This window comes from Embleya scabrispora (assembly GCF_002024165.1).
GTDB lineage: Bacteria > Actinomycetota > Actinomycetes > Streptomycetales > Streptomycetaceae > Embleya > Embleya scabrispora_A.
The window spans coordinates 628829-744171 of sequence record NZ_MWQN01000002.1; the positions used below are offsets into that span (position 1 = coordinate 628829).

Here is a 115343-nt window from a genome sequence, read left to right on the forward strand (position 1 = left end):
GCGGTGGCCGTGGATCTGGGCTGTGGGCCCGGCAACCAGAGCCTGGCCCTGGCCGGACTCGGCTTCAGCCGGGTCCTGGCGGTCGACACCAGCCGGATCCTGCTGGCCGAACTGGCCGAACACGCGGCCGGGTTGCCCGCGATCGAGCCGGTGTTCGGGGACATCCGCAAGGTATTGCCCGAGTTGACCGCGCCGGGCGAGGTCGCGGTCGTGGTGTGCATGGGCGACACGCTCACCCACCTGTCGACGAAGGACGACGTGAGCGCGCTGCTCGCCGAGATCGCGCGGGCTCTCGCCCCCGGGGGGCGTCTGGTCGTCACGTACCGCGACCTGACCGAAACCCTGCATGGTATCGACCGGTTCATCCCGATACGGAGCACGGACGATCGGGTGTTCACCTGCTTTCTCGAATACCCGGACGACGACACGGTCCTGGTCCACGATCTCCTGCACGTCCACGACGGCACCGGCTGGACCCAGCACGTCGGCAGTTACCCGAAGCTGCGGATCGCCCCGACCTGGCTCGCCGAGCGCTGCCGGGACGTCGGGCTGACGGTCGAGCACAACCGGACGGGCGCGCGGGGCCTACAGATCCTGGCGGCGCGCAAGGACTGAGGCGGGGGCCGGGGCACCGGTGGGTGTTCCCGCAGGTCGGGGCGGGTGGAAATCGGATGCGGGGCGGCCCTCGGCCGTGATACTCCAGGCTCCCATGGGAGATCTCGAAACCGCGCGACTCGTACTGCACCCGCTGACCGTCGCCGAGACGGAGCGGGTGGTGGCCGGTGAGCCGGCCGCCGACGACCGATGGGAGGCCGGCTATCCGACGGCCGGGGACGTGGCCGGGGCCGGCCGGTTTCTGCGTACCTGCGCGACCGTCGGGGATCCGGGGGCCTTCGGCAACTACGAGATCCGCCGGCGGGAGGACGGTGTGGCGGTCGGTGGCGTGGGCTTCCACGGCGTGCCGGACGAAAGCGGCACCGTCACGATCGGCTACGGCCTGATCGAGGCGGTCCGGGGGCGCGGCTATGCCACCGAGGCCCTGCGTGAACTGCTGCGCTTCGCCCGAGCCGCGGGTGTGACCCGGGTCGTCGGGGACACCGCGCACGACAACGTCGCGTCGCAGCACGTGATGGCGGCGGTGGGGATGCGGCTGGTCAAGGAGGAGGCCGGACTGAAGCACTATGCGATCCAGTGGTCGCCGGGCGCCGACGGGGCGGAGCCGGCGGCCGACGCCCCGGTGCGGGTCACGCGCCCGTGACGGCGGTTCTCCGGTAGGCGTCGGGGGTCTGGCCGGTCCAGCGCTGGAAGGCTCGGCGCAGGGCACGGGCGTCGGTGTAGCCCAGCCGCCCGGCTATCGACTGGACCGGTAGCTCGGTGTCCCGCAGCAGCGTTGCGGCGTGCTCGTGCCGCACCGATTCGATCTCGTCCCGCCAGGTGGTCTCCAGGTCGCTCAGCCGGCGCTGGAGGGTGCGCGGGCTCATCGCCATCCGGTGGGCGACCATCTCCAGGCTCAGCTCCTCGCCGCCGAGGGAGCCGGCCAATACCGACCGGAACCTGCCGTGCCATCCGGCCGCCGGGCGGGCGTTCTCCAGCAGGTTGTCCGCGTATCGGCGCAGGATCAGCCCGAGTTCGTCGTCGCCGGGGCCGGTCGGGCGCGGGCGTTCGGCGTCCATGTCGAGGAAGGTCATCGAGTTCGTTCGGGCGCCGAAGTCGATGGCGCGGGTGCCGAACGCCTCGATCAGATGCCGGTGGTTCTTCGGGGCGTCGTGCGCGAGGGCGACGTGTACGGGGACCACGCCCGGGCCCCGGGCGTCGCGGGCCCGCTTGAGCATGACCGCCATCGCGAATTCGTCGATCGCGGTGACCGCCGCCGGCGAGTAGTTCGCGATGCCGTAGGTGACGGTGAGGCGTCGATCGTCCTCGACCACGGTCATCTCGACCACCGGGTCGGACATCGTCGACACGTAGCGTGCGGCGTCGCGGCAGCCGTCGGCGAACGAGCCGGCGGAGGTGAACAGGTAGTCCCACACGTGCAGCCGACCCAGCGTGGCGCTTTCCGCGGCCCGGATGGCGACGTCGGGTGGGCCGGTGGCGACGGCCAGCTCCCAGGTGCGGACCACGCTGGCGGTGGGCACCCGCAACAACGGGTTCGCCAGCGTCTCCGGCTCGAAGCCCGGCAGATGCGCGAGTTCGCTCAGCGCCACCCCGGCTCCCAGGGCAGCGTCCCGCACCACGCGTGCCGCGTGCGAGGAGAGCGTGTACTCGATCACTGGCGGAGCATATCCGGACGGTCGCCCGCAATGGGGATCCGGGATCTGTCGTTTTCGGTCCCCTTGTTGACGTGAAGTGTCTCGTCGGCGGGTTGTGGGGTCCCCGGGGCGGGCCTCGGCGGTGGAGGGTGGAGTTCGATCAGGGCGAAAAGCGCGACCGCCGTCCCGATTTTCGGGACGGCGGTCGTGGTGGGGGAGGAGGTGGGATGGGGTGGGGGTGGGGCGGGTCAGGCGCCGACGGTGCCGTCGACGCCCTCGCGGAGGAAGTCGGCGTGGCCGTTGTGGCGGGCGTACTCGTGCATCAGGTGCAGCATGACCAGGCGCAGCGACACGTCCTGGTCCCACTTGGCGTTGTGGCCGATGACGTCCAGGGACTCTGCCTCGGCCTCGATCCGCCGCGCGTGGGCCACCTCGGTCTCCCAGGCGGCGAAGGCCTCCGAGCGGGTCGACTTGCTCGCGTCGTAGGCCACCTGGAAGTCGCCTTCGTCGGACCACACGAGCGGGATGTCCTCCGCGTTGATCACCCGCCGGAACCAGGTGCGCTCGACCTCGGCCATGTGCCGGACCAGTCCGAGAAGGGAGAGCGTGGACGGCGGCATCGATTGCCGGCGCAGCTCCTCGTCGGAGAGTCCTTCGCACTTCATCGCGAGCGTGGCCCGGTGGAAGTCGAGAAAGGCCCGCATCATCTCGCGTTCGTCGCCGGTCACGGGTGGGTCGGGGCGCCGGTCGGTGGCCATGGGTGTGCTCGCTTTCGCTCCGCGTCGGTGTTCGGGTGGACCTGCTTTCTAGCAGGCCGCGAGCTCGTACCCCTGACCGAAGTCGCGGAGGACGCGGGCGACGGCCCGGCGCGCGTAGGAGGTCGAGGCGGTGAGGTCGCCGGCGGGAAGGGCGCGGAGGAACGCGGCGGCTTCGGGGCGAAAGCGCGGGCTGAGCATGCCGAGGGCACCCGCGGCGCGGCGGGTGGCGACGGGGGGTGTGGCGGGGGCGGCGAGGACGCGGCGCAGGTGTTCGGCCGCTTCGTCGAGGAGGCGTGGGCTGAGGGTGCCGAGCAGGCGGGCCGCGCGGGTGCGGGTGTAGGGGGTGGCGTCGGGGGCGGCGAGAACGGCGCGGAGGGTGGTGGTGACGTCGGGGAGGGATTGGCGGCGCAGCTCGAACAGCCTGCGGGCCACGGTGACTCGGTCATGGAGGCCGGTGTCGATGGAGGTGAGCAGGAATTGCAGTGCGGCGACGCCCTCGGCCTCGAAGCCCTGCCCGAGATCGGCGAGTTTCGTCGCCGCCGTGGCCCGAGCGGACGGGGTGAGGTCCGGCGCGACGAGGAGGGCGCGGAGGTGGTCGGCGCCTTCGTGGACGTAGCCGCGGCCGAGCCGGCCGAGGGTGTGGGCGGCGAGGGTCCGGGCGAGGGGGGCGGCGGAGGGGTGGGTGAGGATGGTGCGGAGGGCTTGAGCCAGTTCGTCTCTGCGGGCGGTGCCGACCACGTGGAGGGCATGGGCCGCCCTGCATCGTTCGGTCGGGTCGATCTCGGGTGCGGTGACGATGTTCCAGAGCGCGTCGGAGGCTTCGTCGAGGTAGCCGGCGCGGAAACTGCCGAGGGTCCCTGCGGCCATCCGGCGCAGGACCGGCGGGGAGGCGGGGTCTCGGAGGATGTCGCGCGTCAACGAAATCGCATCGTTTGTGCAGGCGGGGGAGATCGTGACGCAGGCGTCGGCGAGGGCGATGCGGGTCGGTGCGGACAGACCGGGTGTACTGAGCAGGGCTCGACTCATGGTTGTGCCCTCTTCGGTGTAGCCCTGTCCGTACGCGGCGAGAAGCCCGACGGCAACCGCTCGGTCGCTCGGTGGTGTCGTCTGGCAGGCGGCTATCTCGCGCAGAGTGTTCGCCGCCAGAGCTTCGTTGTCCGGGCCTCGATCGGACAGCTGACTGGCGGTCCAGGCGCGTGACTCCGAGTCGGCATCGGGAGCCGAGAGCAGGTCCCGAAGCGCGGCCGTGGACTCCGCCATGTGGCGCACATCGCAATAGCCCAGAATCTGCGCGGCCTCACGCCTGGTCTCGGCGTCCGGGTCCGACGCGTACAGGACGGTGCGAAGGACGTCGGCCACCTTGTCGGCGTCGCCCCCGAGAGTGCGCAGCGTTCGCGCCGTTTCGGGCCGATGCCGAAGGGGGGTGTCGGGGTCGCTCAGCATTCTTCGGAGCCGGCTCGCCATGGAGTCCAGCGCGCCGGGCGCGAGGGGTATCAGCGTGATCGCGATGTTGTTGCGGAACGACGGGAAGATGTTCGGGTCGTCGAATAGTCGGGTGAGGGTATCGATTGCCTCGGGGACATGGATCGCGTCGAGGCCCGACAGGCACCGAGCGGATTCCATCCGTACCCAGGGTCCGGCATCGGGTGCCGTCAGGGTCTCCCGCAACCCTCGAATGGCCGCCGGTACGAACGTGGGCCCGAATTCGGACAGGCGTTCCGCCGCGATTCTGCGGTCCTCCGCCGTCACATCGGCGGCGGCGAGTGTTGTTTCCAGGTATGTCGCCGCCTCTGTCACATAGTCGGGACCCAGGCGCCCCAATGTGGCAGCGGCGTTGATGCGCTGTCTCGCGGCGGACGTCGGCGCGGCCAGTACGCGGCGAATGATGTCGGCGGCCTCGGTCAGTCGAGTCGGGTCGAGTCGCGTCAGCGCTTGCGCGACGCCACAGCGCTGGGAGGCGTCCACACTGGACGATGCCAGGAGTCGGAGCAGGGCATCGGTGCTCTCCTTCGAGTAGGCGGGCGCAAGCTCCGCCAGCATCACGGCCGTTTCCGCGGCGTCGTCCATGTCCCGCGTCGCCAGGTCCGCGCGCAGTAGGTGCGCCACTTCCAGAGTGTGACTCGGACCGAGGTCGGCCAGGAAGCGCATGGCCCGCCTGCGCACATACGAATTGGCGTTGGGCGCGACGACGACGCCCCGGAGAACATCCGCGGCCTCCTCCGTATACGCGGGACCGAGCGCGGCCAACTGCTCCGCGGCGAAGATGCGATCGAAGTGAGAGCTGTGTGGCGCGGTTTGCACCTCACGCAATGCCTTCGCGGCTTCCGGGGCGTGCATGGGATCGATCTCGGCCAGCGCGCGGGCGGCCCGAGCACGTTCCTGACCGGCCGACGCGGCGTCGGTGAGGACGGTCCGAAGCGCGGTGACGGCAGCGTCCTTGTGTTCCGGCGCCAGCGAGGCCAGTCCATCGGCGGCGTCGATCAGGTTTGCGGCTGTGACGTCATCCGAGCGGAGCGCGGTCCACAATGCTCCGGTGGCCTCCGCGACATGCGCGGAACCACAAGCGGCCAGCGCGCGCATGGCCGAGATACGTGTGCGGAGGGAGACGCCCTCCCGGCCGAGTAACCCGCGCAGGATGTCGATCGCGATCGTGGTGTCGTGGGACGCCAGCGACTGCGCCAGCCGAACGCGGACATCGTGCTTCGGGTAGCAACTCCCCAGGAAGTCGAGCAGTGTTCGGCGAACGGCGGGCTCCCCGAGCAGTGCCGCCGCGTCCGAGGTCGCGCGTCGCAGCTCTTCGTCGCTCGAATCCCGGGTCAGCGTCAACAGCAGATTCGCCGCGAACGACTCCGTGTGCCGGCTCGCCGCCGGGACGCCCCGGGCCAGGAGTTCGCCGGCCAGCGCCGCGAAGTCGCCGGTGCCGCGGCCCAGCCAGTCCAGGATCGCGTCGCCCGTGCCGTACCGGTGGGCGTGGTGGGCCAGGATCGCGTGGGCGAACAGGTCGCCGTGGACGGCTCGGTGCACCACGTGGGTCCAGTCCGGGGCGGCCGGGTCGAAGTGGGCCGGCAGCCGGTCGGCGCGGACGTCGGCGGCGAGGTGTTCGGCGAAGCTGTAGTGAGTGAAGCGCAGGAAGTCGTGGTGATGGGTGAAGACGCCGACCGTGCCCAAAACCGACGCGACGAGTCTGGGCCACTCCGGGACGCCCCGGCGGGTGGCCCGACAGTCGTGTTCGTCGAGCCAGTCCAAGGCCAGGTCGAGGAGGGGGCGGGTGCCGGCCGTCGGGTCGGTGACCACTGTGACGGCCAGGTGTTCGACGAGTTCGGGGCGGTGGTCGAACAGGAAGGCGACGGCGGCTCGGTGTACGGCGGGGCGCAGCGTCCAGCGTTGCAGCACGGTTTGTTGTTGCTCGTGCATTTCCTCCAGGTGTGCGTCGGTCAGGAGGGTGAAGTAGTCGCAGTAGAGGGTGAATCGATTGCTCGGCAGCGGCGTGGTGGGGTGTTTGCGGTAGACGAGCGCGGCCACCGTCGCCAGCAGTGGCACGCGGACCAAATCGCGCACGCCGGCGGCCTCGGTCTGGCGCAGGAAGCCGGCCGCCAGGGTCGGTCCGTCGGGGTGGTCGCGGAACCAGCGGTGGGCGAATTCGCGCAACTGCTCGCGGTCGAACGGCTCCAGCGTGTAGGTCCCGGTCGCCGCGTGTTGCAGCGGGGCCAGTTCGTCGTTGGGCAGGGGCCTGGTGGTGATCAGCAGTCGGAACCGGCCGTCGGGGTTGCGGACCCGGCCGGCCAACTCGGCGACCAGGCCGCGCCGGCGCTCCGGGTCGGTGATCTCGTCCAGGCCGTCGACGATCAGCAGGCACGTGGTGTTCTCGGGCAGGTGGTCGAGCAGGTCGTCGGGGAGGACGTAGTCGAGGTGTGGCGCCAGTTCGGTGGACAGGATCCGGACCAGGCGCGGGATCAGCGCGCTGCGCCCGGCGGCCAGGCGGCCGGCGGTGACGCGCAGGGGCAACAGCCGTTCGGGATGCGGGCCTTGGGTCTCTCCCGACTCGTAGGCGAGGGCCAGAGCCGCGGCCAGTTGCAGGCTCAGCGTGGACTTGCCCTGGCCCGCGCCGCCGGTGATCAGGACGTGGCGATGCAGTCCGAGTGTGTCCTCGGCGGCTCGGGCGGGGGCGATCGCGGGTCCGCTCGGCTCGGTCGATACGAAGTGCCGTTGGTGGTGCTCCGCGTCGCGCGGGTCCCGGCGGGGATCCCGCATGCGGTCGAGGGGTTGCCGGGTGGGCGTGGTCGGGGCGCTGCGGGCCTGTTGTCGGACGTAGACGGTGGCGAGTCCGTCGAGTGGCGCGTCGTAGAGGCGGTAGGTGAAGTTGCGCGCGGCGATGGTCTGCGCGTGCAGCAAGTCCCGGAGGTGGGGCGGTAGTCGGGGCGCCGCGTCGGCGGCCGAGGGGTGGCGGTTCCAGCCGAGCACGATCCGGGCGCCCTGGTCCTCGTTGCGCTGTCGGGGCCGGGGGAAGCCCAGTTCGGGCAGAATCCGGTGCAGATGGGCATGCACCGTGGCCAGGTCGAGGGTCTTCGGACCGCCGGGGACGCCGTTTTCGAGGACGTCGATCAACTGCCCGGTGAAGGCCGTGTATTGCCCACCCACGGGCGCGATCGCCTGCCGGGTCGCGGAAGCGGCGGCCAGGACGTAACTGCCCTCCACCCGGGACAACTCCGTCAGCCGCTCGTCGTCCGGACCCATCGCCCCGGCCAGGGCCCGGCCGGCGAAGCAGCAGTCCAGGAGCACCGCCTTGGCGGGGACCCGGCGCGCCGCGCGCAGCACGTCGCGGATCTCCTGGAACGGCAGTGCCGTGTAGGGGCGTTCGGGGCGGCATCGGGGCAGGGACAGCAGCAGGTCCTCGCTGTCCGGGGAGACCAGGCCGTGGCCCGCGTAGTACAGCAGGACCAGGTCGGTCGCGGCGGCCGTGGCGTCGGTGAGCGCGTCCAGGACCAGGTCACGATGGTCCGGCTGCTCGATCACGACGCAGTTCTCGGGGGGCAGGCCCCAGACTTCCGGGTCGGTCAGCAACTCCCTCAACCGGGACAGGTTTCGGGCCACGGCCGGCAGCGGGGTCAGGTGTTCGAAGGTGTGTGCGCCGACCAGGACCACCCGGGATCCGCGGGGGTCGTGCGGTGCGGTGCTCATGTCGAACGGGCCCGGGACGGCGGGTCGTGGCTCGGCACGTGCATCCACCCCCCTCGACCGGCCGGGTGGTTCAGCTTAATGGGTGGACCCGACGGGTGGGGTGAAACGGTGGGGTGGGGCGCGCGGACCCGCGGATGGTCGGTGCGGGGTGGAATCGGCGGTAGCCTGCCGAGCGCATTGTCGAGGTTCGACGCGGAGGTCTGCGGAGTGGGCAGGGCGGCGGAGCAGGGGACAGCGGTGGAGGCCGAAACCGATGCGGCGGAGCGGGCCCGGGTGGCGCTGCTCGACGCGGTGGCCCGGATGGCCGGCCGGGTGGGCAAGGAGGCGGTGAGCGTCAAGGAGCTCGAACAGCTCGCGCGCACCTACGCGATCGTGGTGGGACCGAGTTCGGGGGCGGCCGCGGCCTTGCCGGCCGAGAGCGCGGGCGGTACGGACCCGGCGATGGCGGAGACCCTGCAGATTGTGCCGGTGGCGCAGCGGGGTGGTGGGGACGGGCGGGAACTGCCGTAGTAGGCGGTGTCGGCGGGGCGGTCGGGGTGACTGGAGCACTCGGGCGGGTGAGGCGGGTCGTCGCGGGTGGGTGATGGTGGGGTCGCCCGGGTGGGTGAAATCTCCGGCGTGTGGGGGCGCGCCTGTCGCGGATCCGTCCCGAGGGCGCTGCGGGCCCGTTACAGGCCGGGGCGGGGGCGTGACATCGTTTCGACGCCTTTCGTTGACTCAACCGAACGTTTGCAGCGGCAAGCGGGCTCTCGCCCCCGTTCGTGTTGGAGGCTGTCGTGTGTGGTTCCCAGGCGCCCGGACCCCGCCCACTCGAAGCGTCCACCTGGCCGGAACGGTACGCGGAGCCGCACCCGGACGCGCCCTGCGCGATGTGCGAAAAGGATTTCACCGCGCCCGACATCGGCTGGGGCCTGCTGCTCAGGCGCGGCGTGTACGGCAATGCCTACCTGTGGCGTTCGGGGCGGGTACGCGGGTACGTCGTCGTGGTGTGGACCGGCGGCCACGTCGTGCGCCTGACCGATCTGACCGCACGTCAGCTCGCCGGCTTCATGACCGAGGTGACCTCGGCGGGGAGGGCGATCGAGGCGCACTACCTGCCGGTATCCGGGCTGAACGTGTCCCTCCTCGAAAACGACATCCCGCACCTGCACGCACACCTGATCCCCCGTCACCCCACCGCCCCGTTCCCCGACCGCCCAGCCGCCTTCGCCCACCTCGACCGGGACCGACAGAACGAGGCCCACATCCAGGCGGACGCGGCGGCGTTGCGAGCCCTGCTGGCTTACACGGGGGCGGCGGAGGGGGCGGTGGGGGAGGAAGGTTCGGAGGAGGTCGGCGGGTGAGGCGGTCGCCGGGGCGGGGCGTGGGATAACCCGTTGGTGGTCCCGGTTCCGGCTGGGATGATCGGCGGATGTCCGCAGCCGCCTCCGCGTCCGTGCCGCCGCCGTCCACGACATCCGGAACGTCCGCCGGGAAGCCGGGGACGCCCGGGACGCCCCAGGCGCCCGTGCCGACGGAGCGGGTGGTGCGGTGCCTGGTCGACGCGGTGTTGGGCCGGGATGCGGGGCGGGTCGTGCGGCCCATCGACGAGGGCGGGGAGCACTCCTCGTGGTGGGTCGGATCGGATCACGTCCTTCGGTTGGCTCGGGACGCCGATACGTCCGACCGACAGCGTCGCGAGATCGCGCTGCGCGACCTGCTGCGTCCCGTGGTCGGCGTCGGGCTGCCCGCGAGCGTGGTCGCCGGCGAGTGGGCGGAGGGGCTGGCCTATTCGGTCGACACCCGCGTCCCCGGTACCTCCGCCGAACTGCGTCGGGTCTCGCGACGGGGCGAGGCCGGCCTGGCGCGGATGTTGGCCGGCCTGGCCCGGGTCACCGAGGCGGACGCGGTCGGCGTCGGCCTGCCCGTGGTCGCGCCCCGGTCGATGGCCGAGCTGCGCGAGCCGGCCGAGGCGGCGGCACAACGGCTCACCGCCGACGGCGAGTTCGACGGCGCGCCGCTGCGCGGTCCGAGCGCGGATCCCGTGTCGAGCGTCGTCGTGCACGGAGACCTCAAGGGCGAGCACCTGATGGTCGGCAGCGGCGGTCGGGTGCGCGGAGTGCTGGACTGGACGGACGCGGTGGTCGGCGATCCCGCCGAGGACATCGCCGGACTGGCCATCGCGGTGGGTGCCGCGGCCGCCGTCCGGGTGGCCGCGGGAGCCGGATACGGCCCCTGGACGTGGGCCCGTGGGCTCGCCCTCGCCCGCCACGACACGCTGATCCGCCTCGCGGACCGCTTATACGGCACGGACGACAGCCCCATCCCCCTGCTACGCATCCAACGCGACCGCGCCTGGCAACCCTCCGCCCTCGACACGGGCCAAGCGGCGCACCGGTGGCCATGGCCGACAGTCGCCCAGCCCCACCACTGACGCCACGCAGCGCACGCCCAGGACCAACGCCAGGCGTCTCGGCCCCATCCGCCGCCCGGCCCGCAAGGGGCTGGGCGTTGCGGTTGCAGTTGCGCGGTTCTGGTGCGGGGTTCGTCCGAGTCGGTGGGGCCCCGCCGCAGGCTCGGACAGGTCCCGCACCGGGGCTCGCAATCGAAGGCGCAAACCTCAGTAATGTCGACCGGTGTACTGGTCGCGCCCGGGCGGCGGTCGTGCCGGCGTTCCGCGTTCCGTGCCGTGCGTGTGACGCTTTTGCCGGGCCTGGACGGCGGATGTTCGAACATGGGAGTTGCCGACGTGGAGCCCTCCGCACGTGAGCCGATCGAATCAGCCGAGCCGATCGAATCAGCCGAGCCGGTCGATCCGGCCGAGCCCGTTGGCGAGGCGTCTGCCGCCGGTGGTTATCGGCGATCCGTCGGGTCGCCGCGGGGGGAGGCTCGGCGGCGGGAGTTGCTTGAGCGGGTCACCGCGGATCTGGCGGCCAATGGGCTCGTGGACTTTTCGCTGCGTCGGGCCGCGCGTGCGGCGGAGACCACGCACAAGGTGCTGCTCTACCACTTCGACGGGGCCGACGACCTGCTTCGGCAGGCCATTTTGCAGCTGCGTGATCGGCGGATCGATCGCTCCGTCGCCGCCGGGCGGCCCGGTTCCGATCGGCTGCCACTGGCCGAGTGGGTGCGCGTGGTGTGGCCGATTCTGGTCGGTGACGAGGCGCGCGTGCTCGACCAGGCGATCGGGCTGGCGATGTACGACCCCGACCGCTATGCCGAACTCGGCCGTGGGGCGTCCCGGCAGTATCTGCCCACGCTGCTTGCCATTTGTCCCGAACACTGGTCCGAGCAGCGCAAGTTCGAGGTCGCCGAGATGATTCTCGCGGTGCTCCGGGGGTTTTTGGTGGATGCGCGGACCAGTGGTGATACGGCGGGGGTCGCCGCCGGGTTCGAAGCGCTGATTCGGGCGCTGGAGCGGGAGGAGGCCGCCGAGGAGTGATGGCGGCACGCGCGCGTCTCGGGCCCCGTGGACAGTTTGCGAACCACGTGGTTCACTTTTTTGGAGGGCGAACGGTGAACGGTGGACGGCGAACCGTGAACGCTGTGTGATGCCGGAGGGGGAGATCGTGGCGCAGAAGGAAGTGCGGCTGTCGGTGGGGCCGATCGAGTACGAGGACACTGGTGGCGACGGGCCCACGGTCGTGCTGCTGCACGGCTTCTTGATGGATTCGTCGTTGTGGGATCAGGTGATCGCCGCGCTGTCCGTCGACCACCGCTGTGTGGCGCCCACCCTGCCGCTCGGGGCGCACCGGCACGCGATGTCCGCCGACGCCGACCTGTCGCTGCCCGGAGTGGCCGCGCTGGTGGGGGAGTTCCTGGACAGGCTCGACCTGAGTGACGTCACCCTCGTTGGCGTCGACACCGGCGGGGCGCTCGTGCAACTGCTGATCGCCGGCGGAGACACGGCCCGGGTGGGGCGGGTCGTGCTCGCCTCGTGTGACGCCTTCGACAACTTTCCGCCCGGGCTCACCGGCCGGACCCTCGTGCGCGCCGGCAAACTCCCGCCGCGCCTGTTCGGGCTGTTCATGCGGCAGATGCGGCTGCGCCCGATACGTCGACTGCCGCTCGCCTTCGGGTGGTTGACCAAGCGCGGCGACGCCGCCACCGCGCGCTGGGCGGCGCCGATCCTGTCCCGACCCGAGATCCGCCGCGACGCGGTGCGCATGTTGCGCGCGGCCGGCGCGGACACCGACATCCTGCTCGGGGCGGCGGAGCGCCTGCCCGACTTCGGCCGCCCGGCCCTCGTGGTCTGGGCGAGCGCCGACCGGGTCATGCCCCCGGAACACGGCCGCCGCCTCGCCGAACTCCTGCCCAAGGGGCGGCTGGTCGAGATCGACGACAGCTACACCCTCATCCCCCTCGATCGCCCCGCGGAACTGGCACGAGTCGTACGGGAGTTCACCCCCGCGACCGATCCGGCCCGGTAGCCGGCGCCGGGACCGGTCCGCGCGACCGGCGGTCCGCCGCCGATTCCCCGTCGGCCCGCCGTCGATGGAACGTCCGGCGATAGGCGTCGGGCGGTACGCCCACGGTGCGGTTGAAGTGGCGGCGCAGAGTGGCCGCGGTGCCCATGCCGGTGGCCTCGGCGACGGCGTCCACACTGTCGTCGGTGGTCTCCAGCAACTCCTGGGCCCGGTGGATGCGTTGGATCAGCAGCCACTGCAACGGAGTGGTGCCCGTCACCGACTTGAAGTGCCGGCCCAGGTGGCGTGAGCTCATGTTGGCCTGGCGGGCCAGGTCCTCCACGGTCAAGGGCCGGTCCAGTCGGCCCGCCGCCCAGCCGAGCAGTTCGCCGAGCGGGTGGTCGGGCTGTTCGGGTACCGGGGTCGCGACGAACTGGGCCTGGCCGCCCGGGCGGTGCGGCGCCACCACCAGGCGGCGGGCGATCGTGTTGGCGACCGTCGAGCCGTGGTCCAGGCGAATCATGTGCAGGCTCAGATCCATCGCGGCGGCCTTGCCGGCCGAGGTGAGCACGCTGCCGTTGTCGACGTACAGCACGTCCGGGTCCACCTCGACCTCGGGGTAGCGCTCGGCCAGGGCGTCGGTGTGGGCCCAGTGGGTGGTGGCCCGTCGCCCGTCGAGCAGCCCGGCGGCGGCCAGGACGAACGCGCCCGTGCAGAGCGAGGCCACCCGCGCGCCGGCCTCGTGGGCCGCGCGTACCGCGTCGACGAGGTCCGCCGGCGGATCGGTGTCCACATCGGCCCAGCCGGGGACGATCACCGTGTCGGCGCCGGCGAGCCGGTCGAGGCCGCCGTCGGGTTCGAGCAGGAAACGCCCGTCGACCCGCACCGGGCCGGCCCCGCAGACGACGACGTCGTACCAGTGCTCCACGGAGGCCGAGGCCACGGCCGGTGCCGGAGAACCGAAGACCTCGTGGGCCAGGGCCAGTTCGAAATGCAGGATGCCGTCGGCGACGGCTATCGCGACTGTGCTCACGTCCGGAAGTGTACGCATCATGTCGTTCCGGACGCTCGTCCGGCCGGTCGGGTCATCGACACGATGTTCGGGTCGATCAGGCGGACCGGGAGCGACCGGCGCGGTCGGACGGTCCCACTACCGAGAGAAGTGACATGCGCGCCATCAGTCAGGACGTTTTGGGGGACCCGTCGGTCTTGCGGGAGGTGGAGGTGGAGCGGCCGGTGCCCGGTCCGAGCGAGGTGCTGGTCCGCGTGTGCGCGGCGGGGGTGAATCCGACCGACTGGATCCACCGGGCCACCGGCCTGATCCTGGGCCGGCCGCCGTTCGTGCTCGGCTGGGAGGTGTCGGGTGTGGTGGCGGCGGTCGGCCTGGGGGTGGCCATCCATCGACCGGGCGACGAGGTGTTCGGCATGCTGGGATACCCGTACGGGAACGGGGCACACGCCGAGTATGCCGTCGCCGCGGCCCGCCACCTGGTGCGCAAGCCGGCGAACCTCGACCACGTCCGCGCCGCCGCGCTGCCGCTGTGTGCGACCACCGCGTGGCAGGCCCTGGTCGATGTCGGGGAACTGCGGTCCGGGCAGCGGGTGTTGATCCATGCCGCCGCCGGCGGGGTCGGCCACCTGGCGGTGCAGATCGCCAAGGCGCGCGGCGCGTACGTCATCGGCACGGCGAGCGGGCCCAAGCACGACTTCGTCCGGGCGCTCGGCGCCGACGAGGTGATCGACTACACCGCGACCGACTTCGCCGAGGTGGTGCGGGACGTGGACGTGGTCCTGGACGGCGTCGGCGGCGAGTACGGGCCGCGCTCGTTGCCGACGCTGCGTCCGGGCGGCATCCTGGTCGCGATCGTCAACCACGTGCGGGACCTGGACGTCGAGCGATACCGGGTCCGGGCCACGGAGATGCTGGTCGAGGCGGATCATGCGGCCATGCGGGAGATCGCGGCCCTGGTCGAGGCGGGTCGCCTGCGTCCCGAACTGGATTCGGTGTTCCCCCTGTCGGCCGCCGCCGAGGCGCACGCGCGCGGTGAATCGGGGCGGGTCGCCGGGAAGATCGTGCTGACCCTCTGACCCGGCGCGCCGGCCTCCGGCCCCCGATCCCTGGCCCCCGGCCTCCGGGTCGCTACGGGCGCGGCTCGCTGTACCAGCGCCAGGAGGTGCGGCGCGGGTGTCCGGGCAGGTCGCCTCGGCCGGTGGCCCACAGGAGGGTGGGCCAGGGGTCGGTGTCCTGCGGGACGTCCGGGAAGATCCGGGCGACCACTCGTGCGCACACGTCGGCGGGCGGGGTCCAGGGCAGGCCCAGGCCCTCGGCCAGGTCGTACGTGTGCACCACGGTCTCCAGGATGCCCATCGCCGCGAAGCCCTCGGGGTCCGCGTCGCCGAAGGTGTGGTGGGCGCGCACGCTCGACGGCGTGGTCCGCACCATGGACACCAGCAGGGCGCCGCTCGCCTCCAGGACCTGCAACAGCCCGCCGGGGCCGGCCGCGCGGTTCGCGTGGATCGCGTTCGCCGGGCCGCCCGTGCGCCGGCTCTCCCAGACGAAGGGCACGTTGGCGGTCAACGGCGGCGTGCGCAGGCCGAGTTGGGCGGCGTACGCGAAGAGGTCGTCGCTCAGGTGCTCGACCGTCTCCCAGCAGTCCCACTCCAGCGAACCGGCCCGGTCGTCCCAGGCGGTCGCCGGCGCCTCGCGGAGCGCGGCCACCGCGAGCCGGACGACCTGGTCCAGGTCGTCCGCGGTCACGGGCCCGGGCAAGGCGGGCGGACGGGGCGAGCCCGGTTCGGGCGTGGAGTCGGAGGCGGCGGCCGGCGGCGAATCGTGCATGGCAGGACCGTACCGCCACCGGCAACCGCCCACGCACGACCACGGCCGACCGCGAGCCACCACATCGCGCCTGGCCGCCCTCGGCCCCCGCCGCCCGCTTGGCCGCCGTGCGCGGCCGGCTCCCTCCGCCGCCTGCCGCCTGCCCGGCCGCTCGCTCGCTGCAGTCGTCCGCCGGCTGCCCTGCGGCGCCCCTCGGCAGACCGCCGACTGCTGCCTGCTGTGCGCCGCCCTCCGCCGCCCCGCCGCCCGCCCTCCGCCGCCGCCGACGCCGAGTGCCTACCGCCCGCCTGGCGGCCGTGCTCGGCCGGTCCCTCCGCCTGCCGCCCGCCTGGCCGCCGCTTTCGGCCCGTCCCCGCCGCCGACGCCCCCTGCCTGACCGCCCGGTCCGTGGCCGTCCGCCTGCTGCGCTGCGGCGTCCTCGCCCGCCCGCTGCCCGGCCGCTCGCTCGCTGCAGTCGTCCGCCGGCTGCCCTGCGGCGCCCCTCGGCAGACCGCCGACTGCTGCCTGCTGTGCGCCGCTCTCGGCCGCCCCGCCGCCCGCCCTCCGCCGCCGAGTGCCTACCGCCCGCCTGGCGGCCGTGCTCGGCCGGCCCCTCCGCCTGCCGCCCGCCTGGCCGCCGCTTTCGGCCCGCCCCCGCCGCCGACGCCGCCTGCCTGGCCGCCCGGTCCGTGGCCGTCCGGTCCGTGGTCGTCCGCCGGCTGCGCTGCGGCGTCCTCGCCGCCCGCTGCCCGGCCGCCCGCTCGCTGCCCGGGTCGCCCCCCTCACGCCCTCCGCCCCCGCCGGCTGCCGCTCGGCGCCCGCCGCCGGCGCCTGTGGACTCCCCGGCTGCCGGCCTTTGTCCGCCCCTTTGCCGGCTGCCCGTGGGGCCGCGTGCCCGGCTGTGTTGCGCTTGTGTTTTCGGGGGCGTCGGCGTTGTACTCTCCGTGTTAGGTGTAGTACTACAGATGGAGTGGTCAGCGTGGTACGCAGGAATGACGAGCGAAGGGCGGCGCTGGTTGATGCCGCCATCGAGGTGCTGGCCAAGGAGGGGGCCCGGGGGCTGACCTTTCGGGCGGTCGACGTCGAGGCGCGGGTGCCGACCGGTACCGCCTCCAACTACTTCACGAGCCGCGACGACCTGCTCACCCAGGCCGGCGCCCGGGTCTACGAGCGACTGCAGCCCGGCGAGGAGATCATCGCGCGACACCGCGCGAGCACGCCGGACCGGGAGACGTACACCGTGCTGATGCGCGAACTCGTCGACCGGGTCAGCGCCTTCCGCACCGGTTACCTCGCGCTGCTCGAACTGCGCCTCGAGGCCACCCGGCGGCCGGAGTTGCGTACGGTGCTGACCGAGCGGGTCCGAGCCGACGTGGCGGCCAACGTGAGCTACCACGAGCAATCCGGCCTCCCCGGCGACGCCACCGCGGTCCGCCTCCTGTACCTGGCGTTCAACTGGCTCATCGTGGAACAGCTCACCCTGCCGGACGTGTTCCCACCGGCCGAACGCGACCGCCTCGTCGAGGCGGCGGTCGAACGCATCGTGGGAGCGTGAGGGCCCGCGCGGAAGTCCTGAGCCGACCGGCGCCCCGGAAGGATCGGGTCTCCGGGGCGCGCGATGACCGCTCAGTACCGTGGTCCGCATGACCGTCGATCAGCAACTCGTCGACGCCGCGATCGAGTTGGCGCGAGGGCGATTTCCCGGACAGGACTGGTCCGGTGCCGCCGCCCTGCGCCTGGACGACGGGACGATCCTGACCGGCACCGCGCCGAATCCGCCGAACAACGCCGTGCGCCTGTGCCACGAGACCGGGGCGATCTGCGAGGCGTACAAGCTCGATCGGAACGTGGTGGCGTCGGTGTGCGTGACCGCCGCCGACGAGGGCCGGGGGTATTGGGTGCTCGCCCCGTGCGGGGTTTGCCAGGAGCGGTTGTTCGCGTACGGGCCGGACGTGGCGGTGGCCGTTCCGGAGCCGGCCGACCCGCGCCGGTGGCACAGCCTGCGTCTACGTGACGTACAACCCATTGGTTCGCACGGGTGTTCCCGGACGATGTCTGGCCCTACCGGCCGGAGGAGACCGAACCCACCGGATAGCGGCGGGCCCCGTCCGCAGGCGCCGCCAAGGTTCCGGGAGCCGGGGCCGGATTCGTTCCCGCCGCAGGTCGCGGGAGGCGGAACCGGTTCCCCTCCCACCGGGGTCGGGCGTGACGTCCGTCCCGCACCGGTCGTTGGTCCGGGCACAGGCGCGTGTCGGGGGCGGGTCCGTCCCGCCGGTCCGCCGCGTGCCGTCGACGACACCGTCGTGTACCCCGGGGTGATCGCGCGAACGGCCCGGAAGCGCCCGGAAGCGCCCGGGAGCGTCCAGGGGCACCCCGAAGTACTCGGATCGACCATGGGGAGACCGACACGTGAGCGACCACCGCCACAACGCCATCGCGTACGCCGCCATCATCCTCGAACGCGCGGACGGAGCGGTGTTGTTCATGGAGCGCAAGGACACCGGCTTCGCCGATGGCCTGCTCGCGCTCCCGGGCGGCCTGGTCGACCCCGGCGAACTCCTCATCGAGGCGTGCGCCCGGGAGACCCGAGAGGAGATCGCCACCGACGTGGCCACGGCCGACCTGCGCACGGCCTACGTCTCGCAGGTGCTCGGCGACACCGGCGCACCGGTGATCGGCTGGTACTTCCACACCGCCGCCTGGAGCGGCGATCCCACCAACGCCGAACCCGACCAGTGCGCCCGCCTGGCCTGGCTCGACCCCACCGACCTCCCGCCGGACGTGGAACCCACCGACGCCACGGCGGTGACCGCCTGGCACACCAAGGCCCACCCGACCACCTGGGCCTGAGCGCCCACGCGCCGGGCCCCGCCAAGATCCGCCGGACAGGGCCTGCCTCGGGCCCGGGCCCGCGCGGAAGGCGGTGATCACCAGCGGTCGCGGGCGGCGAATTTGGTGAGCAAGTGGCCCACGTGGGTCCCGGTGGTGCCCTCGGTGATGTGCGGGCGGCGGGCGATCCCGGGGTTGGTGTGGCCCCCGGCGACCAGGACCTCGTGTTCGCGCGGTGTCCCGGGCAGCGTGGTGCGCGGGGCCGGCTCGACACTCCCGCCGGACCGCCCGCGCGTCCCCGCGATAGTCGACGGTGACCCGTATGTTCGCGATGCGCGCGTGCCGGGTGATGTTGGTCAGTGCCTCCGGGCCGATCCGGTACGCGGACAACTCCACGCCGGGCGGCAACGCGGCCGGTTCGCCGAGCACGGCCGATGCGACCCGCAGACCCGCCTCGGCGCTGCGGTCGAGCAGCGCGGGCGGATCGGCCAACCCCGGCGGGGCAGCCGGTCGCCCGGGCCGTCCGCGCGCAACACCCCAAGCAGGCCGCGCATTTCGCGGATCGTCTCGCCGCTGATCCGCCGGATCGCCGCCAACGCCTCCCGGGCCTCCTCCGGCCGGATGCGGAAGGGCACCTTGCAGCAGGCGTTCCAGGCGTTGAGCAATACGACCGGGGCGGATGCCGCCGGGCGGCCGTCCACGGTGACGGCGGCCGTGGTGTGCCTGGTGTGGGTCGGCGTCGCGGTGGCGGTCGCGGCGTGGGTGATCGAGCGGCGGGACGGGTGAGGGTGGGAGTCGGCCTCGATGGCCTCGGGGTGACATGCGCGTGGCCGTCCGGCCGGGGGTTCCGGGTCGGACGGCCAGGTGCGGCGGGTGGGGGTGCGGTTGCCGGGGAGCGGGCGTTGGGCGCCCGGGGTTGTCGTGCGGTGCAGCCCGCCGTGCACGTTGCCGTGCAGGTTGCCGTGCGAATCGCCATGCAACTTACTGTGCGGCTCACTGTGCGAGTCACCATGCAAGTTGCCATGCAAATTGCGATGCAGCTCGCCATGCAAGTACCAGGTCAGAGGCGTTTCTGATGCTCGTGAGCACGGTTCTCAACGGACCTTGTTGAACACCCTGCGCGCCCATACATAACCGACCAGGGTGGCCCCGAGGCACCAGGCGAGGGCGATGATCGCGTTGTTGCCGATCTCGGTGCCGAGGAGCAGGCCTCGGAGGGTTTCGATGATCGGGGTGAACGGCTGGTACTCGGCGAACCAGCGCAACCCCGTGGGCATCGAATCCGTCGGGACGATCGCGCTGCCGAGGAACGGCAGGAACGTCATCGGCATCGGGATGTTGCTGGCGGTCTCCACGTTCTTGGCGACCAGGCCGATGCCGGCGGAGATCCAGGTCAGCGCCAGCGTCAACAGCGTGAGCAGGCCGATCGCGGCGAGCCATTCGAGCGCCGTGGCGTTCGGCCGGAAGCCGACGGCGAGCGCGGTGCCGATCACCAGGGCCAGGCTGACCAGGGTCTGGATCACGCTGCCGACGACGTGTCCGGTCAGGAACGCCGCCCGGGACACGGACATCGTGCGGAAGCGGTTGACGATGCCCTCGGTCATGTCGACGCAGACCGAGATCGCCGTGGCCAGGGCCCCGGAGGTGGCCGCCATCAGGATGATGCCGGGAGCGACGTAGTCGATGTACTTCGTGTCGCCGGTGGGGGAGTCGGCGATCCCGGCGCCGAGGGCGTTGCCGAAGGCGTAGTTGAACAGCAGCAGCATGACGATCGGCATCGCGACCACGGAGACGGTCACCGAGGGGTAGCGCAGTGCGTGTCGCAGGTTGCGGCGCAACATGGTCGCCGAATCGGTGACCGCGTAGGAAAGGGTGCTCATCGCGGGTTCTCCTTCCGGGAGTCCGGCACGTGGTCGACCTGCGGCCGGCCGGTGAGGGTGAGGAAGACGTCGTCCAGGTCGGGGGTGTGCACGGTCAGTTCCTCGGCGGGGATCGACGCCGTGTCGAGCGCGTCGAGGATGGCGCGCAGGGTGGGGATGCCGGGGTCGCACGGGATGTTCAGGGTGAGCGCCTCGTCGTTGCGGCTGGTGGCGCGGAAGAGGTCGGCGGCGGCGTCGAGCCGGTGCACGTCGGCGAAGCGGAGCCGGATGTGCGCGCCGGGGATGCGCCGCTTGAGCTCGTCGGCGGTGCCCTCGGCGATCAACGTGCCGTGGTCCAGGACCGCGATCCGGTCGGCGAGTTCGTCGGCCTCGTCCAGGTATTGCGTGGTGAGGAGGATGGTGACGCCGCGATCGGCGACCAGGTCGCGGATGATCTCCCACATGATCCGCCGGCTGCGCGGATCGAGGCCGGTGGTCGGCTCGTCGAGGAAGATCACCCGGGGATCGCCGACCAGGGTCATCGCCAGGTCGAGCTTGCGTCGCATACCGCCGGAGAAGGTGACCACCGAGGTGTGGGCGACCTCGGTGAGGTCGAAGCGGGCGAGCAGGTCGTCGGCCCGACGGCGGCCCTCGCGCCGGCCGAGGTGGTGCAGGTCCGCCATCAGGATCAGGTTCTCCCGGGCGGTGAGCAGGTTGTCCACCGCGGCGAACTGGCCGGTGACGCCGATGGATCGGCGTACGCCGTCGGCTGCGCCGGTCAGGTCGTGACCGGCGATCTCGGCCCGACCGGCGTCCGCAGTGATCAGGGTGGACAGGATCTGTACGGTCGTGGTTTTGCCCGCGCCGTTGGGTCCGAGCAGGGCGAAAACCGTGCCCTCGGGGATGCGCAGGTCGATGCCGTCCAGCACCTTCTTGTCGCCGTAGGACTTGGTCAGGCCGGTGGCGTCGATCGCGAGGGTACGGGTGCGGTCGCGGGTGGCGGTGGTCATGGTCGTGGTCATGGCGATCGGGTCCCTTGGGTCGTGGCTCGTCGATTCAGGCGCGGCGGATCACGATGTGGCCGATGGAGGTGCGGGCGTGCACCTCGACGGTCTGCTCGGTGGCGTCGGGCCCCTGGGCTGCGTCGAGGGAGTTGCGCACGCTGCCCATTCGGGTCCGTACGTCGAGCCAGGCCGCGGTGGACTCGCGGATGCCGACCTCGAGGTCGCCGGAGCCGGACTGGAGGTGTACCCGGCCGCGGGCGACCTCGTCGAGGCGGATCGTGCCGTTGGCGCACTTGGCGTCGACGTCGGAGTGCGCGATGCCCACGGTGATCCGGCCGTTGGCCGAGCCGACGTGCAGGCGGCCGACGACCTCGCGGATCGTGGTGTCGCCGTTGGCGTTCCTGAGCGTCGCGGCGCCGCCGACGGTACCGATCTCGATGCGGCCGGCGGCGCTCACCTCGGCGTCGCCGGCGACGTGGTCCGCGTGGATGGCGCCGTGGTCGGTGTGGGCGTCCAGGGTCGCGGCCGAGTCGATCCGGAGGGTGCCGACCGAGGTCCTCAGCCGGCAGTCGCCGAGCGGCCCGGCGCAGGTGAAGTCGGCCAACGGCGTGGTGCCGCGCAGGTCGGAGCCGGCCGGCAATTCGACGACGATGTCCACCGAGCCGGACTTGCCGAACGGCGACCGCTTCTTGGACCCCTTCACCAGCAGCCTGCCGTCGGTGCAGGTGACGGCGGTCTGCTCCGCCGTGCGTACGTCGTGCTCGTCCCGGTCGTTGACGGGGCGGACCTCGACGAGCGTGTCGGTGCGCTTGCTCGCGGTGATCCGGACCGTGCCGATGTCGAACTCGAGGGTGGCGGTGATGGGTTCGGGGGTGGCGAAAGTAGGCATGGCGGTGCCGTCCTCATGGCTCGATGCGAGGTGGTGCGAGTCGGGGTGACTCGGTGGTGTGGGTGCCGCCCGGCGGTGGGGGCGGGTGCGCGTGGGGCGGTGCGGCGGTGGGTCGGCACCGGCGCACCGCCCGGGTTCCGCTCTCGGCGTCGGCCCGGTGTCGGCCTCGGCCTCGGCGGAGCGGGCCCGGCTAGCGGGCCCAGCCCGTGTAGCCCTGGCGGCCGCGATGGCGGTGGGGGCCGGGGGCGGGGGCGCGCGGGACGTCGGGCTCCATGGCGCCGGCGACCGCGCGGACCAGCCAGGCGTTGACCGACAGGCCCGCGTGTCCGGCGGTCTCCTCGACCCTGGCCTTGAGATGGGCGGGGAGGCGGAAGTTGATCCGGGCCATCCCGCCCTCGTCCCCGTCCGGCGCCGCGAGTGGCGCCATCGACACGGTCTTCGGCGCCGGCTCGTCCGCTTCCGGCGCCGCGAACGCCTCCTGTGGCGGCGGCGTGGTCACCACGAACTCGGGGTCGAGACCGCGCAGGCGGATGTCCACGGAACCCGGTGCCAGCTCGCTGGTGACCTCGGCCATCGCTGCCGACAGCGCGTTCATGAGGGTGAGCCGGGCGGCCGACTCCAGAGGTGCGGACAGTCGTTCGGCCACCTCCCGAGCCTCGGCGCCGCCTGCGGCAGCGGCGATGGCGAGTTCCCGGCGAAGGTTGTCGACGTACGGTGTGAGGTCCATGACGTCATCATGGCACATTCATGGCGTCATGGCGAGCCAATGGCGCCATGAATGCGCCAGGGTCGTATTCCGGTTCGCTCGCGACGGCCCCTGAACAGAAAAGAGCAGCCCAAAGACGGCCGCCCGGAGCCGATGGCTCCGGGCGGGGTCGTGCGATGTGGCGGGGCCACGGTTGTGGGGTGCTGTTCCGGGCCTACGCCCGTGGCGAGTGGTGGCGCTCAGGAGGAGAGGCCCGACGCGCACTCGTCGGTGATCGAGATGGCGCGGGCCGGGCACATGCTCACGGCGGTGCGGACGTGTGCTCGGAGTGCGTCCGACGGCTGGGCCTCGTAGACGAGGAAATCGTCGTCGTCGAAGGAGAACACGTCGGGCGCGGCGAATACGCACTGGCCGTGGCTCTCGCACAGGTTCATGTCGACGGTGATGCGCATGGTTCGACCCCCTGGCCGGTGTGCGGGTGTGCGGGTGTGCACGGTGTGCGGGTGTGCCCGAGGCCTCAAGTCACGTCCTGGACGGGCGGGTTGAAGCGGGAGGCTTGTGGGGTGCTCCAGCGCAGCGGGACGGCGTCGGCGATCTCCACCACGTCCGTGACGGTGAACTCGACCAGGCGCTGCGCACCGGGGATTCGGGCGACCTCGTCGTGGTCCCAGAGGGTGCGGGTGGTGCCGGACAGGTGCAGGGACGTACCGCTGTCCCAACCCGGGACCAACAGCCCGGCCACCGGCCGCAGTTCGAGATTTCCCAGAGTCAGGAACATGGCGTTGCCGACGTAGTCCGGCCAGCGCAGCACGGTCGGGGACAACACCTCCACGAAGCCCGGGTTGCCGCCTCGGTGCGAGGCGTCGGTGTTGCCGAGTTCGTCGGCGGTGGCCACGAAGAACGTGTCGGCGGCGCGCAGGGATCGTTGCTGGGCCGAGGTGAGCGCGGTGCCCCGGGCGACCGTGCGATTGCCTGGCGCCTGACCGGAGTTCCGGTCTGCGAGGATGCGATAGTCGCGTTTCTGGATGTACTTGGGGCAGTTGCCGATGACCTGGTCGGGCAGTACGCGCAGGCCGCCGGGCACCGGCGTGGAGCGGCCGTTGATCCGCATCCTGCGTCGGGACGCCGGCTCGATGGCGATCGTCCCGACCCGGGCCGGCTCGCCGAGGAGATTCGCGAGCGGGTCCTCGGCGAGCGGCCGGGCGTCGATGGTGAGTGTGTATGGATCGGGAGCGGACAGGAAGCCGGGATCGCCGGTCAGCTGTGAGCACCAGATCCGGCCGGCCGCGTCCACGCCACCGATGATGATCATGGGCTGTGCGGCGAGGAACGCCGCGGCGACCGGCGGGATGGCGTCTCCGATGCCGCCGAGCGAGTGCGAGGCCTGGCGCGTGAGTTGGGCGCGATCCTGTACCGCGCGTTCCCCGCGGTGGTAGTCGGTTGCCACGACATTCCTCCGGATCTGCGGTATGCGGTGTGGTGTTGTGGGGCGCGCGGTGTGGGGCGTGCGGCCGGTGGGGATGCTGCGCGGGTCTAGAAGAAGCCACAGGTCGGCGCGCCGACGGTGGGGGCGTCGGCGGGGTCGGCGCCGGACGGGGCGTAGATCTCCAGGCGGATGCCGTCCGGGTCGGTGAAGAAGATCCCACCGGAGGTGCCGTGCTCGCCGTGCGGGACGACGCCCTCGTGGTCGAAGTGCGCGCCGAGGCCGCGCAGGACCCGTTCGGCGGCTCTCACCTCGTCGATGGTCTCCACCTGGAAGGACAGGTGGTGCAACCCGGGGCGCCGAGTCGGGAACGTGCCCTCGCTCTGCTGCCACAGCGTGATCAGGAGCTTTCCGTCCCGCCCCAGGAAGGCGAAGCGGCGACTCTCCTCGTTGCCTTCGGCCAGTACCTCGACCTCCAGGACCGCCCGGTAGAAGGACACGGAACGGTCGAGGTCGGTGACGTTCAGCCCGACATGACCGGTCTGAAGTGTCGCGAGGGTGCCCATCGTTGCTCCTTGTTTCCGGCTCGGTGCTCACGACGAGCGCCGTCGATCTAATGATTACACACTCTATAGGGCATTAGAAATTGGAGGCAGGGCAATCCCCCGGTTCGCCGACCGTGGGATTGGTTGCGAGTCTGCGGGTCAGCCCTTCGGCGCCTGGGGCTCGCGGCCGCCGTCGGGGTCGTTGAGCGCGGCGAACCGCACCCGGCGCCCCAACGCCGCGAAGCCGTACGTCAGTTGTTCGTAGTGCTCGCGCTGCTCCTCGAGTTGCCTGGTCACCTGTACGGTGCCCGGTCGCCGCGCCGCCCCGGAACCGGGCGTCGAGCCGGGCGCGGCGCCGGACGCCGGACCGGGCGGCGGCGGCCCGGCCGAAGCGGCGGGACCGGAGGCGGATCCGGGTGTCGAGGCCGCCTCCGGGAAGACCATCGTGGTGTACGTCGTTCCCGGCACCCGGGGGTCCCCGGCGCGCGGGTGGACGATGAAGTCCCACGACTGGGCGCCCCCGGTCCCCGTCCCCGGGTCACGCAGCAGCAGGGCGTACGCCGGCGGTTGCCGCCACACCTGGAGCGGGGCCAGCACCGCCAAGTCGGGGCTCACCACGCGCCACCGCGATGCCGGACGCCCGACATGGTGCAGGTCGGAGAACAGCTCCCGGCGCAGTTCGGCGTAGCGCGGTGCGATCGCGGCCAGGCCCTCGACCGCCGCGGCCACGTCCATCCGGCTGTCGCAGTAGTCGATGCCGCTTTTCCGGGCGTCGAGTTCGCTGCGTATCGATGCGTGCAGCACCGGGCCGAGTGCGCCGAGGGGGTAGGCGTCCTCGGCGCACTCGGCGGTGAAAAGTCCGGCCTCGTACAACTCCCGGTACCGCGCCCGCAGATCCACGTCGACGTTCTCCCCACACTCGGTCGCGGTTGTCCGATCAGGATAGGACGACGGTGCCCGACCCGACCCGACCCGAATGACCCGACCCGACCGGTGCCGAGCGGACGCGATGCCGACGGGCGTCGGTCAGCGACCGAGTTGGGTGTACGTCTTGAACGTGTACAGCCCGTCCAGGGTGATCGAATTGGTCCCGCCGGGCGACGGCAGGCCGTTGCGCTGGTTCAGCACCGTGCCGAGCGGACCACAACCGCCTGCGGCGGGGATGGCGACCGTGTTGTCCCACAGGGTGCCCTTGAGGATGGGCGGGTCCTTGGAGATCCACTCGTTGGGGCCCTTGCGCATCATGGTCAGCCGGATCGGTTGCTCGGCGGTGCCGATCGAGCAGTCCTTCGGCAGCAGCGGGCCGCTCAGGGCCAGGGTCACGTCCAGACCGCCGGCCGAGGTGCCGTGGGAGAGGAAGTCGAACCAACCGCCGTATTTCGTCTCGACGTTCATCCCGAGGAGTGGCGCGCGCTCGGGGAGGCCGGGCACGCCGAGCAGGCCGCCGGAGGTCGGGCTCGGGGTCGCGTGCAGCGCGCCGAAGACCTGGCCGGTGGTGCCGTCGGGCAGCGGGCCCTCGGCGTGCGTGATGGTCATCGGGCGAATCGGGACGACGGCTTCGCCCAGCCGCATCTCCCCGGTGGCGACGTGTACTTCGCAGCGCCACTTGTCGGGGTCCGCGCCGATGGGCAGCGTCGGGCAGTCGCCGAAGTCGAAGGTTGGCAGCCCGGCGGCGGACGGGGTCGCCCGGTGCTTCGGCGGGGCCTCGGCGAGTGCCGGTGCGGTGGTCGACGCCACCGCGCCGAGGGCCAGTCCGGTACAGGCGGCCAGCTTGGTGAAGGTGCGGTTTCTCCTGCGGTCCACGGTGATCGTTCCCCCTGGGGTGCGACTGGTGTTTCCGTTCGGCAATGACCGAACCCCCATGAACGTAGGGAAGTTCGGCCCCCACCCGGAATCCGGCGACCCCCAGGCCGGGCACTGGGGGCAGCCCCAACACCGGCGGGGGGATACCGGTCGGGGAGGCGGGGAGGGGGGAGGCGGCGACCGGCCCACGGCGCGCGGACCGCTCGGGGTCGGGATCAGGCGATGCGCTTGTAGTAGAAGGTGCCGTCCCGCAGCTTCCCGGCCGGGTCGGTCGCATAGTCCGGAACCAGGCCGTAGCGGGTCCAGCCGGCCGTCCGGTACAGGTGGTCGGCGGTGCTCTCGGCCTCGGTGTCGAGCAGGAGCAGGCGGCTTCCGCCGTCGGCGGCGCCCTGTTCGGCGGTACGCAGCAGGGCTCGGCCGAGTCCGTGGCCCCGGGCGTTGCGGTGGACCATGAGCTTGACCACCTCGGCGCGATGCCGGCTGTTCGGTCTGTGGTCCAGGACGAGACCGACCGTGCCGGCCACGCCGTTCGGGCCCCGGGCGACCCACACCCGGCGGCTGCCGTCGGCCACGGCGGAGTCCAGGGACCGCCACCAGGCCGCCGCCGCGGCGTGGTCGAACGGGGCGACGAAGCCGACGGAGGAGCCGCCGGCGACCACGTCGACGAGCAGGTCGGCCAGGTTCGCGATGCCGGCGCGGAAGTCGTCGACGGTCAGTTCGGTGATGGTGTGCAAGTCGGCTCTCCGTCAGGGCAGGACGATCAACAGGGCGTAGCGGACCGGTTCGGGGCCCGGGTTGCGAAAGCGTGAGCGCTCCCACGACCGGTAGCGCAGGCAGTCGCCGACGCGCACCTCGTGCGGCCGACCGCCCGTGGTGACCTCCAGGACGCCGTCCAGCACCCAGACGTGGTGTTCGAGGCCGGGTACGGACGGGCCGTCGTAGGCGATGTCCGCGCCGGGGCGCAGGGTGCCCTCGACCACCTCGCCGCGCAGGCTCGGATGCGGCGGGGACACCGATCGACGGGTGAAGCCCGAGGTCCGGTCCTGCCACACCTCCTGCCGTTCGGCGCGGACCAGTTGTGGCGGTTCCGACTCGACCTCGGCGAGCAACTGCGACATGGTCCGTTCGTACGCCGTGCACAACCGGCCGAGCAGCGCCGCCGTCGGGCTGATCTCACCCCGCTCCAGCCGGGACAGGGTGGACCGGCTCACGTCGGTCCGGCGCCCCAACTCGTCCAGGGACCAGCCGTGTTCCAGCCGGAGTTCGGTGAGCCGACCGGCCAGCCGCGCCTCGACCCGTGCGGCGGCGGCACGGTCCGGCGTCGCCGCGTCTCCGTCTGCGTCCTCTCTCATATTCGAGACGATATCCCGAATATGAGAGAGGACGCACGGTGGGGTCGGGCACGCCGACCGGCGCGAGGCCCCACGCGCGCTCAGCGGCCCCGGTGGCGGCCCCGGGACGCGGGCGCCGGTACGGTGACGGCCGGCGCGCCGGCATCCTTCGTCGGCGGCCCGTGATCGGCCGCGGCCAGGAGCGCCGCCAGTGCGGTGGTGACCGGGACCGAGGCGACCAGGCCGATGCTGCCGACCAGCGTGCGGGCGATCTCCTCCGCGACGATCTCGCTGGTGGCCACGTCCAGCACGTCCCGGCGCGCGATCGAGAACAGCAACATCAGCGGCAACGCGGCGCCCGCGTACGCCAATACCAGCGTGTTGACCGTCGACGCGATGTGGTCGCGGCCGATCCGGATGCCCGCCCGGTACAGCCGACGGGCCGTCATGGTCGGGTCGGCCTGCTTGAGTTCCCACACCGCCGAGGTCTGAGTGACCGTCACATCGTCGAGTACGCCCAGCGAACCGATGATGAAGCCGGCCAACAGCAGGCCGTGCAACTCGATGTGCGGATACAGCGCGTGAACGAGTCCGGTCTCGTCGGAGGTGTTGCCGGTCAGGTGCGCCCACCCGATGAACAGCTTCCCCAACACGCCGATCAGCGCCACCGAGACCAGCGTGCCGACCACCGCGACCGACGTGCGCGCCGATATGCCGTGACACAGGTACAGGGCCGTGAACATGATCGCGCTGCCGCCGACGACCGCGACCAGGAGCGGATCCGACCCGTGCAGGATGGCCGGGAGGATGAAGAAGGACAACACCGCGAAGCTGATCGCGAGCGCGATCAGGGCGGTCAGCCCGCGCATCCGCCCGACCACGATCACCGCGACCGCGAACAGGCCCGCGAGCAGCAGCATCGGCGGGCCGCGCCGGACGTCGATCACCGAATAGCGCAGGTCCTCGGGCGCGCCCGGGGCGTACGCGAGCACCACCCCCTGCCCGACCGAGAACCGGCGCAGCTGGTCCGGCCGGACCACCTCGGTGACCCGGCGGCCCTTGTCGGCGCCGGAGGTGACCTCGATGGTGGCGCGGCGGCAGTCGGCGGGCGGGGGCGCCGAGCCGGGCGCGGTGGTGGGCGGGGGCCAGGGAACGCCGCCGGGGGTGGCGTCCGGTGGGGGAGCGGCGGCGCCGGTGGAGCCGGCCGGGTCGCCCGAGTGGCCGCTGCCGGCGGCGAAGGCGTCGGCGTCCGCCTGCGCGCAGGGCAGCTCCTCGACCTTGGTGACGCGTCCGTCCCGGGTCTCCTGGTCGAAGCCCACGCCCGTACGCGGATGCGCGGGTGTGCCGCTGGGCCACAGCACCACGAGGCCGATTGCCACGGCGGCGGCGAACGGGATGAGTACGGCGGCCACCACGCGCCGCAGCCGGGTCGAGACGGGGGATGCGGGCCCGTGCGCGTGGGCGTGGCCGTGCCCGTGGTGCGCCGGGTGCGGCGGATCGGGCGGGTGCCGGTCGCTGCTCCCGTGGCTCCGCCGGCCGCGACCCGGTGCGTGGGTCGGGTCGCCGACGTCCTCGGGATCCTGGTGATCCGCTCGTGTCCTGCGCATGGCGAAGCCCTCCCGCCGATCGGGTCGACGCGTCGTCGTACCCGGGGTCTCGGGTCCCGGCGGGAAGCGTAGCGGGCCGTGCGGCACGGTCCGGAAGGGTCCGGGGGGACCGGCGGTGAGGTGAACCGTTCGGTCGTCGGCGCAAGCACCTTGCGGCGGATCGGGTACAGGCCGCAAGATTCTTGCCTGCCGATCGGACTCGGGTTCGATGCTTTGCGTGGGCAGCGCCGAGGACGGGAGCGTCGGGCATGGCCGAGATCGACAGCATCGACCACAACATCCTGCGCATGTTGCGCGAGGACGGGCGGCGCACCTTCTCCGAGATGGCCGGACAGATCGGCCTGTCGGTCGCGGCGGTCAAGCGCCGGGTGGACCGGATGCGCGAGGAGGGCGTGATCACCGGCTTCACCGTGCAGATCGACCACGCCAAGCTGGGCTGGGGCGTCGAGGCGTTCACCGAACTGCGCTACCCGGGCAGCATGCCGGTGAGCGAGATCGTGCGCACCGCCACGGACACCCCCGAGGTGCAGGCGGTGTACACGATCGCCGGCGATCCCGACGCGCTGATCCATGTCCGGGTCCGCGACATCACCCACCTGCAACAGGTGATCGATCACCTCCGGCGCAACGGAAACGTCACCGGCACCAAGACGCTGATGGTCCTGGGGTCGTGGACGAAGGAGCGCTGAGCCCGGGGCACGGGGCTTCCGGCCGAAATTCGGTTGAGGCGCCGCCTAGGGTTTGCCCATGAGCGAACGCATCTTCCGCATCACCGTCCGAGGCGCCTTCGACGGACTGGGCGAGGAGCAGCGGGCGGAACTGCTCGCCCGGGCCGCCGAACACGACGTGCTGCGGGCGACCTTCACGCCCGAGGGGCATCTGACGTACGACCTTGCGGCGCGCCCGTTCTTCACCTTCCGCTTCGTCGACTCGGGGGAGGCGGAGGAGGACATCGTCCCGGCGACGGAGCGAGCGTTGGCGGCGGCGGACCGGTGGCTGAGCGACCGCGGCTACGGCCACAAGAACCTCCGGGCCCAAGCCGAAGACCTGTCCCAGGCCCCGCTGTCCAAGCGCCAACGCAGGGCCCAGGCAGCCGGCTAGACCGTTTCGGAAGCCGCTCCCGGCGTCTCGCCTCCCGCCGGGACGAACCCGCTGCGAGGCGATGACCGGCGGCCGGTTCCAAACCGTTGTTACGGACCTCGGTGCGGGATCGGCCGTCGTCGTGGCACCCGGCGACTACGGTCCGAGCCGCTTGCGTGCGGACCCGGCCACCGGGATCCATGCCGCCCATCGGCGGTGGCGGCAACCGCTGTTCGTGCTGGTCACGGCCGAACGACGCGGTGGAAAGCCGCAGTTCGCGGCCGTGCCCGGAGCCGCGACGCGCACGGGACGAGGCGGCCCGATCAGTACGCGCCCATGGCGGACGAGCGTGCCCGCGTTCCTGTACGTGACCATGTCACCGGTCTGTGACGGCGCCGTCGTGGGTCGACGACTCCCGTATCGCCCCGGTGTTCGGGCTCGTCATAGTGATCGAGCAAGCACCGCGGGGCCTCGCCGGCTCCGGGCTTCGATCAACGGACACCAAGGGGACGTTCAATGTTCGGGAACCGCAGCAGGGCCCTCCTCCTCTCCGCCGCCGTCGTCGGCGGCGCGATGACGATGACGGCATGCCAGGGCACCGACTCGGGCAACGCCGCCCAGGGCAACCCGCCCGCCGCCGCACCGGCCGGCCAGACCGTCACCCAACCGTCCGCACTCGGCGCTTCGACCACCGGCGGCAACACCTCCACCGGCTCCGGCTCCACCGTCAAGGACTCCGCCTCGGGGAAGACCGTCACCCCGAACAAGGCCACCGGCACCACCTCCGGCGGCGCCGGCAACTCCGGCAGCGGCCCCGCCAAGTGCCGCACCGACGACCTCAGTTTCCTCGCCGACGACGCCACCATCGACGGCGACGACGACCGCACCGTCGCCGTCACCCTCGACAACCTCGCCGGCGACTGCACCATGACCGGCTTCGCCGGCGTCGACCTCAAGACCACCGCCGGAACCATCTCCGCCGAACGCACCGACGAACCCGTCGTCCCCGTCATCCTCAAGCGCGACACGTCCATCTCCTTCGGCATCCACTACCCGGCCAACGACTCCGGCGGCTCCGGCATCCGCATCACCGGCCTGCTCGTCACCCCGCCCGGAGAGACCAAGTCCGCCGACATCCCCTGGCCCGGCGCCACCACCCTCCCCGTCACCGACGGCACCGGCACCCCCGTCACCGTCGGCCCCATGGGCAGCGCCGGCCAAGGCGGCTGACACCCACCGCGCCCGAAAAACCCCGACACGGCCCGGAGCCCGTCCAGCGCATCATCGGACGGGCCCGGGCCGGGGTGTTTTCACTGTCGGAAACCATCGGAAAATGAGTGGAACGGCGTCACCGCGCGCCGTTACGGTGCTGCCGGACCCGTCCTCCAGGCAAGGAAGTGCCGTTGTACACCGTGTGAGATTCCCCGAGCGCTGTTGGTCGCGCGTCGCGCATCTGCGCCGCGCTGCTTCTTGCTGCGGTCTTCTCACTGGAACCGGTGTACACCCGTGCTCGAAACCTGGGTGGTCATGCCCACCCGCCTACCCCTCGTCCTCCGCCGCTGCCACGGCTGCGCGGCCGAGCACCTGCGGGCGAACGGCAAATTCCGCGTCAACGCGAACCACAAGCTCATCGACGTCTGGCTCCTCGCGCTCTGTACCGCCTGCGGGGAAACGGCGAAGCTGACGGTCCTGGAGCGAACGCACGTGCGCTCCGTACGACCCGATCTGCTCGATCGGCTGCATGCCAACGACCTCGGCCTGGCGGCCGAACTGCTCCAGGATCCGCTCGTTCGGCGCCGCAATCGCATCGCCCTCGACTGGACCGACGCCTGGCGCCTGGACACCGGCAAAACGGCTCACCCGGACCGCGAGACGATCGAGGTCGCGGTGCGGTTCGCGGCCCGGATCCCCGTCCGGCCGGTACGCCTGATCGCCGAAGGTTTCGGCCTGCCCAGAGCCGAGGTCGAGCGACTGATCACCGACGGAAAGATCGTCTCCGCGGTCCGACTGACCGGCAAACTCTCCGCCGACTTCACCTTCATGCTCAAACCCTGAAGCCCCTCGCGACCCGGGTCCTGTCCGGCAACTCCCGCCGGACAGGCGCTAGTCCCGGGTCGGGGTGCCTCGGGGAGCGAATGGGAAGGACTCGCGCAGGGACCAGTTGCCGTCCTCGTCGCCCACCACCAGGTCGAGTCCGGCGACCCGGGTGGTGAGGGGCAGGCGGGTGGTGACCTCCTCGGCCAGGGCCCGCAGTTCCTCGGCGTCCTGGCCGAGGGCGACGGTCAGGTGTGGTCCGACGTCGTCCGGATCGTCGAGGTAGGCGCCGCCGTAGGGGAGGCAGTCCGGCCAGCGGTCGGTCACCGCCTCGATCAGTCGCAGCACCGGGTCGGCCGGATCGGGGGCCAGCCACAATCCGCGATGGAACTGCCCGATCCGCTCGAACGCCAGCTCCATCGCGGGCTGCGCACCGGCGATCGCGCCCAGTGCCTCCAGGTCTGCGGCTGCGATCTCCGTGGGCGGCAACCACGGGTACAACACGGTCACATGCGCCGGAATCCCCTCGGCGACGCGCGGATCGTAGCGCTCCCGCCAGGGCTCGACGACCTGTTCCACATCGGGAACCAGCAACACAAGCGCACTGACCACAAACCGCTCGCCCATCCCCGAAGTCTACGGTCCGACGTCGGCCCCCGCGCCCATAGGCACGCCCGGCTCGGCGGCGCCGCTCCGGGGTCGTCGGCCGAGGCGCGCGTGTTTGCTCGTCCTGCCTCACCGCATGTCTCTCACCCTTGCGCAATCGACCGGGTACGTGGATCGGGATCTGGACGCCGACCCGGCGCGCTGGTTCCCGACGCGCGGCACCGACGTCCCGGCTCGATCCGCCCGGTCGAACCGTTCCTCGCCGGGCTGGGGCACGACGCCGCGACGGCATTGGCCGGATTCGACCGCAGGGTCCGATCGGGGACCCTGCCGGTTGGCGGAGTCGATCGGGACTTCAGGTGCGGGGTGCGGGGTGCGCGGACGACCGCGTCTGCGGTGGACGCGATCTCGCGTGCACCGCAGACGTGGTGTGGCCGTGGCGTCCGGCTTTCGTCAGCGCAGGGCGCGGGCGTCGCCGGCGATCTGTTGGGCCTTGGGGGCCGGGATGGTGCGGCCGGACTGGTTCTCCGCCCAGTTGGCCAGCTGGGGGTACTGGTCGTGGGCGAGCATGGTGGTCAGGGTGGCCACCGCGACGCGGTCGGCGCCGGAGGTCAGGATCAGGTGGGCCAGGCCGGTACGCGTGGCGGTGATCGTGAAGGTGGATTCCGTGGCCGTGGTGCCGCCGGGGCCCTTGGCTTCGGCGCGCAGGGTGTGTGTGCCGAGGGGGAGGGCGGTGGTGTCGATCGGGGTGCCCGCCGCGAAATCCTTGCCGTCCAGGGTGAGCCGCACCGACTCGGCGCCGGTGGTGTCGAGCGCCGGCACCGGGGAGGCCGCACGTTCGACGCGGGCGCCCGGGGCCGGGGCGAGGATGCGCACCGTCGGGGCGGCCGGCGTCGGCGGTGTGCCGTTCTGGCGCCACGCCGCGTTCCAGCCCGCGAGTTCGGCCGGGCGGTTGGTGATCACCGCGTCCACGCCGCCCGCCTCCAGGGTCTTCCACCCGGTGGCGTCGTCGACGGTCCAGACCATCACCGCGACGCCGGCCCGATGCAGGTCGGCGACCACTCCGGGGCGGGCGGCCAGGCCGCCGGCCGAGGGGTTGTAGGCCTTGAGGTCGAGGCGCTTGGCCAGGGCGACCGGGTCCGCGTCCAGGGCGCTGCGGAGCAGGCCCAGCGGCAGGTCGGGCGCCAACTCGTGGGTGAATTCGAGCGCGTCGACCTCGAAGCTCTGGACGAATACCCGGCCGCTCATCCCGGTGTCCCTGATGTCCCGGATGATGCGGGCCACTTCGTCCTTGGTGTGCTTGCCCTTGATCTCCAGGAGCAGATTGCCGCCGCGCGTGCGAAGGTCGTCCAACTGGGCGCGCAGCGTCGGTACCCGGGCCCCGGCGTGCAGCGGGGAGAACCACGAACCCGCGTCCAGGGCCGCGAGTTGAGCGGCCGTCAGGTCGCGGATCCGACCCTGGCCGTCGGTGGTCCGGTTCACCGTGTCGTCGTGCAGGATGTGCGGGATGCCGTCCAGGCTCGGCTGTACGTCGTTCTCGATCCAGTCGGCGCCGGCCCGGCGGGCGGTCTCGTCCGAGATCAGCGTGTTCTCCGGCGCGGCGGAGGACGCGCCCCGGTGCGCGACGACCGACATCGGCGCCCCCGGTGCCCGCAGGTAGGCGTTGGCCTCCGGGGCGAGCGTGGTGACCTTGACGTCGTCGAAGGAGACCCGTGCGCCGTTGACCAGGAGCGCCTGGCCGCCGTCGGCGGAGCGCTGGACCCGGGTGGTGCGCAGCGCCTCGCGCCCGTCCACGATCAGTCGGGCCCGGGCGCCGTGCACCTCGACCGCGATCCGTACGTCGCGGCCGGTGCCGGCGGCGGTCGGCGCGGGGCCGGTGTCGGTGACGTTCCAGGCGTTGGCGGTGGTGCGCTGGGCGAATTCGAGGCCGTTGCCGGCGGTGGTGCCGGTACGCATCGTGGCGATCGACCACGGTGTGTTCCCCGTGGCAGGTACGTCCAGGCCGAACGCGGTCCAGCGGGCCGCGTCGACGGCGCTCTCGAAGCGGGCGACCGCCTCGAAGCGGAAGTCCTCCAGGTGTCGGCCGAAGGTGATCCGGCTCTGCTGACCGGAGTTGGCGGACGTACCGACCAGGCGGCCGTTCTCGACCTTCCAGTCGCCCTCGACCGCGCGCCAACCGGCGGGCAGCGTGGAGCCGCCGAAGTCCTCCGAGACCACCACGTCGCCGACGGCGGGCGCGGCCTGGGCCGAGTCGGTCGAGGCGGCGACCGAGACGCCGGCGAGCGCGGCGGTCGCGGCCAGGCCCAGGGCGGTGCCCAGGGCGCCGGCCCGGAGCCGGGAGCGGTGCCGCCGAGGCAGCCGGAACGGTGACGCGGGTGTCTGTGCAGGCATGCCCGAAACGGTAGGGATCGCCGACGAACCGCCGACCACACGCACCTGAAGCCCGGACCAACGCTCGGCTCCGCAGGGTGTCCGACAGCCGACAGCCGGGCAAACCGCCCATCGATTCACATAGGTTCCGTTCCGCCCAGCGGCCCGAGCCCCGAGCCGCCGGGCCCCGAGCCGCCCGAGCCCCGAGCCGCCGGAGCCACCGGAGCCCCGAGCCCCGAGCTGCCCGAGCCCCGAGCCGCCGGGAGCTCGCCAGAGTCACCCGAGCCCCCAAACCGCCCATCCGCCCATCCGCCTAGCCCCCGGGGCTGCGTGAGTCCTCGAGCCGCCGGGGCCATCTGAGTTATCGAGCCGCCGGGCCCCCGAACCGCCGATCCGCCGGTCCCCCGATCCGCCGGGCTGCCGGGCCGCCGGGGCTGCGTGAGTCCTCGAGCCGCCGGGGCCATTTGAGTTATCGAGCCCCCGAACCGCCGATCCCCCGAACCGCCGATCCGCCCATCCGCCGATCCGCCGGGGCTGCCTGAGCCCCCGAGCAGCCGGGCCATCTGAGTTATCGAGCCGCCTGAGTTATCGAGCCGCCAGGGCCATCTGAGTCCTCGAGCCGCCCGGGCCGCCAGAGTCACCCGAATCACCCGAGTCTGCCCGAGTCGCCTGAGCCGCCCGAGCCCCCAGGCCAGCCGCGCCCCCGGTCCCGGCCCCCGGTCCCGGCCCCGGCCTCCGGAGCCCCTCGAGCCCCGAGCCCGCACGGCCCCGAGACCTTCCGCCCAACCGCATCTTCCGGAGCCGCAGCCCCCCGCTCCCACCCCCGACGCACCCGCAACTGCGGTGCGTGCCAAGCGTTTCGCAAGCGAGGCGCGGTACACCTGCTCTCGTCGAGGTCGGCCGGCGCGGTCCGACTCGACCCGATTCGTAGCCCTCCGGGCGTGGCGGTGCTACGGCTGCTTTCGGCCAACCCGAAGTAGTGGGGAGCAGGTGCTAGGCACAGTCAAATCCTTCCTCCACGATCTCCCCGGGAGCACATCGCCTGCGTCGCCGACCACGAATCGGCATGAGGAACCTTCAGGAGAGTCGATGAGTTCAACCGCATTCCCCGAGCTGGATCCGGCCGCACCCCTGGCCGCTGTGGTGGACGCCCGAATCGTGCACATGCCCGCTTCGATCGCGGTGATCGCCGGAGAACACCGGCTCTCCTACCGCGAGTTGGGCGAGCAGGCCGATCTGGTCGGGGCGCGCCTGGCGGCGGCCGGGGTGACCGGGGGCACCCTGGTCGGGGTCTGCCTGCCCCGCACACCCCATCTGGTCGCCACCCTGCTCGCGATCCTCCGCGCCGGAGCCGCGTACGTACCGCTCGACCCCGAGTACCCGCGCGACCGGCTGGAGTGGGTGATCGGCGACTCGCAGGCCCCCGTCGTGGTCACCGACCACGCCCACGAACACCTCCTGGCCGGGGCTGCGACCAGGCTCGTGCACGTCGACGGCCCGCCGCCCGCCGATCCGACGCCCGCCCGCGCGGCGACCGGCCCGGACGATCTCGCCTACGTGCTCTACACCTCCGGCTCCACCGGCCGGCCCAAGGGCGTCCGGGTGACCCACCGCGGGGTCGTGGCGATGTTGCGCTGGGCGGCCGACACCTATCGGCCCGACCAGGTCCGCGGGGTGTTGTGCTCCACCTCGGTGTGCTTCGACATCTCCGTCTACGAACTGTTCTTCCCGCTCGCCGTCGGCGGCACGGTGATCCTCGTGGAGAACGTGCTCGCGCTGGCCGACGCGCCCGCGCGGGACGAGGTCACCCTGATCAACACCGTGCCCAGCGCGATGGCCGCGCTGCTGCGCGGTCCCGGACTGCCGGCCGGAGTTCGTACGATCAACCTGGTCGGCGAGGCGCTGTCGCGGCGGGTCGCGGACCAGGTGTACGCGTGCCCGCAGGTCGAGTATCTGTACAACCTGTACGGGCCGACCGAGGACACCGTGTACTCCACCTGGGCCGTGGTGGACCGCACCGACCGGGCCGAGCCGCTGATCGGCGTACCGATCCCCGGCACCACCGCCCACGTACACGCCGAGGACGGCGAACCCGCCGCGGCCGGCGAGTTGGGCGAGCTGTACCTCGCGGGCGACGGCCTCGCGCAGGGGTATCACGGCCGCCCCGACCTGACCGCCGAGCGCTTCGTCACGGTGGCGGGGGAGCGCCGCTACCGCACCGGCGACCTGGTGCGCCGCAGACCCGACGGCGCGTTGGAATATCACGGTCGGGTCGACCAGCAGGTCAAGCTGCGTGGCTTCCGGATCGAACTCGGCGAGATCGAGGCGGTGTTGACCGGACACCCCGGAGTCCAGGCCGCCGCCGTGGTGCTGCGCGAGGACGCGGCCGGCCCGTTCCTGGCGGCGTTCGTGCAGCCCGCCGCCGGGACGCCTGCCGCCGGCCCCGCCGACCTGCGCGCCCACTGCCTCACCCGGCTCCCCGCCTACATGCTCCCGGACGCCGTCTCCCTCCTCCCGGAGCTGCCGCTCACCCTCAACGGCAAGATCGACCGCAAGGCGCTGCCCGAGGCGACCCGATCGCGCTTCGTGGCCGCCGAGTTCGTCGGCCCCCGCACACCCACCGAGACCCGCGTCGTGGCGACCTTCCACGACGTGCTGGGTGTGCCCCGCATCGGCGTGCACGACCCGTTCCTCGACGCCGGCGGCAACTCGCTCCTGGCCGTCGGACTACTGGCCCGCGTCGAGCGGGAGTTCGGGATCCGTATCCCGCTCGACACCTTCTTCGCCCTGCCCACCCCCGCCGCCGTGGCCGAGCGGGTCGACCGGGCCGAACCGGGCTCGGCCGGGCCCCTGGTCGAACCGCCGTACCGCGACCCGCGTACCCCCGTCCTGGTGGGCACCGTCCAGCGCGAGTTCGCCACGCACGAACTGGTCGCCCCCGGCAGCGCGTTGTACAACGTGCCGCTGCGGATCCGGGCCATCGGCGCGCTCGATCCGGTCGAACTGAGTCGGGCCCTGGGCGAATTGGTGCGTCGGCACGAGGTATTGCGCACCGCGCTGATGTTCCGGGCCGGCGCCGCGGTGGCCGAGATTCGACCCCCCTACCCGGTCGAGGTGCCGCTGCTCGACCTGCCGGACGCGGACCCCGCCCAGGTGGAGGCGGCGCTGCGCCCGTACGCGCGCCGGCCGCTGGATCGGGCGGAGGGCCGGCTGCTGCGCGCGGTCGCCGTCCGCACCGGCCCGGACCGGTATGAACTGCTGCTCGTGATCCACCACATCGCGATGGACGGCTGGTCGATCGGGCTGCTCCTGAACGACCTGGCCCGGGCCTATCAGGGTGTGCCGCTCGGCGAACCCGCGCTCCAGTACCGCGACGTGGCCGCCTGGGAGCGCCGCCACGCCGACGCGCACGAGGACGAGGCGCGCCGCTGGGCCGGCCGGCTGACCGACCTGAGCCCGGAGCAGTACCTCCCGGGCGATCGCACCCACGCCGACCCGTTCGACCCGAGCGGGGCCCGGTTCGCCCGCCGCCTCGACGCCGGCCTCGTGCGCGCCGCCGAGGAGTGGGCGGCCGGCGAGGGGGCCAGCCTGTACATGGCGATGCTCGCCGCCCTCGGCATCCTCGTGAACCGCTACACCGGCCGTACCGACCAGGCCGTACTCACCCCGTTCGCGGTCCGACCGCTGCCGGAACTGGAGGACGTGGTCGGCCCGTTGCTGAACACGGTGCCGCTGCGCTTCCGGGTCGAGGGCACCGACTCCTTCCGTGAGCTGGTGCACCGGCTGCGCCCCGTCGTGCTCGACGCGCTCGACCACAGCGCGCTGCCCTACCTGGAGCAGCTGCGCTTCGCGGGCGTGGCCGGCGCCGATACCTCCACACCCGTGTCCCAACTGCTGCTCGCGGTGCAGAACCACCCGGGCGCGGCGGTCGAACTGCCGGGCTTGACGCTGGAATTCCTGGAAGAGATGTGCAACGGCGGGGCCAAGACCGACCTGTCGATGTTCGTCGAGTTCCCGGCGAGCGGGCCGCTGCTGTCCGTGGAGTATCGCACCGGGCGCTACGACGAGGCCTCGATCGCGACGATCGTCGACCACCTGATGGCGATCCTCGCCGAGGGCCTGGCCGCGCCCGACCGGCCGATCACCGAAACGATCATGCTCGATCCGGCCGAGTACGCGCGAGTGGTCGAGGGCGCCAACCCCGCCCCGACCGCGCGCCCCGACGTGTGCCTGCCCGATCTGATCGCCGCGCAGATCGCCCGCACCCCGGACGCGATCGCCGTTTCCGCCGCGAGCGGCACCCTCACCTACAACGAACTCGATGCCCTCGCCGCCCGGCTGGCCCGCACCCTGCGCTACTACGGCGCCGAGCGCGGCACCCGCGTGGCAGTCGCCATGCCCCGCACCCACCTGCTGCCCGCCGCGCTCCTGGCGGTGTTGCGCACCGGCGCCGCCTACCTGCCGATCGACACCGACCAGCCGATCGCCCGCAACCGGGCCCTGCTCGACGACGCCAAGGTCACCCTGATCGTCGGGGAGAGCGCGCACGCGGCCGGGGTGCCGCTGTTGGCCGACCCCGGCTACGACGTGGTCCTCGTGGACGGCGACGAGGTCCGTTTGGCCCCCGCCGCCACGCCGGATCCGGGCATCGAGGCGGAGGACCCGGCCTACCTCATCCACACCTCCGGCTCCACCGGCCGGCCCAAGGCGGTCGCCGTCCCGCACCGCGCCATCGTCAACTTCCTGCTCTCGATGGCGCGCGAACCCGGACTGACCGCCGCCGACACGATGGCCGCCGTCACCACGCTCACCTTCGACATCGCCGCCCTGGAACTGTGGTTGCCGCTCGTGGTCGGCGCCCGAGTGGAGATCGCCGACCGCGAGACGAGCGCCGACGGCCGCCGACTGGCCGACTGGCTCGATCGCCGTGAGGTGACGGTGTGCCAGGCCACCCCCGCCACATGGCGCATGCTCCTGGAGGCCCACTGGCCCGGCCGCCCCGGCCTGGTCGCGCTCTGCGGCGGCGAGGCGCTGACCGGCGACCTGGCCGGCGCGCTGCTCGACCGCTGCGCGCGGGTGTGGAACATGTATGGCCCGACCGAGACCACGGTCTGGTCCACCCTGCTGCGCGCCGACCGCGCCCACGCCGCGCTGCGCGTGGTCCCGATCGGCACGCCGATCGACAACACCCGGGTGTACGTACTGGATTCGGCCGGCCGCCCCGCACCCGTCAACGCGCCCGGCGAGTTGTGCATCGCCGGCGCCGGTGTCGCGCTGGGCTACCTCGGCAACGCCGAGACCACCGCGGAACGCTTCGTCCACGACCCGTTCGGGCCGCCCGGCGCGCTGATGTACCGCACAGGCGACATCGCCTGCCGGCGCCGCGACGGCTCGCTCGAATTCCACGGGCGGGCCGATCACCAGGTCAAGCTGCGCGGCTTCCGGATCGAACTGGGCGAAGTGGAGGCGGGGTTGACCGCGCTGCCCGAGGTGAACGCCGCCGTCGCGAGCGTCTGGGACGCACCCGCCGGGCCCACCCTGGTCGGCTACGTCGTCTCGGAAACCCCGTTCACGGCCGCCGAGTTGACCGCCGCGCTGGCCGAACGACTGCCCCGCCACCTGATCCCCGGCGTGCTGATCCCACTCGACGCGCTGCCGCTGACCCCCGCCGGGAAAATCGACCGCAAGGCCCTGCCCGAGCCGCGTCCCGGCGGCAGCGGCGCGCCCCCCGAGGGCGACTGCGAGGAGATCCTGGCCGAGATCTGGCACGAACTGCTCGGGCCGGCCCGCATCGGCCGCGACGACCGGTTCCTGGGCCTGGGCGGCAACTCGCTCCAGGCACTGCGCATGGCGGCCATGGTCGAGGAGCGCTTCGAGATCACCTTCCCGCTGCGCGTGGTCTTCGAGGCGCCGAGCCTGGCCGCGATGGCCCGCCGGATCGAGGACATCCTGATGGCCGAACCGGAGGACCCCGAAGAGTTCGACGCGGGCGTGGACGTCGTCGAGCACACCGGCCCGACCCCCTACCCCGCCCCGACCGCGGGGGACGTACGATGACCGATTCCGAGGAGATCCTGACCACGCGCCCCGACCCCGACCGGGACCCGGAGCGCGCCCGCCGCGAACACCTGCGCCGCCGGCTGGCCCGGGCCCGGTCCACCACACCCCGGGCCGAGTTGACCCCCAGGCCCGCCGACGTACCCACGCCGCTGTCCGCCGCGCAACGCCGGATGTGGTTCCTGGCCCAGTACGAACCCGACGGCGCCGCCTACAACATGCCGCTTGTGCTGCGCCTGACCGGCCGCCCCGACGAGGGCGCGCTCGGTGCCGCGCTGACCGACGTGGTGGCCCGGCACGAGGTGCTGCGCACGGTGTACCCCAGCGTGGACGGCCACGTGCTGCCCACCGTCGTGGACGTCGACCGGTTCGCGATGCCCGTCGTCGACCTGCCGGAGCCGGACGTACCGGACCGGCTCGCCGCCGAGGCCCGGCAACCCTTCGCCCTGGCCGAGGAACTGCCGATCCGGGCCGCCCTGTTACGCTCCGACGACCGCTGCGTACTGAGCGTGGTGCTGCACCACATCGCGGCCGACGCCTGGTCGGTGGGCGTGCTGTTCCGCGAGCTGACCGCCGCGTACACCGCCCGCCTCGCCGGCCGCGCACCCGGTGTGCCGCCCCTGCCGGTCCAGTACGCCGATGTCGCCTACCGCCAGGAGACCACTCTCGCCGCCGAACTCGACCGGCAGCGCGCCTGGTGGCTGGACCGGCTGCGCGGCGCAGCCGCCACGATCACCGTCCCGACCGACCGCCCGCGTCCCGCCGTGGCCGACACCACGGGCGAGCGCATCCAGGTCGCCTTCGGCGCCGACCGCTCGCGCCGCGTCCGGGCCCTGGCCGAACGCACCGGCACCACCACGTACATGGTGTTGCTGACCGCCCTCCAAGTGGTGCTCGCCCGGTACAGCGGCGGCACCGACGTGACCGTCGGCAGCCCGGTGGCCGGACGTACGCACCGCAGCACCGACGACCTGATCGGCTGCTTCGTCAACACCCTCGCGATGCGCACCGATCTGTCGGGCGAACCGAGCGTGCGCGAACTGCTCGGCCGGGTCCGGGAGGGGACCCTCGCCGCGTTCGCCCGCCAGGAACTGCCCTTCGACCGACTCGTCGACGCGCTCGACCTCGGTCGCGAACTCGCCTACACACCGCTGTTCCAGGTACTGCTCAACGTGCACAACCAGACCTCCGTGCAGCCCACGCTGCCCGGCGTCGAGGTCGAATGGCGCGACACCTACACCGGCGCCGCGAAGTTCGACCTGGCGATCGCCGTGCTCGACACCGGCACCGCCGACGAGTTGCGCGCCGACCTGGTCTGGCGCAGCGCGCTCTACGACGAGTCCACCATCCGGCGCACCTTCGGCCACCTCGCCACCGTCCTGGACGCGATGGCGGCCGATCCGGAACGGCCGGTGGCCGAACTGCCGTTGCTCACCGCCGCCGAGGAGAGCGCGCTCGCCGGATGGAACGACACCGCACGCGCGTGGGACACCGCCGGCACCCTGCACGGCCTGATCGAGGACCAGGCCCGCGCCACCCCGGAGCGGCCGGCCGTCCGAGGCAGCGACGAGACGCTCACCTACGCCGAACTCGACTCCCGCGCCGCCGCGTTGGCTCGACGGTTGACCGCCTTGGGGGTCGGCCCGAACCGCGTCGTCGGGCTGTTCGTCGAGCGTTCGGCCGCGCTGATCGTCGGCATGCTCGGCATTCTCAAGGCCGGCGGCGCCTATCTGCCGCTGGACCCGCTCTACCCCGACGACCGCATCCGCACGCTCCTCGGCGCCGCCGACGCCGTCGCCGTGGTCGCCACCGCCGATCTGCACACCCGCGTCGGCGACGTCCTGCCGGTCGTCGCCCCCGACCCGGTCGCCCCCGCCGACCCGGTCCCGGTCCCGTCCGTCTCGTCGCCGGTTGCCGCCACGGATCTGTGCTACGTGCTGTTCACCTCCGGCTCCACCGGCACGCCCAAGGCGGTGGCGGTCGAGCACCGCAACTATCTCAACTACCTGTTCGGGCTGCGCGAGCGAATACGGCCCGGTCGGGCGGCCGACGGCCGGCCGTGGAACTGGGCGCTGGTGTCCACCTTCGCCGCCGACCTCGGCACGACGAACGTGTTCGGCGCGCTCACCTCGGGCGGCTGCCTGCACCTGCTCACCCGGGACCAGGCCACCGACCCCGACGCGTTCGCCGCATATCTGACGGCACATCGCATCGATGCGATGAAGCTGGTCCCCAGCCACCTGGAGGGACTGGCCGCAGGCGGCGACCGGTTCGCCGACGCGCTGCCGCGCGAACTGCTGATCTGCGCGGGGGAGCCGCTCCGCGCCGAACTGCTCGACCGGATCCGGGCGGCGCGGCCGGAGTTGACCGTGCACAACCACTACGGGCCGACCGAGACCACCGTCTCGATGCTCGGCACACCCGTCACCGAGGTGCCCGCCGGCGCGGCGAGCGCGCCGTTGGGGCTGCCGTTCGGCAACGTCGGCGCGCATGTGCTCGACCCGCTGCGCCGACCGCTTCCGGTGGGCGTGCCGGGTGAGTTGTACGTGACCGGCGCCGGGGTCGCCCGGGGCTATCTCGGCTCGGCCGCGTCGACCGCGGAGCGTTTCGTCGACCTCGACGGGTCGCGTGCGTACCGCACCGGCGACCTGGTCCGGCGGCGCCCCGACGGCCGGATCGAGTTTCTGGGCCGAGCCGACCACCAGGTCAAGATCCGCGGCTTCCGGGTCGAGATCGGCGAGGTGGAAGCCGAGCTCGGCGCCCTGCCCGGCGTACGCGAGGCGGTCGTGGTGGCCCGCGGCGAGGGCGCCGCCCGCAAGCTGGTGGGCTACGTGGTCGTCGAACCCGCCGCGCCGGACGGCCGACCCGCCCTCGACGGCGCCACGATTCGCGCCGCCGTGCGCACCCGCCTGCCCGATTACATGGTCCCCTCGGCGGTCGAGGTGCTGCCCGCGCTGCCCCTGACCCCCAATGGCAAGGTGGACCGCGCGGCGCTGCCCGAACCCGACCTCGCACCTGCCCCGGACACCCGCGTCGAACCGGTGACCGCCACCGAACAGGCCGTGGCCGCGACCTTCGCCGACGTACTCGGCATCACCGACCTCGGCGCCGGGGACGACTTCTTCGCCCTGGGCGGGGACAGCTTCTCCGCCGTCCGTGCGGTGCGTGCGATCGGCCGGGGTCTATCCATCATCGACCTGTTCCAGCACCCCGTGGTGGGCGAACTCGCCGCCCTGATCGACCGCCGGGCCGCCGGCCCCGAGCCCGACGAGGGCGATCGTTCGCTGCTGCACCGGCTCACCCGGGACACCGGTCCGACCACGTTGTCCCTGGTCTGCGTTCCGTACGGCGGCGGCAGCCCGATCACCTTCCAACCGCTCGCCGACGCGCTGCCGGCCGGGCACCGGCTGTACGCGGTGGAACTGCCGGGACACGATCCGGGCCGGCCCGACGACGAGCCGGAGCAACTGGACGCCCTGGCGGACCGGTTGGCCGCGCAGATCGTCGCCCGGATCCAGGGACCGATCCTGCTCTACGGGCACTGCCTGGGCGGCGCGTTGGCCACCGCCCTGGCCGCGCGCCTGGAGGCGGCCGGCGCCGAACTGCGCGGCCTGGCGCTCGGGGGCACCTTCCCGGCCGCGCGGCTCCCGGGTCGGCTCGCCGCGTGGGTGGCCGAGCGGCTGCCCGGCGACCGCATGTTGTCCGACCGGGCCTACCTCGACTACCTGCGGGCGATGGGCGGCTTCACCGATGTCTACGACGAGGCCGAACAGCGGTTCCTGATCCGGGCGTTGCGGCACGACGTGCGCCAGGCGGAGGACTTCTACACCCGCGCCTACGGCGACGAGCGGCCCGTGCCGGTGGCCGCGCCGATCCTGTGCGTGGTGGGCGACAAGGATCGGGCGACCCTGCTGTATGAGGAACGCTACGCGGAATGGGAGCACTTCGGCCCGCGTGTCGAACTCGCGGTGATCCCGAGGGCCGGCCACTACTTCCTCAAGCACCAGGCGGGCGAGTTGGCCCGACTGCTCGGCCGGTGGGCGGCCGGACCGCCGCCTACGGCCGAACTCCCGGCGGCGCGACCGGCGGCGGCCCGGCCGGATCTGGCCACCTTCGCCAAGGTGGCCGGCGGGCAGTTCGTGTCGATGATCGGCACCGCGCTGTCCACGTTCGCGCTCGGCGTCTGGGTCTACCTCCGGACCGGATCCGCCTTCGACTTCGCGATGATCTCGGTGGCGGCGGTGCTGCCCGCGGTGCTGCTGCTGCCGATCGCCGGGGCGGTGGCGGACCGGATGGACCGGCGGCGGATCATGATCGTCACCGATACCGCGGCCGCCGCGGCGATGCTCTCGCTCGGCGTGCTGCTGTGGACCGGATATCTCGACCTGTGGCACGTATACGTGGTCGCCTGCGTCGGCTCGGTCTGCAATGCCTTCCAACGGCCCGCCTATATCGCGGCGATCGCCCAACTGGTGCCCAAGCGCTACCTCGGCCAGGCCAACGGGCTGGCCCAACTGGGCGCCGGATCGGGCGACATGCTCGCTGCCCTCGCCGGCGGCGTACTGGTCGCGGCGGTCGGGCTGCACGGTGTGGTGTTGTTCGACATGGCGACGTTCCTGGTCGGGGTGACCGTACTGCTGCGGGTGCGCTTCCCGAACACGCTGTTCGAAAAGCGCGAGGAACCGCTGCTGCGCGAGGTGGTGACGGGCTGGCGCTACATCGTGCGGCGGCGCGGACTGGTCGCGATGGTGGTCTTCTTCGTGGTGTTCAACTACCTCTTCGCGGTGGCGACCGTGCTGGTGACGCCGATGGTGTTGGCCGACGGTTCGGCGGTGACGCTGGGCGTGGTCACCGCGGTCGGCGGGATCGGCGCGGTGCTCGGCGCGCTGGTGATGGCCCTGTGGGGCGGTACCGCGCGGCGGGCCACCGGGATGATCGGCTTCACCTCGGTGGTCGGCATGGCCGCGGTGTTCGCGGGCAGCCGGCCCGAGCCGGTCTTCGTCGCGGTCGGGCTGTTCGTGTTGTGGGCGGCGCTGATGATCCTCAACTCGCATTGGATGGCGCTGATCCAGACCAAGGTCGGGATGGAGTTGCAGGGCCGGGTACTGGCCACCAATCAGATGTTGGCGATGTCCATGATGCCGCTGGGCTTCGTCACCGCCGGGCCGCTGGCGGACCGGGTGTTCGAGCCGCTGCTGCGCTCCGACGGTGCGCTCGCCGGGTCGCTGGGGCCGATCCTGGGCACGGGACCGGGGCGCGGTACGGGTCTGTTGCTGGTCCTGGTCGGTCTGACCCTGGGCGTCTGGGGCCTGTTGGGGCTGGCGTACCGGCCACTGAGTCGCATGGAGGACGTACTGCCCGACGCGATCCCGGACGTGGAGATCGGCGACAAGGACGCCATCCAGGCGGCAGCGGACCGCCAGTTGGCGGAATCGGGACCGCCGCCGACGGCTTGACCGATCGGAACCAGGGCGGTGCGGGCGAGTGTGGTGGTGAGGACGTGCCGAGCAGGACGTGTGCCAGGCCGGTCGCGCTTTCCACGCCCGCGCCGGCGGCGAGCAGGGCTACCAGTGCGAGGGCGTATCGGGCCGCCGCCGGGCGGAGTGGGCCTTTCAGGGCACGGCCGTGCCGGTTGCCGCCCGCGTCGCCCGGACGGCGGCGTACACCGTCGCCGACACGGCCGCCGCGCCTGGTGCCCATGTGGGCCGGAGGTGCAACGGCCGTGCGGACGGGGCCGGATCGGGGACGGGCGGGAAGGGGAGGACCACGACGACCTTCGGGCTCGGGTTCGGGCGGCGGGACTCCACCCTTGCCGCGCGGCCGCGTGGAGGCGTCGTCCGACGGGTCGCCGTCGGTTTCCCCGGGTGGGGAACGACCGGCTACCCCGAAGGGCCCGCGCGCCCCGGCCGCCGGCCGATCCGACCCGGCCTTCGGCCGAGTGTCCTCGAACGCCGGCCGGGCCGGATTACGCGGTCCGAACGTTTCGGAGCCCGGCCGGACCTGGTCCGTTCCGTCCTTCGCCCGGTGTTCTCGAGCGTCGGGCGGGCTGGGTTTTGTGGGCCGAGTGCACTCGGTCCGGCCTGCCCCGGGTCGGCTCAGCCCGGCCCGTCCCTGCTCGGCTCGTCCGTGGTCAGGGGGCGGGTTGGGTCGGGGTGGTTGTGAGGCTGGGGGTGGGGACTGTCAGGGGTGTGGTGAGGGGGAGGTTGGTGCTGGAGGTGCCGATGTGCAGGGTGTATGTGCCCGGTTCGGTTTGGGGGCCCTTGCCCGGTTCCCAGTGTTGGAAGGCTCGGGACGGGATGTGTAGGTCGACTGTGGTCTCCGTGTCGGGGTCGGCGGTGGCGTGGGTGTAGGACGCCAGCCAGGACACCGGGCGTTCGACGGTGCTGTCGGGGCGGCTCAGGTAGGCCTGGATGAGGTGGCGGCCGGGGCGGTCGCCGGTGTTGCGGACCGTTACCCTGGCCACGAAGTCCGGGCCTGACGGGAGTGTTTCGACTCCTACGTGGGTCCAGGTGGTCCAGCCGAGGCCGTGTCCGAACGGGTAGGCCGGGGTTGCGCCTGCTCGGGCCCAGCCGCGGTGGCCGATGTGGATGCCCTCGGTGTAGTCGAGGCGGCCCGCGATCGGCGTGGTGGTCAACACCGCCGGGTCGTCCTCGTACGCGGGCCAGGTCACCGGGAGTCGGCCGCCCGGCTCGACCCGCCCGAGCAGGACGTCGGCCAGCGCCGCGCCGAACTCCTGGCCGGGGAACCAGCCGACCAGGATCGCCGCGACCTCCGACCGCCACGGCAGCAGGACGGGCGAGCCGCTGTTGAGCACCACGACCGTGTTCGGGTTGACCTCGGCCACCCGGCGGATCAACTCGTCCTGCCGGCCCGGCAGGGACAGGTGGATGCGGTCGCGGCCCTCGCTGTCGCTCTCCTCGGTGCTGCCCACCACCACGATCGCCACCTCGGCGTCGGCCGCGACCGCGACCGCGTGCGCCAGGTCCTCGTTCTCGTGCGCCGCCGGCGGGTCGACGCCCAGGACGAACCCGGTGCCCGGGCGTTCCAACGCGAACTCGTGGCGCAACCGCAGCTCGACCTCCTGGCCGGCCTTCAGGTCCAGTTCGGCCCACCGCTCGGGCGGGGTCAGGATGCCGCCGAGCGGGTCGTCGGTGACCAGGTCCTCGTCCACCACCACGACGTCGTCCGCGGCCAGCCGGAAACGGCCGACTCCCGCGACCCCGATGCGATGTGGCCCGTCCTCGCCGACCTCCAGGACGCCGGCCGCCTCGATCGCCACGGCCTGCGCCACGATCGGATCGTCCAGCCACAACAGCCGTCCGCCGCCCCGCAGTTCCTCGTGCAGCACGGTGCCGTCCGGGCCCAGGAAGCGCACCCGCAGTCCACGTGCGCCCGACCCCGGGTCGCGCACCTCGGCCTCGGTGACCGCCGGCAGGCGGTGTCGGATCCGCGCGCCGACGGCGTGCTCCACCCGCACCTCGGGCCCGAGCGCGGCCCGCAATCCCGCGAGCGGGCCGATCGTGTACGGCGGGATCACCGTCGCGCTGCCGCCGCCCTGGATCCGCGGCGTGTCCGCGTTGGGTCCGAGCACCGCCACCCGGCGCACCCGGCCCGGATCCAGCGGCAGCGCCGTACCGGTATCGCGCAGCAGTACGATGCCGGCCGCGGCGGCCTCGCGCAGCAGCGCGGCCGGCTCCGGCGCGGGGGCCGGCGCGGGCGGGGTCGGTCGTACGCCGTCGAGCGCGCCGACCCGGGAGGCGAGGAGCAGCAGGTGCCGCACCTTGTCGTCCACCGCCCGCTCCGGCACCCGACCGTCGCGGACCGCCGCCACCAGGGCGGCGCCCCAGGGCTGGTCCGGACCCGGGCCCGGCATCGCCAGGTCCAGGCCCGCCCGCCCGGCGCCCTCGGTCGAGCGGGTCGCGAACCAGTCCGAGACGACCAGCCCGTCGAAGCCCCACTCGGTGCGCAACGGCGTGTCCAGCAGCGGGCTTTCCGTCATCGTCACGCCGTCGACCGAGTTGTACGCGGCCATCAGCGCCCAGACGCCGCCCGCGCGCACGATCTCCTCGAACGCGGCCAGGTGCACCTCGTGCAGCGCCCGCTCGGACATGCGCACGTCGACCGAGTAGCGCTCCGTCTCCGAGTCGTTGGCGGTGTAGTGCTTGACCGTGGCCGCCACGCCGCCCGACTGCACGCCGCGCACCAGTGCCGCGCCGATCCGTCCGGACAGCAGCGGGTCCTCCGAGTAGCACTCGAAGTGCCGCCCGGCGTACGGGCTGCGCTGGAGGTTGACGGTGGGGCCGAGCACGACGTCCACCCCCTTGCGGCGCGCCTCGCCGGCGAGCAGCGTGCCGACCCGCTCGACCAGGTCCTCGTCCCAGGAGGCGGCGAGCGCGGTCGGGCAGGGCAGGGAGGCGGACGGCTCACGCTCGTCGAAACGTTCGCCGCGCACGCCCGCCGGGCCGTCGCACAGCACCATCTCGCGCAGTCCGATCGCCGGTTCGGCGGCGGTGCGCCAGAATCCCGAGCCGGTGAGCAGTCGGACCTTGCGTTCCAGATCCAGTTCCGCGAGCGCGGCCTCGATCCGCGCGTGCGGGTCGGAGACCTGCGCATTCGGATCGAAAGCCGGCGCATCGGAGACCGGCGCATCCGGGTCCGAGCCCGGCGCCGGCGGGTCCGACTCCCGGGCCCGGGCTTCCGGCGCGCGGGGATCCGGTTCACGCCGATCCGGCACGCGCGGCGGGGGTGGGACGTCGATTTCGGGTGACGCGGCGGCGCCGTACGCCGTCGCGACCGGGGGCAAGGGGTGGGTGCGGTCATCATGACCGTTGGCCTGCGACACGAGGGGCACACTACATTCAATACATTCCAGCTGGAATGCTTTCACGAGGGGAGCCGGACCGATGTCGGATCGCACGGGGGCGCGGGGCCCGTACGCGCGAGGAGTCGCACGACGGCAGGAGATCGTGCACGCGGCCCTGGAGGTCTTCGCCACGCGCGGGTACGACGCGGTGTCGCTGCGCGAGATCGCCGCCCAGGTGGGCCTGTCCCATACCGGGCTGCGTCACCACTTCGCGTCGAAGGAGGACCTGCTCACGGCCGTGCTGCGGTACAAGGACGAATTGACGCTCACCCCGGACGAGCAGGTCGACGTCTCCGGGATCGCCTGGGTGCGGGCGAGCCGGGACGTGGTCGCGCTCAACGCCCGGCAACCGCTGCTGATCCGGCTGTTCGCCACGTTGTCGGTACAGGCCACCGATCCCGCGCATCCGGCGCACACGTACTTCGTCGAGCGCTACCGGATCGCGCGCGAGATCGCCACGCGGCACCTGGCCCAGGCCCGGGACGACGGCGACATCGCCGCCGACGTGGACGCCGAGCACTGCGCCGAGTTGATGCTGGCCGCGATGGACGGCCTCCAGGTGCAGTGGCTGCTCGAACCCGATCGGGTGGACATGGTCGCCGCATACGGGCAGTTCCTGGACCGTTTCCTGGCGGTGCTGGCCGTTCCGCTGCCCGAGGACGGCGGAACGGCGCAGCGGTAGCCGGGCGGTCAGCCGCCCGAACGCGCGATCGTGTGTCGGCCCGCCGGATGGGGCCGGCCCGCGTGCACGAAGGGCAGCGGGCTGTCCACGGTCAACTCCGTCGGCGTCACGACCACGCCGATCGGGCCGGCCGGGGTCGGTACCGCGCCCTCGGCCCGGGTCAGCGAACCGAGCGCGGGTTCGATCCGGGCCACCGCGAACCCGGGCTCGGCCGGCTCGACCCCGAGCACCCGGGTCATCAGGTCGCGGGTCGGCGTCGAGGACCAGCCGTGGCTGACCGTGCCGCCGTACCAGGTCTCGCTCCACGAGGTTTCGCTGCGGTCGAGCAGGACGAGCCAGTCCAGGCACAGGTCCGCGATCAGGTCGGCCCGGCCGGCCAGGGCCAGCGCGTCGTGCACGACGTAGCGGAAGAACGGCTGGGCCCGGACCACCCGGCGGTCGGTGTCCCACCACGGTTCCGGCGGCCCGGCCCGCAGGTGCGCGCCGCCGACCTCGGTGTCCGAGCCGGGCTCGGCGGGGCCCTTCGGGGCGCTGAACGCGGCGTGTACGAGGGCGCTTTCGTCGGTGAGCACGTGCACCAGACGATCGATCCGCGCCGCCGGGACCAGGCCGCCGACCAGCGCCGCGGCCTGCCCGTGCTGGGACGCCATCGGGCGCCGCTCGCCGTTGGCGATCGAGTCGGCGTAGCGCTCGCGTTCGGGATCCCACAACCGCTCGAACCCGGCCGCCAACCGGGCATGCGCGGCGCGCGCCCACTCGGCTCGGGAACGATCGCCGAGCCAGGACGCCAGTTCGGCGAATTCGAGCAGCGCGCGACCCCACAACCCGCACAGCGCGGCCGAGACGCCCTCGGTGTGCACGGCCGACCAGTCGATGATCACCCAGCCGAACACGTCGGTGGGCAGGCCGGATTCGTCCAGGAACGGGACGAACCAGCGCAGCACCCGCTCGACCACGGGCAGCAGTTCGGCGATCTCCTCGCGGTCGCCGACATAGCGGTACAGGTTCCACACCGAGTGCACCCAGTGCAGCGCCCAGTCCGGGATGACGGTGAAGTCGGCCCACTCGGCGTCGCCCGCCACCGCCATCGGCAACATGCCGTCCGGGCGCGGCGACGCGGCCAGCCGGGGATGCCAACGGGCCAGCCGCCAGTCGGCGTTGGTGGTCAGGTCGACCATCTGGTGCACCACCGCGTCGCCGGTCCAGGCGCGCTGTTCGCGGGTGGGGCAGTCGAGGTAGGCGTCGGCCGAGCACAGCGTCACCGTGCGCCGGCCGATCCGCCAGATCCGCTCCAGGCGCGGGTCCGAGCAGGTGAACCACGCGTCGCCGGTGACCGGATAGGTGCGTTCGCGGACGGCCACGCCGTGGACGACGACACCGTCGGGGGCCTGGACGAGCGCGCCGCGCAGCCCGTAGGAGTCGACGGATTCGAGGGCGCGGCGGGTGCCGTCGGTGGTCGTGGCCAGGCTCGCGTCGTGTTCGCCGGGTGCGGGCCGCCCGGTCGGGTCGGTGAATTCGGCGGTGTGGACCAGGACTTCGGCGCCCGCCGGGCCGGTCGCGTCGACCACGAGGGTGCCGGAGAGCACCCGGTCGGCGGTGTACGCGCCGTCCTCGCCCGGGGTCAGCGCGATCAGGCGCGGTCGCGGCCAGGCGATCGGCCGGCCGCCGAACGGGCCGCCGGGGTAGCTGGGCGGCTCGGGCCGGCCGGGCTCGCCGGTGGTCATCGCCCGCCGCACCACCGCCGCCGGCCAGCCGGGGTCGCGGTCGGGACGCTGCCAGTCGGCGGGCAGCGCACGGGCGTCGAGCAGTTCGCGCCCGCGCCCGGAGACGCTGCCGCCGCCGGGGGTCGCGGTCCAGCCGGCCAGGACCCGGCCCTGCCAGCGCTCGTCGGTGTGGAACCAGGTGTCCGGGCCGAGCCGGGCCTCCAGCACGAAGGCGCCGTGCACGAGATCGTTGGCGAACGGAGACGGCGGCAGCCACCACGCCGTGGGGCCGTCGTGTACCCAGGCGAGGGCCGTGACGACGTTGGTGCCCGGGCGCAGGGCCGGGGCCAGGTCGAGGTCGTCGTACGGCCGCATGCGCGGGTTCGCGCGCACCGGTCCGCGGGCCACCTCGACGCCGTTGACGGCCAGCGCGTAGCCGGAAAGGGCGACCAGGCGCGTGGGCACCCGCTCGGGGACCCGGTCCAACTCCAGGACGGCCCGCAGCGCGACGGTGTGCCGCCCGGAGGGCGGGCCGTCCGGCGACGCGGCCCAGATCCATCGGGCCCGCCAGCGTCCGGGCGGAAAGTCGTTGTCGGCGATCACGCGATCGTTCCTTCGTGTCGGGGAAGTGGGTGCGGCCGGGTCGGGGAGGCGAGCGGCGCACCCGTACGCCCTGGGCCCTCGTACGCCCGGGGCGGGTACCTGGGGCCGGTCCGGCGGCGCGGAGCCCTCCGGGGCCGCCGGAGGGGCCCTAACGGGCCAGATGCTCGCGCACCGCCGCCAGCCAGCGCTCCGGCTGCTCGGTCTGCGGGCTGTGTTTGGCGCCGGCGATCACTCGCAGGCGCGCGCCGGGGATGCCCGCCGCGAACTGCTCCGCCGCGCCGCGCAGTCGCCGGTCGTGTTCGCCGACCACGACGGTGACCGGGCAGGAGACCTCGGCCAGCCGGCCGACCAGCGACGGGTACGCGCCGAGCGCCCGCGCGCAGCCGACGAACGCGGCGCGGTCCATCCCGGCCAGCGCTCGCGACTGCCGCTCGCGGCGGGCCAGGTCCTCGGGCGAGGCGTCGGCGGGCGCGCGGGTGAACGGTTTGAGCAGGGTGAGCAGCGGTCCGAGGCCCCATCGGCCGACCACGGCGTTCAGACCCCGGCTCAGCACCCGCTGGACCGCGGACGAGGTGGGTTCGGCGGCGGTGTCCATCAGCACCAGGGAGCGCACCCGATCCGGGTGGGCCAGCGTGTACCGCAGCGCGAGCACACCGCCCATCGAGTGGCCGAGCAGGTCGAACGGCTCGGGCAGCATGCGCTCGGTGAAGGACTCCAGGTCGGCCGAGAGGTGGTCGAAGGTGTAGGCCGACCGCTCGCCGAATTTGGCGCTGTCGCCGTGCCCGCGGTGGTCGTACGCGAGCACCCGGCGATCATGGGCGAGCAGCGGCGCCACGCCGTCCCAGTCGGCCGCGCTGCCCGCGAATCCGTGCAGCAACAGCAGCGGTGCCGCACCCGATCCGGGGTCGGCCGAGGGCAGGTCGCGGTATCGCAAATCCGCCGCCGACCAGGGCGAACGGGGTGGGTCGAGGTGATGCGCTCGGGCCTCGCCGCGGGTACCGCCGGCGAGGAGTCGGGATGATGCCGTCCACGAAAGCCTTCCATCTGGCATGTATTCGATGTTAGCGTCCCGCCGTCGTGATGTGACACACAAATCCCCCGGATTCCCGACGGCCCGGACCCCGCGCCCACCGTCTCGACTCCCGATCCGCCGTCGGACGTCGGTGCTCCCCGGCATCGCCCCACCTCCGCCCCCACCCGCGAACCCGCGATCCGAACCCGGGATCCGAACCCCGGCCCGAACCCGCGATCCGAACCCGGGATCGAACCACCACTGATCCATTGCTTCCTTTGAAGGACAGGTGAGCCGTTGTGTTGCTCCGAGGAGACGGACCCGCTCCCGCGCGACGTATCGCTGTAGGCGTGCTGCTCGCCGCCTTCGGCCTGACCGCCGCGGCCGGCTGCTCGGTCGAGAAGAAGTCGGACGCCGAGAAGCCCTCGGGCCCGGCCGCCGCCCCGAGCGGCCCGGCCCGAGGCGTCACCGACACCACCGTCAAGCTCGGCGTCGCCGCCACCGACCCCGCCCAGCTCAAGGCCTTCGGCGTGCCCACCGAGGGCCCGGCGAGCAAGGACCTGTACACCGCCTGGGTCGCCGCGCAGAACAAGCGCGGCGGCGTCCAGGGCCGCACGATCGAACTCGCCTTCCGCCCGTTCCTGCCCACCGGCCCGGCCGAGGCGCAGGCCGCGTGCGTGGAACTGAGCGAGGACAAGAAGGTGTTCCTGGCCATCGGCATCCTCACCGGGGACACCCCGCTGTGCTTCACCGAGACACACGGCACCCCCTACCTGGGCCAATGGGGCCAGTCCGCCGAGCGCGACCGCCGCTCGAAGGCCCCGTTCGTCGCCCTGGAGATGGCCGACGACCGGCAACGCGCCGCCGCCGTCAAGGCGTTGCTCGACCAGAAGTCGTTGCAGGGCAAGAAGGTCGCGCTCTACTGGGAGGCCCAGGACGCGGCCGTCACCAAGAACACCGTGAAGCCTTTGCTCGACGCGGCCGGCGTCGACGTGGTCGTGCAGACCCCGCTCGACGACTACGGCAAGGACCAGGCCGCCGGCGACCAGGCGTTGGACACGCTGGTGCAGAAGATGCGCTCGGCGGGCGCCGACACCATCCTCAACACGTCCAACTTCTCCAACCTGATGATCGCGCTGCAACGCGCGAACTGGCTGCCCGAGCAGGTGTACGCCACCTCGGCCCAGGCGTTGAGCCCGGCCGTGGTCAAGACCACCGGGATCAAGCCCGCCACCATGGAGCGGGTGACGGTGGCCGCGCCGTACATCCCGACCAAGGCCGAACTGCTGGCCGATCCCGGACTGACCGCGTGTGTCGAGGAGTACAACGCGGGCGGCAGCGGCGAGAAGTTCGACGCGGGCGCGGCGAGCCGCGAGGCGCTGAGCGCGGTGGCCAACTCGTGTGCCGCGTTCCGGCTGTTCGTCCAGGCGTCCGACGCCGCCGGCCGCGACCTGAACGCCGCGTCCTGGCAGCGCGGCGCCGAATCGTTGACCAAGCTCACCCTGCCGGGCATGCCGCTCGCCTCGCTCGGTGCCGGCAAGCACAGCGCGGGCGACGCGGTCGGCGTGTTCCGCTGGGACGCGGCGCAGAGCCAGATGCTCCCGGCCGGACCGCCGATCTCCGCCGTCAAGTGAGCCCGTGACGGCGCGCGAAATCCCCAGAAAGGCCGAGCACATGGACGGCGGCACCGCCGCACCCCAGCGGGACGGCACCGGAGGCGAGCACGGCGATCTGGCCGACCTCGCCGGTGCGGTCCTGGACGAATCCCCTCCGACGGCCGCGCGACGGGCGTCGGGCCGGTCCCGGCGGTCCGCCGGCGGCGCCGACACCGCCCTCCCCGGTGTCGGCGCCGCCGGTGCCGACCCGGCCGGCAAACCCCCCGCCGAGGGCCCGACCCTGCGGCAGGGGCTGCGGCGCGGCGGCACCTCGGTGTTCACCGTGCTGCTGATCCTGACCGCGCTCGACGAACTCGAAGGCGCCGCGCTGGCGGTGCTCGCCCCCGACATCCGGGACAGCCTGGGCGTCGGCAACGGCACGATCGTCTTCCTCGGCGTCGCGGCGGGGGCGTTCACCGTGCTCGGCGCGGTGCCGATGGGCTGGATCGCGGACCGCTTCCGGCGCGGCCCGGTGATCGGCGCGTCGACGGCGTTCTTCGCGATGATGGTGTTCCTGTCGGGCTTCGCGATGAACGCGTTCATGTTCTTCTGGACCCGCTTCGGCGCGGGGGTGGCCAAGTCCAACAGCGGTCCCGTGCAGGGGTCGTTGCTCGCGGACACCTACCCGATCGGGATCCGCGGCCGGCTCGGCGCCTCGATCGGGGTGAGCGGCCGGCTCTGCGCGGTGCTCAGCCCCCTGGTGGTCGGCGGGATCGCGGCGGCCGTCGGCGGGCCCGACGGCTGGCGGTGGGCCTACTACCTGCTCGGCCTGCCGGTGGTGGTCTTCGCCGCGTTCGCCTTCTTCCTGCCCGAACCCCCTCGCGGGCAGTGGGAGAAGACCGAGGTGCTCGGCGAGGTGATCGAGGACGAGAACCCGCCGCCGATCTCGATCGAGGCGGCGTTCGCTCGACTCGGCCGGATCCGCACCCTCAAGACGGTCATCCTCGCCTTCGCCGCCATGGGCTTCGGCCTGTTCACCACGCCCGTGCTCGGCAATCTGTTCCTGGAACAGGAGTACGGCCTGGACGCGTTCGAGCGCGGCATGGTCGGCACCGCGGGCGGCGTCGCCGGGTTGCTCGTGCTGCCGTTCGTCGGCCGCTACTACGACCGGCGGTTCCAGGAGGACCCGGCCCGCGCGCTGCGGTTGATCGGGCTGTTGATCGTGCCCTCGGCGCTGTTCGCGCCGCTCCAGTTCTTCGCTCCGAACCCGGTGCTGTTCGCCGTCTTCGGGGTGCCGCAAGTGGTGCTGCTGTCCTGCGCGTTCGCGCTGATGGGCCCGCTGATGCAGACGATCGTGCCGTATCGGCTGCGCGGTCTGGGCACCGCGATGGCGTCGATCTACGTGTTCTTCATCGGCGCCACCGGCGGCGGTCTGGTCTCCGCGCCGCTGATCGACGGCTTCGGACCGCGCACCGCGGTGCTGATCACCCTGGTCCCGGCCACCATCATCGGCGGCCTGCTGATCATGCGCGGCGCCGAGCACGTGCACGGCGACCTCGCGCTGATCGTCGCCGAACTGCACGAGGAACAGGCCGAACACGCGCGCCGACAGGCCGAGCCGGACCGGCTGCCGGTGCTCCAGGTCAACCACGTGGACTTCTCCTACGGCCAGGTGCAGGTCCTGTACGACGTCGGCTTCGAGGTGCGTCGCGGCGAGGTGCTGGCGCTGCTGGGCACCAACGGCGCGGGCAAGTCGACCATCCTGCGGCTGATCGCGGGCCTGGCCACCCCCGAACGCGGGGTGATCCGGCTGAACGGACGCACCGTCACCTTCGTCGCCCCCGAACAGCGGGTGCGGATGGGCATCGTGTCGCTGGCGGGCGGCGCGGGGGTGTTCCCGGGGATGAGCGTGCGGGAGAACCTGGAGATGGGCGCGTACATCCACCGCGCCGACCCCGACCTGGTGCGCGAGCGCATCGAGCGCTCGCTCGCGCTGTTCCCGCGGCTGGTCGAGCGGGCCGACGAGCCCGCCTCGGCACTGTCGGGCGGCCAGCAGCAGATGCTCGCGTTGGCGATGGCGCTGCTGCACGACCCCGAGGTGTTGCTGATCGACGAACTCTCGCTCGGGCTCGCCCCGGCGATGGTGGGCGAACTCCTCGAGGTGATCGAACGGCTCCGGGCCGAGGGACTGGCGATGATCGTGGTCGAGCAGTCCCTGAACGTGGCGATGTCGATCGCCGACCGGGCGCTGTTCCTGGAGAAGGGCCGCATCCGGTTCGAGGGCGCGGCGGCCGACCTGGCCGAACGCGACTTCGTCCGGGCGGTGTTCCTGGGCGGCGACGCGGGAGCGGACACCTCGGACGAGCGCAGCGCACCCGGAGAGAGCGTCGACCATGGCTGACCTGATGACCCGCCAGATCGCCTTCGACGGTCTGGTCAACGGCCTGGCGATCGGCCTGATCGCGCTCGGCGTGGTACTCGTGTACCGGTCCAGCCGGGTGATCAACTTCGCGGTCGGCAACCTCGGCGTGATCGGCGCCGCGCTGCTGCCGCTGGCCGTGATCAACTACGGCGTGCCGTTGTGGGCCGCGCTGCTCGGCGCGCTCCTGGTCGGCACGCTCGCCGGCACCGTCGTCGAACTCGCGGTGATCCGACGCCTGTTCCACTCCGCCCGGGTCACCGTGCTGATCGCCACCATCGGCGTGGCCCAGGCGTGCGTGGCCGCGGTGCGCTCGCTGCCCGATGTGGACGGCGCGGTCCGGGCAAGCTACCCGGTGGCCATCGACGCCCAGTGGCAGATCGCCGGCGTGCGGGTCACCGGCGCCCAGGTGTGCGTCCTGGTCGTGGTGCCCGTCGTGGCCGGCGCGCTGACCTGGTTCCTCGGCCGCACCACCCGGGGCCGGGCGGTCACCGCCTGCGCGGAGAACCCCGACCTGGCCCGCACCGTCGGGATCAGCCCCAAGATCGTGTCCACCGTGGTGTGGACCATCGCCGGCCTGCTGTCCACGCTCGCGATGATCCTGATCGCCGGCCAGTCGGGCCGGGTCTCGGCCACCGCCGACCTGGGTCCCAACACCATGGTGCGGGCGATGGCCGCCGCGGTGATCGCCGGACTCACCTCGTTCCGCTGGTCGATGCTCGCGGGCGTGCTGATCGGCGTGCTCCAGGCGGCCGTTCGGTTCAACTTCGTCGAACAGACCGGCCTGGTCGACTTCCTGCTGCTGTGCGCCGTGGTCACCGCGGTGTGGGTGCGCGCTCGGCGCGACGCGCGCACCGACCAGCGAGCCGGAAGCCGGGCATTCGCCACCGGACCGCGACCGGCCCCGATCCCCGAGCGACTGCGCGGGGTGTGGTGGATCCGGCACATGAGCAAGCTCGCGCTGATCGTGCCGCTGCTGATCGCCGTACTGCTGCCGCTGGTGGTCACCCAGGCCTCCCGGCACCTGCTCTACGGCACGATCCTCGCGTTCGCGATCTGCGCCTGCTCGCTCACCGTGCTCACCGGCTGGGCCGGGCAACTCTCGCTCGGCCAGATGGCGTTCGCCGGACTGGGCGCGCTCACCGCCGCCGCGCTGACGCGTGGTTTGTCGATCGACATCGGCGGCGACCGCACCATCGCCTTCCAGGCCCTGCCGTTCGCGCCCTCCGTGCTGCTGGCCGCGCTGGTCACCGCCGCGCTGGCCGCGATCGTCGGCGCCGGGGCGCTGCGGGTGGACGGCATGCTGCTCGCGGTCAGCACCTTCGCGCTCGGCGTCGCCGCCGCGGCCTACCTGTACCGGCGGCCGTTCCTCACCGACGGCAACGCCTCCTCCGTGCCGATGCCCAGGGGCGACCTGTTCGGTCTGGACCTGGCCGACGAACGCACCTACTACTACGTGCTGTTGGTCGTACTGATCGTGGTCCTGGCACTGCTGGCCCGACTGCGCGCACACGGCATCGGGCGGCGCACCATCGCGGTCCGGGACAACCCGGAAGCCGCCGCGGCCTGCACCGTGCCCCCACTGCGCACCAAGGTCACCGCATTCGCCCTGTCCGGCGCGATCGCCGGCCTCGGCGGGGCGCTGCTCGCGGGCAGCGTGCAGAGTGTGCCGCTGACCGAACGGTTCTTCCAGGTATCGGACTCGTTGACCCTGGTGGCGATCGTGGTGATCGGCGGACTCGGCTCCACGATCGGTCCGGTGATCGGCTCGGTGTGGGTGGTCGGCTTGCCGGCCTTCTTCCCCGGCAATGCGCTGGTGCCGCTGTTCGCCTCCAGCATCGGGCTGCTCGTCCTGCTCCTGTACTTCCCCGGCGGTCTCGCCCAGATCGCCAACGCGGCCCGCGCCGCGCTGCTCGACTGGGCGGAGCGGCGGCTGCCCGAGCCGAGCGCGGCGTCGGCGCCGGCGTCGACGCGTGCGCCGAAACCGGAACGCCCCATGCGTGTTCGGGAGCGGGCCGCCGCCGAGGCCTCCGCCGCGGTCGACGGAACCGACGCGCCCGTGCTGGTCACCCGCGAGGTGTCCGTGCGCTACGGCGGCAACACCGCCGTCGACAAGGTCTCCATCGAGCTGCGCCCCGGCGAGATCCTGGGCCTGATCGGGACCAACGGCGCGGGCAAGTCCACCCTGCTCAACGCGATCGGCGGCTTCGCGCCGGCCACCGGCTCGGTCGAACTGCTCGGCCGCGACGTCTCGCGCCTGGCTCCGGCCCGGCGGGCCGCGCTCGGCCTGGGCCGCACCTTCCAGGCGGCCCGGCTGTTCCCCGAACTCACGGTGCGCGAAACGGTGTTGGTCGCGCTGGAGGCGCGCGGTCGATCCGGGCTCGCGGGTACCGCGCTGTTCCTGCCCGCCGCCACGCGCGCCGAACGCCGGCGGCGGGCCGAGGCCGCCGACCTGATCGACCTGGTCGGTCTGGGCCGCTACGCCGACACCCCGGTGGCCCGACTGTCCACCGGAACCCGGCGCATCGTCGAGTTGGCCAACCTGATCGCGCTCGACGCGCGGGTGTTGTGCCTGGACGAGCCGACCGCCGGCGTCGCCCAGCGCGAGACCGAGGCGCTGGGTCCCCTGCTGCTGCGGCTGCGCCGGGAACTGGACGCCGCGATGATCGTGATCGAGCACGACATGCCGTTCATGATGTCGATCAGCGACCGGCTGTACTGCCTGGGCGCGGGCCGGGTGATCAGCGAGGGCACGCCGGAGGAGGTGCGCTCCGACCCGGCGGTGATCGCCGGCTACCTGGGCACCGACACCCGCGCAATCGACCGCTCCGGCGCCCTCGGAGCCGGCGCCCCCGGCGCGCCGCAGCCCGCCCCCGTTTCCGTTTCCGCCCCCGTTTCCGTCTCGCCGCACCTCGCGGCCGATCCCGCGCCGGAGAACTGACCCATGCCCCTGGACCCGCCGATCCAACGCATCATCGACCTGCTCGCCGACCACCGTTCCGCCGACCCGCCGCCTGGCACGTTGGCCGAGCGGCGCCGACTCGCCAACGCCACGATGCGGCTCGCCTTCACCGGTCGCCCCGACGACGTCACCGCGACCGACCACCGGATACCGGTCGCGGGCGGCGAAATCACCGTGCGCATCCTGCGTCCGGCCGGACTGCCCGCCGCCGCACCGGCGTTCTACTTCATCCACGGCGGCGGCTGGTTCCAGGGCGACCTGGACACCGCCGAGGTGGAGTTGGGGCCGATCACCGCGCAGGTGGCCTGCGCGGTGGCGCTGGTGGACTACCGGCTCGCGCCCGAACACCCCTATCCGACACCGCTGGAGGACTGCGTCGCGGGCTATGCGTGGCTGCACGCCCACCACGCCGAGCTGGGCCTGGACCCGAGCCGGATCGCGGTCGGCGGGTGCAGCGCGGGCGGCAACCTCGCCGCGCTGCTGTGCCTGGTCGCCCGCGATCGGCAACTGCCGATGCCGGTCGCGCAGTTGCTGGACGTACCCGGCGTGGACCTGACCCGGATGGAACCCTCGGCCGGCCCCGAGGCGATCGCGGACCTCGGCGGCCTGACCCCCGAGGCCTGCAACGAGTTCTTCGACCTGTACCTGCCCGAGGGCGTCGACCCGCGCGACCCGCGCGTGTCCCCGCTGTTCGAGCCGGACCTGAGCGGTCTGCCCCCCGCGGTGATCACCATCGCCGAGCACGACCCGCTGCGCGACCAGGGCGAGCGCTACCTGACCCGGCTGCACCAGGCGGGTGTGCCCGCCGCGGCCTTCCGCGTCCTGGCCCACCTGCACGGCGGCTGGGTCATCCCCGGCACCGTCACCCACGCCCTCGTGGGCGATCTGCGCGCGGCGTCGGTGCGCCGCGCCCTCGACGGCACGCTCGCCCCCTGACCCCGGGGCGCGGCTTCGGTCATCCGCCGGACGACCGAAGCCGCGCCCCGGTCGGATCCACCCCGTTTCACCCGCGTTCCATCCCCATCTCCATCCCCATCTCCATCCGCATCCCCTCCGATCCACCGTCCCCGACGAAACACGCGCCATCGTCGTCCGATTCATCCGTTTTTGTTCTTTTTCACCCTCGCGTGACCTTTGGAGGTCAGGGTGTCCGTCCACATCCGCAGACAGCGGGCCACTCGGCACACCGCGGCCAGACGCCGCCTCGCCGTGTCGCTCGGCTCGGTCCTCGCCCTCGTCGCCGCGCTGTTCGGCGCGGTCCCGGCCGGCTCGACGCCCGCCGCCGCGACGCCGCTCGTGCAGGGCAGCGTCGCGCAGTACGGCGTCGCCACACAGCTCAACGTCCCCGTCACCATGGCCGACGGAACCGTGCTGCGGGCCGACGTCCGCACGCCCGCCGCCGCGGGCACCACCACCCCCGCCGCCGGATCGTTCCCGGTGCTGCTGATCCAGACCCCCTACGGCCGGGGCGGCGTCGAGGCCGAACTGTCCTGGTTCACCCAGCGCGGCTACATCACCGTCAGCGCCGACGTGCGCGGCACCGGCACCTCGGCCGGCTCCTGGTCGCCCTGGGCGCCGATCGAGGGCCAGGACGGCGCCGCACTGGCGAACTGGGCCGCCGCGCTGCCGCACGCCGACGGCAAGGTCGGCCTCTACGGCGGCTCGTACGCCGGCATCAACCAGATCATGACCGCCGCCGCCGTCGGCCCGAACTCGCCGATCAAGGCGATCTTCCCGCTCGTGGCCGGCAACGACCTGTACCGCGAACTGGTCACCATGGGCGGCATCCCCGACTCCCAGTTCATGTCCTTCTGGCTCACCTACACCGGCATCTCGCACATGACCGCGCCGCTGGCCGAGGCACTGCGCGAGGGCTCGACCCAGAACATCCTGGACACCCTCACCCTGGAGATCCAACACCTCGGCGGCGTCGCCCAATCCAACCTGCCCATCCTCACCGGCCTGCTCGGCGGCGGCGCGCAGGCCTACGACGGCACCTTCTGGCAGCAGCGGCGCCCCGCCGACATGCTGGCGAGCGTGGTCGCCAACGGCGTGCCCGCGTTCCTGGTCGGCGGCTGGTACGACCTGTTCCAGCGCGGCGCGTTGATGAACTACGCCGGACTGCAGAACGCGTGGGCCGGCCGCCCGGTCGGCGCGCCGATGACCGCCGACCAGCCGGTCACCGACCGCTACCAGCTCCTGATGGGCCCCTGGTACCACGACCCGCGCCAGGACCCGACGCTCGACCTGCCCGCGCTGCACCTGCGCTGGTACGACAAGTGGCTCAAGGGCATCGACACCGGCATCACCGGCGCCGCGAACCCCAACCCGCTGCACGTCAAGGAACTGGGCACCAACCGCTGGCTTGACACCCGCGCCTACCCGTTCACCGGCGCCGACCCCACCCGCCTGTACCTGGACAAGGGCCGCACCGGCAGCGCCCCGGCCTCGGCCAACGACGGCGGGCTGAGCACGACCGCGCCCACCGCCAACGGCAGCGAGTGGATCAGCTGGACCGCCAACAACAGCCCGTGCACCCGCTCGACGGCGCAGTGGCTCGGCGGCTTCATCAAGGACCCGGCCTGCACCGACAGCAACACGGCACGGGAAACCGGGACCGGCTCGCTCGTCTACACCACGGCTCCGATGACCGAGACCAAGGTGCTGGCGGGCCCGATCGGCGCCACCCTGTACGCCCAGTCCAACACCCCCGAGACACACTGGGTGGTGACCGTCACCGACGTCGCCCCCGACGGCTCCTCGGTGCCGCTCAGCTCGGGCGCCCTGGCCGGCTCGCACCGCGCGATCGACCCGGCCAAGAGCTGGTACGCCCCGGACGGCAGCATGCTGATGCCGTACCACCCGTCGACCCAGGCGACCACCTCGTCCGTGCCGACGAACCAGGTCGTGCGCTACGACGTGGAGGTCTTCCCGACCTTCGCCTCGATTGCCCCCGGCCACCGGATCCGGGTGAACATCACCACCGCGGACACCCCGCACCTGTCCGCCACGCTGACCCAGACGCCGGGCTTGCTGGCCGGCATCTGGCAGCTCAAGTCCGGCCCCGCCAACCCGTCGTCGGTCACCATCCCGCTGGCGCCGGCCTCGGCGTTCGGCACGGCGTGCACGAGCGTGTGCCCGTAGCGGTGCCCGCTCGATGACGGCATGACCCACACGCGCCCGGCCGGGGCAGGCTCCCCGACCGGGCGCGTGTCCGTGTGCCCACCGCGCGACCGCGCCGCGCCGACCGGCGCCGTCCGCGACCTCCGGTCGGCGGGTGGGTTCGTGGCTCTGGGATCCTGGGCGGATGCGCGTGGCACTGCTCGGGACGGTCCGGGCCCAGGGGGACGACGGGACGCCGATCGAGATCGGGGGCGTGCGGCTGCGCATGTTGCTGGCCCGGCTCGCGCTGGACGCCGGACACGTGGTGTCGGTCGACACGATCGTGGACGGGCTGTGGGGCACCGAACCCCTGGCGGACGCCGGCAACGCGGTCCAGACGCTGGTGTCGCGGCTGCGCAAGGTATTGCGGGCGGCCGGGGTGTCGGTGGACCTGGTCGGCGGCGGCTACCGGCTCGCGCTGCGCCCCGCGGACGTGGACGTGCGCCGCTTCGAGGAACTGGCCGCGCGCGGCCGACGGGAGCTGGCGGCGGACCGCCCGGCCGAGGCGGCCTCCGTGCTGGCCGAGGCGCTGGCCCTGTGGGAGGGGCCGGCGCTGGGCGACCTGGCCGACGCGCCGTTCGCCCGCCCGGTCGCCGCCCGCCTGGACGGGCTGCGCGTGGACGCCGCCGAGGACCGGTTCGAGGCGCACCTGCGGCTGGGCCGGCACGCCGAGGTACTGGCCGACCTGGAAGCGGCCTGTGCCGCACACCCGTTGCGTGAGCGCAGTGCGGCGATGCGGATGCGCGCGCTGTACGCGGCGGGCCGCCAGGCCGAGGCGTTGACCGTTTTCGAGGAGGTGCGCGGCCGGCTGGCCGGGGAACTGGGCGTGGATCCCTCGCCCGAACTGCGCGAGACCCATCTCGCGGTGCTGCGCGGCGAGTTGGCGCGCCCCGCCGCCGCGCGTCCCGAGCCGGTCGCGGATCACCTGCCGACCCGGTTGACCGGCTTCTTCGGCCGCGACGCGGAACTCGGGCTGCTCGCCGAGCTGATGGCCGGCTCCCGCCTGGTCACCCTGGTCGGCGCCGGCGGCGCGGGCAAGACCAGGTTGTCCGTGGAGGCGGCGACCCGGCATCCGGCCCACGGGCGCGGCCGGGTCTGGTTCGTACCGCTCGCCGGCGTGGGCGGCGCCGACGGCGTGCTCGACGCGGTGACGACCGCGCTCGGCTCCTGGGACCTGCGCTCCTCCGACGCCCGCCCGCGCCGGACCGGGTCACCGCTGGAGCGGGTTGCCGAACTGCTCGATGTGGGCGAGGCCGTACTGGTCCTGGACAACTGCGAGCACCTGCTCGACGCGGCGGCGGAGCTGGCCTACGGCCTGCTCGACCGGTTGCCGCGACTGACCGTGCTCGCCACCAGCCGCGAGCCGCTGGGCATCACCGGCGAGGCGCTGTGCCGGGTCGGGCCGCTGCCGGTCCCGGTGCCGATCCCCGAGCACGGCGCCGCGCCGGACCCGGACACGGTCGCGCAGGCCGCGTCGGTGCGGCTGTTCCTGGACCGGGCCGCCGCCGTGCGGCCGGGCTTTCGGCTGGACGCGGCCACGATCGGCCCGGTGGTGGAGATCTGCCGGCGCCTCGACGGGATGCCGCTGGCCCTGGAGTTGGCCGCCGCCCGGCTGCGGGCGATGAGCGTGGAGCAGATCGCCCGACGGCTCGACGACCGGTTCCGGCTGCTGAACGCGGGCAGTCGGGCCGAGGCGCCGCGGATGCGCACGCTGCACGCGGTGGTGGAGTGGAGCTGGGACCTGCTCGCCGAACCGGAGCGGATGCTCGCCCGCCGATTGTCGGTCTTCCCCGGCGGCGCGACCGTGGACGCGCTCGAAGCGGTGTGCTCGGACGGGGGGTTGGCCGCGGACGACGTGTTCTACGTGCTCGGCTCGCTGGTGGAGAAGTCGATCGTGGACGCGGTCGGCGACGGCGAACCGCGCTACCGGATGTTGGAGACGGTACGCGCCTACGCGGCGGAGCAGTTGGACCGCGCCGGCGAACGCGCCGAGTTCGCGGGCCGGTTCGAGCGCTGGTGCCTGGACCTGGCGGAGCGGCACGACCCGCTCCTGCGCACCGCCGCGCAGTTGGCGGCGCTGGCGACCCTGGACGCCGAGTACGCCAACCTGATGGCCGCGCTGCGCGCCATGCTGGACGCCGGCGCGGCCGAGCCCGCCGCCCGATTCGCCGCCGCGCTGTTCTGGTACTGGGGCATTCGCGGGATCGGCGCGCCGTTCGAGACGATCGTGCCGGAGGTGCTGGGCTTCGGCGACGCGCTGCCCGAGGCCGCGCGGGCCGCGTTCGGCGCGATGCACGTGCTGGCCGCGATCACCGTGCCCCGGCTCGCGGACAGCGAGGAGTTGCGCGCCGCGCTCGCCGAGTGTGCCCGGACGGACGTGGTCGCGCGCTATCCGGCACTCGCCGTCGGCCTGCCGCTGGCCGCCTTCCTGTCCGGGAACGCCGAGATCGGCGAACGCGAACTGGCCCGGATGTCGAACGGGCCCGACCCGTGGGCGCGGGCATGCGCGCACTGGGCACTGGACTTCGTGTGCAGCGACCGCGGCGACTGGACCTCCGGCGCGTTGGCACGAGCCGAGGCGCTGCGCGGATTCCGGGCGCTGGGCGAGCGGTGGGGCCTGGCGTCGGTGTCGATGGCCGTCGGCTCGCACCACTCGATCCGCGGCGAACACGCGGCGGCCGTCGCCGCCTTCGAGGAGGCGGTGGCGCTCATGGCCGAACTCGGCTCCGAAGACGACCTGGCCATGTACCGGGGCATGCTCGCGGCGGAGCGTATGCGTGCCGGCGACCTGGCGGGCGCGGAGCGCGAATTGCATGGCGCCGAGGCGCGGGCGCGGGAGCGCGGCCACCGGCACCTGGAGTTGACCGTGCTCTCCGGCCGCGCCGAACTGCACCGCCGGAGGGGCGATTTCGCGGCGGCCGAGGCGGCGCTCGACCGGCTGGACGTCCTTGCCGAGAGCCTGTCGCTGCCCGCCGAGCTGGTCGGTGACCTGGTCGCCAAGGGCCGCGTGGCCACCCTCCTGGCCCGGGCCGCGAACGGCGGGGGCGACGATGTGTCCGGGCGGGTCCGGGAGTTGCTGGCGACCGGCTCGGCCGGCGCGATCCGGCGACGCGATTTCGCCGACGCCGCGCCGGCGGCGGAACTGCTCGCCGCGCTGTTGGAGGCGACGGGCCACCCGGTCGACGCGGCCGAGGTGCTGGGCCTGGGCACGGCGCTGCGCGGGATCTTCGACGCGGGCAGCCCGGATCTGCGCGCCCTGGTCGACCGACTCGTCGCGGTCCTGGGCGAGGACGGCCACCGGGCGGCCTACGACCGGGGCGCGACGTTGTCCCGGAACGCGGCGGCGACCGCGCTGACCGCCCGGCTCACCCTCGATGCCCGTGCCGACGCGGCGCCGAACTCAGCCTAATAGACCTGGAGTTCGAGGAGGTTGCCGTCCGGGTCGCGGACGTGGGCGCTGTGCAGGGTGGGGCCCCAGGCCGGGCGGTGGGTGGGCGGTGTGACGGGCCGGGCGCCGTGCGCCAGGCACAGGGCGTAGCCCGCGTCCAGGTCCGCGACTCGGCTGACCAGCATGGTGCGGTCCCGGGTCGCGCCCGGCGCGGCGGCCGGCAGGTCCTCGGTGTCGACCACTGAGGCGAGCATCGCCCGGTCGAACAGGGCGAGCGCACCCTCGGTGCCCACGTCCCAGCTCGCGTACGGGCCGTTCTCGTCGCCCCTGGCCCGGGTGGCGCCGATCAGCGCGGGCAGCACCGCGTCGTAGAAGCGGAAACACTCGGTGAATCGGTCGACGAGCAGGCGTGGGTGGAGGGCGTCCATCGAAACTCCTGTTCATAGGTGTGCACCAATGATTGGTGTGACCCTACAATAACGTCATGGACGAGACCACGCCCCCGACGCTGACCGCGCTCAGCACCTACCTGCTGTCCCGTGTCGGCAAGGCGGCCCGGAATCGGCTCGGCGAGCAACTGGCGCTGCGGGGACTGCGGTTGTGGCACACGGCGGTGCTCGCCGCCCTGGCCGACTTCGGCGCGCACGCCCAGCGCGACCTCGCCGCACGCCTCGGCATCCATGCCAGCGATGTGGTCAAGGTGCTCGACGAACTGACCGCCGCCGGCTGGGTGGAGCGCACCCGTGATGCGGCCGACCGCCGCCGGGTGCGGGTCACGCTCACCCCGGCCGGGCGTGCCGCGCTGGCCGAGCAGGAGGCGGCGGCGCGCGCCGTACAGGAGGAGATCCTGACCCCGCTGAACGCCGAGGAACGTGTGCTCCTGCACGACTTCCTGCTCCGGATGCACCACGAACTGCCGCTTCGCTGATCCGAAACCGGGCGGCGCCCGCGCTCCGAGGCGCCGATTTGGCCTGCGGATTCAAAGTGTGTTCGAGTATCCGGGGACGGGCATGATCCGGTGCGGCGGCCGGACGAAGATCACGCGATCGGAGAGGAACACCAGTGAGCGATCGCGGGATCCGGGAGTACGGCCTCGACGGGGAGTTGGCACGTGTCGCGGGTGTCGAGGTCCGACTCGTCGTGGACGGCTTCGCGGCCTGGGGCCTGGAGTGGGTCGACGGGCCCACGGTCGACCGGATGCGCGCCCACGTGGCCGCCGTACGGGCCGGTCGGCGGGGCATCGCGCCGCCCGAACACCGGCTCGACTACCGACGCCGGCAGAGCCCGCGCGCGTGGGCCGCGCGGGCCGTCGCCGCGATGCGGGACGTGAGTTCGGTCCGGGCGGTGGCCGCCGGCGCGGCGCTGCGGCGCAACCACCCGGCGGGCCGAAACCGACGCCCCGGCGCGCTCCGGCCGGAGGACCACGCGCTGCTCGACCTGGTGCAGCGGCTGTACGAGGGCAGCGCCGACCCGGAGCGGGCCGACCGGCCGGAGGACGAGCCGCTGATACGGCGGCTGCTGGCCGAGGGCAACCAGTCCAGGGAGGCGATGTGCCGCATCCTCAACGACGCCGACCCCGACCTGGGCCTCGGCGCCGAGGACCTGCGCCGCACCGAGGCCGGGGGGCCGATCCTGCGCCTGGTGTCGGGGGACTCGGGCCGCTGAGGAGCACAGCGGCCGTGCGTGCCGCGCGCGCTCAGCCGAACGCCGCCACGAACCGTGTGCGCAGGTCGTCCAGCCGCTCGACGGGCTCGTTGGCGAAGACCAGGCGCAGATACGTGTCGCCCGCCGGGCCCCACCCGTTCATCGGTGTGGCCGCGACCCGGCCGAGTCGGAACAGCCGTTCGGCGGCGACCTCGGGCGGCAGGCCCATCGCGACCGTGTCGATCAGCAGCGACCAGCCGCCGTGCGGGCGGATGCACGGGTAGTCGGCGAGCCGGTCGAGGATCCGCTCGCAGCGGCCCTGCCAGATCGCGGTCGCGGCGGCGACGTCGGCGTCGGCGTCCGGTGCGGACAGCGCGGCGGCGACCGCCTCCTGCGCGATGCCGACCGGGCAGACCACATTGCTCAGGCCGACGAGTTTGACGTCGGCCATCAATTCGGCGGGGCCGACCACCCAGCCGACCCGCCAGCCGATCATCCGCAGTTCCTTGGCGGCCGAGCCGCAGGTGACGGTGCGGTGGGCCAGGCCCGGGTGCGCGGCGGGGTGGTCGGGGCCCTTGCCGTCGAAGCGGATGCGCTCCATCGCCGCGTCGTGGATCACCCAGCAGTCGTGCGCGGCGACCGCCCGGGCCAGCGCGTCCCAGTGGCTGCCGTCGAGCAGCGCGCCGGTGGGCATCGCCGGCGCCATCACCAGCACGGCGGCGGTGTTCGGGCCGACGGCGGCCGCGAGTTCGTCCGGGTCGGTGTGCCAGCCGGCCGCGCTCGGCCTGCACGGCACGTGGCGCGGGACGCCCCCGGCGAGGCGGATCCGGTTGACCAGGCCGGCGTAGATCGGGTCGGCGATCACCACCTCGCGTCCGGGTTCGACGGTGGCGAGCAGCACGTCGAGCACGCCGTTGAGGCCGCCGGCCGCGTTGACCACCTCGGTGTCCGGGTCGTACGCGCGCCCCGCGATCCGGCCCACGTGCGCGGCGACGGCCGCACGAAGCCGGGCCGAGCCGTGGAACGGCAGGTAGCTGTTGGCGTCGTCGTCGTCGATCGCGCACCTGGTGGCGGCCAGTGCCACGGCCGGCGGGCGGATGTCGGTGTCCAGGTTCTCCAGGCGCAACAACTGCGGGTCGTGCGCGGCGTCGGCGGCGTCGCCGACCTTGTCCACGCCGATGCCCGGGATGTGCCGGAGGCGGGTTACCCGAGTGACCATGATCCCGATCTCCCTCGAACGTGCCGGTAAACTGGTACGTCGGTCCAGCATAATGAACGACCCGATCACCGCAAGGGAAACCACACGACCACCGCAGGGGAACCGCGTGACCATCGCCCGCGACATCGGCAACAACATCCGCGTCCTCCGCGAGGCGGCCGGCCACTCGCTCGCCGACCTCGCCGCGAGCGCCGGGCTGAGCAAGACCACGCTGCACGGCATCGAACAGGGCGAGGCCAATCCGACGCTCAGCACCCTGTGGGCGCTCGCCGCCGCGCTGGACGTGCCGTTGGGCGGCCTGCTCGACGGCGGCGCGTCGGTCGTCACGGTGGTCCGGGCCGACCGGGGCCCGAGGGTGCGCGGCGACGCGGTCCGGGCCCGCCTGCTGCACCGGGTGCACGTGCGCGGCTGGGTCGAACTGTACGAACTCGACGTGGACACCGCCGAACAGGTGTCCGACCCGCATCGGCCCGGCGTGGAGGAGTGCCTGCTGGTCACCGAGGGTCGGGTGGAGACCGGACCGGCCGCCGATCCCAGGGAGTTGGCGGCGGGCGACTCGATCCGCTTCGACGCGGCCCGGCCGCACGTGTACCGGGGGCTGGACGAGCACAACCGGGCGGTGCTGCTGATGGTGCATCACTGAGCCCGGGGCCGCTGCCGCCGGATGTGGGCAGGGTCACCGTACTGTGACCAACCTTCGTCGTGTCGCAGCGAGTTCGGGACGGTTGACTCCCGCTATGGCATCCTCATTCGCTCCCGGGGATCCGGTTCGGCCGGACCTGCCGGGGCCCTTCCACATCGGCACGATCGAGTTCCCGTTCTGGACCGGCGGGCCGGGGTTCACCCTCGCCAAGATCAGCTACCCGGCCGAATACGACGGCTGGATGGCCCCGGCCGACACGTCCGAGGGTTCGTACCCGTCGGTGATCATGGCGCCCGCGACCTGGACCGGTTCGAACATGTACGACTGGTTCACCGACTACGTGGTGCGGCACGGCTACATCGTCTTCCGCTACTTCCCGGAGAACATCCTCGCGCTCGACCCGCACATGCACGCGGACACCATCGGCGACGCCATCGACAAGCTGCTCGACATCGACGACGACCGGTTCAACCCGCTGCGCGGCCTGATCAGGAGGGACGCGTTCGCGGCGGTCGGGGTGTCCCTGGGCGGGGCCGGCGCGCTGCTCGCGGCGGCGCGCGACCGGCGCATCCGCGCGGTACTGGGCTTCGCCCCCGGCCGCAACGTGAAGCAGGCCGAGTTGTACGCGGGGATCGACGTCGAGATCCGCACGGTGGCCACCCCCACGCTGATCGTGTCCGGGCAGAACGACCGGATCTCCCCCGGATCGGGGGTGCACTACCTCGACCTGGTCCCGCGCGGCTACAAGGCGTACGTCGAGATCTCCGGCGGCAACCACGTGCAGTTCCTCGACCCGTGCGACGTGGACATCCACCTGCCCGGGCTGCCCCGGGACGGCAAGCCGGGGATCACCTTCGCCGAGCAGCACGCGATCACCAACGTGTACGCGACCGCCTTCCTGCACGCGGCGCTCAAGGGCTACGGCCACTGCGAGGCACACGTGTCCGGCGCGGAGGCGCTGCTGGCGCTGGCGAGCGGCGTACTCTCCGACCTGCGTTCGGAGGCGGGACCGCTGCCGCTGCCGTTCCCGGCCGCGCCGGCGGGGGTACGGGGCGCGGCGGCGGCAGCGGTGCCGGCGGCGGTCTCCGGCGACATCGTCGGCGCGGCCGGGACGCTGGCGTCGGCGCTGGCACTGCGGGTCAACGGGCTGGTACGGGATCTGGCCAGAGGGGTGGAACGGGTCACCACGGAGGTGGAGAAGCGGATCGCCCGGTAGCCGGGGGCGAAAGCCGGTCGGCGCTCGCCCATTCGGTGTGGTTCGGTGTGCCGTGTGTTTCCGGGCCTCGACCGGCGTCGACCCTGAACCCATGGGTGACCGTGAACCGACGACCAAAGCCGTGCTCGTGCCCGCCGGTGCCGACCTCGTCGGTGCGCAGGGCGTCCGGATCAGCGAACGGGTGTCCACCGCGACGGTGGGCTCCGCACGCCTGTGCGGGTTCTTCGCCACGCTCGGACCGGGCGAGCGTACGGCCGTGCACCACCACGCGGAGGAGGAGACCGTCGTGCTGCTCACCGCCGGCAGTTGCGACGTCTTCTCCGGTGCCGGGCTGAGCGGCGGAGTGCACATGCGGGTGGGCGACGTCGTGTTCATCCCGTCCGGCTGCGTCCACCAGGTGCTGGCCGGGCCGCACGGCTTCACCGCGTTCGAGGTCAGATCGGGCGGCATGGACCGGACCGAACTGGTCGACCCCGCCTGACCGCACCCCTCTACGCCGCCGACACGAGGAGGAGTGACGCGCGGATCCCGAGGAGCGGCCCGCGGGCCCGCTCGCCGGGTCGATACGGTTGGGGCTCGCGAGCGGCGATCGGCGCGGCCGAGGGGCGTGCGCGTGGGTCCGGATTCCCGGGCCGCCGACTCGATCGTCGGATCGTGAGCCAGGAGGCAGCGGTATGGAAACGCGCGTCGTCGACAACCCGGCGAAGTCCCGCTACGAGATATTCATCGCGGCCGACAACGCCGCGGAGGGCGCCTCGGCCCCGGTCGCGCCACCGCTGCGGGCCGGCGAACTCGCGGGCTTCGCCGACTACTTCGTCAGCGGCGACGAGGTCGCCTTCACGCATACCGAGATCGAACCGCGCTTCGGCGGCCGGGGCCTCGGCGGGCGGCTGACCCACGCGGCGCTGGACGCGGTGCACGAACGGGGCCTGGGGGTGCTGCCGTACTGCTCGTTCATCCGCGACTGGATCGCCAAGCACCCGGAGTACACCGACCTGGTCCCGGAGGACCGCCGCGACGCCTTCGGGCTGTAGCCCCCGGCCACGGCGGACGGCGATTCCTCCGGGCCCGTCCCGCCTACGACTCCACGGCCATCCGGATGCCCAGGGCGACCATCACCCCGCCGGACGTCTGCTCCAGTCGGCGCCGCACCTCGGCCCGGCCGAGCACGGTGCGCATGCGGCCGACGAACCACACGTACAGGCCGTAGAAGCCGATCTCGAAGGTGGCCCAGATCGCGGCCAGCGCGATCATCGTGGGCAGTTGCGGCGAACCGCTCGGGACGAACTGGGGCAGGAACGACATCGCGAACACCGCCGCCTTCGGGTTGGCCAGGTTCAGCGTCAAGGCCGCCCGATAGGCCCGCCACCCGCCGCCCGGCTCCTCCTCGCCCGCCGCCCCCTCGGCCGCGGCGGTGAACCCGGTCAGCCCGTCCCGCCGCGCGGCCCGGATGGCCTGCACCCCGAACCCGACCAGTACCACGGCTCCGACGACGCGCATGATGTCGTAGGCCAACTGCGACGCCGCCAACAGCCCGGTCAGTCCGAAGGCCGCCGCGAGCCCCCAGACGAACACCCCGCTCTCGTTCCCGAGCACGGCCGCGAACCCGGCCCGCCGACTGCGCAACGAATGCCGAATGATCAATACCGAACTCGGCCCCGGACTGACCGCGATCAACGCACAGGCGCCGAGAAACGCCAACAACGTATGAGTCATGCCGGCATCCTGACCCCGCAACACCCCGAACGGCCACCCATTTCGTGGCGAACAGCCGTTGTCCCGAGCCCAGGACGACGGGCTGGACCAGCGGATGCAGGTCGTCGACGAGCCCGGCCCGCCACAGCGAGCGGGTGAGGGCGACACTGCCGGAAACGTCGATGTCCCTGCCCGGTCGCCGCTTGAACTCGCCCCATCTTCGGCTCCACGTCGGTCGTGTTCGCCCTCGTGTCGCTCCGGCCGACTCGCGGCGGGCGGCGGCCGGAGCGGCGACCGGGCCGGGCCTACCCGGGCCGGCGCGTCCGGAGTACGGGGAGGTCGGCCGCGCGGCCCGGGACGGGGCCGGTCAGGCCGTCGGGATCCGATCGGCCGGCACCTCGTAGATGATTTCGAGGCCGTCCACCTCGTCCATCTGTTCGCCCGTCTCGACGAAGCCGAAGCCGCGGATGGTCGCGAGCGACGCGGCGTTGTCGGGGGAGATGGTCACCCGGACGATCCGCACGTCGGGCTCTTGGGCCGCGCGTACCAGCAGCGACGCGAGCATCGCGCGCGCGTAGCCTCGACGGCGCGCCTCCGGCACCACGGTATAGCCGATCTCCACCATGCCGTTCGCGTCCGGCGGCCCGTGATAGCCGGCGTAGCCGACCACTGCGCCGTCCGGTTCGGAGACCGCCGCCCGGACCAGCCACGGGGCGCTCGCCGGGTCGGCGGTCACCTGGTCGAAGCGGTATCGCCACAACCGGCGCGCCTTTTCGGACACGAAGAATTCGGGCAGGTCGAGGCCGGTCTGTTCGCGGGCCTCGGCCAGGTCGCCGGCCAGCAGGGCGGTCAGCGGTCGGCCGACCAGCGGGATCCAGCGAACCTGCCGCTCGGGGTGGTGGACGGGGGCCGGGAGGCATCATCGGGATGGTTCACCAGCGGATCATCCGCGACGGCCGACCGGCCGTCCACCGCATTTCCCGACGCCCCTGCCGCAATCGCCCATTCGGACGCGGGCCGCCTCGCCTCGGCCCCGGCTCGCGCGGGCGCCGGCTCGCGCCGGTCCTCGCTCGCGCCGGGACCGGCCGCTCCCGCACCGGTCCCGGGCTTTCGCCCCGCCGAGCCCGAAGGGCTCAGTGCACCGAGAGTCCGCCGTCGACGAAGATCGACTGGCCGGTGACGTACGCCGAACCGGCACTCGCCAGGAACACCGCGGCGGCGGCGAAGTCCTCGGCCACGCCGTTGCGTCCGACCATGGTGCGGGCGGCCAGCGCGGCGACCCGCTCCGGGTCGGACGACAGCCGGGCGTTGAGCGGGGTCATCACGAACCCCGGCACCAGCGTGTTGGCGGTGACGCCGTGCGGGGACCACGCCTCGGCCTGGGAGCGGGCCAGCGACTCCAACCCGCCCTTGGACACGCCGTAGACGCCGCTCTGCACGAACGCGCGGTGTGCCTGCTGCGAGGAGACGTGGATGAGCCTGCCGTAGCCGCGCTCGGCCATGCCGGGGCCGAACCGCTGCCCGAGCAGATAGGGCGCCGCCAGGTTCACCGCCATCGTGGCGTCCCACACGTCGTCGTCGATGTCGCCCATCGGCGGGCGCAGGTTGATCCCGGCGCTGTTGACCACGATGTCGGGCTCACCGAAGATCTCGGCCGCCGCATCCGCCGCGGTCCGTACCCCGGCACGGCTGCCCAGGTCGGCGCCCACCCAGGCCGCCTTGGCTCCTTGGCCGGTCAACTCGTCGACCGTGGCGACCAGTTCGGCCTCGCGCCGGGCGAGGACCACGACGCTCGCGCCCGCCCGGGCGAGTGCCCCGGCGATGGCCCGGCCGATGCCGGAGCTGCCTCCGGTCACCACGGCGACCCGGCCGTCCAGCGAGAACAGTTCGGAGAGATATCCCTGCACGCTCATGTCCGCACCCTAGTGACCGACCCCCGTCGCGAAGGCGGGGGCCGGGTCGGAGCTTCGGGGTGACGCGGCGGTGTCGTCGGGTGTTCCGGATCACCCACCGGAGGCGCCGCGCCGGGCGGGGAAGCCGTGTGCGCGGGCGCCGATCACCACGGCCAGGACCGGGACGAGCAGCACCAGCACGCTCCACGGGAAGGACGTGGCGCCGAGCCCGTCGAGCAGGATCGCGCCGACCACGCCGCCGCCGGCCATCGCCACGTTCCACAGCGTGACGAGCACGGCCTGCGCCGCGTCCGCGTCCGCGCCGCCCGCCTCGCCCACGGCGGTCTGGAGAAGCGTGGGTGCGCCGCCCCAGCCCAGGCCCCACAGGATCGCCGCGAGATAGACCACGGCGTGGCTGTCGGAGAGCACCGCGAGCACACCGGCTCCGGCGGCGAACAACAGCGTGGCGGCGATGGTGAGCGCACGCAGCCGGCCGTGGATCTGCGCGCCCACGATCCAGATGGCGATGAGCGACGCGCCGCCGAACACGAGCAGGACCAGGTCGGTGGAGCCGTCCATGTCGACGTGGTCGAGGTAGGAGGCGATGTAGGTGTAGAGGATGGTGTGCGCCAGTACGAACACCAGCGTGACGAACAGGACGGGGCCCACCCCGGGAATGGCCACCGTGCGCAGCAGGGGCTTACGTTCGTCCGGGCGTTGGCCCGGGTGGTCCGGGACGAGCGCGACGATCCAGCCGATCAGCAGTACGGCCAGCGCGGTCATGATCCAGAACGTGGTGCGCCAGCCGAACGCGTCGCCGAGGAAGGTGCCGGCCGGCACCCCGAGGGACAGCGCGACCGGGATGCCGGCCATCACGATGGCGATCGCCCGGCCCTGGAGGTGCGCGGGCGCCAGGCGGCGGGCGTATCCGGCGAGCAGTGCCCAGGCCACGCCCGCGGCCACTCCGGCCACGAAGCGGGCGACCATGGTGAGCGGGTAGTTCGCCGAGACCGCGGTGACCGTGTTGGCCGCCGCGAAGCCGCCCATCGCGGTCAGCAACAGCCGTTTGCGGCGCCAACCGGCGGTGGCGGCCGACAGCGGGATCGCGGTCAGCGCGGTACCGATCGCGTAGATCGTCACGGATTGACCCATCGCGGATTCGCCGACCCCGAGGTCGGAACTCATCGCGGGCAGCACCCCGGCCGGCAGCGTCTCGGTCAGGCTGGTCGTGAACACCGCGGTGGCCAGCGCCAACAGGGCGCCCATGGGCAGCTTTCGGTGGGCGATCGTGGTGTGGGAAGGTGATTGTGCGGTGATGTCGTTGCTCATGCTGCGTATGCTCGAACCCTCACATTGGTGTGAAGGTCAAGCGACGAGACGTGAGGTGGATCACATGCGTATCGGAGAGTTGTCGGAGCGCACCGGTACCCCCCGACGACTGCTGCGCTACTACGAGGAACAGGGCCTGATCGTCGCCGATCGTTCGGCGAACGGATACCGGCACTACGACGAGTTCTTCGTGGACCGGGTGATGCAGATCAGGGGCCTGCTCGACGCCGGGTTGCCGACCCGGATCATCCGGCAGATCCTGCCCTGCCTCGACAAGCCGAGGATCATCCACTTCCCCGACGCGACGCCGGAGATGATCGCCACGCTCGAACACGAGCGCGACCGGATGACCGAACGCGTCAACTGCCTGATCCGCAACCGGGACGCGATCGCCGAATACCTGGACGCGGTCCGCACCGACGACCGTTCCCTGGAATCGGTGGCGGCGTCGTCCTGACGGGTACCGGCCCCTGACCCGTACCGGCCCCTGACCCGTACCGGCCCTGACCCTTGCCGGGCCGACCCGTACCGCGCGAACACGCGCACCGACACGGCACCCGGGCCGTCCCCCCGGGGGCCCGAGTCCCTTTGCCCGCCCGCATTCGCCTCCGCGCGGGCGACGCACACCACCGCCGCCCCGCGCGCCCGAGGCATCCGGACCAAGTCGTGCCCGCAGGCCGACCCGGGCACCGGACGGCGGCCGTGCGGATGCCGAACTACCCCAGCGGTGAGCCGGGTTCGTGGCCGCCGCCCGCCTGACGGGTGATCACCCCCATGCGGTTGGAGGCGTTGATCAGGGCGATGATGGCCACCATGGCGGCGAGTTGGTCCGCGTCGTAGTGTTCGGCGGCCCGGGCCCAGACGTCGTCCGGGACACCGCCGGCGGCGTCGGCGATGCGGGTGCCCTCTTCGGTCAGTTCCAAGGCGGCGCGTTCGGCTTCGGTGAAGACGGTGGATTCGCGCCACGTGGCGACCAGGTTGATGCGGACCTGGTCCTCGCCGGCGTGTACGGCGTCCTTGCTGTGCGCGTCGGTGCAGAATCCGCAGCCGTTGATCTGACTCGCGCGGAGCATCATCAGGTCCCGGGTTCGGGACGGCACCGTCGAGTCGTTGATGATCACCCTGCTCGCCGAGGCGAAGTGGCGCATGGACCTGGCCACGACCGGGCTTGCGAAGAGGTTCGAACGGGCTTGCATGGTGGGCTCCTTGCGGTTGACGGGAGAGAATCGGGTCACATGCACGGGACGAGATGGCCCGGCGGGTTGTGACATGGCCCGGCACGAAAGACGGGGGCGGCCTACGCGCTGCCGTTGGCCCCTGGTTCCGTCGCGTGGCGGCGGTTCGCCTCGCGGGACATCGCCCAGGCGTCGGCCACCGGGCCCACGTGGGCCGGCTTGTCGGGGTTGAGCACGGTGCGGATCGTCTGGATCCGGCCGTCGAGGATGTCCAGGACCCAGGCGCTGACGACCCGACCGTCCCGGTCCCGGAAGACCGCGCCGGGCTGCCCGTTCACCTCGTGCGGCGTCACCACGACACCCACCAGCGCGATCTGCGGAACGGCGACGGCCAGCAGCCGGGTGACGTTTGCCAGGCCGAGCGTGTGGGCGGCGAAGAGGGGGGCCTTGCCGCCGCTGTCGCCGACCATGTGCACGTCCGCAGCGAGCAGTTCGCGCAGGGCGTCGACGTCGCCCTCTCGGAAGGCGTCGAAGAACCGCCCGGCGAGTTCCTCGCGTTCCCTGCGATCGGCCTCGAACCGGGGTCGACCCTCGTCCATGTGCCGCCGCGCCCGCACCGCGAGTTGCCGGCACGCGGCCTCGGAACGCCCCACGGCCGCCGCGATCTCCGGGAAGCCGAACGCGAACACCTCGCGCAGCACGAAGACCGCGCGCTCCAGCGGACTCAGCCGCTCCAGCAGCAACAGGGCCGCCATCGAGATCGAGTCGGCCAACTCCGCCGACCGTTCCGGATCCTGGTACGGGTCGGTCAGCAGCGGTTCGGGGAACCACGGCCCGACGTACTCCTCCCGCCGCACCCGCGCCGACCGCAACACGTCGATCGAGATCCGGGTGACCACGGCGGACAGGAACGCCTTCGCCGACACCGGCCGCGTCGGCGACGCCTCGTAGCGCAGCCACGTCTCCTGTACCGCGTCCTCGGCCTCGCCGACACTGCCGAGGAACCGGTAGGCGATCGAGAAGAGCAGCGGCCGCAACTCCTCGAACTGCCGTGCCGCCCCGGCGGCTTCCCGGGGCGTCACGCCAACTCCTCCTCGAACCCCCGCCGCCACGACGGATGACGTGGTTCCCAGCCGAGTTCCCGCTTGGCCTTGGCATTGGCGAAACCACGGCCCTGGGTCATCATCACCACCGCCTGCTCCCCGGCGAGGAGTCGGGCGAGCCAGGTCGGGATCCGCATCGGCCGCTTCGCCCCCGCGCACGCCGCCAGGTGCGGCAACCACTCGGCGGCCGGCGCCGGATCGTCGTCGACGATGTTGAACACCCCCGTCGCCCGGCGCTCCACCGCCGACACGGTGGCGCTCGCCGCGTCGTCGAGATGCACCCACGAGCTGTAGCCGCCGGCGCGCCCGACGAGGGGATACTGCCGCTTGCGCACCAGTTCGATCTGATCGTCGATGGCTCCCGGGCCGTAGAACGCGCCGTAGCGCAGGGCCGCGCCACCGGCCGCGAGCACCACGTCCTCGACATGCCTGATCCCGAGCATGCCCACGTGCGCCGCCGTGCCCTCCATCAGGTCCAGCGGATCCTCTTCGGTCTTGACCCAGCCGCCGCGGCGGATGCCGTTCCAACTCGCGTAGCTCTGCGCCACAACATGGGACACCCCGGCCGCCTTCGCGGCGGCGAGCAGATGGTCCGTCCCCTCGGTCCGCAGCCGGTTGGTGACGGCGAACCAGCGATCCGGGTGGCGCAGATCGGGTTTGCCGGCGTGGGTCGGCGAGATCGCCGTCATCTGGTGCACGATCGTGTCCGGTCGTGCCCTTGCCACCGCCGCGTCGACCGAAGCCGCGTCGAGCCCGTCCATCACCACCGCGTCGGCGCCCAGTTCGGCGAGCACGCCCAGCTTCGCCGCGCTCGTCGTGGTCGCCGTGACGTGATGCCCACGCGCCACGAGCTGCGGCACCAGCCGCCGCCCCAGAACCCCGCCCCCGCCTGCCACGAACACCCGCATACCCGCCACCCTTTCGGATCGGAAACCGGCCTCACGACCCGAGACGAGACAGCCCCGCCGGGTGTGACATCGCGGTTTCGGGCGGCGGCCGGCGCGCCCTATGCGCTGCGGATCCGCTCGACACCCGCGCGGCGCAGGGCCGCCGCCAGGTTGTCGCGGGCCGTGGTCTGCGCGGCGATCCGGGCATCCAGTACGGCCAGCCGGTCGAGGGCGATGCGCAGGGCGGTATCCGACGGGGGGCGGGCGGCGACGTCGACCCCGGCGTCCAGGCAGGGCAGGAACGCCCGTACGTCGTCCAGGGTCAGGCCGACGGCGAGCAGGTCCCGGATCGACCGGACCCGGGCCACCGTGCGCTCGTCGTACTCCCGGTAGCCGTTCGCCGCCCGCGCCGACTCGATCAGCCCCGCCTGCTCGTAGTGCCGCAACGCGCGCGGGGTGGCCCCGGTCGCGTCCGCCAACTCCCCGATCCGCACCCGACCCTCCCGGCCCGCCTGGACGGGTCGACACCCCGGCCCGATCCCCCCGATCCTCGCACGGCGGCTATGCCCGGACCGGTGGAACCCCCGCCGTCGGCGCAACGGGTCCGGCCCACCGGCCGGGCCCTAACCCACGACCGCGCCGCCGTCGACCGGGAGCACGACGCCCGTGACGAAGGAGGCGCCCGGAGCGGACAGGGCCGTGATGGCCCACGCGATCTCCTCCGGGGTGGCGATGCGGCCGAGCGGGGTGTGCGCCAGTTGCCAGGCGCGGATGGCGGCCTGCCGTTCGGGGCTCACCCCGTTGTGGTCGGCGATCGGGGTGCCGACCGCGCCGGGGGCGACCGCGACCACCCGTACGCCGCGCGGGGCCAGTTCGACCGCCCAGCTGCGGGTGAGCAGTTCGAGGGCGCTCTTGGTCGCGGCGTAGAGCGAATTGCCCGGCCACGCGCGTTGGCCGACCGAGGTGGTGATGTTGACGATCACGCCGCCGGCGTACTCCAGGAGGGAAAGCGCGGCCTGGGTCAACAGGAGCGGGGCGATCAGGTTGGTGGCGAGCAGCGGGTCGATCGTGGCGCGGGTGTAGGCGCCCAGCCCGCCGGTGCCGACGACGCCGGCGTTGTTGACCAGGACGTCGAGCCGGCCGTGCGCCTCGGCGATGCCGCGGACGACGCGCTCGGGTTCGCCCTCGGCGGTGATGTCGGCGGTGAGCGGGATGATCCGACCATGGCCCTCGGCCGTCTCGGCGAGTGGTTCGGGGCGGCGGCCGACGGCGATCACGTGGGCGCCTTCGGCGGCGTACGCGCGGGCCGCGGCCCGGCCGATGCCGGTGCCGGCGCCGGTGATCAGCACGACGCGGGGGCCTGCGGTGCGGGTTTCGGTGGTGTCCATGCGGCGATGCTCCGACCCTGCCGCCAACGGCAGGGTCAAGCGCACATCGACGCGGGCGGCTCGGCGCGCACATCTCGAACACGGGTGCGGTGCGGGGACGTACCCTTGCGGATTGATCCCCTGGCCGGCCCCTGGCCCGTTCCACCCGTAGGCGGAGGTTGTAGATGTCCCAACCCGCTCCCCGTTCGCGGCCGCTCCGTACCCGGATCGCGATCTTCGGCGCCGGCAGCATCGGCGGCTACCTGGGCGGTCGGCTCGCCGCGTTCGCCGACGTCACGCTCGTCGGCCGACCGGCCCTCGCCGACGCGCTCCGGGACGGGTTGACGGTGACGGGGGCGGGCCGGCCCCCGACGGTGGTCGAGTCCGGGCGGCTGACCGTGGCAACCACGCCCGACGCGGTCGCCGGCGCCGACTTCGTCCTGGTCACCGTCAAGTCGGCGGCGACCGCCGAGGCCGGCCGGGAACTGGCGGGGCGGCTGAGCCCGGCCGCGCTCGTGGTCAGCCTGCAGAACGGGATACGCAATCCCGCCGTGTTGCGCGCCGCGCTGCCCGCGCACACCGTGTTGGCCGGCATGGTCCCGTTCAACGTCGTACGCACCGAGCCCGCCGTGTTCCACCAGGGCACCTCGGGCGCGCTGATGATCGACGCCAACCCTCGGGCGCTGCCACTGGTCGACGTGCTGGTCGAGGCGGGCGTACCGATCCAGGTCCGCGAGGACATGCCCGAGGTACAACACGCCAAGCTGCTGATGAACCTGAACAACGCGATCAACGCGCTGTCCGGCCTGCCGCTGCGCGACCAACTCGGCCGGCGCGACTACCGGGCCTGCCTCGCGCTGTGCCAGGGCGAGGCGCTGGCCGCGTTCCGGGCCGAGGGCATCCGCCCGGCCAAGCTCGGCCCCGCCTCCGCCGCGCGCACCCGACGACTGCTCTCGCTGCCCGACCCGCTGTTCCGCCGGTTGGCGAGTTCGACCCTGCGGGTGGACGCGCAGGCCCGCTCCTCGATGTGGGAGGACCTCGAACGGGGCCGGCCCACCGAGATAGACAGCGTCCAGGGCGAGATCCTGGCCATCGCCGAGCGCAACGGCCTGACCGCACCGGCCAACGCGCGCCTGATCGAACTGATCCGCGAGGCAGAGGCCGCGCCGCCGGGGAAATACCGCCACTGGAGCGGCGCGGACCTCCTCGCCGAACTCACCCGGGCGGTCGCGGCGGCCTGATCGGCCCGCGGAGGCGGTCGCGGCGGCCGGATCGATCGCGGCCCGCCTCACCAGCCTCGCGCGGCCCGGATCAACCGCTGTTCCACCAGGCCCAGATGCGGGTGCTGCGCCGCGCCCGCGCGGCGTACCAGGAAGCCGGTGTTGATCGGCGGGTCGTCGGGGGTGAGCAGCGCCACGAGCGCGCCGGTCGCCAGCTCCGCCGCGCACAGGTAGCGCGGCAGGACGGTCAGGCCCGCGCCGGCGACCACCGCGGCCAGTACGCCGCGCAGGTCCGGGACGGTGATCGCGGCACGTTCGGTGAGCCGGGTGCCGAACACGTGTCGCCAGTAGCGGCGGGCGATCGGCAGATCCTCGGCGTAGCTGACCAGCGGGATCCCGCGCAGCGCGGCGGGGCCCTCGGCGGCGATCCGCGCCGGGTCGATCCGGCGCGCCCACACCGGCGCCGCGACCAGCACGAACTCCTCGTCCATCAGCGGTACGGCGGCCAGCGTCCGGCCGCGCGGCCGGGTCGTGGCGAGCACGAGGTCGTGCCGACCCGCGCGCAGCCCCTCGAGGAGGTCGTCGGTCAGCCCGGTGGCGATCCGCAGCAGTACGCCGCGCTCGATCAGCGGGGCCAGCGCGGGCAGGACGAGCGTGCACAGGATGTCGGCGGGACCGGCCAGGTGTACCGGCTCGGCCGGCGGGTCGACGCCGAACCGGTCCGGCTCGGTCACCTCGGCGAGCGCGTCCAGCGGCGCCGCCACCCGCACCGCCAGGTCGTCGGCGACGGGTGTGGCCGCCACACCCCGGGGCAGCCGCTCGAACAGCGTGCGTCCCAGTCGCCGCTCCAGCGTTCGGATCTGGGTGGTGACCGTGGGCTGGGACAGGCCCAGGACCCGGGCGCCACCGGTGAACGAGCCGGCGCGGTGTACGGCCAGGAAGGTGCGCAGCAGACTCAGGTCCAACGGGCCGCGCACGTCCGGTATCGCGGACGTCGGAGCGGACGTCGGCGTCGGAGCGGATGGCCGCTCCGCGCCCACCGACCCATCGGAATTCACATGGCTCATGAGGGAGAGCCTATTTGAACCCCGATGGGTGGGCGATCTACGTTCGAACCCGACGGCGCGAGGCTGTGCCGGCCGATCGCACGCGGACGCCCGGGCACACCCCGCTCGGCCGTCCCGAATGGAGGGATGACAGATGGCGAAGATCCTGTTCGTGCTCACCGGGGCCGACCACTGGACGCTGGCCGACGGTACCCGGCACCCGACCGGCTTTTGGGCGGACGAGGCGGTCGCCCCGTTCGAGGCGTTCACCGCGGCCGGTCACGAGGTCGTGGTGGCCACGCCCGGCGGGGTCGTGCCGACCGTCGACGCGGCGAGCCTGGCTCCGGATGTGAACGGCGGTCCGGGCGGGGCCGCGGAGGTCGCCGCGGGCCTGGACCGGTTCGCCGCGCTGCGTGCGCCGCTGGACCTGGCCGAGGTCGAACTCGCCGACTACGCGGCCGTGTTCTACCCGGGCGGACACGGGCCGATGGAGGATCTGGCGGTCGACGCGACCTCCGGCGCGCTGCTCGTCGCGGCGCTGGCCTCGGGCAAGCCGCTGGGTGTGGTCTGCCACGGGCCGGCCGCGCTGCTGGCCACGGCGGACGCGGACGGCACGTCGCCGTTCGCCGGCCGTCGGATGACCGCGTTCACCAACGCCGAGGAGACCCAGGCGGGATTCGGCGAGCGGGCGCACTGGCTGCTCCAGGACCGGCTGATCGACCTGGGCGTCGACTTCCGCGAGGGTGGCCCGTGGGCGCCGAACGTGGTCGTCGACGACAACCTGTACACCGGCCAGAACCCGGCCTCGGCGGCCCCGCTCGCCCGGGAGATCGTCAAGGCCCTGGGCTGACCTCGGCCCCCGCGGCACGGCCCGGGGCGCGGGTGCGCCCCGGGCCGAGTGGCCGGTGGGCATTGCGCGCCGCATCAGTGCTCCGGCGGCGGGAACACCACGGTGGTGGCGGCGCCCGACGTGGAGGTGCCGATTCGGATCGATCCCGAGACGGGCTCGGGCACGGGCGGTGCGGCGGCCTCGCGCGGGGCGGCCTCGGGCGGGGCGGGTCGGTTGCCGGCGGGGGGCGGCGCCGAGGGGTTGAGCAGTCGCGCGGTCGGGATCAGGACCGCGGTGAGGACGGCGACCACGGCGAACGAGGTGTTGAGCGAGGCGTGGTCGGCGATGGCGCCGACGATCGCGGGGGCGATCAGGCCGGACGTGTAGGTCACCGTGGCCACGCCGGCGATGGACCGGCTCGGATTCTCGCCGATACGGCCCGCCGCCGCGAACGTCAGCGGCAGCACCGCGGCCACCCCGACGCCGAGCAGCGCGAAGCCGAGCATGGCGGGCAGGGGGGAGTGCGAGGCGGCGACGACGGCCGCGCCGACGGTGCTCAGGGCCGCGCCGGCGCGGATCGTGCGCGTCACCCCGAAGCGGTCCACGACCGTTCCGGAGAGCAGTCGGGCGACGGCCATCGTGCACGCGAATCCGGTGAAGGCGAGGGCCGCGACGCCGGGGGAGGCGCCGGCCACCTCCTTCAGGTGGACCGCGCTCCAGTTCGCCCCGGCGCCCTCGGCGAACACCCCGCAGAAGCCGACGGCGCCGATCGCGAGTACGGCCTTGGACGGCAGCGCGAAGCGCGGTGGGGCGTCGGTGTCGGCGCCGCTGCCACCACCGGTGACGGCCGGCCGCGCGTCGAGCAGGTTGCGGCCGGCGAACCAGCCCGTGACCGCGAGCAGTACGCCCAGCCCGGCCATGTGCAGTCGGGCGTCCAGTCCGGCGAACGCCGCCGCCGCGCCCACGCCCGCGCCGAACAGCGCGCCAGCGCTCCACATCCCGTGCAGCAGGGGCAGCGTCGAGCGCTTGACCCGCTGCTCGACGACGAGGCCCTGCGTGTTCATCGCCACGTCGGACATCCCGGCCCCGACGCCGAACACCAACAGCGCCGCGCACAACCACCCGAGTCCGGGCGCGGACAGGGGCAACAGCGGCACCGCGCACCACAGTGCGATCAGGCACCGCAGCGCGGTCCGCCCCCCGTGCCGATGCACCAGCGAAGCAGCCAACGGCATGGCCAACGACGCCCCCACGGCAGGCGCCGCAAGCGCGACCCCCAACTGCCCCGCACTCAGATCCAGATGCCCCTGCAACCACGGCAACCGCGCGGCGAACCCGCCCCCCACGGACCCATGCACCGCAAACAGCAGGCAGGCCGCAACCCGAGCCCGCCCGGCCTCCCCGGCGTCACCACCGCCCACATCACCCGCACCGCCCCCCTCACCCGCGCCGACGCGTCCGCCCGCATCGCCCAACCGACCCGCGTCGGCGATCTCCGGCCCGGTGCCCCTCTCGTCAGCGGTCATGCACCCGGCCGCGTCGCCCACTCGACCCGCGTTTCCCGCCTCGTCCGCGCCGCGTCTGTCGCCCGTGTTCGGAGTGCCCTGGATGTGTGTCTCGGTCATGGCCGGAAAATTATCAGGCAGGGTTCCTGAAAGAAAGTCTTTGCGTAGGATCGGTTCCCATGACCGTCACCGCCCGTACCGCCACGCCGAGCACGTGTCGTGCGATCAACGACCGCCTGGCCCTCGATCTGCTGATCGAGCACGGCCCCCTCACCGCCGCCCAGCTCAAGACGCTGACCGGACTCTCCCGCCCGACCGTGGCGGACCTGGTCGACCGCCTCGGCAGCGCGGGACTGATCCACCTGGCCGGCGAATCGGGCACCCGCCAACGCGGCCCGAACGCGCGGTTGTACGGGATCGTCGCGGAGCGCGCCTACATCGCCGGCCTGGATGTCCGCCTGGGCGGCGTCGAGGTGGTCGTCGCCGACCTGACCGGCCGGATCGCCGCGTCCGGCACACTCGCGATACCGGCGAACCGGGAGCCGACCCGCGCCATCGCCGACGTCCTGACCCTGGTCGACGACACCGCCGCCCGCGCCGGCGCCGAGACGCTGCACACGTTCGGCGTCGGCGCACCCGGTCTGATCGACCCCGTCACCGGCAACCTGGGCGTGGAGGACTTCCTCCCGGCCTGGCACGCCCTCCTGCCGGCCGCGCTCCGCGACCGCGGCCGGGTGGTCCTGGAGAACGAGGCCAACCTCGCCGGCATCGCCGAACAGCGCTTCGGCGCGGCCCGCGGCCTGGACACGTTCGTCCTGGTGTGGCTGGGCCAGGGGATCGGCGCCTGCGTGATGCTGGACGGCCGGCTGCGCCGCGGCATGTCGGGCGGCAGCGGCGAGTTGGGCTTCCTGCCGGTCCCGGGGACGGGCCGGCTGCCGTCGCGGGCGGACTGCGAAGGCGGCTTCCAGAGCCTGGCCTCGGGCGCCGCCGTGGAGGAGTTGGCCGCCCGGCACGGCCTCACCGGTACCGCCGAGGACTGCGTACGGGCCGCGGCGGAGCGGGACACCGGGGCGGGAGCCGCGTTCCTGGACGAACTCGCCGACCGGGTGGTACTCGCCGCCGCCGCGCTCGCCGTCATCCTCGACCCGGGCTGCGTGGTGCTGGGCGGGGAGACCGGCCGGGCCGGCGGCGCGGCCCTCGCCGGGCGGGTCGAGTCCCGACTCGCCGAGCTGACGCCCCTGCCCACCCGGGTCCTCGCGGGGACCGTCCCGGGCAGCGCGATCCTGGACGGAGCGGTGCTGACCGCCCTCGACGACGCCCGCGACGACCTGTTCGGCAGCCCACAGCGCTGAGCCCACCCGAACCCGCCGCCATGCCCGACGCGAAGCCCGAACGGCCCGCGTCCCGCATCACGCCCGATACGTACCCGAGAGCATGCCCGCCGGCGCCACCGCGCTCCACGCGTCGAAGAGTTCGGTGACGTTCGAGTAGCGCTCCGCCGGGTCGCGCCGGGTCGCCCGTTCGACCACCGCGAGTTGCGCCAGGGTGCCGCGCCACGCGCGTTCCTCGTCGCCCGCGTCCAGGAGCAGGCGCAGCGTGCGGCCGAGCAGGAACACGGTGCCGGCCCGAGTGACCAGCGCGCCGCGCCGACTGTGCTCGGGCGGCATGTAGCGGGTGGACCCGGACAGCCGGGCGCAGTCGAGCACGAACGGCGCGCTGCGGTACTCGTCCAGGTCGATCAGGTGCACCCGACGCGCCGAAAAGTCGTAGAGCACGCAGCCGTCGTACCAGTCCACCCCGACGTAGCCGGCCGCGTCGATCAGCCGGTGTGCGTCGAGGATCGCGTCCAGGGCCGCGTGCACGTCGTCCAGCGGCAGTGCCCGAAAGCGGGCCAGCGGCGAGGCCGCGCCGGTGCGCAGCAGCCTGCCCGCACGTTTGACGGTCGAGTGGTACAGCACCTCGCCGGACTGCCACGGCCCCACCGTCACGGGCACACCGCCGGCGCTGAAGGTGTGCAGCACGGGCACGATCGCCGGGTGCCGGACGTGCGCGTGCAGGTCGATCGCGCGACGCAGGCTGAGCGCGGACGCCGGGTTGGGGCCGGTCTTGACGAACCAGTTCCCCTCGGCGTGCACTCCGTAGGAGACCGCACCCGAATCCTGGTCACCGAAGGTCGTGTGCACGGTTCCGATCGAGCGCAGGAAGGCGGCGGGATCCTGCGGGGTGTCGACGGCGTCGAGCAAGGGGTGCGGCACGGCAATCGGCCTTTCCTGACGGATGTCCGGGACCCGCCGCCCGGGGGTCGGCAGCGTGGACGGATCGAACTGGTGGGCATCGGGTCCTTACGGCGAAGGTAGCGCCCCCGACAAGGCCGATGGGCCGTTTTCCGCGGAAGCCCCGCAGATGAGGAGCCCGGGAAGCCGGAAAGGGAACAAAAATTCGAACACCGACGTCCCGAAACCGGCAATCCCGCAAGCACATTGCCACCCACCACCCGACGAGGCGGAGCGCGGAGGTCCGCCGCGTTCCGCCTCGCCCGCCGCACCACGGAGGGGCCTCCCCAAAGGCGTTCCGCGGGGCTATTCAATCCGGTTCGGCCCGAACCCCGCCGGATCGGCCGGCACGCTACCCCGATCGCGTCAGGACCCGGGGGAATTGCCTGCACACCGGATCAGACCAGCCACAAAGCCGGCTCGGACCCTGCCACGTTAGCCCCGCCCACACCCCCTCCGACAGACGATTACCAGCCACAACCCCAAAGTCCAGCCACCCCACCCACAGCCCAACCCCCGCCCCCAGAAAGCAACTTCAACCCACCCCCACCCCCACCCCACCGCCCACCCCCGAGGCGCGTCAGCGCCCCCGCCAGGGGCCACCCACGCGATCGACGCGCGAAGCGCGGAGAGCGGCGGAGCCGCCGCTTGTCTTTTGGGCTGGGCGACCCGGAGCGAAGCGGGGGAGCAGAAAAGCGGTGCCTCGCGAGCCGGCGCGAAGCGCCCAACAAAAAGCCGCCGCCACCGCCACGACCCCGGCCCACCCCTACGCTCCCGTCGCGACCGCGCCCACACCCCCACGCCGCGACCACACCCCCCGCACGCCCTTCCACCCGAGCAACCCAAGCTCCCGCCCCCTGCCCAACCCGCCCGCTATGCTCGGGACATGCATCGTGTATCGGTTACGAGTTGGTGGCGCTCCACATAGGAGCGACCGCCCATTCGGGCCTGACCAGGGTCGTTCGTACGGACGGCCCTTTTTTCGTGTCCCCAAGGAGACGGGCGAGTGCCGTGCCGACGGCGGCTCACCGACCATCCACCGGGAGACCGACCGTGCTCGACACCACCAGCACCGCCACCACCGCCACCACCAGCACCACCACCGCAACCACCGCAACCACCCCAACCACCCCAACCACCCCAACCATCACCACCAGCACCACCACCACCCCAGCCACGCCCCCCCAAAGCGCCGAGCTGGAGAAGCTCATCCAACACAAGCCCGGCCGGTTCCGGGTGCTCACCGGTGACCGCCCGACCGGCCCCCTCCACCTCGGGCACTACTTCGGCACGCTGCACAACCGCGTACGGCTCCAGGATCTCGGCGTCGAGGGATTCCTCATCATCGCCGACTACCAGGTACTGACCGACCGCGACGTCGCCGACCGCCTGGTCGAATACGTCGAGGGCCTGGTGCTCGACTACCTGGCCATCGGGATCGACCCCGACCGCACCACCATCTTCACGCACAGCGCGATCCCGGCGCTGAACCAACTGTTGCTGCCGTTCCTCAGCCTGGTCTCGGTCGCCGAACTGAACCGCAATCCGACCGTCAAGGACGAGATCGCGCACTCGCGGCAGGCCGCCGTCAGCGGGCTGATGTTCACCTACCCCGCCCACCAGGCCGCCGACATCCTGTTCTGCAAGGGCAATCTGGTCCCGGTCGGCCAGGACCAGCTGCCGCACATCGAACTCACCCGGTCCATCGCCCGCCGGTTCAACGACCGCTACCCGACCGGCGGTCGGCCGGTCTTCCCCGTGCCCGACGCGCTGCTGTCGGCCGCGCCGCTGCTGCTCGGCACCGACGGCACCAAGATGAGCAAGAGCCGGGGCAACGCGATCCCGTTGGGGGCGAGCGCGGACGAGACGGCCCGGCTGATCCGCGCGGCCCGGACCGACGCCGACCGGCACATCACCTACGATCCCATCGCCCGGCCCGGCGTGGCCGGCCTGGTGCTGTTGGCCGCGCTGTGCCAGGGGCGCGACCCGCACGCGGTGGCCGAGGAGATCGGCACCGCCGGGGCCGCCGCGCTGAAGCGGACCGTCACCGAGGCGGTGAACGAGTTCCTGGCCCCGATCCGGGCCCGGCGCGCCGAGTTCGCCCGCGATCCCGAGCAGGTCCGGCGCGTGTTGCGGGCGGGCAACGAGCGGGCGAACGCGGTGGCCGACGAGACGTTGCGCGAGGTTCGGACGGCGATGGGCGGCATGTACTGAAGGGCGCCGACCGAAGCGCCGCACGGACGGCGGTTGCGGCAGGCCGCCGTTGCCCGCCGCAACCCCGTCCCGCCCCTCAGCGGGCCGCCGCCCCCGTCCGCGCCGCCCGCCCTTCAGCCGCCGTGTCCACCGGCGGCCGCTCCCGCATCAGGAACGCCACCACCACCGCCGACCCGAGCAGCACCGCCGACCCGGTCCACAGGGCCAGGTGCAGACCGTCGATGAACGCCGTCGAGGCGGCCTCGCGCACGACCGGCGGCGCCGAACCCAGGTGCCCGATGCCCCCGCCGCCACCGGACGTGCTCGCGTCGACCACCTGCCGGGCCTGGTTCGGCGGTACGTTCGCCCGGTCCAGGAGGTCGCCCAGCCGACTCGACATCCGCGCCGTGAGGATCGCGCCCAGTGCGGCGATGCCCACCACGCCGCCCAGTTCGCGCGCGGTGTTGGAGACCGCCGAGGCCATACCGGCCCGGGCCGGTTCGACCCGGGACATCACCGCGATCGAGATCGGCGTGAAGCACAGGCCCATGCCGCCGCCCAGGAACGGCAACACCCAGCAGAACTCCAGGTACGTCACGTCCTTGCCGTAGAAGGACAGCCCGCCCAGCGCGATCCCGCACATCGTCAACCCGACCACCAGCGGTACCCGCGGCCCGATCCGGCCCGCCACCCGCCCGGAGATCGGCGCCGCGATCATGATCGCCAGGGTCGACGGGAACGACGCGAACCCGGCCTCGGTCGGCGTGTACCCGAGCACGTCCTGGAGGTAGAGGCCGAGGAAGAAGAACGCGCCGAACATCCCGAAGCTGACCGCGAATCCGCCCCACACGGCGGCGCCGATCACCCGGTCGCGAAGGAAGCCGACATCGAGCATCGGCTGGGCGGCCCGCAGTTCGACCCCCACGAAGCCGACCAGCGCGACCACGGCCAGCGCGCCGGCGCCGAGCACGCGGGCCGAGGTCCAGCCCTGGGCCGGGCCCTCGATCAGCGCGAACACCAGTGCGCCGACGGCGGGTACGCCCAGGAGCACGCCCGGTACGTCGAAGCGACCGCGGCGTTCGGCGAACTCCGGCAGCACCAGGGCGCCGATCACGATCCCGGCCACGCCGATCGGCACGTTGATCCAGAACACGCTTGCCCAGCCGAACGCGTCCACCAGCGGACCACCGATCGCCGGGCCCAGCGCCAGTCCCGCGCCGGAGACCCCCGACCAGATGCCGATCGCCCGGGCCCGCTCCCGGTCGTCGGTGAACACGTGCCGGATGATCGACATGCTGCCCGGCAACAACAGCGCGCCGCCGACGCCCTGGACCGCGCGACCGGCGATCAGCGCCGCCAACGAGCCGGCCAGCGCGCAGACCACCGATCCCGCCGTGAAGATGCCGAGGCCGATCAGGAAGACCCGGCGCCGGCCGTACCGGTCGCCCAGTGTGCCGCCGGTGAGCAGCAGCGCGGCGAAGACGAGGCTGTAGCCCTCCATCACCCACTGGAGCCCGCTGACTCCGGCGTCGAGGTCGCGGTCGATGCTCGGCAGCGCGTTGGACACCACGACGTTGTCGAGCATCGCCACGAACAGCGCCACACACAGCGTGGCCAGGACCAGCCCCTTGCGCGGCGCGCCGGCCCGGTTCGACCCGGACCCCGGCCCCGCTCCCGACTCGGGGAACTCGTGCGACATGGCTCTCCCTAACAGCGTTAGTCGATCCCTAATGGTGTTAGATTGCAATGCGCCGCCGCCCGGCGCAAGGGGATTCGTCCGACCCGGGTTTGCGACGCGACGCGAATGCGGAAGGAAATCGACCTGATTCCGGGGGAGTATCGACCGAACGAGGTCGACGGCAACGCCCTCGGCGGAGTCGACGACGAGGAGTGGGTATGACGGGCAAGGGCCGGGCGCGACCGGACGGCACGCGCAAGCGGCCGGCGGTGACCCTCGACGCACTGGTCGAGGCGGGCCTGACCGTGCTCGAACGCGACGGCCTCGACGCGCTGTCGATGCGCTCGGTCGCGGCCGAACTCGAGGTACGGGCACCGTCGTTGTACTGGCACGTGCGGGACAAGGAAGAGTTGTTGGACCTGCTCGCCGACGGCCTGCTCGGTCGCGGCGCCCGCGAACTGCCGCCGACGCACGGCGACTGGCGCGTCGATCTGCGCGAACTCGCCTGGTCCTTCCGAAGGTTCCTCAAGGCGAACCGGGATTCGGTACGGGTCCTGATGGGTCGTTTCCCGTCCGGGCCGGGGATGGCGCCGGTGCTGGAGCATCAGCTCGCCGTGCTGGACGAGGCGGGCTTCGACCGGCAGGACGCGGCCTACATCACCTACGGCCTGGGCCTGCTGGTGAGCGGATTCGTGTACAGCGAGCAGCGGCCGATCACCGCGGCGGTGGCCGCCGGAGTGCCCATCGGCGAGGCGGTGTCCGCGATCGGCGACACCATCGCGGCGTTCCCGGCGGACACCTACCCGCACCTGGTCGCGGCGGCTCGCGAACTCACCGCCCCAAACATCGACGAGCGCTTCACCTTCGTCCTGGAACGCTTCCTGGACGGTCTGGTCGCGTTGCCCCGCCGACCGAAAACCGAACCGCCGGCAGCCGCCGACGCATGACCGATCGCGACCCCGCCCATCCGCTGCGTCACGATGCGTCCGTCGACGCGCCCGCCGATCCGCCGCGCCAATGCGGCGAGTTCACCAGCTATCAACCCGTCCTGTGCCCAACAGGGCGGTATTCGGTGGACGGTGGGGCGGTCCATCCAGGACAATCCGCCGTCGGACCGCTGGCAAGCGATGAGTTTCGGGGCGCCGGACGGTCCGAATCTCGGTATGGCACACAGCAGTAACGGCACCGCACGGTTGGCTACGCGCGGTGTTGCGGACAGCCTTGGTCGCGCGTTCTCGAACCCGGCACAGAGCTGACTCCGTGAAGTCGATCGACCGCTGCTTCCGTTCGGAATCAGCCCGTCAGCTGGGGGATACATGAACCGGATCAAGGCGCTTGCGGCGTTGCCGTGCGGGCGCCGATCCAAGTGGGTCGTGCTGGCGTTGTGGGTGGTGCTGCTCGTTGCGGCGGCGCCCCTGGCGAGCAAGCTGACCGACGCGCAGAACAACGAGGTCTCGTCGTGGCTGCCGGCCGACGCCGAGTCCACGAAGGTGATCAACGAGCAGAAGGACTTCCGTCCCGACACCACGGTGCCCGCCGTGGTGGTCTACGAACGTTCGTCGGGCCTGACCCAGGCGGACCAGGACGCGATCGTCGCCGACCGTACGGAGTTCGGTAAGGCCAAGGGCGTGACCGGCAAGATCGAGGACACGAGCTTCGACAAGGACCGGAAGGCCGCCCAGATCCTGGTCCCGATCGGTATCAAGGACGGCGGCTGGAACGATCTCGGTGACGCGGTCGACCAGCTCAAGAAGGCCCTGAAGGACAACCCGACGGGCCTGAAGTCCTACGTCACCGGCCCCGCCGGGCTCGGCGCCGACCAGGCCGAGTCGTTCGAGGGCATCGACGGCACGCTGCTCTACGCCACCCTCGGCGTGGTGGTGCTGATCCTGCTGTTCACCTACCGCAGTCCCGTCCTGTGGCTGCTCCCGGTGATCTCGGCCGTGGTGGCGCTGTTCAGCGCCCAGGCCGTGGTGTACCTGTTCACTAAGGCCGGCCTGGTCGTCAACGGGCAGAGCGCGGCCATCCTGACCGTGTTGATCTTCGGTGCCGGAACCGACTACGCGCTGCTGCTGATCGCGCGCTATCGCGAGGAGTTGCACCGGTACGAGGACCGGCACGAGGCCATGGCGGCGGCGATGTTCCGCGCCGGACCGGCGATCGTGGCCAGCGCCGCCACCGTCGGCGTCGGCATGTTGTGCCTGATGGCCGCCGAGATGCAGTCCACCAAGGGCCTGGGCCCGGTCTGCGCCCTCGGTGTCCTGGTGGGCCTGATCGCGATGACCACGCTGCTGCCCGCGCTGCTCGTGATCGTCGGCCGCTGGGTGTTCTGGCCGGTGCGTCCGAAGTTCGAGCCGGACGCGATCACGCACGACGAGAAGGGCGTCTGGGCCCGGGTCGGCCGGAAGATCTCCGGCGGCCCCCGCGTGGTGTGGATCATCACCGCGGTCATCCTCGGCGTGATGACCATCGGCCTGACCAACCTCAACGGCGACGGCATCGCCAACAAGGACTCCTTCACCAACAAGCCGCAGTCGATCCACGGCCAGGAGGTCTCGGAGCGCTACTTCCCCGCGGGCTCCGGCGACCCGATCGTGGTGATCGGCAAGGAGTCCGCCGCGGCGGCGCTGATCCAGGCGATCCAGGGCACCCCCGGGATCGCCCCCGGCCAGGTGCACCAGACCGGTGCGGTGGGCGGCCGGGTCCAGATCGAGGCGACGATGATCGCGTCGCCCGACTCGAAGGCGGCCAACGGCACCGTCGAGCGGGTACGCGACTCGGTGCACGGGGTTCCGGACGCCGCGGCCAAGGTCGGCGGCGGTACCGCGACGCGCATGGACGTCACCTCGGCGTCCGAACACGACGACAAGGTGATCATTCCGCTGATCCTGCTCGTGGTGCTGATCGTGCTCGGCCTGCTGCTGCGGGCGGTGGTGGCGCCGCTGGTGCTGATCGCCACCGTGGTGCTGTCGTTCGCCGCGGCCCTGGGGATCAGCGTGTTCACCTTCGAGCACCTGCTCGGCTTCAAGGGCACGGACGTCGGCTTCCCGCTCTTCGTGTTCGTGTTCCTGGTGGCGCTCGGCATCGACTACAACGTGTTCCTGATGAGTCGGGTGCACGAGGAGTCGAAGCGCCACGGCACCCGACGCGGCATGCAGATCGGCCTGGCCGCGACCGGTGGCGTGATCACCTCGGCCGGCCTGGTGCTGGCCAGCACGTTCGCGGTGCTCGGCACGCTGCCGATCGTCGCGTTCGCCGAGATGGGCTTCACCGTCGCGCTCGGTGTGCTCCTGGACACCTTCATCGTGCGCTCGGTCCTGGTCACCGCACTGACCCTGGACATCGGCCGCAAGATCTGGTGGCCGAGCAAGCTGGCCGAACACCCGGACGAGGACGACCCGGAGCCGGGCGGCGGCGACACCCGCGAGGGCGTACTGGTCGGCTGATCCGGTAGTGCACGACCGGAGGGTGGTGGGCGGATCCTTCGCCCACCACCCTCCGCTGCTGTCCACGTACTCCCCCGTGGTGTCGAGTGCGCTGCATGCCCGCGGTCCGCGGGGTGGAAACGGGGAAATACCCCGCTCGGAAAGGAGATCGGCCGATCGACGCGATCGTGTTCACGTGCTCGCCGTGTCGCGGCACGAACGCCCGTCGATGGACGAGGACGTCGGCTTGTAGCGACTGATCCAACCCGGTTCCTGCAACGGTATCTGCGGCAGTGATCGTTGGACGTCGTTGATCCAGTCACTGCTTTCCACGTATTCCTTGACGATCGCCGTCAGGCGCCGGCAGTCGGCGCGATGGCCCTTGGGGAGCCCGATGCCGTAGTGCTGCGGCGCCCCGATGGTCAGGCCGGGGACCACCCGGAATCCGGCGGCGCCGTTCAGGTTCGCGAAGCCGTACAGGATGGTCTGATCCGTCGAGATCGCGGCCACCCGACCCGCCTTCAGGTCTTCCTCGCACGCCACAGCGTCGGCCTCGACCAACACGTCCACCCTCGCGGTACGCAACTGTTCCAAGGCGGTTTCCGACGTGGTTCCCTCCCACGTGCACACACGTTTTCCGTCCAGGTCCGCCATGGCCTTGATGTCCGCGCCCTCCCGGCCGACCATGAATCCCTGGTAGGTGGTGAGGTACGGGCCGACGAAGTCGATCTGCTTCATGCGCACGGCGGTGATGGAAAAGGACCCGACCACCAGGTCGACCCGGCCCTCGAGCAGCTTCGGGATCCGGTCGAAGGCGGATACTTCCGTAGGGACGACCGCCTTGATCCGCAACTTCTTCTCGATCATCTGCTCCAACAGGTAATCGGTGCCCGACCGGGTGTAGCTCTGCAGCAGCGAGACGCCGGGAAGGTCGTTCTGCATGCCGATCGAGATCGAGGACTTGCCGAAGAACTCCGGGTCGGACGTTTCGGCCGCGCAGGCGACGGGCGTCAGTGCGGCGAGCAGCAGGCATCCGGCCCGGCGTCGAAGGGTCTTCGTGTTCATCCGTTTCGTCGGTCTCCCTCAGTCGTGCACGATCGCGGTCGCCACGGACACGTTCATGGCACAACCCGCGTCGGTGTGCAGGGTCAGCGCGGCGCTGACGCCGCTGCGCAGTCCGCCGAGCGCGAGATCGACGGGAGTGCCGGCGACGACCCGCTCCACCACGACGGGACGACCTCGGCCGGTCAGCGCCACGTCGAGCCTCGTCTCCGGTACGCAGGACTGGGTTCGGCCGTCGGCGTCCTCGACCGCGAAGGTCAGGCGCAGGTGGGTACGGCGCGGCGTGCCGTCGATCACGAGGTCGATGCGACCGCCGTCCGACACCGATCTCGCGTGCGTGACCTCCACCCGCCCGGTGACGTCGACCTCGCCGTGGACGCGCAGGTACTCGGTCCACACACAGGCGGCGATGACGCAGGCGAAGGAGAGCACGGTCATCAATACGCGGTCTCGTTCCGACTCCAGAAGCGCGAACGCGCGTACCCCGGTGGCCATGACGGCGACGACCATCAACAGGTGGATCCATCGGGACGCGCCCTGCGGCCCACTGGGACTCCGAAGCAGAGCCGTGCCCACCAGCGCGCCGACCAGGAGGAACGGCGGCAGGCGCCACTTCTTGGTGCCGTCGGCGAAGACGTTGATGATGACATCGCCCATCACCCTGGCGATGGCGGACGCGTCGCGGCCTCGGGCAAGGGCCCATGGCCACGCCGGGCCGCCCGCTTCGCCGGGAACCCTGCCCCGGGTGCCGTCGGTGTCGGGTTTCATCCTCGCGTGCCCCGGACCGGTCCCGGTCGGTGTCCGCGATGGGCATCGCCCACGACCTTCTCGATCCGGGCCGCCGCGGTCGGCAGTTCGGACATCGGGTACTCCGATCCATGGGACGCGAACGCGCGCCCGAAAACGCCTCCCGTGCCGGGGAGGAGATGAGGTTGCCTCTTGTATCGGGGCGCGATGGCTTCCGGAACTCGCCCGATGCACTCGCCATGCGCAATGGCGCGTACGCCACTTCGGCGGCAGTGCGTGAATCGTTCGTCACCCGCGGTGTCGAGTCTGATACATGCGCGAGCCCGCCGGGTGGGATTCCGCGAAATCCCGGGGAAAAGAAGCGCGATCGGTCGGCGGCCCGTCGCCCGAGGGCCGGGCAGCCCCCTCGGCGCCTCGGTGGGCGGACCACGTCCGCCCACCGTCCGCGGATCTACGCCCGGGCGCGGAGCGCCGCCGTGAACCACGCGAAGACCGGGGCCGCGCTGGGCCAGGCCGGCCAGTTGTTGATGATGCCGAGCAGGGCCCAGTAGCGTTCCGCGCGAGGGTCGGCGCCCACCTCCATCCGCTCCACCAGCGACGCGACGAAGGCCGCGTCGGCCGGGCGGCCGAAGGCGGTCGCATAGGCCGCGATCAGCTCGGTGACCACCGGCTCGGCCGCGGCCGAGGTCGGCTCGATCCCGGCCGCGAGGGCCGCCTCGACCCGCTCCCGGGTGAGTTCGGACAGCCGCTCGTAAGTGCCCCGGGGGAGCTCGTTCGGGCGATCGCGCGCCTGGTACTCCGCCATCCGCCGGATCGACGCGCGGAAGTCGGGGTCGGTGACCAGTTCGCCGAGGTCGACCCACGCCTCCAACTGCTTCTGGGTCGGATCGTCCGGCAGGCTCGGCAGTCCGCAGCGCATCCTGGCCAGGAAGTCCGGATCCACGTCCAGGTCGGCGAAGGTCGCGTCGAGGAAGTCGGTGATCAACTTCCGGCGCTCCTCGTCGGACAGTCGGGCGAGTTCGTGCATCAGATTCATCTCCTCGGGACTCGAACCCCGCCCGGCCACCGCGCGCAGTACGGCCCGACGCAACCGCAGCGTCTCGATCTGCGTGTCCAGCGCCCGCGCGTGCGCGTCGGCGACCTCGGCGACGGTGACCTCGCGGGCCAACACCCGCTGGATGGTCGCCAGGTCGACGTCGAGATCGCGCAGCGTGCGCACGAGTTCGAGACGGGCCAGTGCGTCGACGTCGTACAGTCGGTAGCCGGCGGGACTTCGTCGGGTGGGCGGCACGACCCCCGCGTCCGCGTAGAACCGGATCGTGCGGACCGACAGACCGGTCCGTCGAGCCAGGTCGCCGATCGAATACAGGGGCGCGCCGTCCATGTCCCTCACCGTGCCGTCTCCACCCGGTGGAGACTCAAGTCCGAACCCCGAGGGTACGGCCGCCGAGGCCCGGGCCGGATCGGCAGCCGGGCCCCGGCCGGGATCAGCCCTTGAGCCCGATCCGGTCCATCAGCACCATGCCGTCGTTGCTCAACACCATGCCCACCACCGTCGACCGGTGGAACGCGGTGACCACCGACGACTGGTACGTCCACAGCGGCGCGTCCTGCTTGAGCTGCGCGGCGACCGCCGTGTAGGCGGCCTTGCGCTGCGCCGGGTCGTTGGTCGTCCGGGCCTGGTCCAGGTTCCGGTCGACGGTGGGGTTCGCGTACAGCAGGTAGTTGTTCGGGCTGGTGCTGTAGAGGTTCACGTACAGCCCGGGCTCGGCATCCGAGAGGTAGTAACTGAACATGGCCGCCTGGTAGTTCTTGTTGATCACGATGTCGGTCTGGAACGCGGCGATCGGCATCGGCGCGATCTTGACCGAGATGTTCCGCAGCGCGCGGAGCGAGGTCATGATGTATTCGGCGGTCCGCTGCGCGTTGGCGTTCTGCGGGATGGAGTAGGTGAAGTCGAGCGGCTTGCCCTCCGCGGCCAACTCGTCGAGCAGCCGCTGCGCCTGCGCACGGTCGGTGCGCTGGACGGTCTCGGTGCCCGCGTCCACGAGCGGGCTCTCCGGCGGGAAGATGCTGTGCGTGGGCGTACCGTTGCCGCTGAACGAGATCTTGTTCACCTCGTCCGCGTCGAGCGCGAGGTGCACCGCGCGCCGGGCGCGCACGTCGTCGAACGGCGCGCGCTTGGTGTTGAAGTAGATCGACTCGCCGCCGATGATCGTGACGGTCTTGGTCTCCAGGCCCTTCTGCCCGGCCCTGACCGGGTCCTCGGCGTTGACCGAGACCTTCATGTCGGCGCCGCCGGAGTAGACCGTCTCCAAGCCCTGGGTGCTGTCCTGGATGACCTTGAACACCACGGTGTCGGCGTACGGCTTGGCCGCGCCCTGCCAGTAGCCGCGGTTCTTGACGAAGGTCATGTGGTCGCCGGTGGTCCACTCCTTGAAGGTGTACGGGCCGGCGCCGACGGGGTTGCGGGCGAAGCCGGCCGGGTCCTTGCGGTACGCGGTCGGGGAGACGATGAACGACAGGTTCGAGGCCACGATGTGGTCGAAGTTGGCGTTCGGGCCGGTGAGGGTGACCTTCAGGGTGGTCGGGTCGACCACCTCGGTCGCCTTGACCGCCGCGATCGTGCCCGCCTGGTACGACTTGCGCGCCGGCGCGGCGTGCTCGTCCCAGGTGAACTTGACCGCCGTCGCGTCGTACGGGGTGCCGTCGGAGAACTTGACGTCGGGCTTGAGCTTGAGCGTCCAGGACGCGTTGCCCGGGTCCGGGGTCAGGCTCTCGCCGATCTGCGGCATCACCTTGCCGGTCTTGGCCTCGTGCCAGAACAGCGAGTCGTACACCGCGTTGAGTCGGCTGTTGTCGGTGTACGAATTGCTCAGCGCGCCGAACGGGTCCATCGAACGCATGTCGCTCGCCATCGCCACCGTCAGCGTGCCGCCGGACCCGGGTGCCACCGTGGAGGTGTCCGCGTCCTTGCCGGCCGTGTCGCCGCCGCCGCACGCGCCGAGCACCAGACACGCGGCGACGGCGGGGACCACGGTGCGCACGATTCGCCCGACGGGCACGTCCGCTCGGGCGCCGGGGCGGGCGGGGTCGGGATGCTCACGTGCGTTGTCCATGCGTGCGCCTCGTTTCGCTCGGTGCCTCGACCCCACAGGGCCGGTCGGAGGCGGAGCGTAATCGAAGCGGCGAACGATCTTTGTCGCGCCTTTTCGGGTAGTGATGGACGTTTCGCCGCATGCATGCGGCGAGTTGCCCGCCGGGCGGGAGCCCTCGTCCGCCGACGAGGACTCCCGTGACGGTGCGTCAGTACCGAAAACTGACGGTGTGTCAGTAGTGGACCGACCGTGTGTCAGCGGGTCGGGCGCAGGGTCTTGCTCCACAGGACGGTGGACGCGGCGTCGCGCAGATTGACCGTCAGGTTGCCCGACGGGCCGTCGATCTCGACCTCGCCGAAGTGCTGGAAGCCCTCCAGCGGCGAGAAGTTCGCGCGCGGCGGGGCGTGCACGAACTCGGCCTTCGGGCCGAAGGTGCCGTCCAGCGCGTTGGGGCCGAACGCGCCGGCGTTCAGCGGGCCGGAGACGAACTCCCAGAACGGGTCGAAGTCCTGGAACGCGGCCCGTGACGGGTCGTAGTGGTGCGCCGCGGTGTAGTGCACGTCGGCGGTCAGGAACACGATGCCCCGGACGCCGCGGCGCTGCGCGGTGCGCAGGACCGTGGCGAACTCCATCTCCCGACCCAGCGGCTTGCCCGGGTCGCCCTGCGCGACACCCTCCTGCGCGTTGGCGCCGTCCGGTACCACCAGGCCCAGCGGCAGGTCGTTGGCGATCACCTTCCACGTGGCCCGACTGCGCGAAAGACCCTCGATCAGCCACTCGCGCTGCCGGTCGCCGAGCATGCCACGCTTGGGGTCGGCGTAGCGGTTGTCGTCGTTGCGGTCCTTGTAGGTGCGCATGTCCAGGACGAACACGTCCAGGTGCCGGCCGAAGGACAACTTGCGGTACACCCGGTCGTCGCCGATCGGCACCCACTCGCGGAACGCCTGCTCGGCCCGCGCGGCGAGCACGTCGACGCGCTTCTCGGTGTAGCGCGCGTCGTCGAGGAGCTGACCCGGGTACCAGTTGTTGCGCACCTCGTGGTCGTCCCACTGGTTGATCTGGGCGACCTCGGCGGTGAACGCGCGGTAGTTGCGGTCGAGCAGGTTGTACGCGAACTGGCCCCGGTACTCGGTCAGCGACTCGGCGACCTTGGACTTCTCCGGGGTGACCACGTTGCGCCAGATCCGGCCGTCGGGCAGCGTGACGCTCTCCACGAGCGGGCCGTCGGAGTAGACGGTGTCGCCGCTGTGCAGGAAGAAGTCCGGGCGCAGCCGGCGCATCTGCTCGAAAATGGTCATCCCGCCCAGGTCGGGGTTGCTGCCCCAGCCCTGGCCGACACAGTCGCCCGACCACAGGAAGCGCACATCGGAGCGGCTGCGCTCGTGCGGCGCGGTGACCAGCGAGCCGGTGATCGCCTCGCCGGCCGCGCCGCGCTCGCCCTCGACCCGGACGCGATAGTGGATCCGCTTGCCCGCCGGCAGGTCGCGCAGCCGGACCCGGCCGGTCAGGTCGCCGTCGGGGGTCAGCCACGGTCCGCGGATCCGGCAGGCGTCGCGCAGGTCGGGCCGGGTGCCGTACTCGACGATCAGTCGACCGGGCCGGTCGGCGCGGCCCCACACGATCGCGGAGGACGCGGTGACGTCGCCGCTCTGCACGCCGTGGCTCAGCGCGGGCCGGCCGGACGCGACGAACGCGGGCGCGTCCGACGTCGAGGCGGAGGCGGAGCCGGTGCCCAGGACGGGGGCGATCGCCAGGCCGGCACCGACGACGGAGCCGGTGCGCAGGAGGGTCCTTCTGTCCACTGATGTCATGGATACGTGTGTAGTGGCGCCGGGCGACGTGGGGGCGAACGCCGGTTTGACGGTTCGTCAAGACTGGTCGGCGGGCCGGGGTGAACCCGCCCGGCGACCTGCGGTCGAGGACGCGGCCGGTACGGTGGGCGGCGGCTTGTCCGGGTCCTTCCCGGGAGTGATCGTGGTCAAGTCCGTCGCCCGCGCGGCCGATACCTCCGACGACGTGCCCACGTTCCGGAGGAGACCCACCCGTGCCCTCGCTCGCCCGTGTCACCGCCCCCCTCGCCGCCGCCGGCCTCGTGCTCACCGGGCTCGCCGCGCCCACCGCGCACTCGGCGCCGGCCGCGCCGACGTCCAGCTACGCGGCGCTGGGCGATTCGTACAGTTCGGGGGTGGGGGCGGGCGACTACCTGCCCGGCGGCGGCGACTGCAAGCGCAGCGCCAACGCGTACCCCTCGCTGTGGCATCGGGCGCACCCGGCGGCGGAGTTCGCCTTCGCCGCCTGCTCCGGCGCGACCACCGCGCAGGTGCTGGGCGGGCAGACGTCCGTATTGAGCGCCGGCACCACGCTCGTGACGATCAGTGTCGGCGGCAACGACGTCGGCTTCGCCGACACGATCCGCACGTGTGTGCTCGGCACTGATCGGGACTGCGCGGACGCGGTGGCGACGTCGCGGGCGTATACGCGCGACCGGCTGCCGGCCGACCTGGACGCCACCTACGCGCGGATCCGGCTGCTCGCGCCGCGTGCGCGGCTGGTGGTGCTCGGGTATCCGCGTCTGTTCGAGCTGGGCGGTTGCCTGTTCGGGCTGAGCGAGGCCAAGCGGCGGGTGCTGGACGAGGCGGCCGACATGCTGGACGAGACCACGGCCGGGCGTGCGGCGGCGGCCGGCGCGGACTTCGCGGACGTACGGGACCGGTTCGCGGGCCATGGGGTCTGCGGGGCGGACGAGTGGCTGCACGGGGTGACGTTGCCGCTGGACGAGTCGTACCACCCGACGGCGACGGGGCAGGCGAAGGGGTATCTGCCGGGATTGGTCGCGGTGGCGGGGTGAGCGGCGGCGCGGCACGTGGTGGTGCGGCGCGTGGCGGGCCGTGCGTGGTTCAGGTCGGGCCCTCGGTCAACACCTCGCCGAGCGCGGTGCGTTGGTAGCGGACCGAGCGCCCCACCCGCAGGCCGGTGACCAGCCGGGCGCGGCGCAGTACGGCCAGGTGGTCGCCGACGGTGCCCAGGGGTAGGTTCAGCCGGGCGGCCAGTTGTGTGGTGGTGGCCGGGATGTGCAACGCGCGCAGGATCAGCGCGCGCGTGCCGCCGAGCAGGTCGGCCAACGCCGCGTCGTCGGAAGGGGCCGGGGCGCCCAGGAGTTCGGCCACGCCGCGGGCCGGATAGACGATGGCGTACGGCCACGGCGGCTCCACGTAGACGATGCTCGCGCCGAACGCCGAGGGCACGAACAACAACCCCGCGCCGCCGAGCACGATCGTGCCGGTGCCCTGGTGGCCGCCCACCTCGATCGCGCCCTCGTCGTGCCAGCGCAGCCGGGGCGACAGATCGCTCAGCGCGGCGCCCCAGCCGTAGGTGGTCAACCGTCCGGCGGTGCGCACCAGATCGTGCTGCAACACGGCGTGCAGCGCCGGCCACTCCGGCTCGAGCAACGTGGCCCACGCCGCCTCGATCGCGTCCGCGAGCCGGGCGACCACGTCGGGTGCCTCGAACAGCGCGCGCGCCGCCGCGGACGGCGGGCGCAACCCGGCCAGATTGCGCGCCAACTCGCCACGGGCGCGATCCAGCGGAGTGGCCCGTACCGCGGTGAGCTCGTCCCCGATGCCGGTCGGTATCCCCGCCGGCGGCGGATGCAGGAAGTCGGCGTTGTAGCCGCCGCGCCGATACAGCGAGGTCATCGCGGCGACCGCCGGCATCTCCCGCCGCAGCCGCTCGTACGCGGGCCGCAGCCGCTCGATCCACGGCCGCAGCGGCCCGGCGCGATGACTGCCCGCGAGGGTCCGCAGCACCAACACCGTCTCGCCCAGCGGGGAGATCGCGAACCTGCTGCGCGCCACGTCGGCCGGTCCGACCTCGATCCTGAGCACCGACACCTCCTGCCCGCAGCCTGTCAGGTTTCGGTGTGTGCCGAAAGCTTGGCCCGGGCCCGGCGCGCCTCGGCAGGCTCGCCGCATGATCGGTGACGATGTCGGACCGGCGACCTACCGGGAGATCTTCGCGGTGGGCGCCTTTCGGGTGCTTTTCGGTTCCTACGTACTCCTGCTGGTCGGCGACACCGTGCGGATGCTCGCGCTCGCGGTGCTCGTCTACGAACGCACCGGATCCCCGGCGCTGTCCGCGCTCGCGTACGTGGCGGGCTTCGTGCCACAGGCGTTCGGCGGGGCGCTGCTGCTCTCACTGACCGACCGGCTGCCGGTGCGGGCGGCGATGGTGGGCTACGACCTGATCCGCTGCGTCATGGCGCTGGTGCTCGCGGTCGACGTGCTGCCCGTGTGGGCGGTGCTGGTGCTGCTCGCGAGCGTGGGCCTGGTCAGCCCGGTCGCGGGTGCGGCTCGGCAGCGCACCCTGCCCGAACTGCTGCACGGTGACGCCTATGTGCTGGGCCGCTCGGTGTTCGGGGTGACCGCCGGGGCGATGCAGGTGCTCGGGTACGCGGTCGGCGGGGTGCTGCTCGCGCTGGTCGGGCCGGGCGGCGCGCTGGTGTTCGCCGGGGCGGTGGCGCTGGTGTCGGCGTTGGTGGTGCGCTTCGGGCTGGCGCGCGGGACGGCGGCGCAGGGCGGCGGGGCCGAGGCGAACGCCGCGGGCGAAGCGGGCGGCGGGGCCGAGTCGCGGGCTCGGCCCGAAGGCACGATACGTGCGACGTGGCGGGTCAATCGCGAACTGCTCGGCGATCCGGTCGTACGCGGCCTGCTGCTGGCCCAGTGGGTGCCGGCGAACCTGGCCGTGGCCGCCGAGGGGGTGATCGTGCCGTACGCGCCCGATTCCGCGGGGCTGTTGTACGGCTCCACCGCCGCCGGGATGCTGCTCGGCAATCTGCTCGTGGGGCGCTTCGTCCGGCCGATCCGACGGGAGCGGCTGGTGCCGTGGCTGGCGCTGCAACTCGGTGTCCCGCTGCTGTTGGTCGCCGCGAGCCCGCCGGTGGGGGTGACGGCCGCGCTGTTCGTGCTCTCCGGTGCGGGCTTCGCCTACCAACTCGGTCTGCAACGCCGGTTCCTGGCCGCCGTCCCGAAGGCGGGCACCGGGCAGGCGATGGGGCTGGCGATGACCGGGACGATGACCCTCCAGGGCGCGAGCATGGCCGGGGCCGGCGCACTGGCCGGGGTGGTCGACCCCGGGCATGTGATCGCACTGTCCGGCGTGGCCGCGGTCATCGGGACGGCCATGGTGTGGCGGATGTTGCGGCCCGGGGACGTGCCGGTGGCGAAGGCCGCGGTGGTGTGAGCGGGTGGCGGGGGATCGGTCCGACTTCCGCGCGGCCTCGTGCGGCAAAATCGCCTTCGGGATTTCGTTCCGACATTCTGTGCGCCGGGATGTCGAGAACGGTGGGCCGACTCCGACCCGGATACGAGCGGCCCGCAGGGGCCGAAGGCAGTACGCGCACGAGGAGCGAAGTCATGAAGTTCATGTTGCTGATCTACAACCGCCCCGGTTTCGTGGAGGAGCTTTCCGAGGCGGAGCGCACCGAGTTGTTCGGCGAGGTCGACGCGATCATGGCCGAGCTGACCGCGTCCGGTGAACTGCTCGGCGGCGAGGCGCTCGCCGACCCGGCGCAGACCAGGACGGTCCGGGTACGGGACGGGGTGCCGGCGGTCACCGACGGCCCGTTCATGGAGGCCAAGGAGCACTTCGCGGGTTACCTCCTCGTCGAGTGCGAGAGCACCGAGCGGGCCACCGACATCGCCGCCCGCTGGCCGGACGCCAAGCGGTGGGCGATGGAGGTGCGGCCGGTGATGTCCGAGTCGGGGACGGAGATGTGAGCCGGGACGCGCCCGCCGAGGACCTGCTGCGGGAATTGGCCCCGCAGGTCCTCGGTGTGCTCGTCCGCCGACACGGCCAATTCGACGCGTGTGAGGACGCCGTACAGGAGGCGCTGCTCGCGGCGACCGTGCAGTGGCCGGCGGACGGGCTGCCCGACCACCCGTTCGGGTGGTTGCTCACCGTGGCCGACCGGCGGCTGATCGACCACTGGCGCAGCGAACGTGCCCGGCGCAACCGCGAGGAGCGGTTGGCCGCACAGGCGCCGGCCGACGAGCAGGTGGCGCCCGCACCCGACGGGGAATCGACCGGCGCCCACGACGACGCGTTGACCCTGCTGTTCCTGTGCTGCCACCCGGCGCTGTCGGGGGCCTCGCAGGTGGCGCTGACGCTGCGTGCGGTCGGCGGCCTGACCACGGCCCAGATCGCGGACGCCTTCCTGGTCCCCGAGGCCACCATGGCGCAGCGGATCAGCCGGGCCAAGCAGCGGATCAAGGCGGCGGGCGGCCGATTCGGCACCCCCGCCGGGCCCGACGCGATCGAGCGGCTCCGAGCGGTGCTGCACGTGCTGTACCTGATCTTCAACGAGGGCTACACCGCCAGTTCGGGCCCGGACCTGCACCGGACCGACCTGACCGCCGAGGCGATCCGGCTCACCCGCGCGGTACACCGGCTGCGGCCGGACGACGGTGAGATCGCCGGGCTGCTGGCGCTGATGTTGCTCACCGACGCGCGGCGGCCCGCGCGGACCGGTGCCGACGGCGCGCTGATCCCGCTCGCCGAGCAGGACCGGACCCGCTGGCATGCCGGGTCCATCCGCGAGGGCACGGCCCTGGTCACCGACGCGCTCACGTGGGGGCCGCCGGGGCCCTACCAGGTTCAGGCCGCGATCGCCGCGGTGCATGCCGAGGCGGCGCGGGCCGAGGACACCGACTGGCCGCAGATCCTCGCGCTGTACCGGCTCCTCGCCCACCTGTCCCCGGGGCCGATGGTCACCCTGAACCAGAGCGTCGCGGCGGCGATGGTGCACGGCCCGCAGGCCGGCCTGGACCTGCTGGACACGCTGGCCGGGGACGAGCGCATGGCCGGCCGGCACCGGGTCTGGGCGGTACGGGGCCACCTGCTCGAACTGGCCGGGGACCGCGAGGCGGCCCGGGAGGCGTACCGTACGGCGGCCCGCCGCACCACGAGCCTGCCGGAGCGCCGCTACCTGGAGATACGCGCGGCGCGGGTGGGCGGGGGCGCCTGAGAGGAGTCTCCGCGGAGTGTGTTCGGCGCCGATGTCGGTCTTCGCGCGCAGCCGGTGACCCTGGCCGGCGGCAAGCCGCGGGTCGATCGTGGCCTACGGGGCGGGGTGGGTGGACACGCGTCGACGCGGGCGGCGGGAGCGGTGGCCCGTGCGGTCGCCGACCAGGGCGGCGAGGCGGTCGAGGCCGGCGTCGATGCGGGCCGGGTCCAGGTCGCCGCCGGACAGGCGCAGCCGGTGGGCGGGTCCGATGCCCGGGTCGTAGAAGTGCGCCATGGGCGTCCACAACACGCCGAACTCCCGGGCGGACACCTCGAGTAGCGCGTCGTCGACCACGAACGGAACGGTCAGCACGGTGAACGGGCCACAGGCCGGGCTGTGCCAGTGCACTCGGCCGGCCAGTGGGCCGTGGCCGAAGCGGCCGGCGAGGCCTTCGAGGAGGTGGCGGGGGTTGTGCAGGTATACGCGTGCGGCCCAGGTGGTTCGGTCGCGGGTGCCGGTGGTGACGGGTGGGATGTGGCCGCTTCGGGTGAAGGTGTCCACGTGTATCACCCGGCGGCGGGTGTCGAGGGCGTGCAGCGACGGCGGGCGGTGGTGGGGGTCGGCGGTGGCGGGTACGGGTGCCGGGCCGTAGGGGTCGTCCTCCAGGATCGGCAGGTCCAAGTCGGCGACGAGATCGAGAAGTTCGTGGCGGGCGGGCAGGTCCAGGCCGATTCCGGCCGGGGTGGCGAAGTCGGGGACCAGGTACAGCGCTCGGGGGCGCAGTCCGGCGGCGCGGGCGCCGTGTACCTGGGCGGCGAGGTCGTCGAGGTCGACGCCGCGCGGGCCGTCGGCGACGGGGACTACCGGCAGTTCGGCGAGGCGGGCGGCGCGGGTGAGGCCGATGTAGGTGGGCGCGACGGCCAGGACCACGTCCCGATCCGAACGGCGCAGCGCCCGCAACGCATGGGCGAGCGCCTCCTGATGCCCGTCGGCCGGCTGGGTGCGGGCCGGGTCGACGGGACGTCCGGCGGCCAGGGACACCGCGCGCGGGTAGCGGTCGGCGACCTCGTCGAGCAGGGCGGTCGAGCGCAGCACGGGGTCGACGCGCGCCGGGGCGATCGACGAATCGGGCGTCCGAATCGGGCTCATCGCACCTCCGTTGCCGCACTCGCCGGGCCGCCGACCCGGTGCGCGGGCCGGGGGATCGCCGGTTGGCGACGAGGCTAGGAGGGTGATGCGCGGGAAGGGCGGGATCTGAGCAAAACGTGAGGTTCGAGGGGCGGGTCGGGCTGTTGGTGGGGGCTCGGCCGTTGCCGTGTCCCAGGGCGCGGCGGGTCGGGGCGCCGGCCTGCTCAGGGTGTGGGGCGGTCCGAACGGGCGGGGCGCGCCGGGCGCCACATCGTGGTGACCACGTGCCCGGTGTCCAGGGTGACCGTGTCGAGGGTGGTGAAGCCCGCCCGCTCGTAGCGCGCGTTGTTGGCCGGGTTGCACGACTCGAGGTAGGCGGGCTCGCCGAGGGCGTCGATCCGGGCCAGGTTCTCGGTCAGCAGGCCCATGCCGAGGCCGCGGCCGCGGTGGTCGTCGTGGGTGGCCAACAGGCTCAGATAGAAGTGCGGTTCGCTCGGTTGCGCGTCGCCGAGCAGTTCGAAGATGCGCAGGATTCCGTCGGCGGTGGGGCGATCGGTGAGCTCGACCAGGAACGTCTCCAGGTCGCTCTCCTCCTCCGCCGCCAACTCGCTCGCGCCCGGCGGGATCCACAGTGCGGCGGCCTCGACGTGCTCGGTGACCAGCGTCCAGGGGTGACGCAGCGCGGAGCCGGCGAGCAACCGCCACAGCCCGGCCGCCTGTTCGGCGCGACGCCCGACGTCGGGAAATGCCGGTCCCCACATGGGGTCGTCGAAGAACGCGGTGGTCAGCGCGGCGACGATCGCATCGGTGTCGGCGCTCGTCGCCACTCGTGCCGGTACGGGGTGGTACGGGGAAGTGCTCACCCGCCCAGCCTAGTTCGACCCCGCCGGCAGCCCGCCGTATCCCCGCTGGTCAGCCCGAACGCGCAGGCATACGGGGCGATTTCCGTCGACCGGCGGACCGATTCCGCGCGCCGGATGGGCCCGCCGTCCACCTCCGCACTCCCGACCGCCGACGGGTCGAACGGGAGCGCGGGTCGGATCGACCACCTCCCACCGAACGAGAGCGCGGCGGCCGGCAACCTCCTCCCCGAGGGCGACCGAATCGGACGCGGTCGACACCCCGCCCGCCCCGCCTCCGCCCGAGTACAACCACCTGGTCGTCGCCCCGGACTGGCGTGGCGGGGTCGTCGTCGGGTAGATGTCGACCATGACCGCACGAGCAGCCCAGCCACCTCCGAACCGCAGCGTCGGCGGTCACCACCTACCCGTCCAACTCAGCCCACTCGCGCGCCGCCTTGCCCCGGCCGGCATCGCGCTACCGGTCCTGATCCTGGCCGCCACCCTGTTCGCGGTGGCCGCCGACACCAACGCGTCAGGTGCCCGCGCCCTGTGGATCCCGGCCGCGATCGGCTCCATCATCGGAGCCGGAATCGCCTGGACCGACATCCTGATCGTCGTACACCGCCGCCGCCCATCGGGCCGTTCCCTCCCGCCCGCCGGCGACCGGCCCCGGAGCACGGATGGCTGACCGCGGCCCGTGACCGCCCCGCACCGGGTGGGGCCGGCGGCGTCGCGTCACACCGGCGTGCGGTGTCGCGCCGGACGTCTTCCGCGAGTTGCCGGGTGCGGCGCCGGAGTGGGCATCCGCCTCGACGAGGTACGGCCCGCAGCTACCCGGAGGTCGGCCCGCCCGGCGGCGCCGCCCCGGCCGCGGCCAGCCGTCCGGCCAACTCGTGGCAGCGGGCGCCCAGTTCCGGCGGCGCGAGCACCTCGAAGGGGTGGCCGAGCAGCGCCACGTGCATGAGGACGTAGTCGAGGCTGCCCCCGCCGCTGACGACCTCGCAGCGGTCGTCCCCGCGCGGGTGGACGACGGCCGCCGACGGGGGGATCTGCGCGCGTACCGTCTCGGCCGGCGCGTGGACCAGGAAGCGGGCCCGATGCGCGTACACCCGACTCGCCACACCCTCCTGCACGTACGCCGCCGCGTCCGGCGCGGCCCGCGGCCGAAAGCGCCAGGTCCGGGCCGACACCCCGGTCATCCGGTCGACCCGGAAACTGCGCCAGCCGTCCCGGTCGAGGTCGTACGCGAGGAGATACCAGCGTCGATCGGAGGCGACCAGCCGATACGGCTCGACCCGCCGCCGCCGTACCTCGCTCCCGGACGGGTAGTCGAAGCCCGCCTCGACCTCGTCCCGGCACGCCCCCGCCAGCGTCATCACCACCTCGGGGTCGACGGGCGTACGTCCCCGGCCGAAGAACTCCACCGAACCCGACAGCGCCCGCACCTCGTGCCGCAACCGCGCGGGCAGCACCCGATCGAGCTTGGTCAACGCCCGGAGCGCGGCCTCCCCGGCACCGGCGACCGCGCCGCCCGCACCCGCCAGCAGCGAGACCGCCGTCGCGATCGCCTCCTCGTCGTCCAGCAGCAGCGGCGGCACCTCCTGCCCCGCCCCGAGCCGGTAGCCCCCGCCGACCCCCTGTCCGGCGTGCACCGGATACCCGAGCACCCGCAGCCGCTCCACGTCGCGCCGCACCGTCCGCGCCGTGACCCGAAGCCGATCGGCCAACTCCGCCCCGGTCCACACCCGACGCTGCTGCAACAACCCGAGCAACGTGAGCACCCGCTCCGTGGTCCCCAACTCGCCACCGCCCGCCACATCCATGCCTTCCAGCGTGCCAGAGAAAGCGGACCGATCCTGTCCTCGATGCGTGCCAGCATTGCCGAGGTGGGAGGAGCGGCAAGAGCCCCCACGACGATCCACATCCGATCTCACGAACGGACCACCCCATGAGCCGGCACATCCAGATCACCTTCGACGCCCACGACCCCAAGGCCCTGTCCACCTTCTGGCGCGACGCCCTCGGCTACGTCCACCCCGCCCCGCCCGGAGTCGACCTGCCCGAGGGTGCCGACCCCCTCGCCGCCTGGGACGACTTCCTCGCCCGCGTCGGCGTCCCGGAGGACCAACGCAACTCGCGGTCGGCCATCGAGGACCCGGACGGCCGGGGCCCGCGCGTGTTCTTCCAGCAGGTACCGGAGGGCAAGTCCGCCAAGAACCGCGTCCACCTCGACGTGCGCGCGGCCCCCGGCCTCCGGGGCGACGACCGCATGGCAGCCCTCGAAGCCGAATGCGCCCGCCTCGAAGCCCTCGGCGCCAAGCGGGTACACCGCCAGGACCCCGCCCCGCCCCTCGACGCCGGCCACATCGTCATGACCGACCCGGAAGGCAACGAATTCTGCCTCGACTGACTCCGGGCCCGAGACCGCCCCGATACCGGCCGCCCCCAGGGCCCCGGGTCCGCGCCGTAGGGGGCGATGACCGGTGGAGGCGGTCTCGGGCGTTCGGCTCGGCCGGGAGTCGGGCCACGCGGCTTGGTGTGGTGGCCATCGTGAGGTACGGCGCGGCGCCGCCGCGAGATCCGAGCGGCGCGACGTGGGCCGCAACGAGGGCAATCCGCCCACTGCGGAGCGTGATCGATCGGCGACGCCCAGGTAAACGGCGTCGGATCATCGGGAAAACCTTGACACGCTCTATTGGTCTGGACCACTTTGGCCTAGACCAATAAGCGCGCAGGGCGGGCTGTCGCGCAGGCAGTCCCATCGCTACCACCCACATCGCTTCTCCACGCACGGAGGCAGTAGTGGCACGCGTTCCGCACGTTCCGCGAGCGAAGTCCCCTCGCCGCGGGCATCCCACCATCGCCGCCCTCGCGGCGATCACCCTGGCCGGCGCCGGTCTCACCCTCGTGGGCGCCGGCAGTGCCCGGGCGGCCGACAACCTGGTGAGCAACTCCGGCTTCGAGGACGGACTTTCCGGCTGGACCTGTTCGGCCGGCTCCGGCGCGGCGGCGAGCACCCCGGTGCATGCCGGCACCGGAGCGCTCAAGGCCACCCCGGCGGGCGCGGACAACGCCCGCTGTAGCCAGACCGTCACGGTCCTCCCGAACTCCGCCTACACGCTGAGCGCCTGGGTCCAGGGCAGCTACGTCTACCTGGGCGCGACCGGCACCGGCACCACCGACCCGTCCACGTGGACGCCGGGCGCCGGCACCTACCAGCAGCTCACCACCACGTTCCGGACCGGTCCGTCCACCACGTCCGTCACCGTCTACACCCACGGCTGGTACGGCCAACCGGCCTACTACGCCGACGACATCACCCTGTCCGGACCCGGCGGCAGCACCCAGATCCCGGCCGCGCCCACCGGTCTGACCGCGGGCACCCCCACCGACACGAGCGTTCCCCTCTCGTGGAGCGCGGTGCCCGGCGCGACCGGCTACAACGTGTACCGCGACGGCGCCAAGGTCCAGTCCGTGACCGGGACTTCCGCCACGGTCACCGGCCTGACCCCGTCCACCGCGTACTCCTTCCAGGTCACCGCGACCAACTCCGCCGGCGAGTCCCCCAAGTCGGCGACCGTGAGCGCGAGCACCACCGGCGGCGGTACCCAGATCCCCGCCACCCCGACCGGTCTCACGGCCGGCGCGCCGACGTCCACGAGCGTTCCCCTCTCGTGGAACGCGGTGCCCGGCGCGACCGGCTACAACCTGTACCAGAACGGCGCCAAGGTGCAGACCGTGACCGGGACTTCCGCCACCGCCGGCGGACTGACCCCGGCCACCGCGTACAGCTTCCAGGTCAGCGCCACCAACGCGGCCGGCGAGTCGGCCAAGTCCGGCGCGGTGACCGCGACCACCACCAACGGCGGAGGCGGCGGCACGCTGCCCAAGCACGTACTCACGGGCTACTGGCAGAACTTCAACAACGGCGCCACCATCCAGACCATCGCCCAGGTGCCCGCCGAATACGACATCATCGCGGTCTCGTTCGCCGACGCCACCGGCCAGGCGGGCGGCGTATCGTTCACCCTCGACCCGGCGCTGAACTACTCCGAGGCGCAGTTCAAGGCCGACATCGCGGCCAAGAAGGCGGCCGGCAAGAAGGTGATCATCTCGGTCGGCGGGGAGAAGGGCAGCGTCTCGGTCAACAGCGCCTCCGCCGCGAGCAACTTCGCCAACACGCTGTACACCCTGTTCCAGAACTACGGGTTCGACGGCGTCGACATCGACCTCGAAAACGGCATCAACTCCACCTATATGTCACAGGCGTTGCGCTCGCTCTCCGGCAAGGTCGGCCCGAGCCTGGTGATCACCATGGCGCCGCAGACCCTCGACATGCAGTCGACCGGCACCGAGTACTTCAAGACCGCGCTGGCGATCAAGGACATCCTCACCGTCGTCAACACCCAGTACTACAACAGCGGGGCGATGCTCGGCTGCGACGGCAAGGTCTACAGCCAGGGCACGGTGGACTTCATGACCGGACTGGCCTGCATCCAACTCGAAGGCGGCCTGGCGCCCTCGCAGGTCGGCCTCGGCCTGCCCGCCTCACCGCGCGGCGCCGGCTCGGGCTACGTCTCGCCGACCGTCGTCAACAACGCCCTGGACTGCCTGGCCAAGGGCACGGGGTGCGGCACGTTCAAGCCGAGCAAGACCTACCCGGGTCTGCGCGGCGCGATGACGTGGTCGACCAACTGGGACGCCCTGAACGGCAACCAGTTCTCCAACACCGTCGGCCCGCACCTCGACACGCTGCCGTAGCGCCACCGGGGCCTGTCCGGAACCCGGGGGATCCGGTGAGATCCCCCGGGATCCACCGAGATCCATCGGGATCCACCGAGATCCATCGGGATCCGCCGGACAGGCCCCGCCCGGGCCGGACCACGCGACCGGCCCGGGCTCCCCGCACCGTCCCGTCCCGACCACGCGAGGAATCCCATGTCCGGATCCACCAGCGTCCGTCCCCCCACGCGAGCACGCGCCAAGCGGCTGCGCCCCCTCGTCGCCGCGACAAGCACCGCGTTCCTGACCGCCGCCATGCTCACCGTCGCCGGCGGCGGTGCGGCCGACGCCGCGGACACCGCCGGTGCCGCCGAACTGGTCCAGAACGGCGGCTTCGAAACCGCCCTGACCGGCTGGACCTGCAGCGCCGGCAGCGGCGTCGCGGTGACCACCCCGGTGCACGCGGGCACCGGAGCCCTCAAGGC

General features: G+C 72.6%; 92 protein-coding genes and 2 pseudogenes (2 of these 94 running past the window's edge). 46 read left to right on the plus strand and 48 right to left on the minus strand.

Annotated elements, in window-relative coordinates; genetic code table 11:
- On the plus strand, nucleotides 1-615 hold the 3' portion of the coding sequence (locus B4N89_RS33305; RefSeq protein WP_078980185.1) for a class I SAM-dependent methyltransferase. Its footprint begins 141 nt before the window's first position; only the last 615 of its 756 coding nucleotides appear in the window; the start codon falls outside the window, past its left edge; the stop codon is at nucleotides 613-615.
- Between the two features lie 94 nt (nucleotides 616-709).
- Nucleotides 710-1258, plus strand: coding sequence for a GNAT family N-acetyltransferase (locus B4N89_RS33310; RefSeq protein WP_078980186.1), 549 nt, complete (start codon nucleotides 710-712; stop codon nucleotides 1256-1258).
- On the opposite strand, the gene B4N89_RS33315 is transcribed toward B4N89_RS33310, so the two are convergent.
- The 3 genes from B4N89_RS33315 to B4N89_RS33325 all read right to left on the minus strand — a co-directional run bounded on the left by B4N89_RS33315 (nucleotide 1245) and on the right by B4N89_RS33325 (nucleotide 8185).
- Nucleotides 1245-2270 carry an AraC family transcriptional regulator gene (locus tag B4N89_RS33315; RefSeq protein WP_161500909.1) on the minus strand — a complete coding sequence of 342 codons (1026 nt, stop codon included), beginning with the start codon at nucleotides 2268-2270 and terminating at the stop codon, nucleotides 1245-1247. The genes B4N89_RS33310 and B4N89_RS33315 overlap by 14 nt on opposite strands.
- A 227-nt stretch (nucleotides 2271-2497) precedes the next feature.
- Nucleotides 2498-3007, minus strand: a complete 510-nt coding sequence (locus B4N89_RS33320) for a DinB family protein (RefSeq protein WP_078980188.1) — start codon at nucleotides 3005-3007, stop codon at nucleotides 2498-2500.
- A 48-nt stretch (nucleotides 3008-3055) separates the two neighbouring features.
- A complete protein-coding gene (locus tag B4N89_RS33325; protein WP_078980189.1) occupies nucleotides 3056-8185 on the minus strand; it encodes a caspase, EACC1-associated type in 5130 nt (1709 codons plus the stop codon).
- A 177-nt stretch (nucleotides 8186-8362) separates the two neighbouring features.
- Here B4N89_RS33325 and B4N89_RS33330 point away from each other — a divergent pair, with 177 nt between their 5' ends.
- The 5 genes from B4N89_RS33330 to B4N89_RS33350 all read left to right on the plus strand — a co-directional run bounded on the left by B4N89_RS33330 (nucleotide 8363) and on the right by B4N89_RS33350 (nucleotide 12594).
- On the plus strand, nucleotides 8363-8695 hold the full coding sequence (locus B4N89_RS33330; RefSeq protein ID WP_143658173.1) for a hypothetical protein: 333 nt from the start codon (nucleotides 8363-8365) through the stop codon (nucleotides 8693-8695).
- A 359-nt stretch (nucleotides 8696-9054) separates the two neighbouring features.
- Nucleotides 9055-9528, plus strand: a complete 474-nt coding sequence (locus B4N89_RS33335; protein WP_078980191.1) for an HIT family protein — start codon at nucleotides 9055-9057, stop codon at nucleotides 9526-9528.
- Nucleotides 9529-9596: 68 nt separating this feature from the next.
- Entirely contained in the window at nucleotides 9597-10598 is a 1002-nt protein-coding gene (locus tag B4N89_RS33340; protein WP_078980192.1) for an aminoglycoside phosphotransferase family protein, read from the plus strand.
- A gap of 300 nt (nucleotides 10599-10898) precedes the next feature.
- On the plus strand, nucleotides 10899-11606 hold the full coding sequence (locus tag B4N89_RS33345) for a TetR/AcrR family transcriptional regulator (protein ID WP_235619062.1): 708 nt from the start codon (nucleotides 10899-10901) through the stop codon (nucleotides 11604-11606).
- 127 nt (nucleotides 11607-11733) lie between these two features.
- A complete protein-coding gene (locus B4N89_RS33350) occupies nucleotides 11734-12594 on the plus strand; it encodes an alpha/beta fold hydrolase (protein ID WP_414646438.1) in 861 nt (286 codons plus the stop codon).
- Here B4N89_RS33350 and B4N89_RS33355 read toward each other — a convergent pair.
- A complete protein-coding gene (locus B4N89_RS33355) occupies nucleotides 12566-13603 on the minus strand; it encodes a helix-turn-helix domain-containing protein (protein ID WP_078980696.1) in 1038 nt (345 codons plus the stop codon). The two genes, B4N89_RS33350 and B4N89_RS33355, sit on opposite strands and share 29 nt — an antisense overlap.
- Before the next feature lie 134 nt (nucleotides 13604-13737).
- Between B4N89_RS33355 and B4N89_RS33360 the strand changes: the two genes are divergently transcribed.
- A complete protein-coding gene (locus B4N89_RS33360; RefSeq protein ID WP_078980194.1) occupies nucleotides 13738-14658 on the plus strand; it encodes an NADP-dependent oxidoreductase in 921 nt (306 codons plus the stop codon).
- Nucleotides 14659-14710: 52 nt separating this feature from the next.
- Here B4N89_RS33360 and B4N89_RS33365 read toward each other — a convergent pair whose 3' ends face one another.
- Nucleotides 14711-15409 carry a hypothetical protein gene (locus B4N89_RS33365; RefSeq protein ID WP_078980195.1) on the minus strand — a complete coding sequence of 233 codons (699 nt, stop codon included), beginning with the start codon at nucleotides 15407-15409 and terminating at the stop codon, nucleotides 14711-14713.
- A 958-nt stretch (nucleotides 15410-16367) separates the two neighbouring features.
- Between B4N89_RS33365 and B4N89_RS33370 the strand changes: the two genes are divergently transcribed.
- The 3 genes and pseudogenes from B4N89_RS33370 (at nucleotide 16368) to B4N89_RS33380 (ending at nucleotide 18238) form a co-directional block, all read left to right on the plus strand.
- Nucleotides 16368-16943, plus strand: a complete 576-nt coding sequence (locus B4N89_RS33370) for a TetR/AcrR family transcriptional regulator (RefSeq protein WP_078980697.1) — start codon at nucleotides 16368-16370, stop codon at nucleotides 16941-16943.
- A gap of 88 nt (nucleotides 16944-17031) precedes the next feature.
- A pseudogene (locus B4N89_RS53435) lies at nucleotides 17032-17352 on the plus strand (cytidine deaminase); the annotation flags it as partial.
- Between the two features lie 445 nt (nucleotides 17353-17797).
- Nucleotides 17798-18238 carry an NUDIX domain-containing protein gene (locus B4N89_RS33380; RefSeq protein WP_078980196.1) on the plus strand — a complete coding sequence of 147 codons (441 nt, stop codon included), beginning with the start codon at nucleotides 17798-17800 and terminating at the stop codon, nucleotides 18236-18238.
- Nucleotides 18239-18315: 77 nt separating this feature from the next.
- Here the strand turns inward: B4N89_RS33380 and B4N89_RS53440 are convergent, their stop codons facing one another.
- A complete protein-coding gene (locus tag B4N89_RS53440) occupies nucleotides 18316-18522 on the minus strand; it encodes a response regulator transcription factor (RefSeq protein WP_107504197.1) in 207 nt (68 codons plus the stop codon).
- 34 nt (nucleotides 18523-18556) lie between these two features.
- Between B4N89_RS53440 and B4N89_RS33385 the strand changes: the two genes are divergently transcribed.
- A complete protein-coding gene (locus B4N89_RS33385) occupies nucleotides 18557-19003 on the plus strand; it encodes a hypothetical protein (RefSeq protein WP_078980197.1) in 447 nt (148 codons plus the stop codon).
- Between the two features lie 308 nt (nucleotides 19004-19311).
- Here B4N89_RS33385 and B4N89_RS33390 read toward each other — a convergent pair whose 3' ends face one another.
- The 12 genes from B4N89_RS33390 to B4N89_RS33445 form a co-directional block, all read right to left on the minus strand.
- A complete protein-coding gene (locus B4N89_RS33390; RefSeq protein ID WP_078980198.1) occupies nucleotides 19312-20097 on the minus strand; it encodes an ABC transporter permease in 786 nt (261 codons plus the stop codon).
- Nucleotides 20094-21098, minus strand: coding sequence for an ATP-binding cassette domain-containing protein (locus B4N89_RS33395; RefSeq protein ID WP_235619063.1), 1005 nt, complete (start codon nucleotides 21096-21098; stop codon nucleotides 20094-20096). Before B4N89_RS33395 ends, B4N89_RS33390 begins: the two co-directional genes overlap by 4 nt.
- A 34-nt stretch (nucleotides 21099-21132) precedes the next feature.
- Entirely contained in the window at nucleotides 21133-21969 is an 837-nt protein-coding gene (locus tag B4N89_RS33400; protein WP_078980199.1) for a DUF4097 family beta strand repeat-containing protein, read from the minus strand.
- A 190-nt stretch (nucleotides 21970-22159) separates the two neighbouring features.
- Nucleotides 22160-22696, minus strand: a complete 537-nt coding sequence (locus B4N89_RS33405; protein ID WP_078980200.1) for a hypothetical protein — start codon at nucleotides 22694-22696, stop codon at nucleotides 22160-22162.
- Nucleotides 22697-22914: 218 nt separating this feature from the next.
- Nucleotides 22915-23127 carry a ferredoxin gene (locus B4N89_RS33410; protein WP_078980201.1) on the minus strand — a complete coding sequence of 71 codons (213 nt, stop codon included), beginning with the start codon at nucleotides 23125-23127 and terminating at the stop codon, nucleotides 22915-22917.
- Nucleotides 23128-23192: 65 nt separating this feature from the next.
- Nucleotides 23193-24122, minus strand: a complete 930-nt coding sequence (locus B4N89_RS33415; protein WP_078980202.1) for a pyridoxamine 5'-phosphate oxidase family protein — start codon at nucleotides 24120-24122, stop codon at nucleotides 23193-23195.
- An 86-nt stretch (nucleotides 24123-24208) separates the two neighbouring features.
- Nucleotides 24209-24664 (minus strand): VOC family protein, encoded by a 456-nt coding sequence (locus tag B4N89_RS33420; RefSeq protein WP_078980203.1) that lies wholly within the window; start codon nucleotides 24662-24664, stop codon nucleotides 24209-24211.
- A 138-nt stretch (nucleotides 24665-24802) separates the two neighbouring features.
- Entirely contained in the window at nucleotides 24803-25543 is a 741-nt protein-coding gene (locus tag B4N89_RS50155; RefSeq protein WP_078980204.1) for a hypothetical protein, read from the minus strand.
- A gap of 126 nt (nucleotides 25544-25669) precedes the next feature.
- On the minus strand, nucleotides 25670-26446 hold the full coding sequence (locus B4N89_RS49190) for a hypothetical protein (RefSeq protein ID WP_078980205.1): 777 nt from the start codon (nucleotides 26444-26446) through the stop codon (nucleotides 25670-25672).
- Nucleotides 26447-26661: 215 nt separating this feature from the next.
- A complete protein-coding gene (locus B4N89_RS33435) occupies nucleotides 26662-27180 on the minus strand; it encodes a GNAT family N-acetyltransferase (RefSeq protein WP_078980206.1) in 519 nt (172 codons plus the stop codon).
- 12 nt (nucleotides 27181-27192) lie between these two features.
- On the minus strand, nucleotides 27193-27798 hold the full coding sequence (locus tag B4N89_RS33440) for a helix-turn-helix domain-containing protein (RefSeq protein ID WP_078980207.1): 606 nt from the start codon (nucleotides 27796-27798) through the stop codon (nucleotides 27193-27195).
- An 80-nt stretch (nucleotides 27799-27878) separates the two neighbouring features.
- Nucleotides 27879-29384 (minus strand): YibE/F family protein, encoded by a 1506-nt coding sequence (locus B4N89_RS33445; RefSeq protein WP_078980208.1) that lies wholly within the window; start codon nucleotides 29382-29384, stop codon nucleotides 27879-27881.
- Nucleotides 29385-29632: 248 nt separating this feature from the next.
- Here B4N89_RS33445 and B4N89_RS33450 point away from each other — a divergent pair, with 248 nt between their 5' ends.
- From B4N89_RS33450 to B4N89_RS33465, 4 genes are all read left to right on the plus strand, one after another.
- Nucleotides 29633-30073 carry an Lrp/AsnC family transcriptional regulator gene (locus B4N89_RS33450; RefSeq protein ID WP_078980209.1) on the plus strand — a complete coding sequence of 147 codons (441 nt, stop codon included), beginning with the start codon at nucleotides 29633-29635 and terminating at the stop codon, nucleotides 30071-30073.
- A 58-nt stretch (nucleotides 30074-30131) separates the two neighbouring features.
- Nucleotides 30132-30485, plus strand: a complete 354-nt coding sequence (locus B4N89_RS33455) for a DUF6204 family protein (protein WP_078980210.1) — start codon at nucleotides 30132-30134, stop codon at nucleotides 30483-30485.
- A 495-nt stretch (nucleotides 30486-30980) separates the two neighbouring features.
- Nucleotides 30981-31694 (plus strand): DUF4232 domain-containing protein, encoded by a 714-nt coding sequence (locus B4N89_RS33460; protein ID WP_078980211.1) that lies wholly within the window; start codon nucleotides 30981-30983, stop codon nucleotides 31692-31694.
- 276 nt (nucleotides 31695-31970) lie between these two features.
- Entirely contained in the window at nucleotides 31971-32519 is a 549-nt protein-coding gene (locus B4N89_RS33465) for a DUF1062 domain-containing protein (RefSeq protein ID WP_078980212.1), read from the plus strand.
- A 48-nt stretch (nucleotides 32520-32567) separates the two neighbouring features.
- On the opposite strand, the gene B4N89_RS33470 is transcribed toward B4N89_RS33465, so the two are convergent.
- Complete coding sequence (locus tag B4N89_RS33470; RefSeq protein ID WP_078980213.1) at nucleotides 32568-33125, minus strand: 2'-5' RNA ligase family protein; 558 nt, start codon at nucleotides 33123-33125, stop codon at nucleotides 32568-32570.
- A 432-nt stretch (nucleotides 33126-33557) separates the two neighbouring features.
- Nucleotides 33558-35495, minus strand: a complete 1938-nt coding sequence (locus B4N89_RS33475) for a glycerophosphodiester phosphodiesterase (RefSeq protein ID WP_078980214.1) — start codon at nucleotides 35493-35495, stop codon at nucleotides 33558-33560.
- Between the two features lie 1068 nt (nucleotides 35496-36563).
- Between B4N89_RS33475 and B4N89_RS33480 the strand changes: the two genes are divergently transcribed.
- Together B4N89_RS33480 and B4N89_RS33485 are read left to right on the plus strand one after the other, a co-directional pair.
- Nucleotides 36564-41531: a non-ribosomal peptide synthetase gene (locus tag B4N89_RS33480; protein WP_078980215.1), complete on the plus strand. Its 4968-nt coding sequence runs from the start codon at nucleotides 36564-36566 to the stop codon at nucleotides 41529-41531.
- Nucleotides 41528-46987 carry a non-ribosomal peptide synthetase/MFS transporter gene (locus B4N89_RS33485; RefSeq protein ID WP_078980216.1) on the plus strand — a complete coding sequence of 1820 codons (5460 nt, stop codon included), beginning with the start codon at nucleotides 41528-41530 and terminating at the stop codon, nucleotides 46985-46987. Before B4N89_RS33480 ends, B4N89_RS33485 begins: the two co-directional genes overlap by 4 nt.
- Before the next feature lie 674 nt (nucleotides 46988-47661).
- On the opposite strand, the gene B4N89_RS33490 is transcribed toward B4N89_RS33485, so the two are convergent.
- Nucleotides 47662-50373: a beta-glucosidase family protein gene (locus B4N89_RS33490; protein ID WP_235619064.1), complete on the minus strand. Its 2712-nt coding sequence runs from the start codon at nucleotides 50371-50373 to the stop codon at nucleotides 47662-47664.
- Nucleotides 50374-50434: 61 nt separating this feature from the next.
- On the opposite strand from B4N89_RS33490, the gene B4N89_RS33495 reads away from it, so the two are divergent.
- Entirely contained in the window at nucleotides 50435-51076 is a 642-nt protein-coding gene (locus B4N89_RS33495; protein ID WP_078980217.1) for a TetR/AcrR family transcriptional regulator, read from the plus strand.
- A gap of 8 nt (nucleotides 51077-51084) precedes the next feature.
- Here B4N89_RS33495 and B4N89_RS33500 read toward each other — a convergent pair whose 3' ends face one another.
- Both B4N89_RS33500 and B4N89_RS33505 read right to left on the minus strand, forming a co-directional pair.
- Entirely contained in the window at nucleotides 51085-53382 is a 2298-nt protein-coding gene (locus B4N89_RS33500; RefSeq protein ID WP_078980218.1) for a family 78 glycoside hydrolase catalytic domain, read from the minus strand.
- 148 nt (nucleotides 53383-53530) lie between these two features.
- On the minus strand, nucleotides 53531-54433 hold the full coding sequence (locus tag B4N89_RS33505; protein WP_161500910.1) for an alpha/beta fold hydrolase: 903 nt from the start codon (nucleotides 54431-54433) through the stop codon (nucleotides 53531-53533).
- A 311-nt stretch (nucleotides 54434-54744) separates the two neighbouring features.
- Here B4N89_RS33505 and B4N89_RS33510 point away from each other — a divergent pair, with 311 nt between their 5' ends.
- From B4N89_RS33510 to B4N89_RS33535, 6 genes are all read left to right on the plus strand, one after another.
- Nucleotides 54745-56028 (plus strand): ABC transporter substrate-binding protein, encoded by a 1284-nt coding sequence (locus B4N89_RS33510; RefSeq protein ID WP_078980220.1) that lies wholly within the window; start codon nucleotides 54745-54747, stop codon nucleotides 56026-56028.
- A gap of 4 nt (nucleotides 56029-56032) precedes the next feature.
- Nucleotides 56033-58390, plus strand: coding sequence for an ATP-binding protein (locus tag B4N89_RS33515; protein WP_235619065.1), 2358 nt, complete (start codon nucleotides 56033-56035; stop codon nucleotides 58388-58390).
- On the plus strand, nucleotides 58383-61349 hold the full coding sequence (locus tag B4N89_RS33520; RefSeq protein ID WP_078980222.1) for a branched-chain amino acid ABC transporter permease/ATP-binding protein: 2967 nt from the start codon (nucleotides 58383-58385) through the stop codon (nucleotides 61347-61349). Before B4N89_RS33515 ends, B4N89_RS33520 begins: the two co-directional genes overlap by 8 nt.
- A gap of 3 nt (nucleotides 61350-61352) precedes the next feature.
- Nucleotides 61353-62306, plus strand: a complete 954-nt coding sequence (locus tag B4N89_RS33525) for an alpha/beta hydrolase (RefSeq protein WP_078980223.1) — start codon at nucleotides 61353-61355, stop codon at nucleotides 62304-62306.
- Between the two features lie 210 nt (nucleotides 62307-62516).
- Nucleotides 62517-64514, plus strand: a complete 1998-nt coding sequence (locus B4N89_RS33530) for a CocE/NonD family hydrolase (protein ID WP_143658174.1) — start codon at nucleotides 62517-62519, stop codon at nucleotides 64512-64514.
- Between the two features lie 163 nt (nucleotides 64515-64677).
- Nucleotides 64678-67941 carry a BTAD domain-containing putative transcriptional regulator gene (locus B4N89_RS33535; protein ID WP_078980225.1) on the plus strand — a complete coding sequence of 1088 codons (3264 nt, stop codon included), beginning with the start codon at nucleotides 64678-64680 and terminating at the stop codon, nucleotides 67939-67941.
- Here B4N89_RS33535 and B4N89_RS33540 read toward each other — a convergent pair.
- On the minus strand, nucleotides 67938-68348 hold the full coding sequence (locus B4N89_RS33540; RefSeq protein WP_078980226.1) for a VOC family protein: 411 nt from the start codon (nucleotides 68346-68348) through the stop codon (nucleotides 67938-67940). The two genes, B4N89_RS33535 and B4N89_RS33540, sit on opposite strands and share 4 nt — an antisense overlap.
- A 56-nt stretch (nucleotides 68349-68404) precedes the next feature.
- Here B4N89_RS33540 and B4N89_RS33545 point away from each other — a divergent pair, with 56 nt between their 5' ends.
- Nucleotides 68405-68848 (plus strand): MarR family winged helix-turn-helix transcriptional regulator, encoded by a 444-nt coding sequence (locus B4N89_RS33545; protein ID WP_078980227.1) that lies wholly within the window; start codon nucleotides 68405-68407, stop codon nucleotides 68846-68848.
- A 134-nt stretch (nucleotides 68849-68982) separates the two neighbouring features.
- On the plus strand, nucleotides 68983-69585 hold the full coding sequence (locus B4N89_RS33550) for a hypothetical protein (protein WP_078980228.1): 603 nt from the start codon (nucleotides 68983-68985) through the stop codon (nucleotides 69583-69585).
- A gap of 31 nt (nucleotides 69586-69616) precedes the next feature.
- Here the strand turns inward: B4N89_RS33550 and B4N89_RS33555 are convergent, their stop codons facing one another.
- Entirely contained in the window at nucleotides 69617-70783 is a 1167-nt protein-coding gene (locus B4N89_RS33555; RefSeq protein WP_078980229.1) for a pyridoxal phosphate-dependent aminotransferase, read from the minus strand.
- 106 nt (nucleotides 70784-70889) lie between these two features.
- Between B4N89_RS33555 and B4N89_RS33560 the strand changes: the two genes are divergently transcribed.
- The 4 genes from B4N89_RS33560 to B4N89_RS33575 all read left to right on the plus strand — a co-directional run bounded on the left by B4N89_RS33560 (nucleotide 70890) and on the right by B4N89_RS33575 (nucleotide 73676).
- Complete coding sequence (locus B4N89_RS33560; RefSeq protein ID WP_235619066.1) at nucleotides 70890-71426, plus strand: helix-turn-helix domain-containing protein; 537 nt, start codon at nucleotides 70890-70892, stop codon at nucleotides 71424-71426.
- A gap of 94 nt (nucleotides 71427-71520) precedes the next feature.
- On the plus strand, nucleotides 71521-72642 hold the full coding sequence (locus B4N89_RS33565; RefSeq protein ID WP_078980231.1) for a hypothetical protein: 1122 nt from the start codon (nucleotides 71521-71523) through the stop codon (nucleotides 72640-72642).
- A gap of 91 nt (nucleotides 72643-72733) precedes the next feature.
- A complete protein-coding gene (locus B4N89_RS33570; protein WP_078980232.1) occupies nucleotides 72734-73123 on the plus strand; it encodes a hypothetical protein in 390 nt (129 codons plus the stop codon).
- A 193-nt stretch (nucleotides 73124-73316) separates the two neighbouring features.
- Nucleotides 73317-73676, plus strand: coding sequence for a GNAT family N-acetyltransferase (locus B4N89_RS33575; protein ID WP_078980233.1), 360 nt, complete (start codon nucleotides 73317-73319; stop codon nucleotides 73674-73676).
- Between the two features lie 43 nt (nucleotides 73677-73719).
- On the opposite strand, the gene B4N89_RS33580 is transcribed toward B4N89_RS33575, so the two are convergent.
- The 5 genes and pseudogenes from B4N89_RS33580 to B4N89_RS33600 all read right to left on the minus strand — a co-directional run bounded on the left by B4N89_RS33580 (nucleotide 73720) and on the right by B4N89_RS33600 (nucleotide 77558).
- Nucleotides 73720-74358, minus strand: a complete 639-nt coding sequence (locus B4N89_RS33580; RefSeq protein ID WP_078980234.1) for a LysE family translocator — start codon at nucleotides 74356-74358, stop codon at nucleotides 73720-73722.
- 58 nt (nucleotides 74359-74416) lie between these two features.
- A pseudogene (locus tag B4N89_RS52750) lies at nucleotides 74417-74533 on the minus strand (dihydrofolate reductase family protein); the annotation flags it as partial.
- Between the two features lie 171 nt (nucleotides 74534-74704).
- Nucleotides 74705-75118 carry a GNAT family N-acetyltransferase gene (locus B4N89_RS33590; RefSeq protein ID WP_321170734.1) on the minus strand — a complete coding sequence of 138 codons (414 nt, stop codon included), beginning with the start codon at nucleotides 75116-75118 and terminating at the stop codon, nucleotides 74705-74707.
- A 352-nt stretch (nucleotides 75119-75470) separates the two neighbouring features.
- On the minus strand, nucleotides 75471-76250 hold the full coding sequence (locus tag B4N89_RS33595) for an SDR family NAD(P)-dependent oxidoreductase (protein ID WP_078980236.1): 780 nt from the start codon (nucleotides 76248-76250) through the stop codon (nucleotides 75471-75473).
- A gap of 90 nt (nucleotides 76251-76340) precedes the next feature.
- Complete coding sequence (locus B4N89_RS33600) at nucleotides 76341-77558, minus strand: MFS transporter (RefSeq protein ID WP_078980237.1); 1218 nt, start codon at nucleotides 77556-77558, stop codon at nucleotides 76341-76343.
- A 64-nt stretch (nucleotides 77559-77622) separates the two neighbouring features.
- Here B4N89_RS33600 and B4N89_RS33605 point away from each other — a divergent pair, with 64 nt between their 5' ends.
- On the plus strand, nucleotides 77623-78015 hold the full coding sequence (locus B4N89_RS33605; protein WP_078980238.1) for a MerR family transcriptional regulator: 393 nt from the start codon (nucleotides 77623-77625) through the stop codon (nucleotides 78013-78015).
- A gap of 259 nt (nucleotides 78016-78274) precedes the next feature.
- Here B4N89_RS33605 and B4N89_RS33610 read toward each other — a convergent pair whose 3' ends face one another.
- The 5 genes from B4N89_RS33610 to B4N89_RS33630 all read right to left on the minus strand — a co-directional run bounded on the left by B4N89_RS33610 (nucleotide 78275) and on the right by B4N89_RS33630 (nucleotide 82111).
- Nucleotides 78275-78754, minus strand: a complete 480-nt coding sequence (locus B4N89_RS33610) for a carboxymuconolactone decarboxylase family protein (protein ID WP_078980700.1) — start codon at nucleotides 78752-78754, stop codon at nucleotides 78275-78277.
- 101 nt (nucleotides 78755-78855) lie between these two features.
- Complete coding sequence (locus tag B4N89_RS33615) at nucleotides 78856-79815, minus strand: RNA polymerase sigma-70 factor (RefSeq protein WP_078980239.1); 960 nt, start codon at nucleotides 79813-79815, stop codon at nucleotides 78856-78858.
- Nucleotides 79812-80744, minus strand: coding sequence for an NAD-dependent epimerase/dehydratase family protein (locus B4N89_RS33620; RefSeq protein WP_078980240.1), 933 nt, complete (start codon nucleotides 80742-80744; stop codon nucleotides 79812-79814). Before B4N89_RS33620 ends, B4N89_RS33615 begins: the two co-directional genes overlap by 4 nt.
- Nucleotides 80745-80842: 98 nt before the next feature.
- Entirely contained in the window at nucleotides 80843-81217 is a 375-nt protein-coding gene (locus B4N89_RS33625) for a MerR family transcriptional regulator (protein ID WP_078980241.1), read from the minus strand.
- A 129-nt stretch (nucleotides 81218-81346) separates the two neighbouring features.
- Nucleotides 81347-82111: an SDR family NAD(P)-dependent oxidoreductase gene (locus B4N89_RS33630; RefSeq protein ID WP_078980242.1), complete on the minus strand. Its 765-nt coding sequence runs from the start codon at nucleotides 82109-82111 to the stop codon at nucleotides 81347-81349.
- A 164-nt stretch (nucleotides 82112-82275) separates the two neighbouring features.
- Between B4N89_RS33630 and B4N89_RS33635 the strand changes: the two genes are divergently transcribed.
- Nucleotides 82276-83331 carry a 2-dehydropantoate 2-reductase gene (locus B4N89_RS33635; RefSeq protein WP_201261049.1) on the plus strand — a complete coding sequence of 352 codons (1056 nt, stop codon included), beginning with the start codon at nucleotides 82276-82278 and terminating at the stop codon, nucleotides 83329-83331.
- 47 nt (nucleotides 83332-83378) lie between these two features.
- Here B4N89_RS33635 and B4N89_RS33640 read toward each other — a convergent pair whose 3' ends face one another.
- On the minus strand, nucleotides 83379-84377 hold the full coding sequence (locus B4N89_RS33640) for a LysR family transcriptional regulator (protein ID WP_078980243.1): 999 nt from the start codon (nucleotides 84375-84377) through the stop codon (nucleotides 83379-83381).
- 133 nt (nucleotides 84378-84510) lie between these two features.
- Here B4N89_RS33640 and B4N89_RS33645 point away from each other — a divergent pair, with 133 nt between their 5' ends.
- Nucleotides 84511-85206, plus strand: a complete 696-nt coding sequence (locus B4N89_RS33645; RefSeq protein ID WP_078980244.1) for a type 1 glutamine amidotransferase domain-containing protein — start codon at nucleotides 84511-84513, stop codon at nucleotides 85204-85206.
- 74 nt (nucleotides 85207-85280) lie between these two features.
- Here B4N89_RS33645 and B4N89_RS33650 read toward each other — a convergent pair whose 3' ends face one another.
- On the minus strand, nucleotides 85281-86810 hold the full coding sequence (locus B4N89_RS33650) for an MFS transporter (RefSeq protein ID WP_235619067.1): 1530 nt from the start codon (nucleotides 86808-86810) through the stop codon (nucleotides 85281-85283).
- Between the two features lie 59 nt (nucleotides 86811-86869).
- Here B4N89_RS33650 and B4N89_RS33655 point away from each other — a divergent pair, with 59 nt between their 5' ends.
- Entirely contained in the window at nucleotides 86870-88042 is a 1173-nt protein-coding gene (locus tag B4N89_RS33655; RefSeq protein WP_078980245.1) for an ROK family transcriptional regulator, read from the plus strand.
- Nucleotides 88043-88099: 57 nt separating this feature from the next.
- Here B4N89_RS33655 and B4N89_RS33660 read toward each other — a convergent pair whose 3' ends face one another.
- Nucleotides 88100-88945: a serine/threonine protein kinase gene (locus B4N89_RS33660; RefSeq protein ID WP_078980246.1), complete on the minus strand. Its 846-nt coding sequence runs from the start codon at nucleotides 88943-88945 to the stop codon at nucleotides 88100-88102.
- A gap of 1164 nt (nucleotides 88946-90109) precedes the next feature.
- Here B4N89_RS33660 and trpS point away from each other — a divergent pair.
- Nucleotides 90110-91177, plus strand: coding sequence for a tryptophan--tRNA ligase (trpS, locus tag B4N89_RS33665; protein ID WP_078980703.1), 1068 nt, complete (start codon nucleotides 90110-90112; stop codon nucleotides 91175-91177).
- Nucleotides 91178-91253: 76 nt separating this feature from the next.
- Here trpS and B4N89_RS33670 read toward each other — a convergent pair whose 3' ends face one another.
- Nucleotides 91254-92855, minus strand: coding sequence for an MFS transporter (locus B4N89_RS33670; RefSeq protein WP_078980247.1), 1602 nt, complete (start codon nucleotides 92853-92855; stop codon nucleotides 91254-91256).
- Between the two features lie 197 nt (nucleotides 92856-93052).
- On the opposite strand from B4N89_RS33670, the gene B4N89_RS33675 reads away from it, so the two are divergent.
- Entirely contained in the window at nucleotides 93053-93781 is a 729-nt protein-coding gene (locus B4N89_RS33675) for a TetR/AcrR family transcriptional regulator (protein WP_161500911.1), read from the plus strand.
- Nucleotides 93782-94150: 369 nt separating this feature from the next.
- Nucleotides 94151-96280: an MMPL family transporter gene (locus B4N89_RS33680; RefSeq protein WP_201261050.1), complete on the plus strand. Its 2130-nt coding sequence runs from the start codon at nucleotides 94151-94153 to the stop codon at nucleotides 96278-96280.
- A 171-nt stretch (nucleotides 96281-96451) separates the two neighbouring features.
- Here the strand turns inward: B4N89_RS33680 and B4N89_RS33685 are convergent, their stop codons facing one another.
- The 5 genes from B4N89_RS33685 to B4N89_RS33705 form a co-directional block, all read right to left on the minus strand.
- The gene (locus B4N89_RS33685; protein ID WP_078980249.1) at nucleotides 96452-97324 is read right to left on the minus strand and encodes a transporter substrate-binding domain-containing protein; all 873 of its coding nucleotides are present in this window, start codon (nucleotides 97322-97324) and stop codon (nucleotides 96452-96454) included.
- 18 nt (nucleotides 97325-97342) lie between these two features.
- Nucleotides 97343-97978, minus strand: coding sequence for a hypothetical protein (locus B4N89_RS33690; RefSeq protein WP_143658175.1), 636 nt, complete (start codon nucleotides 97976-97978; stop codon nucleotides 97343-97345).
- Nucleotides 97979-98519: 541 nt separating this feature from the next.
- Nucleotides 98520-99452, minus strand: a complete 933-nt coding sequence (locus B4N89_RS33695) for a MerR family transcriptional regulator (protein ID WP_078980251.1) — start codon at nucleotides 99450-99452, stop codon at nucleotides 98520-98522.
- A 103-nt stretch (nucleotides 99453-99555) separates the two neighbouring features.
- Nucleotides 99556-101187 (minus strand): ABC transporter substrate-binding protein, encoded by a 1632-nt coding sequence (locus tag B4N89_RS33700; protein WP_078980252.1) that lies wholly within the window; start codon nucleotides 101185-101187, stop codon nucleotides 99556-99558.
- A gap of 233 nt (nucleotides 101188-101420) precedes the next feature.
- Nucleotides 101421-102977: an alkaline phosphatase D family protein gene (locus B4N89_RS33705; RefSeq protein WP_078980253.1), complete on the minus strand. Its 1557-nt coding sequence runs from the start codon at nucleotides 102975-102977 to the stop codon at nucleotides 101421-101423.
- Nucleotides 102978-103210: 233 nt separating this feature from the next.
- On the opposite strand from B4N89_RS33705, the gene B4N89_RS33710 reads away from it, so the two are divergent.
- On the plus strand, nucleotides 103211-104014 hold the full coding sequence (locus B4N89_RS33710; protein WP_078980254.1) for an SGNH/GDSL hydrolase family protein: 804 nt from the start codon (nucleotides 103211-103213) through the stop codon (nucleotides 104012-104014).
- A 49-nt stretch (nucleotides 104015-104063) separates the two neighbouring features.
- Here B4N89_RS33710 and B4N89_RS33715 read toward each other — a convergent pair whose 3' ends face one another.
- The gene (locus tag B4N89_RS33715) at nucleotides 104064-105050 is read right to left on the minus strand and encodes an ArsR/SmtB family transcription factor (RefSeq protein WP_201261051.1); all 987 of its coding nucleotides are present in this window, start codon (nucleotides 105048-105050) and stop codon (nucleotides 104064-104066) included.
- Nucleotides 105051-105135: 85 nt separating this feature from the next.
- On the opposite strand from B4N89_RS33715, the gene B4N89_RS33720 reads away from it, so the two are divergent.
- The 3 genes from B4N89_RS33720 (at nucleotide 105136) to B4N89_RS33730 (ending at nucleotide 108187) form a co-directional block, all read left to right on the plus strand.
- On the plus strand, nucleotides 105136-106404 hold the full coding sequence (locus B4N89_RS33720) for an MFS transporter (protein ID WP_078980256.1): 1269 nt from the start codon (nucleotides 105136-105138) through the stop codon (nucleotides 106402-106404).
- A 173-nt stretch (nucleotides 106405-106577) separates the two neighbouring features.
- Nucleotides 106578-106940 (plus strand): YciI family protein, encoded by a 363-nt coding sequence (locus tag B4N89_RS33725; protein WP_078980257.1) that lies wholly within the window; start codon nucleotides 106578-106580, stop codon nucleotides 106938-106940.
- Nucleotides 106937-108187 carry an RNA polymerase sigma factor gene (locus tag B4N89_RS33730; RefSeq protein WP_078980258.1) on the plus strand — a complete coding sequence of 417 codons (1251 nt, stop codon included), beginning with the start codon at nucleotides 106937-106939 and terminating at the stop codon, nucleotides 108185-108187. Before B4N89_RS33725 ends, B4N89_RS33730 begins: the two co-directional genes overlap by 4 nt.
- Before the next feature lie 93 nt (nucleotides 108188-108280).
- On the opposite strand, the gene B4N89_RS33735 is transcribed toward B4N89_RS33730, so the two are convergent.
- Nucleotides 108281-109315, minus strand: coding sequence for an aminotransferase class I/II-fold pyridoxal phosphate-dependent enzyme (locus tag B4N89_RS33735; protein ID WP_078980259.1), 1035 nt, complete (start codon nucleotides 109313-109315; stop codon nucleotides 108281-108283).
- Nucleotides 109316-109518: 203 nt separating this feature from the next.
- Complete coding sequence (locus B4N89_RS33740; protein WP_235619068.1) at nucleotides 109519-110157, minus strand: GNAT family N-acetyltransferase; 639 nt, start codon at nucleotides 110155-110157, stop codon at nucleotides 109519-109521.
- Nucleotides 110158-110503: 346 nt separating this feature from the next.
- On the opposite strand from B4N89_RS33740, the gene B4N89_RS33745 reads away from it, so the two are divergent.
- Nucleotides 110504-110824, plus strand: coding sequence for a hypothetical protein (locus B4N89_RS33745; RefSeq protein ID WP_078980261.1), 321 nt, complete (start codon nucleotides 110504-110506; stop codon nucleotides 110822-110824).
- A gap of 142 nt (nucleotides 110825-110966) precedes the next feature.
- Here B4N89_RS33745 and B4N89_RS33750 read toward each other — a convergent pair whose 3' ends face one another.
- Nucleotides 110967-111959: a helix-turn-helix transcriptional regulator gene (locus tag B4N89_RS33750; protein WP_078980262.1), complete on the minus strand. Its 993-nt coding sequence runs from the start codon at nucleotides 111957-111959 to the stop codon at nucleotides 110967-110969.
- Nucleotides 111960-112084: 125 nt separating this feature from the next.
- Here B4N89_RS33750 and B4N89_RS33755 point away from each other — a divergent pair, with 125 nt between their 5' ends.
- The 3 genes from B4N89_RS33755 to B4N89_RS33765 all read left to right on the plus strand — a co-directional run.
- The gene (locus B4N89_RS33755; RefSeq protein WP_078980263.1) at nucleotides 112085-112546 is read left to right on the plus strand and encodes a VOC family protein; all 462 of its coding nucleotides are present in this window, start codon (nucleotides 112085-112087) and stop codon (nucleotides 112544-112546) included.
- Between the two features lie 392 nt (nucleotides 112547-112938).
- Nucleotides 112939-114897, plus strand: coding sequence for a glycoside hydrolase family 18 protein (locus B4N89_RS33760; protein WP_101897412.1), 1959 nt, complete (start codon nucleotides 112939-112941; stop codon nucleotides 114895-114897).
- Nucleotides 114898-115074: 177 nt separating this feature from the next.
- Nucleotides 115075-115343: the beginning of a glycoside hydrolase family 18 protein gene (locus tag B4N89_RS33765; RefSeq protein ID WP_201261052.1), read on the plus strand. The gene runs 1849 nt beyond the window's last position; 269 of the gene's 2118 nt are visible here — the first part of the coding sequence; its start codon is at nucleotides 115075-115077; its stop codon lies beyond the right edge, outside the window.

What these genes read in the sequence shown, in the direction of transcription:
- B4N89_RS33310 (WP_078980186.1), top strand. Translation starts at nt 710, where the DNA reads ATGGGAGATCTCGAAACCGCGCGACTCGTACTGCACCCGCTGACCGTC.
- B4N89_RS33680 (WP_201261050.1), top strand. Translation starts at nt 94,151, where the DNA reads ATGAACCGGATCAAGGCGCTTGCGGCGTTGCCGTGCGGGCGCCGATCC.
- B4N89_RS33720 (WP_078980256.1), top strand. Translation starts at nt 105,136, where the DNA reads ATGATCGGTGACGATGTCGGACCGGCGACCTACCGGGAGATCTTCGCG.
- B4N89_RS33540 (WP_078980226.1), bottom strand. Translation starts at nt 68,348, where the DNA reads ATGGACGCCCTCCACCCACGCCTGCTCGTCGACCGATTCACCGAGTGT.
- B4N89_RS33565 (WP_078980231.1), top strand. Translation starts at nt 71,521, where the DNA reads ATGGCATCCTCATTCGCTCCCGGGGATCCGGTTCGGCCGGACCTGCCG.
- B4N89_RS33450 (WP_078980209.1), top strand. Translation starts at nt 29,633, where the DNA reads ATGGCCGAGATCGACAGCATCGACCACAACATCCTGCGCATGTTGCGC.
- B4N89_RS33655 (WP_078980245.1), top strand. Translation starts at nt 86,870, where the DNA reads ATGACCGTCACCGCCCGTACCGCCACGCCGAGCACGTGTCGTGCGATC.
- B4N89_RS33505 (WP_161500910.1), bottom strand. Translation starts at nt 54,433, where the DNA reads ATGCCAGATGGAAGGCTTTCGTGGACGGCATCATCCCGACTCCTCGCC.
- B4N89_RS33755 (WP_078980263.1), top strand. Translation starts at nt 112,085, where the DNA reads ATGAGCCGGCACATCCAGATCACCTTCGACGCCCACGACCCCAAGGCC.
- B4N89_RS33390 (WP_078980198.1), bottom strand. Translation starts at nt 20,097, where the DNA reads ATGAGCACCCTTTCCTACGCGGTCACCGATTCGGCGACCATGTTGCGC.
- B4N89_RS33605 (WP_078980238.1), top strand. Translation starts at nt 77,623, where the DNA reads ATGCGTATCGGAGAGTTGTCGGAGCGCACCGGTACCCCCCGACGACTG.
- B4N89_RS33745 (WP_078980261.1), top strand. Translation starts at nt 110,504, where the DNA reads ATGACCGCACGAGCAGCCCAGCCACCTCCGAACCGCAGCGTCGGCGGT.
- B4N89_RS33570 (WP_078980232.1), top strand. Translation starts at nt 72,734, where the DNA reads ATGGGTGACCGTGAACCGACGACCAAAGCCGTGCTCGTGCCCGCCGGT.
- B4N89_RS33725 (WP_078980257.1), top strand. Translation starts at nt 106,578, where the DNA reads ATGAAGTTCATGTTGCTGATCTACAACCGCCCCGGTTTCGTGGAGGAG.
- B4N89_RS33545 (WP_078980227.1), top strand. Translation starts at nt 68,405, where the DNA reads ATGGACGAGACCACGCCCCCGACGCTGACCGCGCTCAGCACCTACCTG.
- B4N89_RS33690 (WP_143658175.1), bottom strand. Translation starts at nt 97,978, where the DNA reads ATGGGCGATGTCATCATCAACGTCTTCGCCGACGGCACCAAGAAGTGG.
- B4N89_RS33455 (WP_078980210.1), top strand. Translation starts at nt 30,132, where the DNA reads ATGAGCGAACGCATCTTCCGCATCACCGTCCGAGGCGCCTTCGACGGA.
- B4N89_RS33495 (WP_078980217.1), top strand. Translation starts at nt 50,435, where the DNA reads ATGTCGGATCGCACGGGGGCGCGGGGCCCGTACGCGCGAGGAGTCGCA.
- B4N89_RS33320 (WP_078980188.1), bottom strand. Translation starts at nt 3,007, where the DNA reads ATGGCCACCGACCGGCGCCCCGACCCACCCGTGACCGGCGACGAACGC.
- B4N89_RS33640 (WP_078980243.1), bottom strand. Translation starts at nt 84,377, where the DNA reads ATGAGCCATGTGAATTCCGATGGGTCGGTGGGCGCGGAGCGGCCATCC.
- B4N89_RS33610 (WP_078980700.1), bottom strand. Translation starts at nt 78,754, where the DNA reads ATGCAAGCCCGTTCGAACCTCTTCGCAAGCCCGGTCGTGGCCAGGTCC.
- B4N89_RS33365 (WP_078980195.1), bottom strand. Translation starts at nt 15,409, where the DNA reads ATGCACGATTCGCCGCCGGCCGCCGCCTCCGACTCCACGCCCGAACCG.
- B4N89_RS33410 (WP_078980201.1), bottom strand. Translation starts at nt 23,127, where the DNA reads ATGCGCATCACCGTCGACATGAACCTGTGCGAGAGCCACGGCCAGTGC.
- B4N89_RS33735 (WP_078980259.1), bottom strand. Translation starts at nt 109,315, where the DNA reads ATGAGCCCGATTCGGACGCCCGATTCGTCGATCGCCCCGGCGCGCGTC.
- B4N89_RS33700 (WP_078980252.1), bottom strand. Translation starts at nt 101,187, where the DNA reads ATGGACAACGCACGTGAGCATCCCGACCCCGCCCGCCCCGGCGCCCGA.
- B4N89_RS33635 (WP_201261049.1), top strand. Translation starts at nt 82,276, where the DNA reads ATGTCCCAACCCGCTCCCCGTTCGCGGCCGCTCCGTACCCGGATCGCG.
- B4N89_RS33420 (WP_078980203.1), bottom strand. Translation starts at nt 24,664, where the DNA reads ATGGGCACCCTCGCGACACTTCAGACCGGTCATGTCGGGCTGAACGTC.
- B4N89_RS33360 (WP_078980194.1), top strand. Translation starts at nt 13,738, where the DNA reads ATGCGCGCCATCAGTCAGGACGTTTTGGGGGACCCGTCGGTCTTGCGG.
- B4N89_RS33340 (WP_078980192.1), top strand. Translation starts at nt 9,597, where the DNA reads ATGTCCGCAGCCGCCTCCGCGTCCGTGCCGCCGCCGTCCACGACATCC.
- B4N89_RS33480 (WP_078980215.1), top strand. Translation starts at nt 36,564, where the DNA reads ATGAGTTCAACCGCATTCCCCGAGCTGGATCCGGCCGCACCCCTGGCC.
- B4N89_RS33470 (WP_078980213.1), bottom strand. Translation starts at nt 33,125, where the DNA reads ATGGGCGAGCGGTTTGTGGTCAGTGCGCTTGTGTTGCTGGTTCCCGAT.
- B4N89_RS33440 (WP_078980207.1), bottom strand. Translation starts at nt 27,798, where the DNA reads ATGAGAGAGGACGCAGACGGAGACGCGGCGACGCCGGACCGTGCCGCC.
- B4N89_RS33395 (WP_235619063.1), bottom strand. Translation starts at nt 21,098, where the DNA reads ATGACCACGACCATGACCACCGCCACCCGCGACCGCACCCGTACCCTC.
- B4N89_RS33555 (WP_078980229.1), bottom strand. Translation starts at nt 70,783, where the DNA reads ATGGTCACTCGGGTAACCCGCCTCCGGCACATCCCGGGCATCGGCGTG.
- B4N89_RS33325 (WP_078980189.1), bottom strand. Translation starts at nt 8,185, where the DNA reads ATGAGCACCGCACCGCACGACCCCCGCGGATCCCGGGTGGTCCTGGTC.
- B4N89_RS33675 (WP_161500911.1), top strand. Translation starts at nt 93,053, where the DNA reads ATGACGGGCAAGGGCCGGGCGCGACCGGACGGCACGCGCAAGCGGCCG.
- B4N89_RS33580 (WP_078980234.1), bottom strand. Translation starts at nt 74,358, where the DNA reads ATGACTCATACGTTGTTGGCGTTTCTCGGCGCCTGTGCGTTGATCGCG.
- B4N89_RS33645 (WP_078980244.1), top strand. Translation starts at nt 84,511, where the DNA reads ATGGCGAAGATCCTGTTCGTGCTCACCGGGGCCGACCACTGGACGCTG.
- B4N89_RS33685 (WP_078980249.1), bottom strand. Translation starts at nt 97,324, where the DNA reads ATGAACACGAAGACCCTTCGACGCCGGGCCGGATGCCTGCTGCTCGCC.
- B4N89_RS33525 (WP_078980223.1), top strand. Translation starts at nt 61,353, where the DNA reads ATGCCCCTGGACCCGCCGATCCAACGCATCATCGACCTGCTCGCCGAC.
- B4N89_RS33630 (WP_078980242.1), bottom strand. Translation starts at nt 82,111, where the DNA reads ATGGACACCACCGAAACCCGCACCGCAGGCCCCCGCGTCGTGCTGATC.
- B4N89_RS33460 (WP_078980211.1), top strand. Translation starts at nt 30,981, where the DNA reads ATGTTCGGGAACCGCAGCAGGGCCCTCCTCCTCTCCGCCGCCGTCGTC.
- B4N89_RS33400 (WP_078980199.1), bottom strand. Translation starts at nt 21,969, where the DNA reads ATGCCTACTTTCGCCACCCCCGAACCCATCACCGCCACCCTCGAGTTC.
- B4N89_RS33595 (WP_078980236.1), bottom strand. Translation starts at nt 76,250, where the DNA reads ATGAGCGTGCAGGGATATCTCTCCGAACTGTTCTCGCTGGACGGCCGG.
- B4N89_RS33575 (WP_078980233.1), top strand. Translation starts at nt 73,317, where the DNA reads ATGGAAACGCGCGTCGTCGACAACCCGGCGAAGTCCCGCTACGAGATA.
- B4N89_RS33345 (WP_235619062.1), top strand. Translation starts at nt 10,899, where the DNA reads ATGGGAGTTGCCGACGTGGAGCCCTCCGCACGTGAGCCGATCGAATCA.
- B4N89_RS33485 (WP_078980216.1), top strand. Translation starts at nt 41,528, where the DNA reads ATGACCGATTCCGAGGAGATCCTGACCACGCGCCCCGACCCCGACCGG.
- B4N89_RS33335 (WP_078980191.1), top strand. Translation starts at nt 9,055, where the DNA reads ATGTGCGAAAAGGATTTCACCGCGCCCGACATCGGCTGGGGCCTGCTG.
- B4N89_RS33405 (WP_078980200.1), bottom strand. Translation starts at nt 22,696, where the DNA reads ATGGACCTCACACCGTACGTCGACAACCTTCGCCGGGAACTCGCCATC.
- B4N89_RS33670 (WP_078980247.1), bottom strand. Translation starts at nt 92,855, where the DNA reads ATGTCGCACGAGTTCCCCGAGTCGGGAGCGGGGCCGGGGTCCGGGTCG.
- B4N89_RS33600 (WP_078980237.1), bottom strand. Translation starts at nt 77,558, where the DNA reads ATGAGCAACGACATCACCGCACAATCACCTTCCCACACCACGATCGCC.
- B4N89_RS33520 (WP_078980222.1), top strand. Translation starts at nt 58,383, where the DNA reads ATGGCTGACCTGATGACCCGCCAGATCGCCTTCGACGGTCTGGTCAAC.
- B4N89_RS33535 (WP_078980225.1), top strand. Translation starts at nt 64,678, where the DNA reads ATGCGCGTGGCACTGCTCGGGACGGTCCGGGCCCAGGGGGACGACGGG.
- B4N89_RS33695 (WP_078980251.1), bottom strand. Translation starts at nt 99,452, where the DNA reads ATGGACGGCGCGCCCCTGTATTCGATCGGCGACCTGGCTCGACGGACC.
- B4N89_RS33750 (WP_078980262.1), bottom strand. Translation starts at nt 111,959, where the DNA reads ATGGATGTGGCGGGCGGTGGCGAGTTGGGGACCACGGAGCGGGTGCTC.
- B4N89_RS33650 (WP_235619067.1), bottom strand. Translation starts at nt 86,810, where the DNA reads ATGACCGAGACACACATCCAGGGCACTCCGAACACGGGCGACAGACGC.
- B4N89_RS33620 (WP_078980240.1), bottom strand. Translation starts at nt 80,744, where the DNA reads ATGCGGGTGTTCGTGGCAGGCGGGGGCGGGGTTCTGGGGCGGCGGCTG.
- B4N89_RS33475 (WP_078980214.1), bottom strand. Translation starts at nt 35,495, where the DNA reads ATGCCTGCACAGACACCCGCGTCACCGTTCCGGCTGCCTCGGCGGCAC.
- B4N89_RS33705 (WP_078980253.1), bottom strand. Translation starts at nt 102,977, where the DNA reads ATGACATCAGTGGACAGAAGGACCCTCCTGCGCACCGGCTCCGTCGTC.
- B4N89_RS33445 (WP_078980208.1), bottom strand. Translation starts at nt 29,384, where the DNA reads ATGCGCAGGACACGAGCGGATCACCAGGATCCCGAGGACGTCGGCGAC.